This window comes from Halorubrum californiense DSM 19288, from assembly GCF_000336875.1.
Classification (GTDB): domain Archaea; phylum Halobacteriota; class Halobacteria; order Halobacteriales; family Haloferacaceae; genus Halorubrum; species Halorubrum californiense.
The window spans coordinates 1-112,843 of record NZ_AOJK01000072.1 but is presented as its reverse complement, the minus strand read 5'-3'; the positions used below and the strand labels follow the sequence as shown (position 1 = coordinate 112,843).

The following is a 112,843-nucleotide window of genomic DNA, read 5'->3' as shown; positions in this document are numbered from 1 at the left end:
TGCGGTGAACGCGGTCGCGGCCGGACCGTCGACCGCGAAGGGGGACGCGTACGGAGCGGGGCCGACGGCCCGAAGCAGCGTCCCCGCGAAGGGGCCGTACGCGAGCAGCACCGTGGGGAAGGCCCCGCCGCCGGCCGCGGCGAATCCGAGGGCGCCGAGCGCCGTCACCGCCGCGAGGGCGCCCGCGGTCGCCGCGGTGCCGACGCCGACCGCCGCCGTCGCGTCGAAGGCGACGTACGACAGCGCGAGGCCGACCGCGCTCCAGACCGCGGCGCGCTCGAAACCGGTCTCGCCGAGGGCGATCCGGCGAAGCGCCGCGCGGCGTGACGCGGCCGCGTCCGCCTCGGTCGCGTCCGCCTCGGTCGCGTTCGCGTCGCTCATTCCGGTCGCGTCGCGCCCCGCCCCTCGCGGTCGGGGGTGCGGTTGCCGTGTTCGTCTATCTCGCCGGCGACGATCCGCGTCGAGGAGATTCGCTCGCCGTCCTCGGCCGCGACGTGGTCGACGACCTCCAGCCGGAGGGGATCGTGCCCGCGCTCGCGTCGGATCTCGTTGATCCGTTCGCCGCCCGCCCTCGTCTCGGGGGAGACGATCAGCGCGTCGAACTCCGGTTCGACCGCGATGCCGGTCGGCTCAGTCAGTTCGCGGATCTCGTACTCGCGCCCGTGCGCCTCGGCCCGCGGGGCCAGCTCCGCTTCCAGGTCGCGCTCGCGCCGGTCGTAGGGGCGGACGTACCGCTCGACGTGTCGGGTCTCCGGCGCCAGTTCGTCGGAGGTGAGTCCGACGGTGACGTCACCCAGCTCGAACGCCCGTTCGAACAGCTTCCGGTGGCCGTCGTGAACGGGATCGAACGTACCCCCCAGCGCGACGTTCATGCCTCTCCGTTGCGCGGGTCGAACTTAAAACGTCCCGAACCGCGGTCGGGCGGGACGCGGTCGGCATAGGCGCCGTCAGATGTGGCGCGGTCGGTGCCGGCCGAATCAGTTCGTCGGCTCGTCGTCGTCCGCGTCGTCGGCGTCCGCGTCGTCGCCTTCGGTGTTCTCGTCGATTTCGTCGTCAGTTCCGTCCGACGCTCCGTCGTCGCCGTCCTCGCCGTCGACCGAGATCTGGACCGGTTCGGTGTCGCCGTCGGGCGACTCGCCGCCGAGCCGCCGGTCGAGGTTGAAGACGGCGTTCAGCTCCGCTTGAACGTCGCCGACGACGGTGCGGACCAGATCGCTCGGCGCGATGGCCTCGTACTCGTAGGGGTTGTTGCCGGCGCCCTCGGCCTTCCGCTTGCCGCGCTCGACGGTCCCCTCGTCGTGGAGTTCCGCGAGCGCCTCGCGGACGGTGCTGGGGTACAGCCCCGTGCCGTCGGCGACCTCGTCGCTCGTGCTGTGTGGGTTATCGCGCAGATAGACGTAGATCCGCGCGCGGGTCTCGGTGTCGAGCAGCCACGCGAGCAGGTCGACGACGTTGTCGTCGAACCCCTTTACCGCCCTGTCGGCGCCCTCGCCGAGCCGCTCTTTCGTCTTCCGAAGCTCCTCGCGGGTCCGGTCCGTCGGCGACTCCTCCGGGTCGTCTCCCGGCTCGGTCGGTGAATCGTCCGTGGTCATGCCGGAAACTGGGGGCTACGCGGGCAAAAGCGTTTCTCGTCGCTTTCGTTCCGACGGAACTCCCCGGAGCGCCCCCGAGGCGTTCGATCCGGGGGTCAGGGACGCACGAGGAGATCCGAACGCAGCGCGTCGGCGCCCGACGCCTCGCGGATCCGTCGCTGGCGCGCGGCGCCGCTCTCGGCCTCGTACACGTCGCGGATGCCGTCGATCCCGAGGCGGTCGCACTCCGCCGCGACGACCTCCCCGAGCGGGGTCGTCCCCTCGCCGTCCCGGTCGACGAACGCGGCGTCGTGGCCGTGCCGGATCGCGCGCCACTTGTTCTCGTCGAGCAGTTCGCGACGCAGCGTCGGTGAGGACTCGCCGTCCTCGTACCGCTCGGCGTAGTCGACGACCAGCGCCCGGACGTACTCGGCGAGCGCGAGCGTCACGTCGGGGTCTCGCTGCGCGTCGGGCGCGCGCACCTCCACGGTGCCGTGGCCGGTGTGGGGGCGCACGTCGAACCACAGTTCGCCGCGGTCCGCGATGGAGTCCGTCTCGACCATCCGGCGCTCGTACCGCTGGAAGGCGTCGAAGTCGTCGAACGCCGAGGGGATCCCGGTGTTCGGGAGGTTCTCGAACACCTTCGCGCGGGCCGAGGCCAGCCCGGTGTCAAACCCGTTCCAGAACGGGGAGTTCGCGGACAGGGCGAGCAGTACCGGGCAGTGCCACCGCAAGCGATTCGCAATCCAGACGGCCTTGTCCGCGTCGTCGACGCCGACGTGGACGTGGAGCCCCGCGGTCGTGTTCCGGTGTTGGGGGTACTGGATGCGGTCCAACTGCGCCTGATACCGCGGTTTCTGAACGTGGTCGAGTTCGCGCCACTTCGCCGCCGGGTGGAGGCCAGCGGCCGCGATCTGATACCCGTCCGCGGCGGCGTGGTCGACGAGCGCCTCGCGGACCGTCGCGAGCGCGTCTTCGGCGTTCGCCGGGTCCTCGATCAGTTCCGTCTGCGCCTCGATGGTACACTCGAACAGCTCGTGGTCGAACCCCTCCGGGACCGCCGCTGGCGGGTCGCGGTCGTACACGAGGTCGTCGGTCCCGGACGTGGGGGAGCCGTCGGCATCGACGATGTAGAACTCCTCCTCGATGCCGAGCGTCCCCATCCGGGAGAACGCCTCCCGCGAACCGAGTTCCATTACGCCTCCGTTCCGCCCGCGCGGTCTTATATGGATTGAAACCCGAAACGGAGCGCCGGTGTCGCGACCGACTACGTAACCGGTCCACGCAGTCGACCAGTTCACTCATAAACAACGGGTAGCCGCGGTGGCGCGTGCCTGCGAGCGGCCGGAGCGAAGCGGAGGCCGCGAGGAGCACGCGCGAGGGAGTCGGTCGCCGAGCGAAGCGATGGCGGCCGACGAGGCTGGGGAGGCGTGAGGTGCGGTCGCGGTGCTGTGCTGGCGGGACTCAAAGGGGCAGCCGCGAGGGTCGCGTAGGCGACGCAAGCACCGCAGCGAAGGAGCGTCAGCGACTGAGCAAGGAGCGCAGCGAGCGTACGCGACCCTCGCGGCTGGGGCTTTGGCGGTGTTCTCCGACGATCTACAGTCAGAGATTCACAATCGAGTGGTCGCAACGCGGCCGCTCTCGTTCGCACGATAGCGCGCGAAAAGTGAACCAACTACACCGCGATTCACGTATCGAAAACGAGTCGGCGGCGCGCCGTCACGCGCCCGATTCCCCTCGCCCGACACGGCCCCCGCTTACCCGAGGACGTACCGGAGCGCCGGGAACTTCTCGACGAGCGCCTGCCCGCCGACCTGAATCTGCTCGATGTAGGCGTCGAGACCGAGGACGCGGCCCGCGCCGAACGCGGCGACTGTGAGGAACACCATCGCGTACACCAGCGTCGAGTCGAACAGGGCGAGGAAGTCGCCGCTCCACCCGCCGAGGTAGAACAGCGTCATCTGCATCGCCCCGCCCAGCGCGGCCAGGCGGACGAACGCGCCGAGGATCAGCGCCGTGCCGATCAGCAGCTGCGTCGCGGGCACGAACACGTTCGCGAACTCGACGAACCACGGCGTCGACCCCATCGCGGCGTACAGGCCGCTGACCGGGCTCGCCGCGTCGGGCGCGTGGACGAGGTAGCCGCTGGCGTCGAACGGCCACTCGGAGACCTTTCCGAGGCCCGCGAACAGGATCATCCCGCCGATGGTCGCCCGGAGCAGGACGATGAACAGCGCCGACAGCGAGTGCGCCTTCCCCAACAGCGTGATTCCGCCGAACTCACCGCCGAACTCGTTTGTGGTCTTCGTGGACATTGTGTCTCTCCTCACTTGCGAATACGCCGGATGAATATATAAACCGGAAAGCGAGTTCCCCCTCGGCGAGACGGATTCGCCCGCGACCCCTCATCTGCCGGGTCTTTAAATACTACACCCGAACGTCATCGGGTCAGGCCGGTTCTCCGGGCTCACCACGCCTCGCCGCTGGCGAGGTCGACCTCGCTGTCCCCCTTCTCCGAGGGGCAGACGTCGGCGAGGACGCAGTCGGCGCAGTCGGGGTTGATCGCGGTACACGTCGCGCGGCCGTGGTCGATCATGAGGTGCGTGAACTGCTGCCAATCGCTCTCGGGGACGATATCGAGCAGATCCTGCTCGATCGCTTCGGGACGCTCCGCCTCCGTGATTCCCAGCCGGCGCGTGAGCCGCTGGACGTGGGTGTCGACGACGATTCCCTCGACGACGTCGTGGCCGTGCTGGAGGACGACGTTGGCGGTCTTCCGGCCGACGCCCGCGAGGTCCGTGAGTTCTGACATCGTGTCCGGGACCTCGCCGTCGTGTTCCTCGACGATGTCCGCGCACGCCGAGCGGATGTACTTCGCCTTGTTGTTGTAGTAGGTGATCGAGTTGATCGCCTCCGCCAGTTCGTCCTGCGACGCGTTCGCGTACTCCTCGGGACCGTCGTACGTCTCGAACAGGTCGGCGCACACCTTGTTCACGCGCTCGTCTGTACACTGCGCCGAGAGGATCACCGCGATGAGCAGTTCGAGGCGGTTCGAGTAGTTGAGCGAGATGGTCGAGTCGGGGTACTCCTCGTACAGTCGGTCGAGGACCTCGGCGACCTGCTCCTCGCGGGGGTCGAGTGGCGTTCCCATACGAATCCCTCCGTGCGGGCGACATTGAACGATCCGACTGCGGGCGTCTCGGGCGCCCGAAGCGGACGACGGTACCTCTGCCGAGTAGTAAGACAGTTACCACGCGGCGCGCTGGAGGGCGTATGGACGTACTCGACGTCGCGGCGCGCGCGACCGAGACCGGGCCGGTGTGCGACGCCTGTCTCGGCCGGCTCGTCGCCGACCGGAGCTTCGGACTGTCGAACGCCGACCGCGGCTCGGCGCTCCGGACGTCGCTCGCGCTGCGCGACGACGAGGACTTCGAGCCGGTCGACACCGCGGACTGCTGGGTGTGCGAGGGGCGCTGCGCCGCCTTCGACGAGTGGGCGGAGCGCGCCGCCGAGGCGGTCGAGGGGGTCGAGTTCGCCACCTACAACGTCGGCACGCGCCCGCCGCCGCTGATCGAGGAGAACGAGGCGCTGCTCCGCGCCGACGTCGGCCTCGACGAGGAGGCGGGCGAGCCGTTCAAGTCGGAGTTCAACCGCGAGGTCGGCAAGCGGTTCGGCCGGCTCACGGGCGCGGAGGTCTCCTTCGACCGACCCGACGTCCAGTTCACGATCGACCTGGCCGAAGACGAGGTCGACGCGAAGGTGAACTCCACGTTCGTCTACGGCCGGTACAGAAAGCTGGAGCGCGACATCCCGCAGACCGAGTGGCCCTGCCGGGAGTGTAAGGGCTCCGGACGGCAGGGGGCCGACCCCTGCGACCACTGCGGCGGCTCCGGTTACCTCTACGACGACAGCGTCGAGGAGTACACCGCGCCGGTCGTCGAGGACGTGATGGACGGCACCGAGGCGACGTTCCACGGGGCGGGCCGCGAGGACGTCGACGCGCTCATGCTCGGCACCGGGCGCCCGTTCGTGATCGAGGTCGAGGAGCCGCGCCGACGCCGGGTCGACACCGACCGCCTCCAGTCCGACATCAACGCCTTCGCCGACGGCGCGGTCGAGGTCGAGGGGCTCCGGCTCGCCACCTACGACATGGTCGAGCGCGTGAAGGAACACGACGCCGCGAAGCGCTACCGCGCGCAGGTGACCTTCGACGCCGACGTCGACGCCGACGCGCTCGCGGCGGCGGTCGGCGAACTTGAGGGGACGACAGTCGAGCAGTACACGCCCAACCGGGTCGACCACCGCCGCGCGAGCATCACGCGCGAGCGCGACGTGTACGAGATGACTGCCGAACTCGACGAGCCGCGCCATGCGACCGTCGAGATCCGCGGCGAGGGCGGGCTCTACATCAAGGAGCTGATATCGAGCGACGAGGGACGCACCGAGCCGAGCCTCGCCGGCCTGCTCGGCGTCGGCGCCGAGGTGACCGCGCTCGACGTCCTCGCGGTGGCGGGCGAAGACGAGCCGTTCGAGCGCGACGAGTTCTTCCGGGAGTAGCGCTGTCCGAACCCCCGACCTACCCCTACTCGCCGTCCCGGCGCGACGCCTCGCGACGTGGCCCACCGGACAGAGTCGCGGAACCAACGGGATTTATTTGACGAGCGTCAGACATCCGTCCATGAACGGGAGCGACGCCGACGGCGGAAACGCCCGAGCGGGCGGGACGCGAAACGGCGGCGCACGCGGGGAGTCGGGCGGTTCCGCCGAGACCGGGGGCGCTGGCCACGCCGCCTCGCCCGCGGTCGGCGAGCCCGTGATCCGCGCCGCGGTCGACGATGCCGCCGAGACCTCGGCCGCTGCCGACGTGTCGCTGAACGGCGCCGACCGCGCGGAGCGCCCCGACCGCGTCTCCTCGGTCCTCGTCGCCGTCGGCGCCGGCCCGCACTCGGGGGCGACCGTCGACGTCGCGCGGGAGGTCGCGGCGGCGACCGACGCGTGGCTCGAACTGTTCCACGTCGTCCCCTCGGACGCGGCGCTCGCCGACGCGGGACCGAGCGAGGACGCCTCTGGGACCGCCGTCGACGCGGGCGACCCCGACGCGGCCGACTACGCCGCGGCCGGAGAGCGCCTCCTCGACGCGGCCGAGGACAGGCTCGGCGGCTTCGACCGCGCGGACCGGTGGCTCGTCGAGGACCGGACCGCGGCTGGCGCGGTCGTCGAGCAGTCAGCGTACTACGACCTCGTCGTCGTGGGCGCGCCGACGACCGGGACCGTCGGCCGGTTCGTCTTCGGCTCGACCACCGACACGGTCGTCGGCGACGCGGAGGTCCCGGTCGTCGTCGTCGAGGCCGACGGGTCGACCGCGCTCGACGAGGAGTAGGGAGTCGGTCGGCGCTCCCAGCCCGCGTTTCTCGTCTTTATTCCCGCTCACCGTGTTCTCGTCCGTGATTCCTCGATCACCCGCGTTCTCCCCTCATTCGCGTTCTCGCCGTGTCTCACCGATCCGCGTCGCGCCGACAGCGTTAAATTAGTGTACACACTTGTACATCACAACGCGGAATACTACATCGGTGGACACAATGAATCTCAACGACACGGTCGAGCGCGTGACGGACGGGACGGATCTGAGTGTCGAGGAGGCGCGCGAGGCCGCGCGGCTCGTCTTCGAGGAGGCGACTGAGGCTCAGATCGGGGCGTTGCTGGCCGCGCTCCGCACGAAGGGCGAGACCGAGGCCGAGATCGCCGGCTTCGCGCAGGGGATGCGCGACGCGGCGCGCACGATCGAACCCGACCGCGACCCGCTCGTCGACACCTGCGGTACCGGCGGCGACGACTACGACACGATCAACGTGTCGACGACCGCGGCCATCGTCGCCGCGGGCGCAGGCGTCCCCATCGCCAAGCACGGCAACTACGCGGTCTCCTCCTCGTCGGGGAGCGCGGACGTGCTGGAGGTCGCGGGCGCCGACGTCGAGGCCGAGCCGGCGGCCGTCGAGGACGCCATCGAGGCGGACGGGATCGGCTTCATGCTCGCGCCGGTCTTCCACCCGGCGATGAAGGCCGTCATCGGGCCGCGAAAAGAGCTGGGCATGCGGACGGTATTCAACGTTCTCGGCCCGCTCACCAACCCCGCGGGCGCCGACGCGCAGGTGCTCGGCGTGTACGACCCCGACCTCGTGCCCGTCATCGCGCGGTCGCTGGCGCACATGCCCGTCGAGCGCGCGCTCGTCGTCCACGGCGCGGGCATGGACGAGATCGGGATCCACGACGAGACGGTCGCCGCCGAGGTCGACGGCGAGGAGGTTCGGGAGTTCACGATCGCGCCCGAGGACCTCGGGCTCGACCGCGCGCCGATCGAGGACGTCTCCGGCGGGACGCCCGAGGAGAACGCCGCCGACCTGCGCGGGATCGTCGACGGCTCCGTGACGGGCCCGAAGCGAGCCCTGATCCTGGCGAACGCGGGCGCCGCCATCTACGTCGCCGGCGAGGCCGACACGCTCGCGGATGGGGTCGAGCGCGCCGCCGAGGCGATCGACTCCGGCGCGGCCGCGGAGAAGTTCGCGGCGCTCTGCGGCGACGGCGAGTCCACCGGCGACGCCGCCCAGACCGCGACCGCGGAGGACGACGACTGATGGCGCGGGTGAAGATCTGCGGGATCACCCGAGAGGCCGACCGCCGCGCCGCGGTCGACGCGGGCGCCGACGCGGTCGGCGTCATCACCGAGGTGCCGGTCGACTCGCCGCGCGAGGTCGACCCGGCGACGGCCGCCGAACTGCTCGCGGACGTGCCCCCCTTCGTCACCGCGACGCTCGTGACGATGCCCGACTCCGCTGAGCGCGCGGTCGAGCTGGCCCGCACGACCGCCCCCGACGCGATCCAGCTCCACGGCGAGTGGACCGTCGACGAGCTCCGGTACATCCGGGCCGAGACGGAGCGGAAGGTGCTGCTCACGGTCGACGCCGCCGACCTCGCCCGCGCCGAAGAGTTCGACGGCGCGATCGACGCCATGGTCGTCGACTCCACCGACGACTCGGGGGCGGGCGGCACCGGCGAGACGCACGACTGGCGCGCGACCGGCGAGCTCGCCGAGCGACTCACCACCCCGGTCGTGCTGGCCGGCGGGCTCACGGCCGACAACGTCGCCGAGGCGGTCCGGGTCGCGGACCCCTTCGCGGTCGACGTCGCCTCGGGCGTCGAGATAGCGGGCGGGCGGAAGGACCACAACGCGGTGGCCCGCTTCGTCGCGAACGCGGGTCGAGAGATGGAGCTGGCATGAGCGACGACGGAGCGCCCGGCAACGACGGCGCGCGTGACGCCGCCGAGGCGTCGGCGGGCGGCCCCTCGCTCGACCGCTCGAAGGCCGACTTCGTCGACCTCGCAGCCGACGCCGAGAAGCCGGTCGTGGTCCGAGCGTCGGCCTCGCTCGACGCCGACGTGACCCCGCTCGGCGCGTACGCGACCCTCGTCGGCGAGGGGCCGTACGGCTTCCTCCTCGAATCCGGCGAGAAGGTCGCCTCCAGCGACCCCGACGGCGCGTTCACCTCGGGCGGGAAGGCGGACAGACACGCCCGCTACTCGTTCGTCGGCTACGACCCCGAGGCGATCGTCTCCGTCCACCCGGACCGCACCGAGGTGACCGAACTCGGCCCGGCGGCCGAGTTCCTCGGCGACGGGACCGACGGCGATGGGATCGACGACGACGCGGGGACCGAGACGACTACACCCGGCCTCGGCCCGGAGACCGGCGACGCGGTCGACCGCGTCCGGGCCGCGTTCCCCGACGCGAGCCTGCGCGGCTTCCCCGACACCGACCGGCAGATCCTCTCTGGCGGGTTCGTCGGGTTCCTCGCGTACGAGGCCGTCTACGACCTCTGGTTGGAGGAGGTCGGCGTCGAGCGGCCGGAGACCGAGTTCCCTGACGCGGAGTTCGCGCTCACCACGCGGACCGTCGTCTTCGACGAGCGGGAAGGGAGCGTCGAGCTCGTGTTCACGCCGGTGATAGGCACCGACGACGACCCCGCCGCCGTGTACGAAGACCTCGCCGCGGAGGCCGAGCGCGTCGCCGCCGAACTGCGCGAGGCCGCGCCGCCAGATCCCGACGGCGTTCGCGTCCGCGAGGAGTCCGCGGACCCGCGCGAGGAGTACGAGGAGGCCGTCCGGACCGCGAAACAGCACGTCCTCGACGGCGACATCTACCAGGGCGTGATCTCGCGCAGCCGCGAGCTGCGCGGCGAGGTCGATTCGCTCGGGCTGTACGCGGCGCTCCGCGACGTGAACCCCTCGCCGTACATGTACGTGCTGCGCCACGACGACCGGACCGTCGTCGGCGCCAGCCCGGAGACGCTCGTGTCGGTAAAAGGCGACCGCGTCGTCTCGAACCCGATCGCGGGCACCTGTCCGCGCGGGACGAGCCCGGTCGAGGATCGCCGGCTCGCGGGCGAGATGCTCGCCGACGGGAAGGAGCGCGCCGAGCACACGATGCTCGTCGACCTCGCGCGCAACGACGTGCGGCGGGTCTCGGAGCCCGGCTCCGTCCGCGTCGAGGAGTTCATGAACGTCCTGAAGTACAGCCACGTCCAGCACATCGAGTCGACCGTGACGGGGACGCTCGCGGCCGACGCCGACGCCTTCGACGCGACGCGCGCGACGTTCCCCGCGGGGACGCTCACCGGCGCGCCGAAGGTGCGCGCGATGGAGATTATCGACGACCTAGAGACGACGCCCCGGGAGGCGTACGGCGGCGGCGTCGGCTACTACTCGTGGACCGGTGACGCCGACTTCGCGATCGTGATCCGGACCGCGACGCTCGACGAGTCGGGCGCGGAGTCGGTCGTCGGCGTGCGGGCCGGCGCCGGCCTCGTCGCCGACTCCGACCCGGCCGCGGAGTACGAGGAGACCGAACAGAAGATGGACGGCGTGTTGACCGCGATCGACCGGATCCGTGAGGATAGCGAAAGCGACGGGGCCGACGAGGACGGCGGCGACGCCGACCCGCTCGCGGCCGGCTCGGAGGCCGACCGATGAACGTCGTCGTCGTCGACAACTTCGACTCGTTCACCTACAACCTCGTCGAGTACGTCTCCGACCAGACGATCGGCGGGGAGCCCGTCGGCGTCGACGTGTTCAAGAACACCGCGTCGCTCGCGGAAATCGAGGCCGCGGAGCCGGACGCGGTGATCGTCAGTCCGGGCCCGGGCCATCCGAAAAACGACCGCGACGTGGGCGTGACGATGCCCGTGTTGCGCGACCTCTCGCCGACGGTGCCGACGCTCGGCGTCTGTCTCGGTCTGGAGGCCGCGGTGTACGAGTACGGCGGCACCGTCGGACACGCCCCGGAGCCGGTCCACGGCAAGGCGTTCCCCGTCGACCACGACGGGGAGCTGTCTCTTATACACATCTCTGATNCTCTTCGCCCGCCGCGTCCTCGTTTTCGCTCGACTCGTTTTCGCTCGGAGTGTCTTCGCTCGCCTCCTCGTCGTCGAGCCCCCGGCTGGCGAGTCCGACGAGGTGCCCGACCTCCGCGAGGAGTATCTCGTCGACTCCGAGCCGGACCGCGTTCTCCGAGCCCGGGAGACAGAACACCGGCGTGGCGGAGACGACCCCGGCGGTCGCGCGCGACCCGATGGTCCGCGTGCCGACCTCCTCGTAGGAGAGCCGGCGGAACAGCTCGCCGAACCCGGGGAGCCGCTTCGCGAACAGTCCGCGGACCGCTTCCGGCGTGACGTCGTCCGGCGTGACGCCCGTCCCGCCCGTGGTCACCACGACGTCGGTGTCCTTCCGGCGGGTGAGGCGGTCGACGGTCCCCTGAACGCTGTCGTAGTCGTCACCGATTAGCTCGCGGACGACGACCTCGTGGCCCGCCGCTCTGAAGCAGTCCGCGATGTAGTCGCCGGCCGGGTCGTCGTCCGTGGTGCGCGAGGAGGACACCGTGACCACCGCGGCCGCGACGGAGTCGACGTCGTGGTGATGATGGTCGTGGCCGTGGTCGTCGTCATGGTCGCCGTGGTGGCCGTGGCCGTGGTCGTCGTCGTGATCGGTCATGGATCCGCGTTCGTCGCCATCGTGAAAACACCTCCCGGTCGTGGACGCTGCGATGCTTCCCTCGCGGTACCCGCCAAATCGGTCCTCGCCGCGAGTCGGTCCGACCGTTCAGGGCCAGTCGTCTCGGGCCTTCTCTTCGGCCGCTTCCTCTTCGGCCTCGCCGGTCGCGAGCGTCCACCCCGCGGCCTCGGCGGCGTCCTCGACGTGGAGGAACTCCCAGTCCGTCGCCTCGGCGACCGCCTCGTCGTCCTCGTCGACCCCCACGAACACGTGGCGGTCGGTGTCGAACTGGCCGCTGATGTTCTTGAGGCTCTCCTCGACGCCGCGCGGGCCGGAGAAGAAGTCCTGTCGCACGCGGTGTTTCCGCGTGAAGTTCGTGACGACGTAGGTGGGCTTCTCGCTGACGACCCCGACGTACTCGGTCCACTGCCGGGCGTTGTTGAACACCGCGTTGGGGTCCGCGAGCGCTTTCAGCGCCTCCAACTCGAACGCCAGCGTCATGTCTGTAGATCCGCCGCTGTCCATACGTCCCGCTTGCCCCCGACCGGCGAAAACAACTTCGCTTCCGGGCCGCCGGGGCCCGACCGCTCCCGCTTCGCGACCGACAGCTCTCCGTCTCGACGGCACTCGCCGCGACCGCGCTCACCGCGACCGAACCAGATAGTAGTCGGTGAACTTCACCACGTCGCCGTCGTCAAGGTCCCCCGTCTCGGGCGCCGTCCACGGCTCGCCCGCCAGCTCTCGGACGATCCCCTGCTCGTCGTCGTTCAGTTCGTCGTAGTGACGGACCCGGGCGTCCGCCGGGACGCGGCCGGTGCGTCGGAGTCGCAGCCGTCGCCCGGTGTCTCTAAGTGACATGTGGTATCGTATGACACGATTAATCATAAGCGTTTCGCGGCGGGCGTCGCTCCGGGTCGGCGCGCTCGCCGCGCGAACGCGACGGCGGCGTTTCAGTCGTCGGCTCGGGGGAAGGTGAGCGTCACGACGGTGCCGCGGGGCTCCGCGTCCGCGACCGCCGCGGAGCCGCCGGACTGCTGGACGACCCAGTAGACGAGCCACAGCCCGAGACCGCTGCCGTGGTACAGCGCGTCGACCGCCGTCCCGTCGACGAGGACGTCTCGGTTCATGCCGGTCAGTCCCGGTCCGTCGTCCTCGACGCGGATCTCGACCCCGTCGGGGCGGGCTTCGACCGACACCGTGACCGTCGGCCGGTCGCGGTCGTGGTGTTCGACGGCGTTCCGGACCAGTTCGTTCATGGCTCGGGAGAGCCAGGACGTCGCGGACGCCGTCGCGACGCCGTCCTCCGGCGTCGACGCCGCTATCGTCGCGTGCGGGAACTCCTCGGTCCGCGCCGTGACCACTTCTCGGGCGATGCGCCCGACGTCGACCGGTTCGGTCTCCGGCGCGTCGCTCAGTACCTCGGTGATGTGGTGGGCCTTCTCGCTCGTCTCCAGGAGGTCGTCGGCCCGGGACAGGACGTACTCGGCCGCGTCCGCGGAGTCGACGTTCCCCGCAGCGATCTGTTCCGCCCGCCCCCGAACGACCGTCAGCGCGTTCCGGAGGTTGTGCTGGAGGATCCGGTCGACGACCCGAAGCTGTCGCGCGCGGTTCTCGCTGTCGGTCACGTCCCGAAGCACGCCGACGACCCCGGCGGGCTCCCCGTCGTCGGGGCTTCCGAGCGGGTAGTACCGAACGTCGAACGTCCGCCTGCCGCGGGTCGGGTGCGTCCGCGTCGTCCGGTACTCCACCGACTCGCCCCGGAGCGCGCGTTCCACCTGTCGCTCGACGTCCTCGTAGCTGTCGGCTGGGACGACGTCGGCGAGCGTCAGGTCCGTCACGTCGCTGTCGCCGAGCCCGTGGTACTCGCGGTACTGCGGGTTCGCGAACAGGAGTCGCCCGTCGCGGTCGACCGCGGCGATGAGGTCCGTCGCGCCGTTGATCGCGCGCTCGTACCGCTCCAAGTCGCGTTCGCGCTCTTTCCGGTCGGTGACGTTCCGGCAGATGGCGAAAGTGCCGGCCAACTCTCCGTCCGCGTCGTAGTAGGGGTACCGCTGCGTGCTGAACGTCGCCTCCCGTCCGCTCTCCGGAAACGTCGGCGAGACCTCGTACTCGACCATCTCCTCGGCGTCGAGCACGCTTCGCCGGCGCTCGTCGACCTCGGCCGCGGTCTCCGTGTCCATGAACGCGAACTCGTCGGTGCCGTACAGCGTCTCGCGGTCGACCCCAGCGAATTCGCTTACGGCCTCGTTCAGCAGTTCGAACTCGCCGTCGCGGTTCTGGAGGAGGACAGGGTCGTCGAGCCGTTCGACGACGTCGCGGTACTGCTTCAGCCGCCCCATCGCGGCCTTCCGATCGGTGATGTCCGTCTGGATGGCGACGAACCGCGAGACTTCGCCGTCGTCGTCAGCGACGGGCGCGATCGTCTGATGGGCGTGGTACAGCTCGCCGTCGTGCCGCCGGTCGACGATCTCCTCCTCCCACACCTCGCCGTCCCGGAGCGTCGACCACAGCGTGTCGAAGTACTCGTCCGGCATCTCGCCGGAGTTGAGGATCGCTGGCGTCTCCCCCAGCGCCTCGTCGACGTCGTACCCGGTGTGGTCGGTGAACGCCGGGTTGACGTACTCGATCGTCCCGTCGGCGTCGGTGACGTAGATCGCGTGGCCGGCGTGTTCGACGAGGTTGCGGAACGTCTCCGTCACCGCACCGCCGACCTCCTCGACGCCGTCGCGGAAGATCCCGGTGTAGACGGCGTCGGGTCCGGCTCCTGCCGCGTCGGGGGAGTCGCCCCCGTCGCGCCCCTCGGTATCCCCGCCGGGGGCGTGCTCGTGAAACCGCACGGAAAACGTCACCGTGTGGCCGTCCGCGTGTCGGACCGGGACCGAGACGCTCCCGCGATCGGGGAGCCCTTCGACCTCCGCGAGTCGCTCGCGGACCGACCGCGTCCGCTCGTCCGCCGTCTCGGACGCGACGAGGGAGGCGAGCGTGCGGCCGCGGAGCTCGGTCGGCTCGTAGCCGAGCGCCGCCTCGGCCGCGGGGTTCGCGTACAGTATCGTCCCCGCTTCGTCGAGCGAGACGACCGGGTCGGCACACTCCTCGACGAAGGAGGCGAAGAAGTCGTCGGGGGGAGGTGACGATCCCAGCGGCATCTGGGAGTAGTAACACGCACAGCCTAAAAAGCGACTTGAACCGTCGCTCGGGGCCCGCCGCTACTGCTCGGTCGGGGCCGCCAGGTCGTCGACCGAGAAGCCGGGCTCCATGAGACGGTCCGTCTGGTCGCTCACGTCGCGGCCCTCGCGCATCAGCTGTTTGAACGCGGACTGCGGCGAGAGGTCGCCGATGAGCACGCCGCCGACCACCTTCCCGTCCTTCAGCGCGACGCGGCGCCACTCGTTCTCGCCGGTGGTCGCCTCCACCGAGTCGTCGCCGAGCGTCGGGTGGCCGAACGAGAGGAACGGGAAGTCGAAGTGCGTGATCGAGTACGAGGAGACCCACTCGAACTCCTCGCTGCCGTAGTCGACCATGTTTCGGGCCGCGATCGTCCCCTGCTCTTTGGCCGACCCCCACGATCCGTTCTTCGCCCGCTCGCCGAGGATGAGGTCGTTGAACGTGGTGATGTCGCCCGCGGCGAACACGTTGTCGACGTTGGTGCGCATGAACTCGTCGACGACGATGCCGTCGTCGAGTTCCAGCGGCGTGTCCTCGACGAGTTCGGTGTTGAAGTTCAGCCCGATGGCGACGCCGGCGAAGTCGCACTCGTAGCGCTCGCCGTTCGGGTCGACCGCGGCCTCGACGTGGCCGTCAGCGTCGACCTCGAAGTGATCGACGCCGGAGTCGAAGACCGGCTCGACGCCGCGCTCGCGCATCGCCTCGTGCATGATCTCCGCGCCCTCCTCCGAGAGCGCGTAGCGCCACCAGTTGTCGCCGCGCATCAGGTACTTCGCCTCCACGCCCTGCGCGCCGCAGATGGCCGCGAAGTCGATGCCGAGCAGGCCGGCGCCGACGATGACGCCCTGCTCCGCGTCCTCGACGCTCTCTTTGATCCGGCGGGCGTCCTGGAACGTCCAGAAGTGGTGGATCCCGTCGGCGTCGGCGTTCTCGACCGGGAGCTGCTGGGGCGTGCCGCCGATCGCGAGCAGGAGGCTGTCGTACTCGAAGGTCTCGCCCTCGTGGGTGTGAACCGCTTCCTCGTCGACGTCGATGTCGACGACGACCGTGTTGAGTCGGAGGTCCACGTCGTGGTCGTCGTACCAGTCCTCCTGATGGATCGAAATCGGGGCCTCGGGGAGTTTCCCCTTCGCGTACTCCTTGATCAGGATCCGGTTGTAGAGGGACTCACCCTCGTCCGTGAGAACCGTGATCTCGGCCTCGGGCGCTTCCTCGCGCAGCGTCTCGGCCGCGGACGCGCCCGCGATTCCGTCACCGATGATCACGTACGAATCGCTCATAGCCGGCCGTTCGGATTCATGGTTAATGTGGGTTGTCATCCGCGTCCGGGGGCGTGCGACGAATACGCACGACCGCCGAAAACGGGAGATGGTGGACCGCTCTCGGGGGATCGCTCGGCTCAGCTCTGCGCTCGGGACTCTCGATCAGCGCCCCGTGCCGTCGATTAGTGGTCCGCGCCGGCCGGCTCCGCGGGGAACTCCTTCTCGCCGGCCTCGATCGCGACGTCGAGCCAGTTCTCCGTCGGGACGAGCGGACACTCGTACGCGTGGTTGTACGCGCACGTCGGGTTGTACGCGTGATTGAAATCGACCACCCACTCGCCGTCGACGCGGTCGCGGTCGGGCTCCAAGTCGAGGTACCGCCCCGCGCCGTACGTCGCCTCGCCGCTGGTCGCGTCGCGGAACGGCACCCAGAAGCGGTCCGCGCCGTCGGCCGGGCGGTACGCCTGAAGCGTCGTCGGCTCGCCGTCGGCCTCGAAGCGGAACTCCCCCCAGCGGCGGTACGTCTGCTCGCCGTCGGCGGTCGTCTCGACGGTGACGGTCTCCTTCTCCTCGTGTTCGTGGAGCGGGACGACGAACCGGTACGCCGGGTCCGGATCGAAGAACGCCAGCCCGGGGAAGGAGTCTCCCCGCATCGAGACCGGTAGCGGTGACCGCGCCGACTCGCGGAACTGCTGGACCTTCGCCTGTCGATGCGCCTCCACCTGCCCCGCCCAGTCGTCGTCTGCGTTTTCCGATGCCATGTCTACAGTAATATTGTTTGGAGGGCGCAATAACAGTTCCGCGGCGTGGTCGGCGTCGCACACGGGCCGGTGCGGTCGGCGTGGGAGCCGACCCCGGCGCCGCACATGTGAGCCCCGACGCCACACATTCAAGAGCGTCCCGGCCCAACCACGCATATGAAAATCCGGCAAAACATCCGCCACTGGGCCGCCAAGAAGGCGTTGACCACGCCGGTGGTCGGCGACGTCGCCAACGACAAGCTCGTCGACCTCCACACGAGCATCTTCCTCAACAAGGCCGAGGAGGAGCGCCGCGAGGAGCGCCGCGACCACCTCGACAGCTTCTTCGACGCGACGATGGACGCGTACGTCGCCGCGCTGGAGGCCGGGTTCCCGGAGGCCGAGGCCCGCGAGATCACCCACGTCCAGGCGAACTTCGACTTCTTCAACCACGGCTGGACGGAGATGATGGAGATCCCGGGCGACGAGCTGGAGGCGCACTACCGCCGGTACGAGTCCTTCTTCTCCCGGTACTCGATCACCATCGACGATCCGCTGGGCGAGTTCCGCCCGCTGGATGGGATCGCCGAGGCGCCGGAGACCCCCGAGAGGCTCGACTCGCCGGAGTACGAGAACGCGCTCGCCGGCTTCGCCGACGACGTGTACGTCGAGACCGACGACGGGGAGACGGTCGTCGGCGGCGACACGGAGGAGCCGGACGAGGTCGACGCCGCGACCGCGCCCGGACTCGACGAGGACGAGGCGAGCGCCTGAGCCCGCCCGACTCGGCCGACTCGCTTCTCGCTTCCGACATGGTTGCGCGCGGCTCGGGGGTCGCGCGCGTCCGCCGGCCACGTTTATAATCCGCCGGAGAGACGGAGCCGTATGAACCGCGGGCAATCGTTCCTGCTGCTCCTCATGGGGTCGGTCGCGCTCCTGACCCTCTTCGTCATCCTCCCGTTCGTCGAGTACGTGATCGCCTCGGCGATTCTCGCCTTCATCCTCTACCCGTTCCACCGCCGGCTCACCCGCTGGCTGCGCAAGCGCGTCTCGAAGCGGTTCGGCCAGATGCTGTCGGCGATGACCCTCATCTTCTCGGCAATCGTCGCCGTGATCCTGCCACTCGCGTACATCTCGTGGGTGTTCGTCCGCGACCTCACCGCGATCGCGGCCGGCGAGACGGGGATCGACATCGCCGCCATCGAAGCCGAAATCGCGGCCCTCACGGGACAGGACCCGGAGGTCGGCGACCTCCTTCAGACCGCCGGCGAACTCCTCGTCCAGACGCTGTTCGGCGGGTTCAGCGGCGTGTTGAACACGGCGATCCGCGTGTCCGTCGGGCTGTCGCTCGCGCTCTTCCTCGTGTACTACACCCTCATCGACGGCCCGGCGTTCGTCGAGTGGATCCGAGCGACGAGCCCGCTCCCCTCGGACGTGACCGCCGACCTCGTCGACCGCGTGAACGTGATGACCCGCGGCGTCGTCATCGGCCACATCTCCGTCGCGCTCCTCCAGGCGCTGGTCGCCGGGCTCGGCCTGTGGGTCGTCGGCATCCCCAACGTGGTGTTCTGGACGTTCGTGATGGCGGTGCTGGCGCTGCTGCCGCTCATCGGCGCCTTCTTCGTGTGGGGGCCGGCCGCCGCCTACCTCGTAATAATCGACCAGGTGACGGCCGGGGTCTTCCTCGCCGTCTACGGCGTCGCGGTGATCGCGATGGTGGACAACTACGCCCGCCCGCTCGTCATCGACCAGCAGGCGCACCTGAACCCGGCGATCATCCTGCTCGGCGTGTTCGGCGGCATCTACTCGGTCGGATTCACCGGGCTCTTCGTGGGCCCCATCGTGATCGGCGTGCTCGCGGCCACGCTGGAGACGTTCCGCGAGGATTACGACGCTATCTGAGCGGGATTTAAGCCGTCGCGGGGCCGACGACGGGTATGGCGACGACCACGAACTCCCGGCTCCCGGACCGACGCGACGCCCTCCTCATCGCCGGCGCGGCGGTCGCCGTCAACCTGATCGGCGCGCTCGGCGTCCCGTTCACCACGACACAGAGCGCGTGGTTCACGGCGCTGGAACTCCCCGGTTTCTATCCGCCCGGGTGGGCGTTCGGGGTCGTCTGGCCGATCCTGTACGCGCTCCTCGGCGCCGCCGCCGCGCTCGTCTACCTCGCCGGCCGCGACCGCGGCGCGTCGAGGGGTCGCGTCCGGACCGCGCTCGTCCTGTTCGGCGTCCAACTTGCCGTCAACGTCGCGTGGTCGCCCGTCTTCTGGGGGCTCGAACGCCCCGACCTCGGGCTCGCCATCCTCGTCGTCCTCCTCCCCCTCGTCGTCGCGACGATACGCGCCTTCGAGCGCGTCGACCGGCGCGCGGCGGCGCTTTTGCTCCCCTACCTCGCGTGGGTCTGTTTCGCGACCGCGCTCAACTACGCCATCTGGACGCTCAATTAGCGCCCGTCACGCGGTGTCCGGTCGGGTTCGGGGGGGCCGCGCTCCAGCCGCTCGGCGACGAAGCGGCGCTCCGCCCGGCTCAGTTCCCCGTCGGTCTCGCGGAACGCCGCCAGCCCCTCGCGGTACCGCTCCGGGTCCGCGTCGGCGGGCTCTGCGGCCGGCCGGGCCAGCTCCAACTCGGCGATTCCGGTGCGCTCGCCGGTGTACGCGAAGCCGCACTTGTGGCACGCCTCGTACGCGAACGGGTTGTTCACGGCGATCTTCACGCGCTCGAAGCCGGCGGCGGCGAGGTCGGCGACCGTCTCGCCGATCAGCCGCGGGCCGATCCCCTCGCCGCGCCGCGCGGCGTGGACCGTGACGTACCGCAGCCGACAGGTGGCGGGGGCGGTCCGGTCGGGCGAGAAGGAGACGGCGGCGATCACGTCCCCGTCGAACGCCTCGGGGCCGACCGTGTCCGGCAGCGCCTCGTCCGGCTCCCAGTCCGGCGCGGCCGGGCGCCCGTCCGGCGTCCGGATCACCGCCTTCCCCGGCTTCCCGACGACGAACTTCCCGGCGTACGCGAACGCCCGGTAGTCGAGGCGGAGGGTCGTCCCCTCGCCGGGCGGACACACGAGGGCGTACTCCATGGACGCCGTACGGCGGCGAAGAGGTAAATAGGGCGGTGGCTCTTTGTCCCTCGCGGCGCTCGTCTCGTCCATGTACGGAGTCGGCGACGTGGACTTCTTCGACCGGGTGGCGCCGCTGTACGACCTCGCCATGCCGCCGGCGGACGGCGAGGCGCTGGCGGCCGGCCTCGACCACGCCGCGCGACCGATAGAGCGCCTCCTCGACGTCGGCGGCGGCTCGGGCCGCGCGGCGGCCGCGCTGACCGGCCCGGAGATCACGGTCGTCGACGCCTCCGTCGAGATGCTCTCGCGGGCGCGTCGCGTCCGCGGGCTCTCCGGACTCGCCGGCGACGCGGGGCGCCTCCCGTTCCGGGACGCGAGCGTCGACGCGATCACGATCGTCGACGCGTTCCACCACCTGCCCGACCAAGGCGCCGCGCTCGACGAGGCGGCCCGCACCCTCGCGCCCGGCGGCGCGCTCGTCGTCCGCGAGTTCGACCCGGAACACCCGCTCGGGAGACTGCTCGTCGCTGGCGAACACGCGATCGGTATGGACTCACGATTCCGGGCGCCGGCCGACCTCGCGGGCGCGATGGACGACATCGGTCTCGACCCGCGGATCGTCGACCGCGGATTCGGCTATACGGTCGCTGGCGTTCGCCGCGAAGTAAGGTAACCGGCAGTAGGGACGGTTGACGCCGAGAAACCCGACGCGGCGGCCGCCGTCGCGATCAGTCGTGCGAGGTGCCGTGGGCGGCGTGGTCGTGGCCGTGACCGTCGCCGGACTCGTCGTGCGTGTGTTCCTGCTCGCCGGACCCCGTCTCGCCGAGCACCTCGGCGCCCTCGCCGTCGATCATGTCCATGTTCTTGAGGTTATCGCGCTCTTCGAAGTCCGTGACCGCGGCCATCACGTCCGCCTGCGTGATCGTCATCCGGTCTTCGGTGAGCGCGGCGAGGACGGCCTCCCGGAGGACCATCCGGAGGTCGGAGCCGGTGAGTCCGCTGGTCCGGTCGGCGACCTCCTCGGGGTCGAAGTCGGCGATCTGCATCTCCTTCGTCACCACGCGGAGGATGTCCGCGCGCATGTCGCGGTCCGGCTTGGGGAAGTTGACGATCTCGTCGAACCGGCGCCACGCGGCGGCGTCGAGCTGGTCCGGGTGGTTCGTCGCGCCGATGAGGAGCACCTCGTCGCGGACCAGCGACACCTCGTCGATCGACTTCAGCAGGGTGTTGACCGCGCGCTTCAGGGCCGCGTGTTCGTCCGAGCGGCGGGTCTTCGCCACCGAGTCGAACTCGTCGATGAAGAGGATACACGGCGAGAGCCGCTTGGCGACCTCGAAGCTCTTCTCGACGTTCTTCGACGTCTCGCCGAGGTACTGGCTCGTGATCATCGAGAGCTTCACCTCGACGAACGGCAGGCCGAGCTCGTGGGCGAGCGCGCGCGAGACGGTCGTCTTCCCGGTCCCCGGCGGGCCGACGAACAGCAGCTTCCCGATCTCGCGCAGGCCGATCTCCGCGAGGTACTCTCGGTGCTCGATCGCCTTCACGATCTTCTGGATCTCGCCCTCCTGATCGCCGGTCAACACGAGGTCGGCCAGCGTGGTCTCGATCTCCTCGGGGGCGCGGACGTTGACGAGGTCGAGCATCTCACCGTCCTCGTCCTCGTCGAAGTACTCCGCGAGCAGCGCGTCGATCCAGACGCGGTCGGCCTGGACCGGTCGCACGTCGTCTCTGGCCTCCTCGCGCGTCACCGGCGCATCGAGGTCCTCGGCGGTCTCCAGCGCGGCGACGAGCGTCGGGTTCCCCGCGACGCGCTGGTCGTCCGCGCGGTCGCGGTACCACTCCAACCCCATCGCGGGCTGCGTCAGCGATATCTCGCCCGAGAACTCCGTCCGTTGGGTGAAGAGGAGGTCGGAGACCGCGTCCCACGGCCGCTCGACGCCGGTGGCGGTACGGGTGGTCTCGTCGGTCGCCTTCAGCGGTCGCTCCACGCCGCCGGGGGCGTCCTCGGCGGCGTCGGCCGACCAGAACACCTGCCGGAAGCGCGGCGGCAGGTCGTTCTCGTCGAGGTCGCGGTCCTGCGTGTAGAAGTGCGTCGTCAACACGAACTCGACGACGTCGAGCGCCGGGTCACTCATCCGCGCGAAGTAGCGCCGGGACGCGGTTAAGAGCGTCGAAGCGCCGGCGGCCGTGGACGGAGCGGCGGTCGGCGGGAGCGAAGCGCCGTCGGGCCGGGATCCGGGCGCCGTATCGAACCCTTATTAGCCTTGGTCTGCGACGTATCGCGCATGAGTTCCGAAGACGCGGCCGCGCCGGGGGACTCCGCCGGCGACGGCGCGAGCGACACGAGCGACACCGACCACGAGAACGCGCTTCAGGACGTCATCGCCGTCGATCCCGACGACGTGGCGCAGGGAACGGTGAACCGACTCGACGCGCACACCGGCGACGGGATCCGGCACCGCGCGTTCACCTGCCTCGTCTTCGACAGGGACGGCCGGATCCTGCTGGCACAGCGCGCGCCGAACAAGCGCCTGTGGGACGGCCACTGGGACGGCACGGTCGCCTCCCACCCCGTCGAGGGGCAGTCCCAGGAGGACGCCACCGAGCAGCGCCTCGAAGAGGAACTCGGTATCTCGCCCGACCAGTACGACGACCTCCGCGTGACGGACAAGTTCGAGTACAAGCGCTACTACCCCAACGAGGGCGTCGAGTGGGAGGTGTGCGCCGTGCTGAAGGTGACCCTCGACGACACCTCGCTCGACCCGGACGAAGAGGAGATCGGCGGGATGCTGTGGGCCGACTACGACCACCTCCACGAGAACCCCGCGCTGTACCGGCAGCTCCGCCTCTGCCCGTGGTTCGAGATCGCGATGCGGCGCGACTTCTCCTGAGCGGCCGCGTCCCGCCGTCGCCGGCGCAGCTGAGCGACTGCTTCCCGCTGTCGCCGCCGCCGTCGCCGGCGCCGGCGCGGTTCGGTTTCCGGGCGCTCGCTTCTCGAACCGAAGCGGCGACTTGAAGTCGCTCCCGCGCCGCGGTCCGGTATGACCGTCGTCGCCCTGCTGGCGAACCCGCCCCGCGAGGGGCTCGTCGGAACCGCGCTCGCCGAGTCGACGCCGCTGTCGCCCGCCGAGGCCGCGGACCTCTACGAGGCGATGTTCCGCGACGCCGTTCTTGCGGTCGACCGCTCCGGCGGCGAGCTCCTCGTCAACTACCCCGACGAGGAGGACTTCCCCGCCGAGTACCGGACGGAAACGAACCCGGAGGCGGAGCTGCGGACGCTCGTCGCGGACACCCTCGGCGGCACCGACGAGGTCCGCTTCGAGCGCCAGGTCGGCTCCTCGTTCGGCGCGCGCGCCGGCAACACCGTCACGCACCTGCTGCGCGAGGAGGGCGCGGACTCGGTCGCGGTCGTCACCCCGACCGCGCCCCTGCTCTCGCGAACCAGCATCGACTCCGCGGCGATGAAGCTGCGGACGACCGAGGTCGTCCTCGGCCCCTCCTCGAACGGGCGGGCGTACTTCGCGGGCTTCACCGAACCGATCGACTTCGACGGCGCGTTCGAGGCGCCCGCGCTGCCGACGCTCGCGGAGCGCGGGCGGGACGCCGACCGCTCCGTGGACTTCGTGGAGGCGTCCCCCTCGCTGGAGACCGGCGAGGACCTCCTCGACGTGGTCCCGATGCTCCGCGCGCGGTTCGCCGCGGAACGCGTCGTGCCGGATTACACGGCCGCGTTCGTCCACGAGAAGGGGTTGGACGTGGTCGTCGAGGACGGGGAGCAGCGGTTGGTTCGGGACTGAGGCGTCGGGACGGAGCGATTCGTCGGATCCGACACCACTTAGTCGGCCGGCCTCCAGCGGTGACGTGTGGTGGGATGGCAGAGTGGCCCATTGCGCCTGCCTTGAAAGCAGGTAGCCTCACGGCTTCCTGGGTTCGAATCCCAGTCCCACCGTAGGCGCGCGGCGCACTCCGCGCCGCGCGCGTCTCGTGCGGGATTCGAAGCCTGTGAGTCGCAGCGCCCGAGCGGTGCGAGGTGTGAGCGAGGCGAACACCTCGGGAGCGAGGGCGACCGTCTCACATCGGTTCGAATCCCAGTCCCACCGCTTCTCCGTGATACTAGTGAGCGCAGAGCGGTCGCTGGAATTCGAATCAGCGAGCGACCGGCAAGGCGAGACTGTGCCTTGTGAAACCGAATTCGATTACCACCTCGTCCCGTCAGTCGATCGCGACCGACGTTCGATCGCGTGTTATCTACCCCCGGAACCGCAACCCTACCGCCGATCGCCCGAAACGACCGGGGACGCTCGCGTCCGGTGGTCCGTGGTAGCGCGTGCCGCATTATCTTTAACAGGTTTCCGAGCCATGTAATGAACAGGTGATACAAGCATGAGTTACGAACTCGATCCGCTACCGTACGATTACGACGCGCTGGAACCGCACATCTCCGAGCAGGTGCTCGAATGGCATCACGACACCCACCATCAGGGGTACGTCAACGGTTGGAATTCCGCCGAAGAGACGCTCGAGGCCAACCGCGAGGACCACGACTTCTCCTCGTCGGCCGGGGCCATCCGCGACGTGACCCACAACTCGTCGGGCCACATCCTCCACGACCTGTTCTGGCAGAACATGTCGCCGGAGGGCGGCGACGAGCCCGAAGGAGCCCTCGCCGACCGTATCGAGGAGGACTTCGGCTCGTACGAGGCCTGGAAGGGCGAGTTCGAAGCCGCCGCGGGCAGCGCGAGCGGCTGGGCCCTGCTGGTGTACGACACGTTCTCGAATCAGCTCCGCAACGTCGTGGTCGACAACCACGATGAGGGCGCGGTCTGGGGCGGTCACCCGATCCTCGCGCTGGACGTCTGGGAGCACTCCTACTACCACGACTACGGTCCGGCTCGCGGCGAGTTCGTCGACAACTTCTTCGAGGTCGTCGACTGGGACGAGCCGTCCACTCGCTACGAGCAGGCCGTCGAGCTGTTCGAGTAAGCGCGTTCAAGCGGACGCGTTACGCGCGTCGAGATCCGCATTTTTTCGCAGTACGCTACCAGATGAGCGACGGCCCCGTACAGGGGATGTGATTTATGCGTAGCCGCTGGCAGATCGGGGGGGGGAATCCTCCAAAGCCCCAGTCGATCGGATATACGCGATCGACGCTTCCGTACCGAACCACTCCAAAGCCCCAGTCGGGAGGGCGTCGTACGCTCGCTGTCGTTCGAGACGCCTCCGGCGTCTCGTGATGACGAGAGATCGAAGCTCTCTCGAACCACGCGCCTCGGTCGCTCGGGTTGCTCGCTCCCTGCGGTGCTTGCGTCGCCTACGGCGCCCTCCCGGCTGCCCCTTTGAGTCCCGCCCCGCACCGCTCCGCACAGCTCCTCACGCCTCCCCAGCCTCGTCAGTCGCCGGAGCGAAGCGACGGCGACTGACTCCAGCGAGAATCGAAGATTCTCTGGCAGCCGGCGGCTTTGCCGCCGGCGACCTCGCGCGTGCTGTCGCCGGCGCGAAGCGCCGGCTTCCAGAGGCACCTTCGGTCCCTTGCGGCTCGGCCGCGAGGCGGCCTCGCAGGCACGCGCCACCGCACCGATGAAACCGTATCGGCAGCGTTTACGGACGCGGTCGCGTACCCTCGCGCATGCCCGAACCGAAGTCGGCGTTCGACGCCACCTATCCGTGCGACTTCTACGAGCCCGCGGAACTGTTCGAACCGGACCAGATGTACACCATCCCCGAGATCGGTCGCCTGCTTCAGGGGCTCGAACCGGACGCCGAGGTCGGCCCCGACACCGAGGCCGTACTGGTCGACTGGGCGGTCCCGTGGGTCATGGTCCACGCCGAGGACATGGTGATCGCCGAGCCCCTCAGCGAGGACGGACCGGGGTACTACGGGCTCGCGACGGAGGAAGACGCTGAATCAGATCCGGACGCCGCTGCCGACGAGTCGGCGTGACCGGGGAGTCCGCCGACCCGCCGACCTACCTCGTCGCCGGCGGCGCGCGCGTCGACGCCGGCAAGACCACCTTCTCGGCGGGACTGGTCGCCCACCTCGCCGAGCGCGCGGGCGACGCGGTCGGCGTCAAACCCCGCGCGGGCAACGACTTCTGGTTCGACCACGACGACTACCGGGTCGCGACCGACGCGGGCCGGCTCTACGGGAAGGACGCTCGGGCGCTCGCGGCGGCGAACACCCGCGCGCTGGCGGCCGTCGACGACGCGTCGCCGTCGCCCTCGGCGGTCACGCCCGAGTCGATCAACCCCGTCCACCGGCTCTGGAAGCCGACGCCGGGCCGGACCGGGATGCTCGGCGACGCCGACCGAACCTTCCTCTGTGACCGCGTGACGACCGAGTCCGGGACGCGGTTCGTCGTCAACGGCGCGGCCGAGGACGCCGGCCTGCTCCCCGACGCGCTCGCCGAACGCCTCCCCCTTGCGGACGCGACCCGCGTGCGCGGCGTCCCCGAGTTCAACGAGGTGATGGCCGAGGCGCACCTCCCCGCGATCGAACGGCTCGCGGACCGGGTCTCGCGGACGCCGGTCCCGGTCGTCGTCGAGTCGTACGCCGACGTCGCCGGGACGCTCCCGCGCGACGGGCCCGTCGCGCCCGACGCGGTCGCCGTCGTCGACCCCGGCCGCGCGCGGATCTACGCCGGCGACCGCTACGCCAAGGCCCGCGCGGTCGCCGCCGGGAGCCCGCGCGAGGGCACCCGCGAGGAGCACGTCGACGCGGTGACGGAGATGATCGAACCGCTCGCGACCGTCTCGCTGCCGGCGCTGTCCGGCGATGTTCGGGGCACCCCCGACCGCGTCGCGTCGCGGTACGAGCCGGCGTACGCGGCGCTCACGGACGCGGTCGAGAACTGAAGAATCGCTTCGTTCGGCCCGCGCTCAGGCGTTGCGCTTCGTGTAGTGTTCCAGCGCGGACTCGATCGACGAGAGGTCCGCGTTCACCCGACTGTCGGCGACGCGCATGAAGCCGGGCGTGTACGACGACGAGTAGTCGAAAATCCGGTTGACGGCGCGCTTGGGCGCGGAGACGGCGCTGAAGTCGGTGACCGTGTACACCCGCGTCGTCGGGAAGGCGGTCCAGAAGGTCCCGCTGGCCCAGCGGTCGTCGTCCGCGAACGTCTCGCCGATGCGGCCGGTCGCGACGTACTCGTCGTCCGCGTAGAACAGCAGGAGGTCGCCCGCCGCCATCTTCTCGAACGTCGAGCCGTTGCCGCTGTCGTCGTCGACGGCCCACAGGCGGGCCTCGTCGAGGTCCGCGAGGGGTTCGGGGCGATCGGGATAGTCTGTGAGATCGACCGGGGACCGGACCGTTCGGTCGAAGTTCTCCGGGTCGATCGGGACCAGGAAGACGTTCTCGCTCATTACCCGTCGTTTTGCCGGGAGGGGTTTAAACCCGTTCGTTGATGCCTCAAGCAGAGGGCCGTCCGGTCACTCGTCGGCGTCGGCGTACAGGCGGTCCATCTTCGCCGCCATCACGAAGTCGGCCCGAGTGAGCCCGCCGACCTCGTGGCTCCACATCTCGATCCCGACCTCCCCCCACGACAGCGCGATGTCCGGGTGGTGCCACTCCGCTTCGGCGAGTTCGCCCACGTCGTTCGTGAACGCCAGCGCCGTTTCGAAGTCGGGGAACTCGTAGCTCGCCTCCAGGTGGTGGTCGTCGACGACCTCCCACGCGTCGCCGAGTTCGGCGAGGTGGTCGGCGCACTCGTCGGCGTCGAGCGGCTCCGCGTCGTCGCCGGCCGGTTCGACAGGCTCGTCCGCGAGCGGTGAGGACATACCCCACGTTAGACGACGAGCGGTTTGTACCTTCCGCGGCCGAGGCCATTCGGTCCCGCCGACCGCGCGCCCGGAACTCACCTGAACCGCGAGAGCGCGTCGCGGACCGCGCGCCGCAGTCGAGCGAGGCGGTCGGCGCCCCCCGCGGCGTCGTCCTTTTCGGCTGCGCCCGGCTCCGAGAGCACCCAGCCGGCCTTCTCGGCGGCCTCGGTCACCGGGAGGAACTCGTAGCCGGTCTCGCTCGCGACGCGCTCGTCCGCGCGGGTGGTTCCGACGAACACGTATCGCGGGGCGGAACTCTCCTCGCGGACATCCGCGAGCGTCCCCCACTTGTCCCACTTCGTGAGTTCGTAGTCGTTGTCGATCCCGTGGTCGCGGGCGAACGCCGCCACTTGGTCCGCCTCGTTCGCGACGATACCGACGTGGCGGCTCCACTCGCGCGCGTCGGCGAACGCCGCGGCCGGGTCGGCGAGCGACCGCGCGGCGCCGAGCGAGAAGACGAGCGTCACGTCGCCGTCGCCGGGCGTCGTCGCGTCGATTCCCATCTCGTTCGGCGGGAGGTGACGCGCGGACTAAACGCTGTGGGGACGCTTATGTCGGGTCGTCTCCTCGCTACCGACGATGGAGTTCGAGTCCACCTTCGACACGCCCGCGCCGCTGCTCGGCATGGTCCACCTCCCGCCGCTGCCCGGAGCCCCGAAAGCGCCGGACGACGGGCGCGAGGCGATGCGCGCCGCGGTCGACCGGGCCGCGAGCGACGCGCGGGCGCTCGACCGCGGCGGCGTCGACGGGATCGTGATCGAGAACTTCGGCGACGCGCCCTTCTATCCCGACGAGGTCCCGCCGCACGTCGTCGCCGGCGTGACCCGCGCCGCGACCGCGGTCGCCGCCGAGACCGACCTCCCGCTCGGGATCAACGTCCTCCGGAACGACGCCGAGGCCGCGCTCTCGGTCGCCGCCGCGGTCGATGCCGACTTCGTCCGCGTGAATGTCCACACCGGCGCCCGCGTCACCGATCAGGGGATCGTTCAGGGGCGCGCCCACGAGACGCTCCGGCTGCGCGACCGTCTCGGCGTCGACGTCGGCGTCTTCGCCGACACCGACGTGAAACACTCCGCACCGCTGACGCCAGCGGGCTACACCGCCGAATCGTTCGCCGACACCGCCGAGCGCGGCCTCGCCGACGCCGTCATCGCCTCCGGCTCCGGGACCGGCGAGGCGGTCGACGCCGACGCGCTGGAGGCGGTCGTCGCCGAACGCGAGCGCCACGGCCTCGACACGCCGGTTCTCGTCGGCAGCGGCGTCACGCGGGAGACGGTCGCCGACCTGCTCGACGTCGCCGACGGCGCGGTCGTCGGCACCGCGCTCAAGCAGGGCGGGGAGACGACTGCTCCGGTCGACGCCGACCGCGTCGCGGACCTCGTCGCGGCCGCCGACGCGACCCGGTGATCGCGTCGGATCCGGTCTCTCCGTTCGGTTTCAGTCGGCCTCGGGCCCGAAGCCGCGCTCGGCGAGAAACGACTCGACCTCGCTCCGGGTGGGTAACCCCGGCTGGGTGAACCGACTCGTACAGTTGATCGCGGCGACCGCGGCCGCGAACCTGACGCCGGGAGCGACTTCGTCTCGGTCGCCGGAAGCAGCCGCGTCGAGGTCACTGGGCGACGCCCCGGCCGCCCCCGCGATCCACCGGTCGATCAGCCCCGCGGTGAACGCGTCGCCGGCGCCGGTCGTGTCGACCGTCTCGACGTCGAACGCGTCGAACTCGGTCACCTCGCCGCCGGCGACCGCCGTCATCCCGTCCGCGCCGTGAGTGAGCACGGCGCGGGGCCACGTCGGCCCGCGTCGCCACCGCGGCACCGATCCCGACCCGGATCCGGCGTCGGTCGCACCGGTCTGCGCGTCCGCGATCCGCTCGACCGCCGCGTCCGCCGAGCCGAAGAACGCCGGCGCGGCGACCCCGTCGGCGACGAACAGGTCGGCCGCGTGGAGGAACCGGTGGATCGTCGCCGGCTCCGTCCCGCGCCCGACCAGCTCCTCGACGGACCCCGAGAGGTCGAAGACGAGCGCTGGCGGGTCGGCCCCCGACTCGCCGGCCTCGGCGGCGGTCGCCCGGAGCGACTCGACCCGGTCGAGTATCCGCCGCGCCTCGCGGTCGGGGGCGTAGGCGGTGAGGAAGACGGCGTCGGCGTCGGCCATCGCCGCGAGCGCGTCGTCGTCCACCCGGAGGTTCCGGAAGCTCTCGCCCGCGGTGACGATGGCGCGCTCGCCGTCGGGGTCGCGGAGGATAAGCGACCGCGTGTGGGGGTCGTCGCCGACCGCGACGTGGGTCGCGTCGACGTCCGTCTCGGCGAGGTACGCCAGCGCGAGCCGCCCGTACTCGTCGTCGCCGACGCGGCTGACGAGTCCCGCGTCGCGGCCGAGGCGGTCGAGCGCGACCGCGACGTTGGCGCCGACGCCGCCGAACGCGGACGTGACCTCGCCGGCGAACGCGCCGCCGTCCGGCTCGGGGAGGTTGCTGACCGCGTACCACTCATCTATCGCCGCGGCGCCGACGGAGAGGATCGCGGGAGTGTCGTCGGGGCTTGCGTCGCCCGAGTCCGATCCCGGCGTCACGACTCGCGGAAGAAGGAGTCGTGAACCGCCATCGCGGCCTCGACCGCGATCGGTCCCTCGACGGTCGTGTCACCGTCCGCGCGTCGGATCACCTCTTCGAGGGGGATCCGCACCACGTCGGCGGAGAGCTCGCCGAGCGTCTCGCCGTCGACGCCGAAGACGACCCGTCCGACCCCCGCGTAGTGGATCGCGGTCGCGCACATCGGGCACGGCTCCGTGCTGGCGTACATCGTACAGTCCGCGCGTTCGTCCTCGTCGAGTTCGCGCGCGGCCCACCGCGCGAGCGTCAGCTCGGGGTGCGCGGCCACGTCGGCCTCGGTCCGCGTCTCGTTGCGCGCCTCGGCGACGACCTCGCCGTCGACGACGAGCAGCGCGCCGAACGGGGTGTTGCCGGCCTCGACGGCCTCCTCGGCGAGCCTGATCGACCGCTCGACGTACTCCCGGTCGGTCGGGTCGTCGGGGAGGTCGTCGAGGTCCTGAAACCCGCCGCCGCTGGGCGCGTCCGCGTTTGTCATACGTCCCTGTTCGCCTCCGGGTACCTAACGGTTGGTACCGCCGCCGTCGGACGACTTCGGACGGTCGTCGTCCGGCGGCCTCGGGTCCCGCTCGTTCGGGGGCGTCGCGCGGTCTCCGTCCGCCGTCTCCTGCGACTCCGCCGATTCCTGCGATCGCCGCACGTCGCGGAGCGCGTCCACCGCGTCGTCGGTGGCGGTCGCGGTCCGCGTCTCGGTGGCGGCCGCGGGGTCGAGCCCGTCGGGTTCGTCGGGGTCGCTCGCGCTGGCTTCGCCGGCTTCGTCGGCGTGGCTCGCGCCCGGTTCGTCGCCCGATTCGCCCGCGTCGGCCGCCTCGTCGTCCGCGCCGAAGAGCCACGCGCGGACCGCGTCGATGAATCCCATTGGTCTGTGTGGTCGTCGTCAGTAGTTTTTGAAAAGCAGCGCACGCACGTCGTCTTTCGTCCGCGCCGTCTCGGCGCTCCCGTCGGGGAGGTCGACCTCGTACCGCGCGTCGCCGTCGGCCTCCCGCCACTTGTCGGCGTGGGTGTCGAGGAGGCTCATCATCGCGTCCAGTTGGCCGGCGCCGCCGTCATCGTCCGTCACCTCGCCGGCGTTTTCGTCGTCGTTGTCGCTTTCGTCGTCGTCGCTGTCGGCGCCTTCGTCGCCGTCGGCGTCGCTTTCGTCGTCCGTCGCCTCGTCGTCGCTTTCGTCGTCCACCGTCTCCTCGTCGCCGGACTCGGCCGCGTCGAGGTCGACGTCGACGCGCGCGAAGGGGTCGGCGGCGAGCGCCTCCGCGGCGTCGATGATCGCGTCGACGAGTTCGTCTTTGGTCATCTCGCTGCGCCCGGTGACGTCGAACGCGGCGGCGATATCGGACAGGTCCATCGGGTCGTCCGGGTCGGGGTCGCTGTCCCGTCGGTTCCGCGCCGCGAGCAGTTCGCGGGCGCGGTCGCGGTCGAAAGGCGCCGCGGTCGCCGCGCCGCCCGAGTCACCCGACTGCTCGTCGTCGCCGTCGTCGTCACCGTCCGTCGGCGCCGCGGCGCGGTCGGGGTCGTCGACGGCGTCGGCGAGGTCGAGCAGGTACGCGAGCGCGTCCTCGCGGTCGACGGAGGCGTACGGGCCGGCGTGGGCCGCGGCCAACTCTTCGCGGAGCGCTTCGATCCGGTCGGCGTGGTCGTCGGTGATGTCGAGCGTGGGCATGGTGTGGGGCGGCTACTGGTTCTCCTCGAAGCGCGCGAGCGCGTCCGCCCAGCTCTCGGCGAACTCCGGCTCGCCGGAGTGGTCGGCCTCGACGTCGGCGTAGCCGCAGTCGTCACAGGCGACCGCGGTGGCGGCGCCGAGCGAGAGCGACGACAGGGCGGCGCCGCAGCGGGGGCACTCGTGCGACACGGATTCTCGCGTGGAACCTCGTCGGCCGCGGTGAAAAACGCACGGGTCGGTGGGGGAGACCCGTGAGGCGACCGGCGCGCCCACCGCGCGCTCGGGGTAACAGTCATTACACTCGGCGGAAACGTTCGAACATGAGCGAAGCGGACGCCGAGAACGTTCTCATCGACTACTACCGCCGCTATGTCGGCGATCCGGACCGGACGATCGACGTGTACGCCGGGTTCGGGCTGTTTTCCGCCGGCATCGCACTCGGAGTGATCGGAGTCGTCGTGTTCCTCTACAGCGCGACGCTCGACCCGACCGCACTCTCGACGTTCGCGGTCCGCGAGGTGGCCGCGGTCGCGGGCGCGGTCGGCCTCCCCGCGTTGCTGTTCGGCATCGTCGTCCTCCTACCGGTCGATCGCCGGATGCTGTACCTCGCGGGCGCCGGGATCGCGATCACGCTCGCCAGCACTGGCGCGTTCACTTGGGCGTACCCGCACAACTGGAACGTCGTCGTCAACACGGACTACAGCGCCCAGATCGTCGCCGTCTACACGCTCGGGCTGGTGGCGGTCATCGGCGCCACGGGCGGCGCCTTGGTCGCGCACCGCGTCGAGCGCGCGACGGGCGGTGCGGCCGCGGGCGCTGCGGGCGCCGGCAGCGGCGCCGCGGACGCGGGCGACGGATCCGGCGGCGAGGCGGTCACCGAGGAGTCGGTCCGCGCGGACATCGAGCGCGAGCTGGACGACGCGGAGCTGACGTGGGGCGGCGTCGAGCGCTCCGAGACGCGCCGCCTGGAGCTGAACACGAGCGCGGTCGACGAGGCCGACGTCGACACCGAGAAGCTCGCCGGGTCGGCGACCGAGACGCGGACGACCTCCGGCACGGTCAACGACGCGGTCTCGGAACTGAAGGGGCTCCAAGGCGGCGAGGCGAAGACCGACAGCGGGCAGGGGACCGACGACCAGGCCGCGAAGCTCCGCGAACTGCGCGAACAGCAGCGGAAGGAGGCCGAGGAGTCCGACGAGGACGGCTCGGTCGTCGACAGGATCAAGGGCCTGTTCGGCTGAGCCGGGTGCGGTGCGTCCGGGCGTCGGCTTCGGAGCGTCGACTGCGGAGCGTCGGCTCCGGAGCGTCGATTCGGCGGCCGAGACCTGACGACGCGGCGGGAAATCGGCGGTTCGATCGCGCGCTCGGACCCCACTCCGAATGGTCTCTGAACTGTTACGTCGACCGCCGTCGCTCTTCCATTTATATATCTCCCGCCGCGTAGTCCGAGCGTGTCCCGCGTCACCGTCAGCATCGACCCACACGTCCACTCCGAGGGGAGCTACGACGGCCACGAGCCGGTCGAGCTAATCCTCGAACACGCGGCCGAGATCGGGCTCGACGCGGTCGTCATCACCGACCACGACGTGATCCGGGAGTCGAAGCGGGCGGCCGAGATCGCTCCCGAGTACGGGCTGATCGGTATTCCCGGCGTGGAAGTGTCGACCGCGCACGGCCACCTGCTCGCGATCGGCGTCGAGCGGATGCCGCCGCGTGGGGAGTCGTACGCCGAGACGGTCCGCTGGATCCGCGACGCGGGCGGCGTCGCCATCGTCCCGCACCCGTTCCAGCGCTCGCGCCACGGCGTCCGCCAGCGCAACATCCCGACGCCCGGGCCGGCAGACGAGGCGACAGATGACGCTGCGGAGTCGGAGGCACCTGATTCGAGGGTCGACGCGGACGCGCCCGACTCGAAGGCGCCAGACCCCGATTCGAAAGGGCCGGAACCGGCGCCGGCGCCCGCCTCGGCGGTCGCCGAGGTCGACGCCATCGAGGTGTTCAACGCGTGGCTGTTCACGGGGTACCGCAACCGCCGCGCGCGGCGGTTCGCGGCCGAACACGGCTATCCCGGCGTCGCCGCGAGCGACGCGCACTACCTCCAGTACGTCGGCCGGGCGTTCACTGAACTGACGGTCGAGGGCGTCGACTCCGTTCACGAGGTCACGGCCGACGACGTACTGGCGGCCATCCGCCGCGGCACGACGACCGTCGAGGGGCGGCGCGCGCCGATCCGGATGGCGGCGAAACACTACGTCGGCGCGGCCGGCCGCCGCTCGGCGTACTACGCGCGGACCGGCGCGGCCCGTGGCGCGCGAGCCACCAAGCGGACCGCGGTGGACGGGGCGGTGGCCGCGAAGGTCGCCGCGCTCCAGTCGGTCCACCGCACGCGGCGCCTGCTTTCCTGGTTCGCCTGACGAAGCGCGGCGCGGTCGCCGGCCGCTCCTTTCGGCGGCGACCGCGGAGAACGGGTTTTTGCCCGCGGCCGCGAATGTGTTCCCATGAGCCACGACAGACGCGAGTCCGGGTTCAAGCGGCGGACCCGGGTCGCGGACGCGAGGGCGACGCTGCTCGACGCCGTCACGCCGCACGACCGGACGGAGTCGGTCCCGGTCGAGGCGGCCGACGGGCGCGTCGTCGCCGAACCGATCGACGCGCCCGCGCCCGTGCCGGGGTACGACCGCGCCGCGATGGACGGGTACGCGGTGCGGGCGCGCGACACCTTCGGCGCGGGCGACCGCTCGCCGGCGGTCCTCGCGGCCAAGGCCGCCGAATCGGACGCGGTCGCGCCCGGCGAGGCCGCGCGCGTCCACACCGGGAGCGCGGTGCCCGAGGGCGCGGACGCTGTCGTGATGATCGAACAGGTGGAGACGGTCGGCGACGAGGTCGAGGTGTTCGACGCGGTCGCGACCGGCGAGAACGTCGGCGAGGCCGGCGAGGACGTCGCCGACGGCCAGCGACTGTACGAGCCCGGGCACGTCCTGCGCCCCTCCGACCTCGGCCTCCTGCGCTCGGTCGGCCTCGACCGGGTTTCGGTCCGGGAGCCGCCCGAGGTCGCCGTGATCCCGACCGGCGAGGAACTGGTCGAGTCCGACCCCGGCCCCGGGGAGGTGATCGAGACGAACGGACTCACCGTCTCGCGGCTCGTCGAGCGCTGGGGCGGCAGGGCGCGCTACCGCGACGTCGTCACCGACGACCCGGACGCGCTCCGCGAAGCGGTCGCGGCCGACCTCGACGCGGACGTGGTCGTCACCACCGGCGGCTCCTCCGTCGGCAAGCGGGACCTGATCCCCGAGGTCGTCGACGGCCTCGGCGAGGTGCTGGTCCACGGCGTCGCCCTGAAGCCCGGCCACCCGGTCTGTCTCGGCGAGGCCGAGGGGACGCCGATCGTCTCGCTGCCCGGTTACCCGGTCGCGTGTATCGTGAACGCCGCGCAGTTCCTCCGACCCGCGATGAAGCGGGCGACCGGGACCGACGCGGACCCCTTCCCGACGCGGCGCGCGACGCTCGCCCGGAAGGTAGCGAGCGAGCCCGGCGTGCGGACGTTCGCGCGGGTGTCCGTGTCTGCGTCCGACGAAGACAGCAGTGACGACGCGCTCCCGACCGCGACGCCGACGCGCGCCAGCGGCTCCGGGATCCTCTCCAGCGTCGCGCTCGCGGACGGCTGGGTCGTCGTCCCCGAGCCGCGGGAGGGGATCGACGCCGGCGAGACGGTCGACGTGGAACTCTGGGAGGTGACGCCGTGAGCGACCGCAAGGAGTTCCGCGACCTCGCGACGCCCGAGGCCGCCCGCGAGGCCATCGACTCCCTCGACCTCTCGCCGGCCCCCGAGACGGTCCCGTTGCGGGAGGCCCGCGGCCGGGTCCTCGCCGAGCGCGTCGACGCCGCCATCGACGTGCCGGGCTTCGACCGCGCCTCGATGGACGGGTACGCGGTGCGGGCGCGCGACACCTTCGGCGCGGACGAGGCCGACCCCGCCGAACTCGACCTCGTCGGCGCGGTCCACGCCGGCGCGGCGCCCGACGCGACCGTCGAGCCGGGCACCTGCGCCGAGATATCGACGGGCGCGGTGATGCCGGACGGTGCGGACGCGGTCGTGATGGTCGAGCGGACGGACGAGGCCGGTGAGAGCGACGATGAGTCCACCCAGATCGCCGTCCGCACTTCGGTCGCGCCCGGCGACCACGTGATGACCGCGGGGACGGACATCGCGGCCGGCGCCCGCGCGCTCGGTCCGGGCACGCGACTGACGCCCCGCGAGATCGGGCTGCTCTCCGCGCTCGGCGTCGACGAGGTCCCGGTGAGGGGTCGCCCGCGCGTCGGCATCGTCTCGACAGGCGACGAGCTGGTCCGACCCGGCGACGAACTCGACCCCGACCGCGGCGAGATATACGACGTGAACTCGACGACGATCGCCGCCGGGGTGGAGGAGGCGGGCGGCGATCCGGTGCTGTACCCGCACGCCGGCGACGACTACGACGAGATGGAGCGGCTGCTCCGCCGGGCGGCCGACGAGTGCGACCTCGTGCTCTCCTCGGGGTCGACCTCGGCGAGCGCGGTCGACGTGATCTACCGCGTGATCGAGGCGCGCGGCGACCTGCTCCTCCACGGCGTCGCGGTCAAGCCCGGCAAGCCGATGCTGATCGGCCGGCTGGACCGGAGCGCCGACGGCGACGACGCTTCTGGCGCCGAATCCGGGGACGCCGGCGAGTCGGCGTACATCGGTCTCCCCGGCTACCCGGTGTCCGCGCTCACTATCTTCCGGACGTTCGTCGCGCCCGCGATCCGCGAGGCCGCCGGGCAGCCCGAGCCCGCGACGGCGACCATCGAGGGCCGGATGGGCGTCAGCGAGCGCTACTCGGAGGGCCGCCTCCGGCTGATGCCGGTCGGCCTGCTCGATCTGGACAACGACGACCCGCCGCTCGTCTACCCGGTCGACAAGGGGTCGGGCGCGACGACGAGTCTCGTCGAGGCGGACGGCGTCGTCGCGGTCGACCCCGACACGGAGTACCTCGACGTCGGCGAGACGGTCTCCGTCGACCTGTTCTCGCCGGACGTGCGCCCGCCCACCCTCCTCGGCGTCGGCGAGGACGACCCCGCGCTCAATCGCTTACTCGACCGCCTCGACAACCCCCGCTACCTCGCTGTCGGCTCGCGCGAGGGACTCCGTCGCCTCCGCGACGGCGTCCCCGACGTGGCCGTGACCGCGGGACCGACCGACCGCGATGTCGACGCAGAAGAACTCGGCGGCTGGACCCGCGAGTGGGGGCTCGTCGTCTCCGACGGCAACCCCGAGGGCGTGGCGGGGGTCGCGGACCTCGTCGACCGCGACCTCCGGTTCCGGAGCCGGCCGACCGTCTCGGGGCTCCGGCGCAGCCTCGACGCGGCGCTCGACGACCTCGCGACCGAGCGCGACACGGATCGCCGCGCGCTCGCCGAGCGGATCGACGGCTACGAGCGCACCGCGAAGGCGTTCGAGAGCCCGGTCCGCGCGGTGGCCGCCGGCGACGCGGACGTCGGCCTCGGCCTTCGCGAGACGGCGGCGCGGCTCGGCTGTGGATTCGTCTCGCTCGGCGAGCAGTCGGTCGCCGTCCGCGCCGCTCCCGACCGCGTCGACCGCGAGCCGGTCACGGCGCTGGCGGCGGAACTCGACGAGAGCGGCGGCCTCGACGCCATCCTCGCCGACCTTCCGGGCTACTCGCGGAACAGCCGGAACGACCCCTGACCGACGACGACCTCCGAGCGGTCCTCGTCGCCCCCGCCGTCCCCCTCGGCGCCTTCGCCGCCGTTTCCGGCCGTGGTGACGGTCATCTTGCTGACGCCGATCGACCCGCCCGCCCGCACCACCTCGGCCTCGGCGCAGAGGTCGCCGTCGGCGGGGCGGAGGTAGTTCGCGTTGAGGTTCACCGTCGCGACGCCGCCGTCGAGCGGGTCCTCGAACGTCGTGCGCTGCGCGACGCCGCCGGCCGTGTCGATAAGCGTCGCCGCGACCCCGCCGTGGATCGTCCGCCCGTCGGCGTTGGTGAGCTTGTCGTCGAAGGGGATCGAGAGCACGACGCGACCGCGCTCGATGACTTCGACCGACGTGTTCAGCCACGAGAGGTAGCCGTGTTCGTCTTCCAGCTTCCGTGCGACGAACTCCGTCGCCTCGTCGGGGAGCGGGTCCATCTCCGCGATCTCCGTGCGGTCCATGGTCTGGGGAATATCCCGCGATCGCTTGTACCCCCGGAAACGCCCGACAACCGGCCGACGATTGACGCCCCGCTCACCCGACGCCGAGTCGGATCGGGTCGTCGCTCGGGACGACCTCGACCGTCACCGACTCGCCGATATCGAACTCGCGGTCGGGGCAGACCACCTTCACGCCGAAGCGGTCGCCGCGCGCGGCGAACAGCGAGAGTCCGGTCACGCGCCCGCCGTTCGCGAGGACGTCGACCGGCGCCCACTCGACGCGCGGCGCTCCGGCGTCCGCGTCGTCGGCTCGGACCCTGCCGATCTCGGTCCGGAAAAGCGATAGCGTCGTCCCGGCCGTCACGGACGACTCTTCAGCTGCTCCGAACGTCCCGCCGCCCGCGTAGTGCGTCACCCCGCCGTCGAGTGGGACGCCCTCGTCGCTCGCGAGCGCGGCGAACGACCGGCCGGTGTCGGCTGCGCGTCGCGGACCGGCGAGAACGACGTGGCTCGGGCCGCGTTCGACCACGCGTCCCGTCCCGTCCCACGCGACCGGCTCGACCGGGAGGGGCGCGGCGACCGGCAGCGACCCGCTCGCTCGGAGGGGGTTCGCGTCCGGCGGGCGGAAGCCGAGGTGGACGTGGTCGTCGACCCACTGGCCGAAGAAGCCGGAACGGGTCGTCGGGCCGAGCGCGTCGCCGACGGCGACCCGGTCGCCGGGCTCCACCTCGGGGATCACGTGGAGGATCCGCGCGACCGTTTCGGGGGGCGCGCCGGCGCGGGCGCACCACTCGTCGGCGAGGCCGACGACGATCAGGTGGTCCTCGGCGGCCGCGTACGGCCGGTCCGGACAGCCGACGGTGCGGACCTCGCGGACGGTCCCGGCGACCGGGGAGCGCCCGACGCCGTCCCCCGGGTACAGGTCGATCGCGCGGCCGCGGTCGTGGGCGGGGTACGGGGAGTTGAACCGCGAGAACTTCTCGTACCGCTCGACGATGTCGTCGGGAAGCGCGACGGTCGCCGCCCGCGAGTCGGAGTCGACGTCGGCGGTACCGCCGTCGGCCGGCGCTCCCGTCACGAGTCCGCCGCCTCCATCCCCTCGATCACGAACCGCGCGCCGCCGGCGTCGGACTCGGCGACCGAGAGCGTCCACCCGTGGGCCTCGACGATGTCGCCGACGATGGCGAGTCCCAGCCCGGTGCCGCCGCCGAGCGACACGCCGCGCTCGGCGACGCGGTCGCGCTCCTCCGGCGGGATCCCGGGGCCGTCGTCGTCGACCGCGAGCGCGACCGCGTCGCCGTCCCGGGTGATGGCGACCGTGACGGCGACGTCCTCGCCCGCGTGATCGATCGCGTTGCGGAACAGGTTCGAAGTCAGCTGTTCGAGCCGGTCGCGGTCGGCCAGCGCAGTCGCGTCGCCCTCGACGGTCAGCGTCGCGTCCTCGGTTTCGAGCCGCGACCAGACGCGCCTGACCGTCGCGTCCAGCGAGACGCGGTCGAGGTCGTCGACCGTCTCCTCCGCCGTTGCCAGCGCGAGCAGTCCCTCGATCATGTCGTCCATGCGCTCGTGGGCGTTGGCGGCCCGCTCCAGGGCGCCGTCCGGGTCGTCGCTGCGCTGACGGGCCAGTTCCACTCCCGCGGACGCGGCGGCGAGCGGGTTCCGCAGGTCGTGCGAGACGACGCCGGCGAACTCCTCGAGCCGCTCGTTCTGGCGTTCGAGTTCGGCCTCTCGGCGTTCGAGTGCGGTCTGTCGCCGCTCCCTCGCGGTGACGTCGCGGAGCAGGAACACGTGGCCGCGGTCCGTCCCGCGCGGGTCCGTGATCGGGTTCTCCTGGATGTCGAACTGGCGGTCGCCGATGGCGATCGGGTGTTCGTCGCCGACCTCCAGCCGGGGGAACGCCTCCGACAGCGACGAGCCGACCGCGTCCGGCGGGAGGATCGCCTCGGCGGCGGGGTTCAGGTCGCGGATGCGCCCGTCGGAGCCGGAGACGATGACGGGGTCTTGCATCACCTCGACGGCGGTGTCGCGCGCGACGACCGCGGCGTCGAGGGTGCCGAGCCAGAAGACGGTGCCGTAGAGGAACACCCCGTGGATCACGAACGCCGTCGGCAGCCACGAGAGGTGCGCGTAGCTCCCGACGTCGACGAACGTCGCGACGCCGGCCAGGAACGGGAACAGCGTCCCGAGCAGCACGACGAACGCCTGAAGCCGGTAGCGGTTCCCGGTCCGCTCGTAGAGGTCGACGACGAGGAGGGTGCCGGCGACGCACAGCCCGTACGCGAGGAGGACGAACGTGCCGCCCGCGGGGCCGAGTTCGTATCCGAGCAGCGTGAACGGCCCCTCTGAGACGGGACCGATCGAGCGCCGGGCCAGCCCGTGGGTCCCGCTCGACCAGGCGAGGAGGACCCAGACGAACGCCGGGGTCGCGAGCGCGACGATCCGGTTCTCCGTCCGCCAGCGGTCGTGGCCGGTGAACGCCAGCGCGAAGAGGATCCACAGGATCGGCAGCGCGCCCACGAGCGGCGTCGCGAGGTTGAGCGCGACCGTCATCGCGGCCTCGCCGGGCGCGGCGATCTGGAGCGCGTACAGGACGGCGGCGCCGCCGCCACAGAGCAGGTAGAGCGCGACCTCGATCCCGCCGGGCTCGTCGCGCTCCCGCCACGCCACCCGGCCGAGCCAGAGCCCGATGAGTCCCGCCAACAGACAGGCGATCAGGTAGGCCTGAACCGGCAGCGCGGCCAGATCGCTCATCGATACCTGTACGACTTCCAGCGCCGACAAAACTGTTGTGTCACACGCCGAGCGTCGGGCGTCCTCGCCTCCGGGGCTCGCAGCGCGCCGACGGGCGACCGCGCCCGGCGCAAAGGGCTTGTGCGCGCCCGCCGTCGGGTTCGCCATGCGTGTGTACAGGGGCGAGTTCGCGACGCCGGCGGCCGACCGCGAGCCGACGGCTAAACTGCTCGCGTCCGCCGCGGAGGGCGTCCCCGCCGTCCGCGTCAGCGCGCCGCCGCGGCAGGTCGCGTTCGGTCGGCGGGACGCCCGCGAGCCCGGATTCGAGGCGGCGAAGCGGGCGGCGCGCGACGCCGGCTTCCCGCCCGTCGAGCGCGACGTCGGGGGGCGCGCGGTGGCGTACACCGGAGCGACGCTCTCGTTCGGCGTCGCGGTGCCGGCGGGCGACGCGCGCGGCTCGATCGACTCGCGGTACGAGACCGCGACCGCGACGCTCCGCGACGCGCTCCGGGAACTCGGCGCCGACGTGGTCCGCGGGGAACCGGCGGCCGCGTTCTGTCCGGGGGACCACTCGCTTCGGGTCGCGGGCGAGGACAGTGACGCGGCCGGGCCCGCGGGAGGCGACACGGGCGATGCGGCGACCGAGGACGCCCGAAGCGTCGCGAGCGGCGGCAAGGTCGCGGGGCTCGCGCAGCGCGTCCGCGCCGACGCGGCGCTCGTCGCGGGCGTCCTCGTCGTCTCGGCGGCGGACACCGACCCGATCGCGCGGGTCACGGATCGCGTCTACGGCGCGCTCGACGTGCCGTTCGACCCGGAGTCGGTCGGCAGCGTCGCCGACGCGGGCGGTCCGGACGACCCGGACACCGTCGCCCGCGCGGTCGAGGCCGCGTTCGTCGACGGGCCGTGGGGCGACGGCGAGCGCGAAACCGTCCGCGTCGACGGGGCAGACGCCTGAGCGCGGCGCGGTCCGCGGTTCCGACGTTTCGACGTGCTTTTTATGCGCGGGAGTGTGCGTTCGGGCATGGCCGAATTCAAAGTCGTCGTCGCCGACCCCGAGACCGGCGAGACGTTCCAGCGAGAGGTCGACGGACAGGACGCCAACCGATTCCTCGGTCGCGAACTCGGCGACGAGATCGGCGGCGACGCCGTCGGGCTCTCCGACCACACGATCGAACTCACCGGCGGCTCCGACGAGACCGGGCGCCCGATGCGCGAGGACGTCTCCGGCACGCGCCTGAAGGAACTGCTCTTGGAGGGCGGCGTCGGCTTCGAGCCGTCCCGCGAGGGCGAGCGCAAGCGGATCACCGTCCGAGGCCGCGAGGTCGACGACGACATCGCGCAGATCAACGCGAGCGTCGTCGACGGCGACGGCGACGTGGCGGCCGCGTTCGGCGAGGGCGACGCGGACGACGAAGCCGACGAGTAACGCCGATCAGATGCCTCGCGTCCCCTCCGACGGCGAGGACGTTTGCTCGGTCCGCGTTTCGCTCGCCCGAAGCGGCGGCACTCGCCGCCCCTGCGTCAGGCTCCCGGACGACGACGCGCTCGACGGGCGCGTCGAGTCCGGTTCCTGCGATGCGCTCGGCGTGAGTCAGGGAGACGTGATCCGCGTCGCGTTCGACCGCGAGGAGTACCACGCGCGGGTCGCGGCCGACTCGCGGGGGCGCCTCCTCCGCGGCGCGTTCGACAACCGCCGCCTGGCGCGCGAGTCCGGCGAGGGGACGAACCGGCTGGTCGAGTGGCTCGACGCGAACGGCCGGGAGCCGGGCGACAGCGTCGTCCTCGACGTCGTGGTGCCCGGCGAGCTGTACGGGCTCCGAATTCCCGGCGAGCGGACCGTCTACGACGCGGACCGCGGGCCGCGCTCGTCGCTCGCGGACATCGCCCGCGACGTGGACGGCTGACCGCGGCGCGGCGGTCCGCCGGCGGATCGAGGCGCGACCGCAGCGACAGGCCGAACCGCTTATTCTCGCTCGGTCCCGATATCTCCCCATGCAAGAGGTCGACGCGGAGCTGTCGACGCTCGACCGCGCGATCATCAACGCGTTCCAGGGCGGGTTTCCGGTCGCCGAGCGCCCCTTCGACGCGGCGGCGGCCGCGCTCCGCGAGCGCGACGTCGACGTGACGGGCGCGGAGCTTTGCGAGCGCGTGCGCGAACTCGACGAGGAGGGAATCCTCTCGCGGTTCGGCGCGCTCGTCAACGCCGAGGAGATCGGCGGAGCGGCGTCGCTCGTGGCGATGCACGCGCCGGAGAAGCGCTACGAAGCGATCGCGGAGACCGTCAACGAGTTCACCGCGGTCGCGCACAACTACGAGCGGGAACACCCGCACCTCAACATGTGGTTCGTGGTGAGCGTCGCGGACCACCCGGACCCCGACAAGGACGGGAGCGACCGGGTCGAGGAGGTGCTCGCGGAGATAGAGGACGCGACGGGCCAAGAGACGTACAACCTCCCGAAGCTTCAGGAGTTCCACGTCGGCGCGAAGTTCCTCGTCGACGGGCCGGTGTCCGACGGCGACGTGGACCTGTCGGACCTCGGCCCCGATGTGACGCCGAGTGACCGCGGGACGCTCACGCCGGACGAGCGCGACCTCGTGGTCGAGATTCAGGGCGGGCTGCCGATCACGGAGACGCCGTACGCCGACGTCGCGGCCGCGATCGGTGCCGACGTGGACTGGGTGATCGAGACGATCAAGCGGTTCGAGCGGGAGGAGAAAGTGCGCCGCGTCGGCGTCATCCCCAACCACTACGCGCTCGGCTACACGGAGAACGGAATGACGGTCTGGAACGTCCCCGAGGACGTCCTCGACGAGGTCGGTCCCGCAGTGGCGGCGCTGGACTTCGTCACGCACTGTTACGAACGGCCGCGTCACGCCGGCGTCTGGGAGTACAACTTCTTCGCGATGACGCACGGCCGCACGGAGGCGGAGAGCGAGCGCCGGATCGCCGAGGTGCGGGAGCTGATGGACGAGTACTGGGATGTCGGCGCCGAGGACTGGGACACGCTGTTCTCGACGCGCATCCTGAAGAAGACCGGCATCCGCATCGCGGACCGGGCGGACAGCAACACGGCGTGACGCCCCTGTATCACGACCTCTCCGGCGAGACGGTCGTCGTCTTCGGTGGCGGTCCAGTGGGGGCGCGGAAGGCGAAGGGGTTCGACGAGGCCGCGCGGGTCGTCGTCGTCAGCCCCGAGTTCGACGAGCGGTTGCTATCGCTCGCCGAAGATGGCGAGAGCGACGACGAGACCGGCGACGACGGGAACGAAGCGCCGGCCGTCGAACTGGTCCGTGCCGCGCCGAACGCCGACGACGTCGCCGAGTGGATCGACCGACTCGCCCCGGCGCTCGCGGTCGCCGCGACCGACGACGGCGCGGTCAACGCCGCGGTGGAGTCTGCCGCGCTCGACATGGGACTCTTGATCAATCGGACCGACGTTTCGGGGGGCCGCGATCCCGGGAGCGTGGTGGTGCCCGCGACGGTCGAGGACGACCCGGTGACCGTGGCGCTCTCGACGGGGGGAACGAGCCCCGCGCTCGCGAAGGCGCTGCGGGAGCGGATCGAGGCCGAGATAGCGGGCGCGGGGGCGATGGCGGCGCTCTCCGGGGAGATCCGCGAGGAGCTGAAATCCGAGGGTATACCGCCCGAGAAACGCCGGGAAGCGGTCCGGCGCGTTGTCAGATCGCGGGGGGTTTGGAAGGGTTTACAAAAGGGGAGATCCAACGGACGGCAAGAGGCCGACACCGTGATCGAGGAGGTACTCGACCGATGAGAGAGACGGGTGCGATCGCCGGCGTGAGCGTCGCCCACGCCGACGCGACCGTCGACGAAATCGAGGCCGCCGGCGGCGACGGCGTCCGCGCGACCGTCTCCGACCTGCTCGCTCGCGAAGGGGTCGAGGAGGCGTTCGCGGTACAGACGTGCAACCGCTCGGAGGCGTACGTCGTCACCGACCGGACCGTCGACGGGGCGACGGCGCTGTCGACGTTCGCGCCGGACGTGCGCGGCGGCGCGGTCCGCCGCCTCGACCACGAGGAGAGCCTAGAACACCTGATGCGCGTCGCGTCCGGACTGGAGTCGCTCGTGCTCGGCGAAGACCAGATCATCGGCCAGCTGCGCGAGGCCTACGAGGAGTCGAAGTCCGCCGGCGGGATCGGCCCCGTCCTCAAGGACGCCGTGACGAAGGCGCTCCACGTCGGCGAGCGCGCCCGGACGGAGACCGAGATCAACGAGGGCGTCGTCTCGCTCGGCTCCGCGGCGGTCCGGCTGGCGGCGAGCGAGATCGACCTCACCGACGGGTCGGCGGTCGTCGTCGGCGCCGGCGAGATGGGGACGCTCGCCGCCCGCACGCTCGACGACACCGCCGTCTCGGAGATCGTCGTCGCGAACCGCACGGTGCCGCACGCGGAGTTCGTCGCCGAGGAGGTCGACACCCCCGCGGAGGCGGTGTCGCTCGCTGACCTCCCCGCGATCATTCCCGACGCCGATCTCGTCGTCACCGCGACCGGGAGCCCGGACCTCGTCGTCCACCCGTCGTACGTCGACGGGGCCGGGCGGGTCGTCTGTATCGACATCGCGCAGCCCCGCGACGTGGATCCGGCGGCCGGCGCGCGCGAGGGCGTCACCGTCTACGACATCGACGACCTCGAAGACGTCACCCGGCGGACCAGAGAGAGCCGCGCCGAGGAGGCCCGGAAGGTCGAGTCGATCATCGACGACGAGCTCGACCGCATTCTTGAGGCGTACAAGCGCAAGCGCGCGGACGACGCCATCTCGGCGATGTACGCCGGCGCGGACCGGGTGAAGGGGCGCGAGCTCGACCGCGCGATGTCGAAGCTGGAGGCGCAGGGCGACCTGACCGACGAGCAGCGGGAGACCGTGGAAGACTTGGCGGACGCGCTGGTCGGCCAGCTCCTCGCGGCGCCGACGCGCTCGCTTCGCGACGCCGCCGGCGAGGACGACTGGGAGACGATCCGGACCGCGCTCCGGCTGTTCGACCCCGAGTTCACGGCGGAGGCCCAAGGGCCGGAGGAGGCGGACATCGCCGACGCCGCGGCCGGCGGGCCGGACGCGGCTCCGGACTCCGTCGCCGAGGAACTCGACGACTAAAATTGTCGTTTATATACGGTTGTCAGCGAAGCGACGGTGAAGGATTCTAAGCACCCAGCCGCTCGCTTATATGCTATCGGTAGCTCGACCGTGAGTACCTCCATAGCCCCAGTCGCTCGACGAGACGTGGACGTCTACTGATCNCCCAGCCGCTCGCTTATATGCTATCGGTAGCTCGACCGTGAGTACCTCCATAGCCCCAGTCGCTCGACGAGACGTGGACGTCTACTGATCACCCGCGAATACCTCCAAAGCCCCAGCCGGGAGGCGTTCGCAGGCTTGTTGCGCTCCTCGCTCGTTCGCTGTGCTCACTCGCTGCGGTGCTTACGTCGCCTGCGAACGCCTCCCGGCTGCCCCTTTGAGTCCCGCCCCGCACAGCACCGCAGCCTCACACCTCCCCAGCCTCGTCGCTGGCGCCGGTCGGCGCCAGCGACTCCCTCGCGCGTGCTGTCGCCGGCGCGAAGCGCCGGCTTCCAGAGGGACCTTCGGTCCCTCGCGGCTCGGCCGCGAAGCGGCCTCACAGGCACGCGCCACCGCCTCGTATAAATAGCCGTCTGCGAAATTCCAGATATATCGCGACTGCGACGGCTCCGGTCCGGCCGGACCGCCGCGCTTTATTCCTCGGCCGACCCACGCTCCGGTATGAAGCTCTCCGAGTACGTCGACCGACTCGACGAGGAACTCGACACGGCCGCGTACGCCGACGTCGACGCGAGCGCGAACGGGCTCCAAGTGGGGCCGGACGACACCGAGGTCGAGCGCGTCGCGTTCGCCGTCGACGCCGCGACGGCGACCATCGAGGCCGCCGCGGACGCGGACGCCGACGTCCTCGTCGTCCACCACGGACTCTCGTGGGGCGGTATCGAGCGCGTCACGGGCCGGGCACACGACCGGATCGCGGCCTTGGTCGAACACGACATCGCGCTGTACGTCTCGCACCTCCCGCTCGACGGGCACCGAGAGCTGGGTAACGCGGCGGGCGTCGCCGAGGCGGTCGGGCTCACGGACCGCGAGCCGTTCGGCGAGATCGGGCCGGTGACGATCGGGACGATCGGCGAGACGGGCGAGCCGCGGTCAGCGGATGCGCTCCGTGAGACGCTCGACGGGTTCGAGGGACAGCCCGACGGGGAGGCGTCACCGACGCGCGTCCTCGACTTCGGGCCCGACGAGATCGAGCGCGTCGCGGCCGTCACCGGGTCCGGGGTCGACTGGCTCGACGAGGCGGTCGCGGCCGACGCCGACGCGCTGATCACCGGCGAGGGGAAACAACAGGCCTACCACGACGCGCGGGAGGCCGGAGTCACCGTGTTCCTCGCCGGCCACTACGCGACGGAGACGTTCGGCGTCCGCGCGCTCCAGTCGCTGACGGACGAGTGGGGCGTCGAGACGACGTACCTCTCGCACCCGACCGGGCTCTGAGGCCGGCGAGGCGGCCGCGCACCGGCGGCGCGCGGTCGGTCCCGAACGCAACCCTTACCGCTCGCGTCCGCGCAGTCGAGGTATGCGCGATCACTTCGAGATCCGGGACCACGACGCGGCCGGGCGGATCGGTCGGCTGGAGGTCCCGCGGGCCGGCGTCACGGTGGAGACGCCGGCGCTCCTGCCCGTGGTCAACCCCAACGTGCTCACGATCGAGCCCGAGCGGCTCCGCGAGGAGTTCGGCGCGGCGATGCTGATCACCAACTCCTACATCATCCGCAGCACGGACCGCATCCGCGACCGCGTGGTCGACGAGGGGCTCCACGAGTTCCTCGGCTTCGACGGCGCGATCATGACCGACTCCGGCTCCTTCCAGCTGGCCGAGTACGGCGACATCGACGTGACGACCGAGGAGATCATCGAGTTCCAGCGGCAGATCGGCAGCGACGTGGCGACCCCCGTCGACGTGCCCACGCCGCCCGACGCCGACCGCGAGCGCGCCGAGCGCGACCTAGTGACGACGAAGCGGGCGCTCGCCGACGCCGAGGCCGCCGAGACCGGCGAGATGCTGGTCAACGGCCCGGTCCAGGGGTCGACGTACGCCGACCTCCGCGAGGAGGCGGGGCGGCACGCGGCCGCGGCCGACCTCGACGTGTTCCCGGTCGGCGCGATGGTCCCGCTGCTCAACTCCTACCGCTACGCCGAGACGGTCGAGGCGGTGCGTGCGGCGAAGCGCGGCCTCGGGCCGGGCGTGCCGGTCCACCTCTTCGGGGCCGGCCACCCGATGATGCTGGCGCTCGCGGTGGCGGCCGGCTGCGACCTGTTCGACTCGGCCGCCTACGCGCTGATGGCCCGCGACGGCCGCTACCTGACCGTCTCGGGGACGGAACACCTCGAAGATCTGGACTACTTCCCCTGCTCGTGTCCGGTGTGCGCCGACCACACCCCGGCGGACCTCCGCGGGTTCGACGACGGCGAGACGGAGCGGCTCCTCGCCGAACACAACCTCCACGTCACCTTCGAGGAGCTGCGGCGCGTGAAGGAGGCGATCCGCTCGGGAACGCTGCTCGAACTCGTCGACCGCCGCGCCCGCGGCCACCCGGCGATGCTCGACGGCTACCGCGCGCTGCTCGACCACGCGGACGAGCTGGAGCGGACCGACCCCGGCTCGAAGGACGCGTTTTTTTACACCTCCCACGAGGCGGCTCGCCGCCCGGAAGTGGAGCGCCACCGCGACCGTCTCGCGCGACTGGCGGCGCCCGACGACCTCCTGCTCACCGAGTCGAAGGCGCCCTCGAACCACGCGTACGACGCGGTGTGGCGCGTGAAGCCGCCGTTCGGGCCGTATCCGCCCGCGCTCTCGGAGACGTACCCGCTCACCGCGGAGGTCCCGGAGCGGACCGACGACGCGGCACAGGTCGCCGCCGCGGAGGGGGTCGTCGCGCTCGCGGCGGCCAACCCCGAAACGGCGCTCACGCTCGGCCACAACGCGTGGTGCGACCGCGCGCTCGCCCGGCTTCCCGAGCGCGTCGAGACGGAGAACCTGCGGACGCTCGGCTGACGAGCGGGACGCTCGCGGATCGACTCTTGATCGTGCGAAAAGCGCAGCCGTGACCGTCCGACCGGCGGCTCGGAACGCGGCCGGTCTCAGTCGCGTCGGTGGCCGAGCGGCTTCTTCTGGTCGACCTCGACCTCGACGTGAATCGAGTCGGGGAAGTCGCGGCCGACGACGGCGCGCGCGATGTCGTCGGCCCCGTGGATCTCCATCGAGCGGTGGTACACGTCGTAGCGCCACGGCGAGAACTCGTCGCCCGGGGAGAGGTCCTTGTACAGCGGCACGGTGACGCGCTCCGAGGGGCTCGCGTGCGGCCCCTTACACTCCGCGCCCTTGCGTTCGATCGTCTCCTTGAGCTCCTGGACGGTCTCGACGAGCACGTCGCGGTCGCCGGACGCGAAGTCGAGTTTCGTGACGAAGGTCATGGCTGGGGGTCGTGCGGTAATGCCCGCCCGAGCGGTAAAAACGCACCTACCCACGACGGGCGTCCGCGACCGCGCCGCGAATCTCGCGCGGAGACCGGTCGACACCGCCGAGTCGTCGCTCTCTGTTCGGGAGTCCGACACGCTCTTTAGGGGTGATCGCTTACCTGCGGCTAATGACGGTCGAAGCGACCAGTGCCGGAGCCATCCTCTTCCGCGATACCCGCGGCGAACGGGAGTACTTGCTCCTGAAGAGCCGACCGGGGGACTGGGAGTTCCCCAAAGGCGGGGTCGAGGGGGACGAGGAGCTCCAGCAGACGGCGATACGAGAAGTCGGCGAGGAGGCCGGGATCGAGGATTTCCGGCTGATCGACGGGTTCCGCAGGGAGTACGACTACGTGTTCGAGGCGAACGGGAAGACCATCCACAAGACGGTCCACCTGTTCATCGCCCGCTCGTTCGAGGCGAGCGCGGAGCTCTCGAAAGAACACCGCGACCTCCAGTGGCGCGACTACGATCAGGCGCTCAACACGATCACCCAGGACGGTCCGCGCGAAATCTTGGAGGACGCCCACGACTACCTCGACGAGCGGAAGGACGACGAGAGCGGGAAATACGTCTGACCGGGACGCGGGGGCTCGCGGGCGGCGACGGCTCCGTCCCCGAGCGGTTCGCTTTTGTCCGCTCCGCGCGACGGTCCGACCAGTGACACCCGACGCCGAGTTCGGCTACGAGCTACTGGTCTGCCGGCACGCCGAGCTGGCCTGGCACCCCAGCGAGGGCCCCCGACCGGCGATCGTCTCCCGACAACTGGGCACGCAGGAGCGCCGCTGGGACACCGTCGTTATCGAGGTCGACCCCGCGGCGTTCGACCGGCGGCGCGCGTTCGGCGACCGGACCATCGACTCCGACCTCCTCCACGTCGTTCGCGGCGCGCCCGCCGAGTGGGCGTTCTACCGTGACGCGCTCCCCGATCCCGGCTACCCGTGGCGCTACGTCCGACAGGCGGTCCACCGCGCCGCGGGCCGGGACCTGATCGAGAAGCGCCGCGACGGCAACCGGATCCAGATCCGCCGGAAGCGACCGTACCCGGACTGGGTGGAGCGGATCGTCGCGGTCGAGAACAAGCCGGACCTCGACCGCTCCGCGGCCGACCGGCTCGCCGACCAGCTCGAACACGACGTCGAAACCGCGCTCGCCGACGAGGCGTGGCTCGCGACCGAGACGACCGGCGAGCGCGTCGAGCCCGCCCTGCTCCGCGAGATGCCCGTCGAGGCCGGGGTCCTCGCGACCGACTTCTCCGGGGGCGTCGACGCCGCCGTGGCCGACGTGGCGTGGCACCCGAGCGACCTCTCTCCGAGCGGCGGCGAGCGCCGCGACCCCGAGACGGAGACGCTGCGGCTGGAGATCGCCGAGCGCGCCTACGGGAAGGGGTGGCGCTCCTTCCACGACACGATGCGCCCCGACTGCCGGCACTTCGAACTGCGACGCGAGGGGCGCGCCCTCGTCCCGTACTGCGCGGCGAAGGGGAAGGTCCCGACCGCGCGAGAGTGTTCGGGCTCGTGTCCCGAGTTCTCGCCGGAACCCCCGCAGTGGCGCACGAAGGGATGGCCGATCGAGGGCGGGCCCGGAAAGGGGTTCCAACGGGTGTTGGCCCGCCGGCGGGAACGCGAGCGGGACCGGGCCGAAACCGTTGAGTGAGCGGCGGCGCGAGTCGACCGTATGCGGTTCCCGAACCCGTCGCTCTCCGAGTACGCGCTCAACACGGCGGTCGTGGTCCTCACGATGGCCGTCCTCCAGTACACCGGCTGGCTCTCCGACGACCCGGCCGGACTCGACCCGGCGTTCCTCGCCGTGGTCGCGGTGACCTTCCCCGCGTTCTCGTACCTGATCGCCCTCGTCGGGGCGAACGTGTGGCCCGGGGCGGAGTAACCACCGGACTGGTCGTCGCCTACGCCAGCGCGGCCGCCAGCTTCTCGATCGGGTGGTCCGGCTCCGGCACCTCGCCCGGTCCCTCCTCCAGCTGCGTCCGGCAGGAGGTCCCCGGCGCGACGAGGGCGTCGCCGTCGCTGGCGTCGACCTGTTCGAAGAGGTTCTCGCCGATCGCCTTGCTCATCGAGTAGTGTTCCGCCTCGTAGCCGAACGAACCCGCCATCCCGCAACAGGAGGAGTCGAGGGGGTCGACGCCGTAGCCGGCGCGCCGGAGGACGCCGACCGCGTGGTGGTCCTTCTTCGTCGCCTTCTGGTGGCAGTGGCCGTGATAGGTGAGTGACTCGGTCGGGGCGTCGAGGGGGAGTTCCTCGTCGAGCCGGTGGGCGTCGACGTACTCCATGACGCCGTAGGCGCGCTCCGAGACGGCCGCCACGTCGGCGTCGGGCACGTCGCTGGCGTCGCCGTCGAGCAGGTCGTGGTAGTCGGACTGGAGCATGACGGCGTCCGAGGGCTCCACGACGACCACGTCCCAGCCGTCGCGGACGTCGGGCGCGAGCGTCTCCACGGCCTCCCTCGCCGTCGCGCGCGACACGTCGAGCATCCCCTTCGAGTGGGGCGGCCGCCCGCTTCCGTCGACGTCCGGGATCTCGACGTGGCAGTTCGCGGCCTCCAGCACGCGCACCGCGGCCTTCCCCGCGCCGGGGTTCGTGTAGGTGGTGTACACGTCGGGGAAGAGCAGCACGTCGCGGGCGGCCTCCTCCCGCGGGACGCCCGCCCCGCCGCGGGCCTCGAACCAGTCGACGAGCGTCTCCGAGCGGAACTCGGGGAGGTCGCGCTCCCTCGCGATCCCGAGCGCCTTCTCCGCGATGAGCCCGCTCCCGGGAATCTTGTTCGGGAGGTTCGACAGCGGCGCGAACCGCGAGGCGAGCGGCGCGAGCGACTCGAAATGGCCGAGCAGGCGGGTCCGGAGGTCGATCCCGTGTTCCTCGTGGTGGGCGTGTTCGACCTCGGCCTTCAGCTTCGCCATGTCGACGCCGCTCGGGCAGTCCACCTTACACCCCTTACAGCCGACGCACAGGTCCATCACCTCGGTGACGAACTCGTCGTCGGTCGGGTCGTCCGGGAGTTCGCCGGAGATGGCCCCGCGGAGCATGTTCGCGCGGCCCCGGGTCGACTGGACCTCCTCGTCGGCGGCGCGGTAGGTGGGACACATCACGCCGCCGGTGGTCTCCTGCGGGCCGCGACAGCCCCCGCAGCCGTGACAGAGCTCCACCATCCCCTGCATCCCGTTGTCGACGGCCCACTCCATCGCGGGATCGAAGCCGGCGTCGTACTCGTAGTCGGCGTCGAACCGGAGGTTCTCGCGCATGTCGACGTCCCCGCAGACGTTCCCGGGGTTGAGCAGCCAGTCGGGGTCGAACGCAGTCTTGAGGTCGCGGAAGGCGTCCCAGAGGTCGTCGCCGTACAGCTTCCGGTTCCACTGGGTCCGCGCGCGCCCGTCGCCGTGTTCGCCCGAGACGGAGCCGCCGAGCCGGACCACCGCGTCGGTGACGCGGTCGGCGATGTCGAGCATCGCCTCGACGTCGTCGACCTCCTTCGTGTTGATCAGCGGGCGGACGTGCAACACCCCCGGGCCGGCGTGCGCGTAGAAGGTGGCGAACGTGTCGTTGTCCTCCAGGATCTGCTGGAACTCGCGGGTGTACTCCGGGAGGTGTTCCGGCGGGATGGCGCAGTCCTCGATGAAGGAGATGTGCTTCTCGTCGGTCGTGCGCGAGAGGAGGATCGGCAGCCCCGCCTTGCGCATCTTCCAGAAGCGGTCGCGCTGCTCGGGGTCGTGTGCCTCCATCGCGTGTGCCGCCCGGCGCGGATGGCTCGTCGTCTCGGCGGCGCCCGCGCTCGGCTCGGCCGCGGTGTCGATCTGCCCCTCCTCTGCGCCCTCACCGGCGCCCACGCGGTCAGCGATCAGGTCCGCGACCTTCCGCTTCCCTTCGGCGTCGCTCTCGGCGTAGAACTCGACGAGCAGGACGGAGTCGGTCCCGTCGGGGAGCATCCCGACGACGTCCTCGAACTCGGGCGTGTCGGCGGCGAGCCCCAGCAGCACGTCGTCCATCACCTCGACGGCGGCCGGGTCGTGTTCCAGACACGCCGCCACGTCCTCCATCGCGTCGAGGAGGTCGTCGTAGGTGAGCAGCGCGACCGCCTTCGTCTCCGGGATCTCCACGAGCGAGACGGTCGCCTCCGTCACCGTCGCGAGCGTCCCCTCGCTGCCGGCCATGAGGCGCCCGAGGTTGACGACCCCTTCCTCGCCGTACTCCCCGCGGTACTCCGCGAGCAGGCGGTCGAGGTTGTAGCCGGAGACGTTCCGCTTCAGCTCCGGGAACCGCTCGTCTATCTGGTCGGCCTCCTCGTCGAGGATCCGGACGACCTCGGCGTGAATTCGGGACAGCAGGTCGGCGGCGTCGGGGTCCGCCGACTCCCGAAGTTCCTCGACCGCGACCTCGCCGAACGTCGCCACGGTGCCGTCCGCGAGGACGACCTCCAACTCCTCGACGTAGTGGTCCGTCTTCCCGTACTTCAGCGAGTGCGAGCCGGTGGAGTTGTTGCCGATCGCGCCGCCGACCGCGGACTTGTCGCGCCACGCCGGGTCGGGCGCGAACTTCAGGCCCTCCGGCTCGACCGCGGCGTTGAGGTCGCCGACGTACGCGCCCGCTTGGACGCGCGCCCGCTTCGCGTCCGGGTCGGTCGACAGCACGTCGTCCATCTCGCCGGTCAGATCGAGGACGACCGCCTCGTTGACGGTCTGTCCGGCGAGGGAGGTGCCGCCGCCGCGAGGGAGGACGGGGATCCCCTCCGCGAAGCAGTACTCGTGGACGGCCGCGACGTCAGCGGTCGACTCCGGGATCACGACGCCGATCGGGGTGACCTCGTACGCCGACGCGTCGGTCGCGTACAGCCGCTTCGAGTAGTCGTCGAACCGCACGTCGCCCGCGACGCGCTCGTCGAGCGCGTCGACGAGGTCCGGTCGCTCCACCGCGCCGCCGGTGTAGTCGAAGTCCCCGCCGTCCGTCGGGTCGGGACCCGGGGTATTGGTCGCCATGGGAGCCCTTCGCAGTCGAACCACCAAAAACCACCCGCCGTCCCCACGTCTCGGGAAGACGCCGGTTCGCGGTCGCACGGTACCGCGGTCGCCGCGCGGCTTCCGGCCAGTCCAAATACTGATTAGCNCCCGCCGTCCCCACGTCTCGGGAAGACGCCGGTTCGCGGTCGCACGGTACCGCGGTCGCCGCGCGGCTTCCGGCCAGTCCAAATACTGATTAGCGTGACGACTCCACCCATATGGAAGCAATGCCCGAGAAACAGCCGCGTCCCGACTGGCACCTCTCCGAGCGGGACACGATCATCCTCCAGGAACTCGCTCGCGACCCGCAGCTCACCTCCCGCGGACTCCGGGACCTCCTGGCCGAGGAACACGACATCGATGTCTCGCACGTCACCGTCAACGAGTCGATCCGGCGCATGCGGGAGGACGGCGTGTTCCGCGAGGCGCTCGTCCCGAACGAGGAGCACCTCTTCTTCTCGCTGTTCGAGTTCCAGTTCAACCCCGAGGGGTTCGAAGAGAACTGGCGCGAGGCGCTCGAACACGTCCGGTCGAGCCGCCACACGTTCATGTACTTCCTGTCGGACGGCGACTACCAGTGGAAGACGATCATGATGTTCAAAGACCGCGAACAGGAGTCGAAGTGGATCCACGAGTTCTACAAGGAGTACGGCGAGTTGATCAACAACCTCCGCAACTCCGTCGTGACGAACGTCCTCAAGTTCGGGACCGACCCCGAGCTGTTCGAAGTGTTCCAAGAGGACGGCGACGAGGCGTGACCCCCGGCGCCGACCGTTTGCTCAATCGAACTCGCCGAACCGAGTGACGGCCTCCAGCTCCTCTGTCGGCGGGTCCTCGAACGCGTCGCGCGCGATCGACCGCCGGTGGACCTCGTCGGCGCCGTCCACGATCCGGAACTGCCGGACGTTCTCGTGGAAGCGCGCGATCGGCAGGTCGTAGGCGATCCCGTTGCCGCCGCAGAACTGGAGGGCGTCGTCGATCGCTTCTTGGGTCACGTTCGCGGCGAACGTCTTCGCCATCGCCACCTCGATCCGCGCCTCGTGGCCGTCGGCGATCCGCCCGGCGGCGTGTCTGACCAATGTGCGGGCGGCGTGGAGTTCGGTGCGCCGGTCGGCGATCCGGAACCGCGGCCCCTGCTTCTCCGAGAGCTTCTCGCCGAACCCCTCCCGCTCGGAGAGGTAGGCGGTCGCGATGTCGAGCGCGCGGTCGGCCATCCCGGCGTACCGCATACAGTGGGTGAGCCGAGCGGGTCCGAGCCGCCGCTGGACCAGCGTGAACCCCTCGTTCTCCTCGCCGAGCGTGTTCTCGACCGGGACCCGGACGCCGTCGAACCGGATCTCCGCGTGCGTCGTCCCGACCAACCCCTCGCCGAGGTGCGGGATGTTCCGGACGATCTCGACGCCGTCGGCGTCGGCGGGCACGAGGATGACCGAACATCCCGCGTACGGGTGCGCGTCCTGATCGGTGCGGGCGAAGGTCAGGAGCAGGTCGGCGTCGACCCCGCCCGTCGTCCACCACTTGTGCCCGTCGATCACCCACTCGTCGCCGTCCTTCTCGGCGGTCGTTCCGAGCATCTTCGGGTCCGACCCCCCGCCCTGTATCGGCTCCGTCATCGCGAACCCGGAGTCGATCTCGGCGGCCGCGAGCGGGCGGAGCCAGCGCTCCTTCTGGTCCTCCGTGGCCGCGATCTCGAGGGTGTGCATGTTCCCCTCGTCCGGCGCCGCACAGCGGAGCGCGGTCGGGCCGAGCAGGCTCCGTCCCGCCTCCTCGAACACCGGCAGCATCTCGCGGAAGCCGAGCCCGAGGCCGCCGTACGCCTCGTCGACCTGCGGGGCGTAGATCCCCCTGTCGCGCGCGGCGTCTCGCAGCGCCTCGATCTCGGCCGGCGGAACCGGTCCCCGGCCGAGCCACTCGCGCTCGACCGGAAGCACCGTCTCGTCGACGAACTCCCTGACAGCCTCGGCGATCTCCGGCCCGCGTCCGACGTCGTCGTACTCCATGCCGACCCTTGTTTAGCAATGTAAATAGAGATTCCGGCGATGACCCCCAAAAAGCTATAATACGCGAAACAGAAGGAAAGTTACCGAGAAAGTGATTTACAATGTTAGTCCAACTGCCCACAACGGGTGAAAGCCGTTCGGTCGGCAGCCGGTCTCCCGCCGCGGCCGTCCGGGCGGGTCGAACGGGGGCAGGCCGGCCGTGACCGACTACGTCGACCGGCTGGTCGACGCCGACGCGCTCCGCGCGTACCTCGCCGCCGAGTTCGGCCCGGCGGACGCGTTCGACGTCGAGCGACACGCCGAGGGCCACTCCAACGAGACGCTGTTCGTCACGTGGGGCGACCGCGAACTGGTGATCCGGCGACCGCCGCCCGGCGAGACGGCCGACACGGCCCACGACGTGCTCCGCGAACACCGCGTCGTCGACGCGCTCGGCGACACCGGCGTTCCGGTCCCGCGGACGCTGCGTGCCTGCGACGACCCCGCGGTCCTCGGCAGCGACTTCTACGTCATGGAGCGCGCCGACGGCGACGTGTTGCGCGACGGCGAGCCGGCGCGGTTCGCGGACCCGGCCGCGCGAGACCGGCTCGGAACCGAACTCGTCGACACGCTGGCGGCGATCCACGCGGTCGACTACGAGGCGGTCGGGCTCGGCGAGTTCGGCCGCCCGGAGGGGTACACGGCCCGGCAGGTCGAGCGGTGGACGAATCAACTGGAGTGGGCCTTCGAGACGACGGAGTCGGTCAGAGAGGNCGCGAGCGGGACGCCGACGAGGATGACGGCGACTTCAAGCTCGACAACGTGATGTACGGGCCCGGGACGCCGCCGGCGGTCGTCGCCGTCTTCGACTGGGAGCTGTCGACGCTGGGCGACCCCCTCGCCGACCTCGGCTGGCTGCTGCTGTTCTGGTACGACGAGGGCGACCCGGCCCCGGCGATTCCCGACCTGATGTCGACGTTCACCGCTCGCGAGGGGTACCCGACCCGCGCGGAGCTGATCGGGCGCTACGAGGCGGCGACGGGGCGAGAGTTCGCTCACGAGCGGTTCTACCGGGCGCTCGCGGCGTACAAGATGGCGGGGCTCGGCGAGATGTTCCTCGCGCGGCACCTCAACGACGACAGCGACGACCCGCTGTATCCGAAGATGGAGACGCAGGTCCCGAAGCTCGCAGCGCGGACGCTCGCGTACGTCGAGGGCGAGACGGAGCGGTTGTGAGCCCCCGAGCGTCCCGCCGGCGGCTCACCGCGCCGTCCAGCCGCCGTCCGCGGCGAGCGTCTCGCCGGTGACGAAGCTCGCCGCGTCGCTCGCGAGGAAGACGACCGGCCCGGCTATCTCCGCCGGCTCTGCGAAGCGGTCGAGCGGCGTTCGGTCCAGGATCGACTGCCGGAGCCGCTCGTTCTCTTGGAGGGTCTCGGTCAGTTCGGTCGCGACGTAGCCGGGGGCGACCGCGTTCACCCGCACGTCCGGCGCCCAGTCCATCGCCGCGCTCTTCGTCAGCCCGACGAGGCCGTGCTTCGACGCGACGTACGGGTGCTGTTTCGGCAGGCCGACCTCCCCCGCCACGCTGGCGACGTTGACGACGCTGCCCTCCGCCTCGCGCAGATGTTCGCCGGCCGCGCGGAGCGTCCGGAACGAGCCGCGCAGGTTCACGTCGAGGACGCCGTTGACCGCGTCCGACTCGACCTCCGTCGGGTCGCCGAGCGCGTCCCCGGGGTTGAACCCCGCGTTGTTGACGAGGACGTCGAGCGAGCCGAACGCGTCGACGGTCTCCTCGACCAGCGCGTCCACGTCGTCGTCGTCGGTCACGTCGGCGGTGATCCCGCGCGCCTCGACGCCCAAGTCGCGGGCCTCCTCGGCGACGGCTTCGACCTCCGCCGCGGTCCGCGCCGAGGGCACGACCGTCGCCCCCGCCGCGGCCATCCCGAGCGTTATCGCGCGGCCGATCCCGCGTCCGCCGCCGGTCACGACCGCGACCCTCCCCGAGAGGTCCGGGAGCGCGTCGGCGGGCGCCCCCTCGGAACCGTCCGGCGTCCCCTCGGTACCGCCCGGCGTCGCGTCGTCGTCCGTCATTCGCCACCCCCGTCGCCCGGCGCGTAGGGGAGCGCCGGGTCGTCGACGGTCTCGCGGAGCGTCTTCTTGTCGAACTTGCCGGTCGCGGTCTTCGGAATCTCTTCGCGGAACCGGACGTCGTCCGGGAGCCACCAGCGCGGGAACTCGGCTTCGAGGAACGCACGAACCGCCTCCACGTCGAGTTCGCGGCCCGCCTTCGGCACGACGAACGCCAGCGGCCGCTCCTGCCAGCGCTCGTGCGGCGCCGCGATCACGACGGCCTCGGCGACGTCGTCGTGCGCCATGAGGGCGTTCTCCAGCTCGATGCTGGATATCCACTCCCCGCCGGACTTGATCACGTCCTTGGCGCGGTCGACGACCTCGATGTACCCGTCCTCGTCGACGGTGGCGATGTCGCCGGTGCGGAGCCACCGGGCACCCCCGTCGTCGGCCGCGACGAAGTCCGTCTCGTTCGCCTCCGGCCGATTGTAGTACTCGCCGACGACGGTGGGGCCCCGGACGAGCAGTTCGCCGAACGCCTCGCCGTCCCACGCGATCGGCTCGCCGTCGTCGCCGACGACGCGCATCTCCAGCCCGGGCGAGAGTAACCCCTGTTTCGCCCGCTTGTCGAGTTTCGCCTCGCGGTCGCCGGCGGCGGTCCCGGAGGTCGGCCGGGAGACCGACCCGATGCTCATCGTCTCGGTCATCCCCCACGCGTGTTCGATCGTCACGTCGTGTTCGTCCTCGTACCGGCGCATAACTTCCCGGGGCGCCGCGCTCCCGCCGACGACGATGCGTTCGAGCGAGGAGAGGTCGCCGCCGTGTTCGTCCAGGTGGTCCAGCACGTCGATCCACACCGTCGGGACGCCCGCGGTGAGCGTCACGCCCTCGGACTCGATCAGCTCGACGAGGTCGGCGGGGTCCGGGGACGGTCCCGGGTACACCTGCTTCGCGCCCGCCATCGTCACGGCGTACGGGAACTCCCAGGAGTTCACGTGGAACATGGGGACGACCGGCATCACCACGTCCTCCTCGGCGATGTCGAGCGCGGCGGGCGTCATCACCATCATCGCGTGGGCGTACAGCATCTTGTGGGTGTACTCCACCCCCTTCGGCTTCCCCGTCGTCCCGGAGGTGTAACACATCCCGGCCGGGTCGTCCTCGGAGAGCGACGGCCACGACGGGGTCGGGTCGGCGTCCGCGATCAGCGCCTCGTACGCCGACAGCGGCAGGTCTGCCTCCGTCTCCGGCACCGAGTCGCCCATGACGACGACCTCGCGGACGCCGTCGATCCGATCCCAGAGGCGGTCGAGGATCACCACGGCGTCGCGGTCGACGATCAGCACGTCGTCCGCGGCGTCGTTGACGATGTACTCGACGTTGTCGTCCTGGAGGAGGAGGTTCACCGTGTGGAGCTGCGCGCCGGAGAGCGGGACCGCGTAGTACGCTTCGAGGTGGCGGTGGGTGTTCCACCCGAGCGTCCCGACGCGGTCGCCGGGTTCGACGCCCAAGTCACCGAGCGCGGCCGCGAGCCGCCGGACGCGGTCGCCGAAGTCGGCGTAGGTGTAGCGGTCGACCCCGTCGTGGGTGCGCGAGACCACCTCCGTCTCCGGGAACAGCCGCGTGGCCCGCCAGAAGAACGGACGGAGGGTGAGCTCCTCAGGCATCCGCCGTCCCCACGGAGAGGTACGTTTCGAGGAGGTCCTCGCGGTCGCGGATCTCCTCGACGGTGCCGTCGAAGACGATCTCGCCGGTGTCCATGATGTACCCCCGCTCGGCGAGGTCGAAGGCGAAGTCGACGTTCTGTTCGGTCAACAGGACGGTGACGTTCTGGTCGACGACCGTCTGGACGATCTCCTTGAGGTCGTCGACGATCACCGGCGCGAGCCCCTCGGTCGGCTCGTCGAGCAGCAGCACGTCCGGCGACTGGACGAGCGCGCGGGCGACCGAGACCATCTGCTGTTCGCCGCCGCTGAGGTTCCGGCCGTCGCTGTCGCGGAGGTCGTCGAGCACCGGGAACAGCTCGTACATCTCCTCGACCGGCCGCGGGTCGCTCGCGAGGTTGTGCGCCAGCCGGAAGTTCTCCTGAACCGTCAGGGTGGGGAACACCCGGCGGTCCTCCGGCACGAGCGAGATGCCGAGCCCGTTGATCTCGTCGGACGACAGCCCCGTTATCTCCTCGCCGCGGTACGTGATCGACCCCGAGCGCGGGGGCGAGGCGCCGACGATCGAGCGCATCGTCGTCGTCTTCCCCGCGCCGTTGCGGCCGAGCAGCGACACCACCTCTCCTTCGTCGATCTCCAGCGAGACGCCGTGGAGCACGTGGCTGTTCCCGTAGTACGTGTCGATGTCGTCGACCGTGAGTATCGTCATACGCTATCACTCCCCAGGTACGCTTCGGTCACCCGTTCGTCCGTCAGCACGTCCTCCGGCGACCCGTCCGCGAGGATCGCTCCCTCGGCGAGCACGACGATCCGGTCGGAGATGTCGGTGACCACGTCCATGTTGTGCTCGGTCACGACGAACGTCGCGTCCAAGTCCGCGTCGAGCTCTCGGATCAGCGAAACGATCTCCGTGACCTCCGTCGGGTTCATCCCCGCGGTGGGCTCGTCCAGCAGGAACACGTTCGGCTCGATGGCCAGCGCCAAGGCGATCTCGACGGTCCGCTTCTCGCCGTGACTCAGCGTGTCGCAGGGCGTGTCCGCGATGTCGGTAAGGCCGGTGAGGTCCAGCAGCTCCTCGATGTCGGCCTCCACCGACTCGTCGGCGGTCGCCCGCGAGCGGAAGTCGAGTCGGGTCCCCTCGTGGCTGATCCGGGCGACGCGCACGTTCTCGCGGACGGTGAGCCCCTCGAAAATGTTCGTTATCTGGTACGAGCGCGAGAGGCCCGCCTGCGCGACCTCGTGCGGCTCCGCGTCGGTGACGTCGGCGAGTTCCCCGCCGCCCTCGCTCCGGAGCCAGATCGACCCCGACGTCGGCTGGAGCACGCCGGTCAACAGGTTGTAGAACGTCGTCTTCCCGGCCCCGTTCGGGCCGATAATGCTGGTGATCTTGTCGTCGTCGATCTCGATGGAGACGTCGTCGACTGCGGTCAGTTCGCCGAACCGTTTGCGGAGGTCTTCAGTCTTGAGAACTGTCGTCACGAGCCATCACCGTCAGTTGTCCGCGCGTCGTCGTCGCTCGGTTCGTCCGCGTCGTCCCCGACCAGGCGGTCGCGGATCAGCATGAGGCCGCCGACGGCGCCCTGTTTGAAGAACAGGACGACGGCGATGAGCAGCGCGCCGAAGAACAGCTCCCAGTACGCTTCGAGCGCCGGGAAGCGGCTAATCGCCCACCGGATGTACAGGAAGATGAAGGCGCCGACGATCGGGCCGTAGAAGTACGTCGCGCCGCCGATCACGGTGGCGATGACGGCGATCGCGCTCGTCGACCAGTGCGTGAGTCCCGGGGACGCGACGCTCGCGAGCCCCGCGCGCAACACGCCGGCGACGCCGACGACCGCGGCCGAGACGATGAACGTCATCCAGCGGTGGTGGCCGACGTCGATCCCGAGCGCGACCGCGCGGTCTGGGCTCTCGCGGATCGCCTTACAGACGGTCCCGAACGGGGAGTTGACGACGCGCCACACCCCGTACGTCGCCGCGACCACGGTGACGGCCGAGATCGCGTAGTAGATCCGCCGCCCGCCGACCCGGAGGCTCACGCCGCCGAGGTCGACGGTGCCGAGCAGGACGATCACGCCGTCGGTCCCGTTCGTCAGTCCGGCCGGGTCCTGGATGATGAGTGAGTAGCCGAGCATCCCGAACGCGAGCGTGATCAGCGCGAAGTAGATCTCTTCCAACCGCACGCTGAGCCACCCGACGGGCACGGCGACGGCGACGACCAGTACGAGGCCGACGACGCCGCCGACGAGGAACGTGACGAGCGGCGAGATCCCGGCGCCGACCACGTCGGCGATCACCGGTCCCAGATCCCGCAACACGATCGCGATCCCGTACGCGCCGCCCGCGTAGAACAGGCCGTGACCGAACGACAGCAGGCCCGTGTAGCCGTACAGCAGGTTGAAGCCGAGCGCGAACAGCGCGACGACGAGGAAGTCGGTGAACAGGTACACCTGGAACGGCGGCGCGAAGGCGACGAGGACCAGTACGAGGGCGCCGATGAGGCCGAACCGCTCGCGGGTCCACCCCTCGGCGACGGCCGAGCCGAACCGACTGACTCGACCGCCGGTGTCGGTCGCGCTCATTCGCCGATCCCCCCGAACAGGCCCTCAGGACGGATCAGTAACACGATCACCATCGCGAGGAAGGGGATCGCGATGCTCCCCGCACTGATGAACTGCGGGCCGAGGCTCTGCATCATGCCGATGAGCATCGCGCCGACGAAGGCCCCGCTCATGGAACCGAGCCCGCCGATGACGACGACGATGAACGCGTCGATGATCACCTGGTCGCCGAGCGCCGGACTGGTCGACTGGAGCGGCGCCGAGAGCGCGCCGCCGAGCCCGGCCAGCACGCTCCCGAGGAAGAACACCCCGGTGTAGAGCCGTGGCACGTCGACGCCGAGCATGGCCGCCATCTCGCGGTCCGAGGAGGTCCCCCGGACCAGCGAGCCGAAGTACGTCCGCGTGATGAACAGCCACAGCCCCACCAACACCGCGACGGCAAGCCCGATGAGGGCCAGTCGATACGCGTTGAACGTGCTTCCGCCGAACGTCACGGAGAAGTTGAACACGTCCGGCGGGTCGATCGAGTACGACCCCGACCCCCAGACGAACCGGACCGTCTCGTGGATCACGAGCACGAACCCGAACGTGACGATGAGCTGGTCGAGGTCCGAGTCGGCCCGCTCGTACAGCCGGCGGATCGCCGAGAACTCGATCGCGGCGCCGACGACGCCGACCGCCAGCGCGCCGACGACGGCCGCGACCCAGAAGTTGTCGACGACGTTCGAGACGACGGCGAGAGTGACGTACGCGCCGAGCATGTAGAACCCGCCGTGCGCGAAGTTAAGCACGCCGAGCACGCCGAAGATGAGGCTCAGCCCGACCGCGATCAGGAAGAGCCGACTGCCGAGGCTCAGCCCGATGACGACGTCGGAGATACCGATCAGCGGAACGAGTGATGAAAGGCTCATGGAGGTGGCGGCGGGTTAGATACCCGTCGGGAGGTCGGAGTCGCCGAGCGCCTCCGACAGCACGTCCGGGCCCGCGTCGTATCGGTCCACGGGGTCGAGCACGTTGCTCCCCCACTCGTCGTCGTACGTGACGGTGCCCCAAATTGACGCGACCGTCGCCTGGTTGGTCTCGCTGAACTGGTACTCGCCGACCGGGCCCGAGTGCTCCATGCCGGTGAACTCGTCGACGAGCGCGCTCGGGTCCGTGCCCCCGGCCGACTCGATCGCCTCCTTGTACAGGTGGAGCGCGCGGTACGCTCCCTCGGCGTTGTACGTCGGGAGCGTCCCGTACTCCTCGTAGTAGGCCTCGCGGAACGAGTTGTTCGTCTCGGTGTCGGGGACGAACGGGTCGTACCGCGTGGAGGCGTACTCCCCCTCCGGGAGCGGGCTTCCGTCGCTCGGGAGGTCCGTCCCCATCCCGACGCTGAACAGCGTGTGGTCGATCTGGTCGAACCAGCCCGCGTCCTCGGCCTGCCCGACGAACGTCGTGAGGTCGGCGCCCCACAGCGGGGTGAGCACCGCGTCGGGATCGGCGTCGAGGATCGAGCTGATGAACGGCGTGTAGTCGCTCGTCGCCAGCGCCGGGAACTGCTCGGCCGTGAACTCGGCGTCGACGCCGAGCCCGTCGCAGTACGCCTGGAAGTAGTCCCACGTCTCGTACCCGAACGCGTAGTCCGGGCCGATGGTGGCCCACTCGGTTGCGTCGAGCTCTTCGGCGACGCGTGCGGCCCCGTAGATGTCCTGCGCGAGGCTGTTGGAGTCGCGGAACACGTACTCGTTACCGACGGAGTCCTCGTGTTCGCCCTGCGGCGAGGTGACGAACGGCGTCGCCGCGTGGGTGATCATGAACGGGATCTGGAGCTGCGAGATCTGCGGCGCGACGGCCTGCGCGACGCCGCTGGAGTCGAGCCCGAACAGCCCGTCGACGTTGTCCTCCTGAACGAGGCTGCGGATCTGCTGTATCGCCGTGTCGCCGCTCGCCTCGGTGTCGCGGGTGAGCACTTCGACCTCTCGGCCGTCGATGCCGCCGTTGTCGTTGATCTCCGACTGCGCGAACTCGATCCCGCGCTCGGCCTCCTCGCCGTACAGCGACGCGAATCCCGAGAGGATGTACGCGGCGCCGAGCGTCACGGGGCCGTCGTCGCCGCCGCCCCCGCCCGAGCAGCCGGCGAGCGCGACCGCCGTGCCCGCGCCCGCGGCCTGGAGGAACCGTCGCCGTCCGACCGGCGCTCGGCTTTCCGAACCAGCCTTCACATCGTCGTTCCGGTTATACTTGTTTCCGGCTTCTCCGTTTCCGGTTACCATTGTTAACGATCATCCGTGGTATCCCACTCCATATAAATATGAGGGTCCATGACATACATACGACACGCATGAACGTGGTCAACCCGGCGACCGGAACGGAGGTCGAGACGTACGACGAACACGACGAGGACGACGTCGAGGCGGCGCTGGAATGTTCGGCGCGTGCGTTCGAGGACTGGCGGACCCGTCCGATCCGGGAACGCGAGCGACTCCTCTCGAACGCGGCCGACGTACTCAGGGGGAACAAGCGGGAGTACGCCGAGACGATGACCCGGGAGATGGGCAAACCGATCTCGCAGGCGATCGGCGAGGTCGAGAAGTGCGCGTGGGTGTGCGACCACTACGCGGAACACGCGAGCGCGTACCTCGAGGCGGACCATCACCCGAGCCCCCCGGGTTCGACGGTCAAGACCGAACACGAGCCGCTCGGTCCGGTGCTGGCAGTGATGCCGTGGAACTTCCCGTTCTGGCAGGTGTTCCGCTTCGCCGCGCCCTACCTCACGGCCGGGAACGTCGGTATCCTCAAGCACGCGTCGAACGTCCCCGGCTGCGCGCTGGCGATCGAGGAGGTGTTCGAGGAGGCCGGCTACCCCGAGGACGTCTTCCAGTCGCTGCTGATCCCGTCGGATCTCGTCGACGAGCTGCTGACGGACGACCGGGTCCGGGCGGCGACGCTGACCGGGAGCGGCCCTGCCGGGCGCGCGGTCGCCGCGAGCGCCGGCGATCAGATCAAGAAGACGGTCCTCGAACTCGGCGGGAGCGACCCGTTCGTCGTCCTCGACGACGCGGACCTCGCGGCCGCGGCCGAGACGGGCGCTTGGGCGCGGAACCTGAACGGGGGGCAGTCGTGTATCGCCGCGAAGCGCTTCGTGGTCCACACGGACGTGTACGACGCGTTCCTCGACGCCTTGACCGAGGAGATAGAGTCACTCGTCGTCGGCGATCCGACCGACGAGGCGACCGATATCGGGCCCCAAGCGCGGCCGGACCTCATGGAGACGCTCCACGAGCAGGTCTCCGCGAGCGTCGACGCCGGCGCGACGGTCGTGACCGGCGGCGAGCCGCTCGACCGGGAGGGGGCGTTCTACCCGCCCACGATTCTGACCGACGTCCCCAAGGGATGCCCCGTCGACACCGAGGAGACGTTCGGGCCGGTCGCCACGGTGTACGAGGTCGCCGACGAGGAGGCGGCGATCGACGAGGCGAACGACACGCGGTTCGGACTCGGCGCCAGCGTCTGGACCGAGGACCGCGACCGCGGCGAGCGCGTGGCGCGCCGGATCGACGCCGGCTGCGTGTACGTGAACCAGCTGACGAAGTCGGACCCGCGGGTCCCCTTCGGCGGCGTCAAGGACTCGGGGTACGGCCGAGAGCTCTCCGAGGCCGGGATCAAGGAGTTCGTCAACCGCAAGACCGTCTGGGTCGAGTGACGGCGGCGGTAAAATCGCCTTCGAGCGCAACGAGGGACTGCGAACCGCCGCAACACCCATATGCCGGCCGGTGAAGGGACGAATATGCCACTCGCAGACGCGTCGACGTTCACGCGTCGACTCGACGACCTCGGCGTCGCGGTCTCGGCCGGCCCGCCCGCGGAGTGCGCGGCCATGGTCGACGCGGCCGCCGGGGAGCCAGCGGTCGGGGTGCCGCTCGGGCGCTCGGGCCCCGACGGGCTCGCTGACTCGCCCGCGACGCTCCCGGAGCGGGTCGAGACCGATCCGACGACCGGCGACTTACGCCGGGCCCACACCGGCGTCACCGCCGCGTCGCTCGGCGTCGCCGAGTATGGGAGCGTCGCGCTGGAGGCGGACGCGACCGGCACGGAGCCGGTGAGTCTCTTCGTCGACCGCCACGTGGTCGTCCTCCGCCAGGCCGACCTCGTCCCGGACATGCCCGACGCCTTCGACTGGCTCGGGCCGCGGACGCGCGAGGAGTCGGTCGACGTGGTGTTCGCGACCGGGCCGAGCGCGACCGCGGACATGGGCGGGCTCGTCCACGGCGCGCACGGGCCGAAGGAGGTCCACGTGGTGCTGTTAGGGGACGGTGACGCGACGGACGAACGGACCGCCGCCGCGGACGAGCCGGCCGCCGACACGGAGGGAGACCGATGAGCAGCGACGCCGAGACCGGCGGCAGCGGAACCGCGGAAGCGGACGGGCTCGACCGCGAGACGAAAGCCGACCGGATCCGCGAGCTGCTGGCGACCGAGGGCGACGCGGTCGCGGCGAACACCCGCGGCTTCAACGAGGGACGCTACGAGTCGACGGGCCGGCTCGACGACTACGAGGCGCTGAAAGCCGAGGCGCGGGCGATTAAGGAGGACGCGATCGAGCGGCTCCCCGATCTCATCGACGAGGTTCGAGAGACTGTCGAGACGAACGGTGGGACGGTCTACCTCGCCGACGACGCGGCCGACGCCAATCGGTACATCAGCGAGGTCGCGGCCGAGCGCGGCGCGGAGCGCGCGGTCAAGTCGAAGTCGATGACCTCAGAGGAGATCGAGGTGAACGACGCGCTCGCCGCGGACGGCGTGGAGGTCGTCGAGACCGACCTCGGCGAGTGGGTGCTCCAGCTGGCCGACGAGGAGCCTTCCCACATCGTCGCGCCGGCGATCCACAAGTCCCGCGAGGGGATCGCGGAGCTGTTCGCCGAGCGGTTCGACCCCGACGACCCGCCCGAGACCGCCGAGGAACTCACGATGTTCGCCCGCGAACGGCTCGGCGAGCTGATCGAGGGCGCCGACCTCGGGATGACCGGTGCGAACTTCATCGCGGCCGACTCCGGCACCATGCTCCTCGTCACCAGCGAGGGGAACGCCCGGAAGACGGTGACCGCGACCGACACCCACGTCGCGGTCGCGGGCGTCGAGAAGCTCGTCCCGACCGTCGAGGACTTCTCCCCGTTCGTCGAGCTGATCGGCCGGTCGGGCACGGGACAGGACGTGACCTCCTACATCTCGACGCTCACGCCGCCCGTGGACTCGCCGGTCCCCGACTTCGACGACGACGAGACGCCGCTGGCCGCGGACTCGGCCGACGACCGCGAGTTCCACCTCGTCCTCATCGACAACGGCCGGCTGGCGATGCGCGACGACGAGACGCTGAAGGAGACGCTGTACTGTATCCGGTGTTCGGCGTGTTCGAACGCCTGCGGCAACTTCCAGAGCGTCGGCGGCCACGCGTTCGGCGGCGAAACGTACTCGGGCGGCATCGCCACGGGCTGGGAGGCGGGCATCGAGGGACTCGACACCGCGGCCGAGTTCAACGACCTCTGCACCGGTTGCTCGCGCTGCGTGCCGGCGTGCCCGGTCGGCATCGACATCCCGTGGATCAACACCGCGGTCCGCGACCGGATCAACCGCGGCGAGGCCGACGCGAGCCAGCTCGACTGGGCGTTCGAGGAGCTGGTCCCCGACGAGGAGCCCGGCGGCCTCGATCTGGCCACGCGGCTGATCGGCAACTACGCCACGCTCGCGGAGTGGGGGCACAAGACCGCGCCGGTCGCCAACCGACTCGCGAACGCCGGCCCCCTACGCGCGCTCGCCGAGCGAGTCGCCGGAATCGACCGGCGTCGCGACCTCCCTGCGTTCGCGAGCGAGTCGCTCGTCGAGTGGTTCGAGGCCCGAGGCGGCCCCGCCGTCTCCGCCGCCGAGGCGATCCGCGAGGCCGTCGTCTACCCGGACACCGCGACGAACTACGTCGACGTCGACCGCGGGAAGGCGACCGTGCGCGCGCTGGAGGCGCTCGGGGTCCACGTCCGCGTGCCGGACCTCCCCGGGAGCGGGCGCCCGCCCCTCTCGCAGGGGATGATCGCGACCGCCGAGGCCGCCACCGAGGACCTCTACGCCGGGCTGGCGCCCCACCTCGACGCCGGGCGCGACGTGGTCGTGATCGAGCCGAGCGACCTCGCGACGTTCCGCCGCGAGTACGAGCGGTTCCTCCCCGAGGACTCCTACGACCGGCTCGCGGACGCGAGCTACGACGCGATGGAGTACGCCTTCGGCCTGTTGGAGAACGGCGCCGACCCGGCGGCGCTGCGCGCGCCGAGCGAGGGCACCGGGCCGGTGGCGTCGGGCAAGCGGATCGCGTACCACCCGCACTGTCAGGCCCGCACGGTCGGGGTGGGCGAGTACGCGACCGCGACCTTCGAGCGACTCGGCTACGACGTGCGCGTCTCCGACACGGAGTGTTGCGGGATGGCCGGCTCGTTCGGCTACAAGACCGACTACTACGAGCTGAGCGTGGACGTCGGCGAGCCGCTGCGCGAGCAGTTCGGCGACACCGACCGCACCGTCGTCGCGCCCGGCACGTCGTGTACCGAGCAGCTCGACGCCCTGCTGGACGCCGCCCCGAGGCATCCGATCGAAGTGATCGCGCCGCGGAAGTAGCGCGACGGGGGCGATGCGGAGCCCGTCGGCGTCGGACGCATGTCGTTCGACAACGAACGCTTATTAGGCGCGCTCGTGACCGTATCGTGTATGAATGCAGCCCCCGAAGAGATCACAGCGCTCGTCGGTCGCGAGGTGTACTCGAGCAACGGCGTTTTCGTCGGCGAGGTCGAAGACATCCAGCTCGACTTGGACGCCCGCGCCGTGACCGGCCTCGCGCTCGCCGAACTCAACCACGAGCTGTTCGCCGGACAGGTGGACGGGTCGACCGGCGTCGTCGTCCCGTACCGCTGGGTCCGCGCGGTCGGCGACGTCGTCCTGATCAACGACGTCATCGAGCGGTACGACGCCGGCGAGTCGGAGGAGGACGGGAGCGAGATTGAGGCCCGGCCGGAGTCGCGCTAACCGGTTTACGGCCGGGCACGCCGCGTCCGGAGCCGCTTCAGAAGGGGAGGGCGTCGCGGAGGCTGGCGATCACGCCGCGCTCCTCGCGGCGGGCCTCGTCGAACACGGGGTAGAGCGCGTCAAGAAACGCCGTCTCGTTTTCGAATCGCTGTTGGGGAACGCGGTCCAGCGCGTCCCCGAGGGCGATGGAGCGCCCCTGCGCGTCGTAGGGGACCTCTTGATCGCCGAGCGCGTCCCGTAGCTCCGCGGCCGTCGCGGGAAACGACACGTCCGCCTCGTCGAGTCGGGCGTCGAGCGCCGCGATGCCGAACTCGATCGCCTCGGGCTCGGCAGTATCGCCGCCGCCGGGTGGCCGTGCTGCCATTGGAGCCGCCTACTCCCTCCGACGGCTTCAAACCCCTGCTCTCGGCTCACTCCGGCACTGACTCGTCCGGCGGGGCGGCGTCGACGACGCCGAGTTCGACTCCATCCCCGGACCGGTCGAAGGCCGCGACCGAGTCGTCGTCGTACGGCGGGACCGCGACGATCACCACGCCCGCGAGGTCGTCGGTCCGCGACACGCCGAGGAACCCGTCCGGATGCGAGAGGAACCGAGCGCCGCCCTCGCCGGCCGGCGTGCCGAGGTCGACGCCGAACACGGAACTGACCGAACCTCCCACCGACGGAAGCGTGAAGTGGGTCACAACCGGGGTCTCCGGGTCGAGCCCGAGGTCGGTCTCGAACTCGCCGGCCGCCGTGGCCGAGAGGCGGACGTTCACCTCCTCGGGGTCCTCGTTTGCCGCGCGCTCGCGCAGCACCGTCAACAGGTCGCGGGTGACGTAGATCACTGGTCGGCCCTCGCTACGAGACGGACTGGCAAAAGGTCACGCACCGGTCGGCCCGTCGGGCCTCTGCCTTCGGTGTCCGTCCGCTCAGAACGGCAGCGCGGACTTGAGCGTCTTCGCGTACAGGCCGGGCGCCTTCGACCGCGAGTTCGAGAGCGCGTCTTCGAGGGCGACGGCGGCGCGCTCGTGGACACCTACCCCGTGGCCGACGAGGACGCGCTCGGGGTCGAGCCCGGAGAGCGCGCTCGTCGGTGGCGTGATCCGCAACATGGGGTGAACGCCGAGGCGCTCGCGGTCGCCGCGGAAGTACGATCCCGTGCCCAGCGACTCGGGGACGATCAGCGTCTCGCCGTCGAAGAAGCCGACCTCCTGCCACGGCGGCAGCGAGGAGTCGCGGATCCGGAGCGTCTCGAAGCCGGTGTCTGCGAGGTGCGACCCGAACCGCTCGACTTCGACGTCCGGCCCGAGATCCTCGGTGACGCCCGTCATCCACTCGGCAACGTACACCGGCACGTCGTGGCGCTCGGCGACCTCTCCGCTGTCGCGCACGTGGCGGTCGAGTCCGATCACGACGCCGGCGACGGAACCGAGTTCGTCGAGGAGGTCGTCGACGCCGGTCGCGTCGACCGGGTCGATAACCCACACGTCGTCTTCGTCCGCCTCCTCGTTCTCGACCGCGAAGGCGTGGCTCGCGCGTTCCATCGTCTCGTCGGGGTACGCGATCCAGCCCACGCCGCCGTCGTAGCGATCGATCTCGTGGAGGTCCGGCTCGCCGCCTTTCATGCTCATGGCCTCCCTTCGGTCCGGACCCTTGTTAAGCCGTCTCCGCCGGCACGGCGATCCGGTGTTAGCGTGTGATCTTAGCGAGGGTGACTCAGGCCTCCAGCCACGTAATACAGCAAGGGAGTCCCGCCGTTCACGGCGGGGGGAATCGTGCCATGAGTAACACCCAACTACAAAATACTATCTTAGCCAACCCCCAACTCATATAAATACATAAAACCACATGTGATGTGTAAATGGAGCTCCAACGTACCGCTGTCGTGAAACTCTCCGTTCCCAACGACCGCCGGGACGACCTGAAGGAAACAATGGATATCTTCAGGAACGCCGCCCAGCGGTTCGCTGATAGAGGATGGGAGGGCAACAACGACGGGTACGTGATTACCTCTCGCTCCCAGCTTCAACCATACCTCTACGACGACATCCGAGATGAAACCGGATTGCACTCTGACCTCTGTGTTGCTGCGGTCAACCATGCCGCCGATGCACTTCGTGGCGTCGTTGAGCGCATGAAAGAGGGTGAGAAAGTTTCCAAGCCGGTGTTCACGTCAAACACGACCGTTTACAATACCAATGCAATCAGCTATTTTGATGGGTATTGTACGCTTGCCGCCTACGGCAGTGGTCGTGTAAAAACCGAATACGTCTATCCAGACGATTCCATTCAGGCTGAGTACATGGAATCAGACGAATGGGACAAACAGGGGGCGAAGCTCCGATACGACCAGCAGACAGATACCTACTACCTCCACGTCTCAGTCAAGCAGGAACGTGACGACACGCAGGAAGAAGCCGAGGGCCGAACAGTCCTTGGCGTAGATCGCAACGTGGACGGGNTCCACGTCTCAGTCAAGCAGGAACGTGACGACACGCAGGAAGAAGCCGAGGGCCGAACAGTCCTTGGCGTAGATCGCAACGTGGACGGGAATCTCGCTGTGACCAGCTCTGGTGCGTTCATCGGTAACGCAGACCTACTGAACCACAAACGCCGCGAATACGAACGCCGACGCGGCAACCTACAACAGAACGGAACGCGATCAGCCCATCTCACAATCCAGTCGATTGGNGGTGATCGCTTCGCCAATTGGAGCGAGAACTATCTACACCATGTGTCGAAAGAGGTAGTTACTGAGGCTGTCGCCCACGGGTGTGAGACAATTATACTGGAAGACTTAGAGAATCTCCGAGAGCGGATGTCGGATCTCTCAAAGTTCCAGCAGTGGGCGTTTCGAGAGCTATCGCGGAAGATAACCTACAAGGCGAAGTCTGATGGAATCACTGTTGAAGGGGTGAATCCAGCCTATACAAGCCAGCAGTGTAGTCATTCCGAGTGTGGGTTCACACATGAGGATAACCGCGACGGCGATGAGTTTGTGTGTCAGAAGTGCGGTAAAGAGCTACACAGCGACTACAACGCGGCGCGAAACATAGCAGCGCGGTATCTCCAGAATCGGCGTAAGTCTGGTTCTGGAGGGGCAACCAATCACCTTGCCCTGAAGTCAGGAACAGTGAATGGGAGCGGCGATTTCACGCCCACCGTATCACGCGGGTAGACCGGGAGTTCACTGACAAACCCCGGCGTTTACGCCGGGTGTAGGTGATTTGATCGAACAGCCGCGCGAGGGCTGGTCAGGAATCTCGACTGCCTCGTCCGCGAGCACAGCGTCGACCGCGTCGCGGACGTAGAGTTCGGTCGGCTCGTCGTCGGGGTTGAGCGCGTCGTCGAGGCGCCCGTGGTAGCGGAGCCGCCACCCGCCGTCCTCGCGGCCGAAGAGGAACGGGTCGGGGGTACAGACGGCGTCGTAGGCGGCCGCGACCGCGCCGGTCTCGTCGCGGAGGTACGCGTCGTACGCGACGGTCCCGTCCGCGACCGCCTCGCGCATCGCGTCGAGAGAGTCCTCGGGGTACGCGTCGGCGTCGTTGGGGTTGATCCCGACGACGGCGAGGTCGTCGTACTCGGCCGCCAGGTCGTTCAGCAGGTCGATCTTCGCCTTCGCGTACGGGCAGTGGTTACACGTGAAGACGACGAGCAGCGCCTCCATCTCGAAGTCGTTGAGCGCGTACGTCTCCCCGTCCGCACCGGCCAGTTCGAAGTCGGGCGCCGCGTCGCCGCGGTCGAGTTCCGAGTCGGATTCCAATTGGACCATGTCCGGGTGTATAGTCGTGAGCTGAAAAGGCGTTGTGCGCTGAGGCACATCCCCATCGGTCGGAAAACACGCACACCCCATCTATCGGCAAAGACTAAACACCATTGCGACTGTATCTGTGAGTATGTCGAGGCAGCTGAACACCGTCGTCTCGGGTACTCAGTCGGACATCCACGACGAGCCGCACATCCGAGACCGGCGGGTCACCGTCCGGCACATCCACGCGCTGGTCGAAGAGCGTGGCCTCGACGCCCGGACGGTCGCGGATCGCTTCGACCTCACCGCTTCGGACGTGTACCACGCGCTGGCGTACTATCACGACCACCCGGAAGAGATGCGGGCGGTCGAGGAACGTCGTCGAGAGTTAGATGATGCCGCACAAGACGATCCGAACATCATCACCTGCCCCGAGGATCTGGCGGACTCGTAGCGCATGCGGGCGTCGTTTCTGCTCGACGAGAACATCGCCGCGCCGCTCGCCGACAAACTCGCCACAGCCGGCAACGGCGTAGAGCGTGTCGTCGACGTGAACGAGCTGGGTGAAGGCGTCGACGATGAGGCGATTCGCCGGTACGCCGTCGAGAATGACCGGATCATCGTCACCAGCGATGACGGCTTCGTTCGGATGCCCGTCGACTCGCATAGCGGCGTGTTCTACGTTCCGGACCAATCGCTCGCGACACAGGAACTCTATCACATCATCCAACGCGTCATCGAGGCGTTTCCGGACCGAGAAGCTATGGAGACGGTGACGTACATCACTACCGACTGGCTGTGAGTTACTCTCGCTAACTGATTGGGCCCAATCTGCTGGTCAGTACTCGACGGCGGCGGAGTACCGGTTCAACACCGCGACGAGCCCGGCGCCGAGGAGCGCCGCCACCGCGAACCGCGGCGCGGCCGCCAGCCACGACTCGCCGCTCTCGGCCAGCCGGACGGACACCTCCACGAGCGGCGCGCGCAGCGCCCCGACGATCAGGCTCACGAGGAAGGCGAGCGTGGCGGCCCGCGCCCGCGACAGCGCGTACCGGACGGTGTGCGCGATCGTGAAGAGGCCGACGACCCCGCCGAGCAGGAACGTCGCCACCGGCGGCAGCGTCTCAACGAGCGCGTTCGTACCGCCGCCGAGGGCGAGATCGGCGGCGGCGTCGACGAACCGGGAGACGACACCGGACATGTACTCGTACTGCCCGAGTACGACGAGCAACAGCGATCCGGAGATCCCCGGCAACACCATCGCGCTGACCGCGACGGCGCCCGCGACGAAGACGACCGGCAGCGAGCTGCCGAGTGCGGTCCCGGCGACGCCCGACGCGAGAAAGGCGAGCGCGAACCCGCCGGCCGCCGCCGCCTTCCGGCGCGGCGTCGAGAGGTCGACGTCGCCGAGCAACACCGCGGCGCTCGCCGCGATCAGCCCGAAGAAGAAACCGTAGGTCGCGACCGCTCGGGTCGAGAGCAGATAGTTCACCCCGCTCAACACCGTGACGACGGCGGTGCCGATCCCGGCGCCCAACACGAGGAGAAAGGCGCCGTCGACTTCGCGAAACGCGGCCCGCGCGTCGACGCGGCGACCGGGCCGCACGCCCGCGAGTACGCGCCGCATCCGATCGGGGTCGACCGCGGTGACCGCCGCGATCAGCCGCTCGTAGATTCCGACGATCAGCGCGATGGTGCCGCCGGAGACGCCCGGCACCGCGTCGGCGCTGCCCATCGCGATACCTTTCAGGTATATCGTCGCCCATTCGCGGAGTCCGACCATCTGCTCGGGGAAAGCGGGGCCGCAGTAATGAAGGACCGGGTATCGGGCGGCCGTGTCGACCGCACGGTCCGGGACCGCGGTCAGTTCGCTGCGGTCGCGGTCGGCGTCGCGGTCGCCCCCGTGGTCGCGGCCGGTTCCACTCCGATCAGCGATCCCGCGTCCGTCGAGTTCGTCGAGTCGCCGCCGTCACTCCCGCTGCCGTCGTCGACCGGACACTCGGGGTCGCCGCTCGGGCAGTCAATAATCCGCTCCTCCAGTTCGACCGTCGCTGCGGCGTCGTCGGCACCGACGACCTGCCCTTCGGTCACCTCGACCTGTCCGAACCGCTCGGTCGTGTACAGGTCGTCGCCGGTCGTCTGCGCGGTGGTGATGTTGTACGGCCCGGTCGCGCGGACGCTCGTGTTCGTGTACCCGTTCTCGGGGCCGAAATCGTCGTAGCCCGTCGTCGAGTAGGGGAGCGTGAACGCGAACTCGCCGTCGTCGTCGGCGGTCGCGTACTGCGTGTACTCGAACGTCTGGCCGTTCGGCTTCCGCATCTCGACCGTCGCTGTGACCTCTTGGCCGGGTTCGGCGCCCGAGCCTTCGACCGTCGCGCCCGGTACCCGTTCGAACGTCTTGACGAAGTCGTCGCTGAACGCGCCGAACAGTGACTCGCCGAACGTCGACTGGAGGTCGACCCCGAACCGCTGGGCGAGGATCTGCGCCTGCTGGGCGTACGGCGACCGCCCCGGCGCCTCCGTGGCGTGGACCAGCCGGTAGTGTTCGAGCGCGTCGACGCGCTCCGAGGGCACGCCCATCACGCCGCCGACCTGCGCGGAGCCGTCCTCATCGACGTACGACCGCGCGGCCGAGAGGTTATCGAACCGCCGGATTGCTCCTTCGCTCGGCAGGACCTTGATGTCGACCTGCTCGCCCGCTTGGGTCTGTGCGGTCTGCGGCTCCCAGTCGATCACGACCGGCTGCGGCTCGACCGCGCTGCCGTAATGCTGATAGAGCCGGATCATCTGGCTCTCGTGATAGCGCTGCGTCCGTGTCTGAAGCGCCGCTCGGAGGCCGCCCTGTTGGCCCTGCGGTCCCTCTACCCGCTGGTAGAGTACTTCGTTGAAGTCGCGCACCGTCTCGTTGCCGCTGTAGAAGGTGACCGGCGCGTTGAACTTGGAGTTCGGCGACGCCATCTGCCAGTCGACCATCACGTACCGGGTGTCGTTCCCCTCGGTGCTCTGGCTCGCGAGCACCTCGGCCGCCGCCTCCTCGCTCGGCGCGAGCAGGTAGTCGGCCGCTGCGCCCGCGTTCTGCTGGAACGGGTTCGCGTTCGGAATCCGCTCGGCGCGGGTGGTGATCCAGTGGCCGTAGTCCCACCACGACTGGACACCGTACGCGCCCTCCGGGTACTCGAAGTCGCCGTCTGCGGGCCGCTCGTAGGTGCCGTACAGCTCCATCGGGTTGTCCGCGCCCTCGAGTTCGCCCGGCTGCGGCGTCTCGTCGTTCATCCACTGGAGGCTCTCGTCCCACTGGACGACGTTGCCCGGCTGACTGGAGTTGCCCGCCTGCCAGACCGGCGTGGCGACGCCAACGAGCGGGACGAAGAGGACGGCGAGGACGGCCGCGAGGGTGAGCACCTGCCAGCCCTCGATGTCGCGGAGCGCGTCGAGCGAGGTGAGATCCAAGGCGTCGAGCGCGACTTGGAGGAAGTACGCCGTGCAGACCGCGATGACGACGGCGAGATAGTAGTTGAAGCGGACCTGCGTGAACGCGGCGCTCCCGATGAACGCCGCCCACACGACGAAGTACAGCTCCTCGGCGTCGTACTCGACGAGCAGCGTCGCACCGACGAGGAAGGCGGCGGCGATGAGCAGGCCGATCACCTGCCAGTCGACGCCGACGAGGCCGCCGATGGCGCCGTACGCCTGTGGGACCGCGTAGACGGAGCCGACGACCGCGAGCGCGGCCGGGATGTACAGCGTGTGGTTTGTGTCGTCGGAGCGGTAGAGCGGGCGCGCGAGGATGTAGAGCACTGCGGCGAGCGCGAGGAAGAAGGCGAGCCCGTACTGCGAGAGAACGAAGTTCGAGAACGAGGCCTCCTGGAGGGGCGGTTGCGCCTCGCCGATGGTGCGGGCGCCAGCGCTCGCGGAGAAAGCGACGGTGTTGAGGAGGTTATTGATTATCGTCGACCACAGCGACGGAATCGCGAGCCAGACGACACCTGCGGACGCGAGGATGAGGCCGCCGACCGCAGCGGGGTAAGAGTCGGTGCTGAGGTCGCGCGCCTCCCACTGGCGGGCGAGCCACGCGAGGAAGACGGCGCCGAGTGCGACGCCGAGCGGCGTCACGATCTGGAGCAGCGAGTACTCGCTCGGGGCGAATCGGAACGTGTCAAGCGGGATAACCTGCATCAGGCCCGCGACGACCATCGCCACCGCGCCGGCGAACGCGACCGGCTCCGGGCTCTTCCCGTGGTAGGTGTCGCTCGTGAGCTTGACCGCGAGGAAGATGCCCGTGAAGCCGACCATCAGGATGCCGGGCTGCCACGTCCACATGTAGAGGCCGAGCGCGACGCCGGCCGCGGTAGCGTAGGCGACGGGGCGGCGGAGCGCGTCCCAGTCCTGATCGACGACGAGTTCCCACACCGGCTTCTCGCGTTCGGTGACGCCGAGCGCGGTGAGGAACGCGAGAACGGCAGTGCTCTGGAAGAACACCTCGGCCACGCTGTGGTCGGGGAAGCCGACGTGCGTGTAGCGGAGGAACGTGCCAGAGAACAGCGCCAGCGTCGCAGCGCCCGCGAGTGCCGGGACGCGGTCGACGAACCGGCGGGCGATAAAGTACGTCGGCACCGCGATGAGTGCGCCGACGATGGGTGCCATGACGAGCATGACCTCTTCGGTACTCCCCATGATCGGTCGGGCGATCCAGATCCCGACGGCCATGATGTAGTCCCACAGCGTGCCGAACTGGCCGGCGTTCGTCCCGAACGGGAAGCCGGTCCAGACGTCGTACGGAAGGGTATTAGGAAAGTTTTCGAGGAGGTAGCTCGTGGTGCGGAAGTGATACCACGCGTCGTTGCCGCGGAAGTACACTTCACCGTTCTGGATGAAGTTCCCGTACGAGCGCAGCCGCGTCCACAGCATGAACACGACCACTCCGAGGAGGGCGGGAACGTGATACCACCGCGCGAGGAGATCGGACGGGGACGGACCCGATTCGTCCGGCGGATCGTTCGAATCGCTCATTACCGCAAGGCACTGCCAAAACGCGCATAAGGCTTGTCATATACCCGCGTCCGCTGCGTGTGTCCGGAGTGCTCGACTGCGAACACGTTTGACACCAACCCGAGGCGGAAATGATAAGCGCACGCGTCGAAAGTCTCTCGGTGTGAAGGTTTCGGTCGTCGTCTGTACGTACACGCTCGACATGTACGAGCACTTCCGCGAGGCCGCCGACAGCGTCCTCGCGCAGACTCATGACGACGTCGAACTCGTCGTGATCGTCGACGGGACGCCGGAAGTGTACGAGCGCGTCGTGGAGGACTACGGCGACCGCGAGGACACAGTGATCGCGTGTAACGACGAGAATCTGGGACTGCTTGCGAGTCGAAACTGCGGTGCGGAGCTGGCCTCCGGCGACGTAGTCGCGTTCATCGACGACGACGCGGTGGCAGACGAAAGGTGGGCCGAACGGTTGATTCGCGCCTACGAAGAGGGGGACGCCATCGCGGCCGGCGGGAAGATGATCCCCGAGTGGGTCGCCGGGAAGCCGTCGTTTCTTCCCGAGGAGTTCTACTGGCTGGTCGGGGTGACGCATCGTGGATTCGCGGACGGCCCGGGCGAAGTGCGGAACACCTTCGGCTCGAATATCTCGTTTCAAGCGGACGTGTTCGCGGAGTTGGGTGGGTTCGACGTCGAGATCGGCGGGCGGAAGGGGGACAAGAACCTCCAAGGTGGGGAGACCGAGTTGTGTGCCCGGATGCGGGAAGAGTACGGGCAAGGCGTGTGGTACGATCCGGAAGCCGAAGTGGCGCACAAGGTGTTCGAGTATCGGACGGAGTTTCGGTGGTTGACCGACCGGGCGTTCTGGCAGGGGTACTCGAAGCGAGCGATGGAGTCGTTCGTCGACGACGAGGGCGGGGAAGAGGGAGCATTTCTCAGGTATCTCACAACGAGTGCGACGCCACATCTACTCAGTCGGTTAATTGCGTCGCCGTCTGTATCTGGCCTACAACGACTCGTTACGCTGTATATTCTCACCGCGTTAGTCGGGTTTGGATACCTTTACGGCGCTCTCGACTACTCGGCATAGCCAAGCATACGAAGTCGTTCTGAAGTCGACTCGTCAATCGTGGTAGATCCGGAAATTGGTGGCTCCGTGGTTATCTCTCTCCTTCGTCCGTTTGTATGCGTGAGCCAAGGTACCTGAGTGAGTGTGGGAATCAAAACCCCGAGCGGGTGTCCGTAGACCCGAATCGGGAAGGGCCACGCGCGTTCGCCCATCGCGTTCCCGTGATCGGAGGTAACCGCAGTCAACCCCCGAAATTCCGAGAGAAGCCGCTTAGCTGCGGGCCACGCGAATCTGAGATTCGATCGGTATGCTTCCCACACCTCCTCGCGTGTCACGATACCCGCATCAAGTAGTTCGAAAGGCGTCCGATTGCGGGTCCTCGCGTCATCGTCTCCCATTGCTTGCTCACGAATGGCGAACGTCTCTCGGTGGCCGAGTTTGACGTCGCCGACGAACGGTGCGTGTGGTTGGAGGAAGTGACTGATAATTCGCTTATTGGGATACTGGTTTGCTATCTCCACTGTCCGCTCAGCCATCGTGTCAGGGTGAACAGTGTGTAGATCATCATCCCACCCATCCTGCCATACGGATTCCACAGCGTGAAAAGTTTCAGGTGGTAAATCAGTATTTACGTACGGATTCCCCGTCACGTACACGATATCGTGGAACTTGTCGTTCGCGAACGTTTCCGAGAGAAATCCAGGGGTTCCCGACTGAACACTCGTTCGTGATCGTAGCTCCCCCTGAAGGGGATCCTCTTGATACAATTCGTGAAATAGATCGTACCGACACGCATCTAAAATAATCATATTATCCCACTCTCGATCAGTGACAGGTTCGCTATCGGGTTTTCTGATCTTTGTGAAGTACTGACTCACCACATGGGTTAAAAAACGCTTTCGCCACCAAGTCCGATCTGTACCGTTTTTCCGAATTTCTCTAAGTGCGTATCGAAGATTCATATCGTCTGTTTCCGACGAGAGAGGTATAAGTGCTTATTAACTCCTGATTCGTAGCGTCGCGTAGAGGCTAGATTTGTGCCGCAACATGAATCTCGCGTCAGGTGGTTTACCCCCGATAAGCCCGATAATATAAGCGTCGGCCGAGAGCGGATCTCGTCTCATCTCCGGTCAGCCGGATTCGACGTACAAACTGTTGCTACGACGTTGGAGACGATTCGAGAGGCGATCACCGAACGTAATGAGTACGATGTCGTTATCGGTACGACTCGTGCCGGCGCGTTCGCCGCGACTTTCGTTGGAAAACTCACCGGAAAACCCGTAATTGGCGATCACGTAGATCCAATCCGACAGTTTCGTGAAACGAACTCGGTAGTTACTGCCATCCCCGTTCAGTTCGTCGAAAACGTCTGCTTCGCTCTTTCGGACTGTGTTATGTACGTGTACGAAGAGGAGCGGTTGCGCGTTGAACGGTATGCGAATGAAGTCAACCCGACAAGTTTGGGAGTCGACTACGATCGGTTTGCCGACCCGGATCCAGATGCGGTTGAATCGGCACGAAACAAGTTATCCACACTTTCGCTCAGGGATAATGTCGCGATATACGTCGGTGGTCTCGAACCAATATATCACGTCACAGATCTGATGGACGCAATGGAATTTCTTTCCGAGTGGTCACTAATTGTGCTCGGTGATGGGAGCTTACGAAACACGGTGAAAGAGAGGGAATTAGAGTGGTCAAACGTACATTACCTCGGCACTGTTCCTCACGAAGAAGTTCCGGGATACCTCGCATCAGCCGATGTCGGGATTTCATTGGTGGATGACCCTCACACGCTCAAAGTATTAGAGTACGGAGCTGCCGGTCTGTCTGTCGTTCAATCAGCCGGTAGATCTGAAGAACGATTCGAGGGGTTGGTGGAGTTCACGCGTCCGGAACCGGGGGCAATCGCACAAGCAATCGAAAACGCAGCGCGAAACAGGTCGGACTCTACGTTGGCGTCGTTCGCGGCGGAGTTCGATTGGGAGAGTGTGGCGTCGGATTACGCGGAAGCGCTCAAAAGCGTCAAATAGTCCGCGGGCCACATTGGCCATATGCGTGACATCGTTCTCGTGACAGTCGATTCGCTCCGTGCGGATCACGTCGGCTGGCACGGATACGATCGAGATACAACCCCGAATCTCGACGAACGTGCCGCCAGCGCCGAAACGTTCCAATCCGCTTTTTCCCATGCCTGCTCTACCCGGCCTTCTTTTCCATCTATCATGACGTCTTCGTATGCGCTTGAGTACGGGGGATTCGAACGGCTCTCCCCGAAACGAACCACAATTGCCGAGATTTTGAAAGCCGCAGGCTACGAGACTGCTGGTTTCCATTCGAATCTCTATCTCTCTGCTGATTTCGGCTACGATAGAGGATTCAATCGGTTTTTTGATTCGAAATCCGATCCGGGGACGATCGCTAAACTCCGGCAAGAAATTAAAACACATCTTGATTCTGATGGCCGTCTCTACGGGTTTCTCCAACAGGCATTCAACGCGACTGAAAAAAGGGCAGGTATTGAACTCGGTTCTGCCTATGTTGACGCTCAGGATATCACCGATCGCGCGCTCTCTTGGGCGTCTTCAACGAATAGCACTCCACGTTTCCTCTGGGTACATTATATGGATGTCCACCATCCTTATGTCCCGCCGTCGGAGCATCAGCGTCGGTTCCGTGATGAACCGGTCAACGACCGTGACGCCGTCCAGCTTCGGAGGAAGATGTTAGAGTCGCCGGAGGAAATAGCTGACACCGAGTTTGAGACCCTCATAGACCTATATGACTCCGAGATTGCCTATGTCGACGCGCAAGTCGAACGGCTGATAGAGACGCTTCAGGCGGAATGGGACAATGACCCTTTAATCGCGTTTACCGCCGATCATGGAGAAGAATTCCTCGATCACGACGGGTTCAGTCACAGTGCCACCTTCCACGACGAAGTCATTCACGTGCCGCTGTTTGTTGAGACTGGAGAAGAGGAAACAGGAGATAACGACAATCTCGTCGGCTTGATGGATCTGGCACCGACTCTCGCCAATAAAGCGGATGTCGATCGACCGGAGACCTATCGGGGTCAACCGCTGAGTCAAGTCGACGACCGATGGAATCGGTCAGAGGTCGTCGCCGAATGGGCCGACACTGACACAGACGATCGCCGGTTTGCTGTTCGGACCACGAACTGGAAGTATATCCGTGAGGAGAATGGCGATGAGCAACTGTACAACCTTACTTCTGATCCGGATGAAATAAACGATATAGCTACTGAAAATCTCGACGTATTATCAGATCTTCGCGAAACGCTAGAGGACCATGTGGCGTTGTTGGACGAAAGCCGCGAGGACCTCGGTGATGTCGAGATGGATGAGGAGGTTCGCCAGCGCCTCCGTGACCTCGGATATCAGGAGTAGCTTAGGTTCGGTCGCTGACTACGTATGGAGTACTCGTTCCCAGACATCGACGTGGTCAGCGGCGCACCCCTCGTTGTACGTTGCCATCTTCTTACGGCTTAGGGTCGCGAGCGACTCGCGGTGGTCATCGTCAGTGAGGAGGCGGTCAAGGGCGTTACGGACGCCGTCGGGCGTCGGTGGACAGATGTCACCGGCGTCACCGACGGCGTCCGGAACGCCCATTGCGTCGCCCCCGATGATGGGGAGTCCGGCGGCCTGTGCTTCCAGTATCACAGTCCCGAAAGAGTCGAGAAAACTCACGTATGCGAATGCGTCGGCACTGGCGAACTCGTCTTCGACGGCGTCGACGAACCCGAGGACGGTCACGCGGTCGGCGTATTCGTAGTCGGCGAGGTACTCGCGGAGCGCGGCCAGATACTGCCCACCGCCGGCGACTCTGTATCTGAGTGTGGGATGCTCTTCGAACAGCGGTTGGAGGGCGCGCAACACCGTCAGGACGCCATCGTACTTCTCTTCATACCGAAGGTTCGTGACGGTGAGGAGGTCGAACGTCTCCCGGTCACTTGTCCGGCCGGAACCATACCGGTCGGTGTCGACGGGCCGGCCAATGACAGAGTACCGGGAAACCGGGTACCGCTCGCGAAACGTCTCGCTAGCCGTGTCGCTGATGAATATCACCTCAGACGCTCGGTGAAGGACGAGACGGGTTCGAGTCCGGATGGTGGCGTCTTTGAGCCAACCGTACTGTCCGTGGGCGTTCGTGTAGTCGGCCCACCCGCGAATCGCGACGACGAGCGGGACGTCGAAGACCACCGACGCACCGGTGGCGAGCATTCCGTTGGCTATCAGTTCGTCCGTCTGAATGAGGTCGTACTCGCGTGCGAGGAGAGCCCGAAGGCGTTCCGGAACGGGGACGCGAGAGACGACATCGACATCATAGGACGGATACTCGACCGAGACGTAGTGGGCCAGCGTTTCTGCGTACGATTCGTTCGTGTGAAGGAGGAGGATCTTGGCCACGTCATCAATACCTCATAGGGTAGGAAATTCCGTTTTAGACTTCAAGATGTCGGTGAAGGACAGTCGAAAGAGGTTTATTCGCAGCTTAGTACCGCCAAGCATATTCCCGATATCACGAAAGCCACGGTACTCCGTTAACGAGATCGCGGCGAACTTGATCGGCCGGCATACAGTGTTGTGACTACCGGCATCACGGTGCTGTCTTTCAACTCTACAACTCTACTGTTCAGGATGAATATAAGATTCTGCTAAATCTGACATTTTCGACGACGACCGCCGAGGGCATTACAATATCCGGTCTGTAAGCCGTGATATGGTTCTCCATCAGCTGTACTGTTCGCCTTCGTCAAAGTGACTGAAATATATTCCCTCTGTCTGATAGTACTACTACAAAGTGAGAATGGATAACAAAAAAGACTTAGGCGGGAACTGTAGAATTTTCTCTTACTTATGAAGCTCGGACAGATTTCCGCTATCTCTTTTATATCACAGGTGATTGGTGCTGTGGTCGGCTTTGTTGCCACTCTGTATGTTGCTCGAACAATCGGGGCGGAGCCTCTCGGAATTTACAATCTTGCACTAGCACTGGTGTCTTGGATCTCGATTGCGGGAACCATCGGCTTCTCGGGGGCAATATCGAAACGGGTTTCTGAAGGGTCAGAGAAGGGTGAATTTGCCGTTGCCGGTGCCACGATAGTCATTTTTCTGTTCATACTATTAGCTGTCGGTTTTCTAATCGCTCGCCCATACCTGAATGACTACGTCGGGTTTCCAACAACTGGATTTCTGATTCTGATTCTCTTTGGTAACTTGGCTTCTGCGACCGTAAACCCATTATTGGTCGGGTTACAACTTGTTCATCTTCGGGACATCTTGAGTACCGTCCGGGTCTTTATCCGAAGTACTCTTCATATCGGCCTCGTTGTAGTCGGTCTGGGAGTGACTGGATTATTTATTGGACACATTGTAGCCTACCTCTTGATCATCAGTATCGGCGGATATGTAGTAGTGCGTAAACTACCGGAGCTATCACGCCCGGAGAAGCAACATTTTAGAAGTTTAAGAGATTTTGCAAAGTACGCGTGGATTGGACGACTTCGAGGACGCATGTTCAATTATACTGACGTCATTGTGCTTGGTTTTTTTGTCCCACAATCTCTTATCGGTATATATTCAGTGGCCTGGAACATCGGGACATTTCTCACAATATTCACTGGATCATTACAATCGACTCTATACCCCGCCTTAAGTAAAATTTCCGCGAAAGACGATGTACAGGCTGTTAAAGATATTGTTGAACAATCACTCACTTATGGGGGCCTATTTCTCATCCCCGGGCTGTTTGGCGGCGAGCTTCTTGGCGAACGTCTCCTCCGGATCTACGGGCCAGAATTCACACAGGGGACAACTATACTCTCTATCCTCATATTGGCAAATGTCGTGATGGGATATCAGTCACAACTTCTCAATACCCTGAATGGAATTGACCGTCCAGATCTCGCATTCCGCGTGAACGGAACTTTCGTCGTTACTAACCTGATCCTGAACGTAATCCTCGTTTATTTGTATGGCTGGCTCGGCGCGGCTGTCGCAACAGCAACTTCGGCATCGATTAGTTTGATTATTGCCTACCGATATGTGACCGCTATTATCAACTTTGATTTCCCGGTAATGGTGATAACAAAGCAGTTTATCGCCGCTGGAATTATGACGGGTTTTATTCACTCATTTCTTTGGGCAGAAAAAATATACGGTGTATTAAATCACAATCTCGTGCTTGTCATAATGTTGGTACCGAGCGGAGCCGGGGTGTACTTTCTTTCTCTGTTATGGATATCTCATGAGTTCAGGGAGACAGTAAGTCAGAACCTGCCCGATAGGGTCCCACTATCGTGATAATTGAGTCATACACCAGATCAACTACTGTCGTGCGATCAGATTTATATTGATATTTTGGCGATGGGCAGCAGAGTTCACACTCAGTACCTCACAAAGCATCGCCAGTTAGCCTGACCTGAGTTACCAATTCTGTTGTGATGAGTCGTTGGTAGTGGTCAAGCAACGGTAATGGAGGGCGGAGCTGTCGCTGTCGGCGGCAGTCAGCCGCCGACGCGACAGCGTTGCCACTCACGAAAAGGCGTACTTGACCGGTGACTACCGGGAGAACCGGTCGTCAGGTGGCCGGTTCGCGGGGACGGCCCGACGCACCGCGAGGGCCGTCCACGCAGCCCGCCGAACCATATTGATGAACTCCTTGTACGGCCACCACCAGAGGCGACGCCCGCCTCGGCGGGGCGTCGCCACGTATTCGTAGTGTAGATACCGCCAGACGTTCTGCAACAGCAGACTCACCACGACGTACAGCAGTCTCACCGTCGCGTCTCGCGTTGTTGTCGTTGCTATCGCTTGCTCGGACAAACGATAGCTCGACTCGATGCCGAAGCGTTTCGAGTAGTGGTATCGTGCGTCGCGTGGAGTCTCGATGAACGGCGCGTCAGCGGCGTAGCCGTGACGCGCCACCCCGTGTTCGTCGTATCGGCCATTCAGGTACGTACAGTCGATGTAGACGGAAAACTCGACGGTCCAGCTGTGACCGTCGAGTTTCCCTGTCAGGTCGTGTTGGATGACGCGACTCCACCCTTCCGAGAGTTCCTGCTGAATCACCTCTCTCCACCGGATGATCGGGATGACGTAGGCGTAGTTGTGCGCTTGTAGCAGCGTGAGACACTTACTGTCGTAGAATCCGCGATCGAGGTAGACGGCCTTGACCTCGGTGTTAAGGCCGTCGAGAACACCAAGGAACTCGGCGAGGGCACTGCTGGCGGTGTCGCCGTCCTCGAGACGGCGCACCGCCAGCGTGTAGCGCTTGTTCTTCACGCGTGCGTAGAGCGTCGCGTAAGCGTGGAACGCGGTGGTTCCCCGCTTAGCCTCCGAATGATAGAGTCCGTCTGTGTCATCTTCGTCACCGTAGTAGGGCCGCAGGTGGAGGTCTGCGCAGACCTCCACCTGCTCGGGGAGCAGTTCGACGATATCCCGCCGAAAGAGTGCGTTAGCGACTCGTTCGAGCCGTTCCGGCTCGAACTTCGTCCGCAGATGGGAGAGGATCGTGTTCGCAGGCGGTGAGTCCTCACTGGAGTCACACAGCGTCGAGATCGAGGTCCCGTCGGCGGTCGCGCCGACGAGGACCTCGTAGATGTCCTGGGCATTGATTTCAGCGTTGTTGGCAAGGTCAAGAGAAACTTCCTCGTCAAGCCGGTTGACGAGGAAGTTAAGGAGTTGGTCCTCGTGGATTTCACTGTCTGCTTGCTGCTGTTTGTTAGGCACATTCGCAGCAAGCAGACGTTCTAACTAACCGGATTTGTGAGGTACTGACACTCGTTTCAGTTTTCATGCTTAACTGAACACGACTTCCCCATCAAAGTCTGCCATTTTTGAGATACCACATCTCGCTACTTATAAATACACACAATATGATAAGTGAACCTATGGAACGCAATGTTATTTTGATCATCCTCGATACTGTTCGAAAAGATTATTTTGATAAGTTTGCTGAACGAATTCAAGACAAGTCACAAACCTCTTTTGAACAGTGTCGGGCAGCCGCGTCATGGAGTACTCCCAGTCACGCAAGTATTCTGACAGGGCAACTCCTCCATCAACACGGGGTTCACTCTGGAAATCAATCATTTGATGAAATTGATGTGGGAGAAACGTTCTTAAATCAACTATCCGACCACGACAAGCTTTGTCTCACAGATCATGGGCTTTTACAACCGGACTACGGATTTGATAAATTCTTTGATCGACACAGAACTACAGGATGGGAACATATCGTGAACAATGCCGATCTGGATGCCGGCGTCGAGAAGTACTTGATTGCACTGAAGGAGACACTCGCGTCGGGCGATCCTTTCACGATGTACAAAAATGTGGAACGTGCACTGTGGAATGATCTTGAGGATCTGATGTTCAAACTCCCTGTCAGTGGGCCACCGGACCAAGGCGCTGCCGAATTGAGTCGGATAGCGAAAGAAGAAACTGGACAGGCCGAGGAGCCATTTTTTATATTTATGAATTTCATGGACGCTCACACGAAACACAGAGTCCACAAGAACCTCGACCACTCGCTTCATTCAGCCCCTGATGATTGGTCAAGTGAATCTCACTATGTGTGGGAAAGCGATGAGTTCGAAGAATCGTACGTGGACCACTACCGAGACCTGTACGGAGCGTCCATCGATTATCTCGATCGGATTGTAGTAGACTTGTACGAGTATGTTAGCAAAGAAACTGATACTGAAACAACCGTATTAATAACGGCCGATCACGGCCATAATTTGGGATACCCTTACGATGAGGATCTCCTGGGTCACATGGGTTCCATGACTGAATCTGTATTACATGTTCCTTTATCAATTATAAATCCCCCTGAAGGGTTCCCGAAAAAGGTGGACAACTACTTTTCACAATTAGAATTGGGTGAATTAATAGTTCAAATCGCCAATAATGAGAGTAGGGTGGATAACCTCACCGGTAGCCCAATTGTAGCCGAACACGAAGGTCTTGTTGGTTATAGAGAGAAAGAAAATAACTTTCCGGGAACAGACGAGGAATTTGAATATTGGAACCGTATGATGAGGGCACACTATGACAACAGAACGAAATATATCTGGGATATTCTTGGGAATATACAGAAATACAAGCTCATGTTCGATGACCCTTGCTATCAAGAATTGGTTGAAGAGCGATCGGGGAACCTGGACGATGAGAGCGAGTTTTTTAATGTGGGAATGGAGGAATATCGTCGACAGTTGAAAACGAGGACTGTAGATAATGCCGTTATGGAGGACTTGGAGGATCTCGGTTACTTATGAGTGGATTCATTTCTGGCACTAATATATCAACTGGTTCCGCTAAATTGATACAGCAGGAAAGCCATCATAATTTGGCGTAGATTTTTATATTACCAGAGGCCACACGGTGAACCAAATTATCAGATCACTCCGGCGATTCGCTCGGGTCTGGATACTCGGTGTTCACCATACTCTCGCCAGCCGGAATCACCGCTCCTTAGAATTCGGAACCACCGATGTGCCAACTGTACTGAACCGGCTAAAGTCCTCTTCACTGCCTGGACCTACCTTCCGCGCCAGCGACGTGACGAACCACGGCGATCTCGGATTCGTCGCTGACCCCTTTCTCCACGTGGAAGACAGGACCATTCACCTCTTTTTTGAAGTGTTCAGCCCACATCGCGATCCGACGGCGGCTATCGGGCACGCTGTCAGCGACGACGAAGGGAAGTCATGGACATACACGGGGCTGGCACTAGATGGCGACCGCCACCTCTCGTTCCCGTACGTCTTCACCACCGCCGACGAAATATACATGCTCCCAGACATCGCGAACTCGGGCGACTACAGAGCTCCAGCCCGGCTCTACCGATCGATAGAGTTTCCGCTCAAGTGGGAACCTGTCGCCGACATTATCACTGGGCCCGACAAGTATCAAGACACAATCGTCTTTCAGTGGAAGTCTCGGTGGTGGGCGATCGCGGGTACCGGCTCAAACGACGAACTCAGCGTCTACTACTCCGAGACGTTGACGGACCCCGATTGGACGCCACATCCAGAGAACCCAGTAGTCACAGACCGTCCAAGTGCTGGACGTCCAGCGGGCCGCCCACTCGTGCGAGAGGACAGCATCATCGCGTTCTTCCAAGATTGTACCACCGAATACGGCGACAAACTGCGGACCTACGAGATTACTTCGTTGGATACGCTGACGTACGAGGATCGACCGCTGTCCGACGACGCGCTGCTAGAAGGAACAGGTGGACTGGGATGGAACTCCGGTCGAATGCATCATCTCGACATTCAGCCAGTCGGTGGGAGAATCTATTGTGCGTACGACGGTGACGTGGGTTTCGGCCGGAACCGGGTCAGCGGGTCGATGTGGAGTATCGGAGTCGGTACAACGGACCCCACGGGTAATAGTTAGTAATTTTCATGTTTTGATATTTAAGCGGACGACTGTCGTCACCGTTGAGGCTGGTTTAATAGTTCCTCGACGGTCTATGAGTCGGGTTTTGGGATCAACAGATGCCGAACTGACCCGTTCACACTCTCATCCAACTTCCATCTGAGCTGCTCTCTCGCCGCCGAGATATTCACCCCGAACTTCTCGACCATCGTTTCCCCGCTCCGCGGGTTCTCAACCAACTCTACGTCCACGTCGATTTCCCGTTCCTCACGCGACACCTCCCGAACAATCTCCGCCACCTCCATCACGCTCATATCCTCCTCACTCGCAATCTCGTACGTCTCGGTCCCAGTCACCCCCCGTTCCAACTGTTCCAGAAGCCGCTCCGCGCTCCGCACGTACGCCCGCGCCACGTCTTTCACATGAACAAAATTCCGCGCCTGCGTCCCGGGCTCGTAGACAGTCAGCGTCTCGCCCGCGAGCGCACGATTCACAAAGAAATTAATCACGGTCGGTTTCCCAACCTCAACCCCATCGACAACGTGTTCGCCGTACAAATTCGACTTCAAGAACAGATGCGCCGGGAACGCGCCGTCCGCGAACGCCTCAATCGACCGTTCCCCGAGCAGTTTCGTCCGCCCGTACCAGTTCAACGGGTCCCGTGGCTGGTCGGCCGTGATCGGGAACTCCTCAGGATCGCCCAGCACGGCCATACTGAACGGGAACGCGAGCGCGGCACCCGTCTTCCGACAGAACCACGCAACGTTGTTCGTCCCGGTGACGTTCACCTCGTACGCCAGGTCGGGGTTCTCGTCGCAGTCGTCGACGCCGCTTATCGCCGCGAGGTGACACACCACGTCCGCACCCGCGAGCGCGTCTTCCAACCGACCGCGATTCCGAATGTCGACGTGGTCGATGTCGACGTCGCCGATCGAATCCACCTGCGCGCGGTACCCGTTGTCGATCGCGATGATCTCCCAGTCGGGGTACGCCTCTTGAAACTCGACGACGACGCGACTCCCGATGTAGCCGCCCGCCCCCGTAACCGCGATCGTCGGCGTCTCGATCGCATCCGTGGCACTCGTCGCTCCGTCCCCCGCAGCCGTCTCGGTCTGTGTCGTGTCCGTCATACACCAATCGCCTCCGTGCCGGTCAGTTCGCTCGCGATGTCGCGGATCCCCTCGCGCAGCGTCCACTCCGTCTCGAAGCCCGTCTCGGCCAAGCGGTCGAAGCTCACGTGATAGGAGGGTCCGGGCTGTTCGTCCTCGAGATACGTCACGTCCAAATCACGATCCAGTTCCTCGCGGACGATCTCCGCGATCTCCGCGATCCGGTAGTTCCCCTCGTTCGAGCTGACGTTGTACACGCGCTGGGGCCACGCGTTGGGATCGAGCGCCGCGTCGAGATACGCCCGCGCCGCGTCGCGCACGTGAATGAACGGCCGCCAGTTCGATCCGTCGCCGTATACCGTCAGCGGGCGGTCCGTCAACCCGCGGAAGACGAAGTGGTTCACCACGAGGTTGAACCGGACGCCGGGCGACCAGCCGTAGTTCGTGCTCATCCGGAGCGCGGTTGCGTCGAAGTCGTACGCGTCGACCGCCTCGTCGAGCAGCCGCTCGCAAGCGACCTTCGACTCTGCGTACGGATTGAGGGGGTTCTGCTCGGTCGTCTCGTCGATGTCGCGGCTCGCCGCCCGCCCGTAGTTGTTACACGAGGAGGCGACGACGACGCTGTCGACGTCGAACTTCCCCGCGGCCGTGAGCACGTTCTCGGTGCCGTCGCGGTTGACTGCGAACGTCTCGTCGCGCCGGTCGTGCGTCGACGCCGCGCCCGTAATCGCCGCCAGATGGATCACGGCATCGACGCCGCGGGTCGCGCTCTCGACGGCGCCGTAGTCGCGCACGTCGCCCCGGCGAAAGTCCAGATCCGGGCCGACACACCCGGCCAGATGTGCGGGCGATCCCGCCGCCAGCGAGTCGAGGACGACGACCTCGCTCACACGGTCTTCGTCGAGCAGCCGCGGGACGAGCGCGCTACCGATGTAGCCGCAGCCGCCGGTGACGAGGACGCGCTGGCCGTCACGGCGCTCACCGTCGTCCTCGCCCGATTCACTCATCGGTCAGCACGCCGGGCAGGAACCGGTCCTCGTGGGCGGCGATCCGGTCTTGTTCCTCGACGAGCGTCCTGAGCACGTCGCGGATCCCGGACTCGAGCTCCTGGCGCTGCCCGCCGACGAGGTCGAGGAACCGCTCGTTCTCCATCTCCATCTTGTGTTCCTCGTCCTCCTCGCGCGGGTTCTCGTAGTGTTTCACCTCGGCGTCGAGGTCGAACTCGGCGCCGACCTCGGCGATCGTCTCGGCTAACTCGACAATCGCGATCGGCCGGGTGACCTGATTGTACACGTCGATCCTGTCGTCGCCGGAGTGGCCCTCTTCGACGAGGCGCACGAGGCTCTCGACGGCGTCCTCGAGGCTCACCATCGGCTTGCGCTGCTCGCCTTTCCCGTACACCGTGATCGGGTACCCCGCCACGGCCTGCGCGCAGAACCGGTTGACGACCGTACCGAAGTAGTAGTCGAAGTCGAACCGCGTCGGGCTCTCGTGGGCACGCGTCTCCGCGGTCTCGGTGCCGTAGACGATGGCGGTCCGGACCTCGCTCATCGGGAAGTCGAATTGCGACTCCGCGAGCCGCATGTTCGCCGCGTCGAACGACTTCGTCTGGTGGTACCAGCTGCCGCCCATCGCCGGGAACGGCACTTCATCGGAGCCGCCCTTTCGGTCGACCTCGAGGCCACCCTCCGGGATCGGGAAGTGCGGCGCGCCGTAGATGCCGGTCGTCGTCGTCTCGATGAAGTGGGTGTCCGACAGACCCGTCTCGTGGAGTCCGTGGAGGAGGTTCAGCGTCATCGAGACGTTGTTGCGCTGGGTGTACAGCGCGCGCTCGCCGTTGATCGACGAATACGGTGCGCTGGGCTGTGCGGCCGCGTGGAGGACGGTGTCGGGCTCGTGGGTGTCCAACAACTGGAGGACGAAGTCCCGGTCAGCGAGGTCCCCCTCAACTAGGCTGAGGTTCTCGACACGCCCGAACCGCTCCTCGGGCGCTTCGATCCGCGTCGCGGAGACGCTCCCCGACTCGGTGACCCAGTCGCGTCGCGAGAAGTCGTCGACGCAGACGATCCGCTCGTCGAGGCGGTCAGCCAGTCGCAGGGCGGTCGGCCAGCCGAGGTAGCCGTCGGCACCGGTGAGTAGTACGGTCATCGTTACTCGGTGGTCGAGTAACTACGAGTAAAGGCTTTGCGGTTGGGTTCGCGCCGGTGATAACGTCACTGCCGACTCCGGTCCGCTCGCGTCACTCCGGAGCAGTATCTCCACTTTGCGGATCGGGGTCCGGGCCCGGGTCCGGGTCGGCGGGGACGCTCTCGTGGCGCCACAGCAGGTCGAAGTACTGCCACATCCCCGCCACGAACGACGGGTTCTCGGTGACGGCAGCCTGGCGGTGGTGGTTCGGCACCTCCTCCTGTTCGACCATCAGCAGCCCCTGGCCCGACTCGTACGAGAGACTCGGGTCGGCGAAGGTGCCACGCCACGGGAGGAGGCGGTCGCTGACGCGCACGGCGATCGACGGGAACTCCGTGGCAAGCAGTTCCCGAATTTCTGCCTGTCGCTCCCGGTTTTCCGGCGACAGCGAGTCAGGGTGCAAGAGGAGGACGTCGACGGCGACGCCGCGGTCGACGGCGTCGCGTATCGCCGGCCGGACGGCCTCGATGTACCCAAAGCTCTTCGAGAGCACGTACACCGCCTCCTCCGCCCCGCGAAACAGCCGGCGCGTTTCGCGCTCGCTCGGTTCGCCGACGTCGACCACGTGAAACAGGTCCTCCGTGGGGCTGAGTTCGTCGACGCCGCGGTCGCGGACCGGCGCGTACTCGTCGACGAACGCTTCCTCGACGGACTCGACGTCCTCGCGGAACCGCTCGTAGGCGTGCCGGCGGTTCTCGACCGCGCGCTCGGAGATCGCCGCAGGGTCGTGTGGCTCGTACTGTTTCGGCCGGCCGGGGATCATCTTCACGTACCCAGCCTCCGAGAGCGCATCGAGCACGCCGTAGATCCGCGCCTTCGGGATCCCGGTCGCCTCGGCGAGATCAGGTGCGGTCGTCCGTCCCAACAACAACAGCTCCTCTAACGCCTCGGCTTCGTACTCCGTCAGATCGAGCAACGAGAAGAGATCCTCGGCGGAATCAGCCATAGATAGTTGTCTTCCGTCGCTCCCTAAGTACGTACTGGTGGGCCGGAAAGGTTATCACGTTGGCGCCCATTCAGTTACTCAGAACATGAGTAACTCGGACGCTGCTGACGACGCACATCTCGCTGACGTCCCGGACGGCGCGGGCTGTACGGAGATCTGGGAACGGCTCTCCGAAGGCCGTGACGACGAGCGGGACGACGATTGACCGCCGCGTCCGTGGCCTGTTTTTAATCGTATCACGACTGGGATAGTACCGTCCACGCCGCTGGGGGGTGTGTCCAGTCGGTTGTCGCCCTGACTGACTCGTGTCGCCGTCCGCTGTGGGGCGCAGCCGATACGTGGTTGTCTGGGTTGGCGGTCAGAACTACGCTGACACAGTTGCTGCGTGTGGCTTCGCGTCAGCGCACAGCCACGGTTATCGTAACTGATCGGGCACCGAGCGGGACGGCCGAATAAGACACTCCGGGTGTGCTTGCTTTCCGCGTCCGGGCAAAGGATCTCCCGTTTGCCACAGGTCGATTATGAGATTTCTCCCGCGAGATCGGCGCTCTGTGTCAAAAACGCGGGGTATACACCCAATTTCCCGCCCGTAACACTCCCCTGTGAAAACTGGTGTAGCGCTGTGGGGACTTTCAGGGCAGCCGCGGGTCCCGTCGCTTGGGTGATCCCCGCAAGGTGGGTTGCCGGACGGTCACTCCCAGATCGCCAGACAGCAGGGTGACTGTGGACCTCGAAAAAGCGATCGCAGTGGGATACCTGGCGGCACTACCGGTCCAAAATATCGACGCACTGATATGGCAAATAAGTCGAAACACCCCCGGTTTTCCCGGGGTGATCTGGCAGTTCGTCTAATCACATACTGACGGAGATGTATTCATAGCCGGGTGTCTCGGTGCTGCGCCGGCCCCATTAGCCGAGGGGATCGGGGAACTCGGGGAGGGCGCCTGTCTGTTGCCGAGTCTATCCAATCAAGGTCACACGGGTTACGTCCGGATTCGGTTGGCCCACCGAGTGACACGCGTTTTGACCCCGGAATACTGCGGCGGGGAAACCACTGTAATAGGGTGGTTCGGGCGTTCTCCTCCAACAAAGCGGTCGGTTACCGTCTAACGTTCTACCGCCCGAGAACTCCCATCCCACCGACCGCCGCTGCTACACCGATTTCGAACGAGGAGCGGCTACGAGATGGTTACCCAACAACGGTCGAATCAACCGCGTGAATGTTGGTTAAACCCTTCTGGTGGGCTGACTCCTTGGGACTCACACCCCGGCTTACTCCACGGTGACGCTCTTCGCCAGGTTCCGCGGCTTGTCGATCGACCGGCCTTTATCATTCGCCACGTGGTACGCGAACAGCTGGAGGTAGACGTTCGCGACGAGCGGTTCGACGACCCCAACGTCTGGAACCGGCAGCGACACGTCCAGCGTGGCGTACTTGTCGCCCGCCGACACACAGCCGATCGCGGGCGCCCCCCGCGTCTGCGCCTCGGTGACGTTGTTCATCGTCTCGTCGGCGCGTCCACCCTCGGTCAGGACGGCCAGCACGGGCGTCTCCGGCGTCACCAGCGCCAGCGGACCGTGCTTCAACTCACCGGCCGCGAACCCCTCGGCGTGGTCGTAGGAGATCTCCTTGAGCTTCAGCGCGCCCTCCAGCGCCACGGGGACGCCGAGCTGCCGCCCGACGAAGAAGAATGCCTCGCTGTCGCCGTACTCGGTCGCGGCCTCGCGCACCGCGTCCTCGTTGTCGAGCACCTGCTGGACCGCGCCGGGCAGGTCACGGAGTCCCTCCAACACGGGGCGCGCGTCCGCGGCGGCCAGCGCGCCGCGCTCGCGGCCGATCGCCACCGCGAGCATCGCGAGGGTCGCCACCTGCGAGGCGAACGTCTTCGTCGCCGCGACGCCGATCTCGGGACCGGCCCGAATGAACGCGGTGTCGTCCACCTCGCGCGTGACGGTGCTACCGAGCGTGTTCGTCACGGCGAACGTCCGCGCCCCGGCCGCGTTCGCGCGGCGGATCGCACCGAGCGTGTCGGCGGTCTCGCCGCTCTGGGTCACCGCGACGACGAGCGTGCGGTCGGCGCTGCGGCCCGCGCCGAACTCGTACTCGCTCGCGGTCTCGACGGTCGCGCGCACGCCGGACAGGTCCTCGAACAGCTGCGCGGCGTAGCGGCCCGCGTAGTTGGAGGTACCGCACGCGACGATCTGGATCTCCTCGAGGTCGGCGAGGAAGCCCGGCGGGAACGAGGTGTCGAGGTCGGCGTCGCCGGCGTCGACGTCGAGCCGTCCCGCGATGGTCTGGCGCAGCGACTCCGGCTGCTCGTGGATCTCTTTCCGCATGTAGTGTTCGTAGCCGCCCTTCTCGGCCGCGTCGGCCTCCCACGTCACCGTCTCCGTCTCGCGGTCGACCAGCTCGCCGTCGGCGTAGACCTCGACGCCCTCGGCCGACAGCGATGCCACGTCGCCGTCTTCGAGGTAGGTCGCGTCCCGGGTGTGTTCGAGGAACGCCGTCACGTCGCTGGCGACGAAGGTGGCGTCCTCGTCATGGCCCAACACGAGGGGGCTGCCCCGACGCGCCACGACGATCCGGTCGTCGTCCTCGCGGACCGCGCAGATCGCGTAGCTCCCCTCCAACCGGCTCTCGACGGCCCGCACCGCGTCGAGGAGGTCGCCCGCGTCGGACGCCGCCGCGAGTTCCTCCTCGATCAGGTGCGGAATGACCTCGGTGTCGGTGTCGCTCGTGAACTCGTGGTCGGACAGCTCCGCCTTGAGCGCCTCGTGGTTCTCGACGATCCCATTGTGGACGACGGCGATGTCGCCGACACAGTCGGTGTGCGGGTGAGCGTTCTCGTCCGTCGGCGGACCGTGCGTGCTCCAGCGCGTGTGTCCGATCCCGAGCGCCGCGTCGGCCACGTCGGGCACGGTGAGGTTGTCGACCTCGCCCGACCGCTTCGCAACGGTGAGCCCGCTCGCCTCGCCGACGAGCGCGACCCCCGCCGAGTCGTAGCCGCGGTACTCTAGATTGTGGAGCCCCTCGTGGACGATGTCGCCCACGCGGGCGAACCCGCCTCCGTCACCCGCGGCGCCGTCGCCCGCCGCCGACTCTCCGTCGGCCGGCGCGATACCTTCCCCGATGTAGCCGCTGATCCCACACATGGTTACCCCCTCCGAACGACCGCGCCCGACTCGACTCGTCCGTCGATCACGACCCCCGCGTCGGCGGTGACGTCGTCGCCGACGATCGCGCCGTCGGCGAGCGTCGCGCCGCTCCCGACGGTGGCGTTGTCGCCGACCACGCCGCCGAGCTCAACGCCGCGGTGGACGGCGTCGCCCACGACCACGGTCGCCGGACCGCCGGCGACCGTCGCGTTCGGACCAATCCGGGCGTTGCCGGCGACGATCGCGTCCCTGACTACCGCCCCGGCGCCGATCACGGCGTCGGGGAAGATCACGGCGTTCTCCACCACCGCGCCCGCCTCGATGGTCGCGTTACTGCCGACAGCGGTGCTGCCGCCGATCGTCACGTTCGGCCCCACGCGGACGTTGCCCGCGAGCGCGGCGTCGTCGGCGACGGTCACGGAGTCGCCAAAGGCGGGACCGTCGGCGTTCGACGCCCCAGAATCACCGATCAGTGCCGCGTTCACGGTCAGGAGGTCCCACAGGTTCGACACGTCGAGCCAGCGGCCGTCGTACCGGACGGCCGACAGCGTCTCGGTCGCGGCGAGATCGTTGAGTGTCGCCGTGATCGCCAGCTCGCCGGCCACGTGCGTCTCGCGGATCGCGTCGAAGACGGCCGGGGAGAAGGCGTAGACGCCGGCGTTGATCTGGTTCGTCTCCACCGTCCCCTCCGGCTTCTCGTCGATGTCGGTCACGCGGTCGCCGTCGAGCGTCACCACGCCGTACTGGCGCGGGTTCGCGGCGGTCGTGACAGTCATCGCGGGGAGGTCGTCGTCGATCGCTCGGTCGCGGACGTGCGAGACGACGGCGGGGTCGACGATCCGATCGCCGTTGAGCACGACGAACGGGCCGTCGACGACCGGCTCGGCTTGTAACACGGCGTGGCCGGTTCCCAGCTGGGTCGACTGCTCGACGTACTCGATCGTCACCCCCCAGTCGTCGCCGTCGCCGAAGTGGTTCCGGATGCGCTCCTGTTCGTAGCCGACGACGAGGACGATCCGGTCGATCGCCGTCGCCGTGATCGCCTCGATCACGTGTTCGAGTAGAGGCCGATTCGCCACCGGCACCATCGGCTTCGGCCGCCGGTTCGTCAGCGGCGCCAGGCGCCGTCCCTCGCCCGCGGCGAGGATCACCGCGGTTACGGAGTCGATTCCCATACGAGAACGGTCTGTCCGCCGCGATTTAAATCGTTCGCGGGACCGAGCGTCGGTGCCGAAAAGTAAAGTAGCCAACCGCACGTACTTCCAATGTGGCTAAATCGGCCGTCATCGCGGACGACGACGAGACGATCCGGTCGATCCTCCAGTAAAAACTGTCGAACGCGGGGTACGACCTGACGGTGTGTCACGACGGCGAGGAGTGCCGGCAGGCGTTAGACGAGGCCGACGCCGCCCCCGACGTGGTCGTCCTCGACGTGATGATGCCGCGGATGAAGGGCACTCAGCTGCTGCGGACGATCCGGCGCGGCGAGCTCGCGGTCGACCCGGAGGTCCCCGTCGTGATGCTCACCTCGCGCGGCCAGGAGGCCGACGTGCTGAAGGGGCTCGACTCCGGCGCCGACGAGTACCTCACGAAGCCGTTCAGTCCGAACGAACTGCTGGTCCGGATCGACCGACTGGTCGAGGCGTAACCGTGACGCTCGCGGCCTCGACCACGGCGGCGTCGGTGTACGGTCCGCTCGCAGGCCCCCAGTCGGGGACGCTCTCGCTCGCCGTCGTCGTGCTCGGCTCGCTGCTGTTCGCGGTGGCGGTCCTCACGCTCAGCTACTCGGTTTTTACGGCCCGGCGACGCCGGCAGCGCGTCCCGATGCGCGCCGCGCTGCGGTCGGAGCTACTCGACCGGCTCTACGGCCGCGACGACCCGGCGTGGGACGAGTGGGTCGCCGGGGTCTCGGCGGCGGAGCGAGAAGAACTGGAGTCGCTGCTCGACGTGTACCTCCGCGAGCTCGACGGCCGCGACGCCGACGCGCTGGCCGGACTCGGGCGGGCGCTGGGCGTCCACGAGCGGGCCCGCCGCGAGATCGCGAACGGCGGCTACTGGGACCGCACCCACGCGCTCGTCTGGCTCGCCCTGCTCCACGACGCGCCCGACCGCGACCTGCTCAGAGCGCACTGTCTCGAGACGCCGCGCGAGCGCGCCGCGGCCGCTCGGGTGCTGTATGCGGCCGAGACGGATGACTGCGCGGCGACCGGCGTCGACCTGCTCCTCCGCGACGAGCCGGAGTCGTTCTCGGTGTTCGGTGTCGACACGCTGTACCGCGTCGCCGAGCGCGACCCCGGGCCGTTCTTCGACCGGGCGGCCGCCGACTTCGACGGCTGGGATCCGGCGCTCCAGCGGCAGGTGCTGCTCGTCGTCCGCCACCTCACCACCGTGGTCGGGGACGCCGATCTCTCGTGGGCCGTCGGGTCGCTGTCGAGCCCCGACCCGAGGGTGCGGTCAGCCGCGTGGCGGGCGCTGGGCGCGTACGGTTGGAACCGGGCGGTCAGGGACGCCGTCGACCTCACCGCGATCGCCGCCGACCCGACCCCGCCGGTCCGCGCGAGCGCGTACCGAGCGCTCGGGACGTGGGGGGACGCGGAGGCAATCGCGGCGATCGAGACCGCCGGGACCGCGGACCCCGACGCGCGGGCACAGGTCACCGCGGCCGAGACGCTGGTCTCACAGGGGACCTCGGCGGAAGCGGTGGACCCGAACGACCCGCCGCGCGCCGACATCGAGGCGGACCGAACCGCGTCCGCCCACGGTCGACCCGCCGATGAGACCGCCGCATTCGATGTCGCGTGGGCGTGGGCCGTCGAGCACGCCCGCTTCGATCGGCTCGCGCGAGACATCTCTCGCGACCGCGACCGACTCCACGACGAGGTGCGCGGATGACGACGCTCGAAGCGCTCGGGACGACGCTCGTCGTCGGATCCGGGGTGTTCATCGTCACGTACTACCTGCTGATCAACGTCGGCTACCTGCTGATCCACGTGCTCGCGCTGGCACAGCTCCGGGACAGCGTCCGCGAGTCGGAGTGGACCCCGTCGTTCCGCGCGTTCGACAGCCCGTTCTACCCCGGCGTCGCGATGGTCGTGCCGGCGTACAACGAGGCGGCGAGCATCGTCGAGAGCGTGCGCTCGATGCTCGCGCTCAACTACCCCGACCAGGAGATCGTCGTGGTCAACGACGGCTCCTCGGACGCCACGCTCGAACGGCTCGAAGACGCGTTCGGGCTCCGTCCGGTCGACGCCGAGGTGCCGTACGACGTGCCCTCGGAGCCGATCCGGGGCGTGTACCGCTCCGCGACCCACGAGAACCTCCTCGTCGTCGACAAGGAGAACGGCGGGAAGAGCGACGCGCTCAACGCCGGCGTCTGGCTCACCGATCAGGAGCTGTTCTGCGCGGTCGACGCGGACACCGTGATCGACCGCGACGCGTTGTTAGACGTCGTCGTGCCGTTCCTCGAGGAGCCCTCGCGGACGGTCGCCAGCGGGGGCACGATCCGCGTGGCGAACGACTGCGTCGTTCAGGACGGCCAGGTCAAGGAGATCAACCTCCCGAAGACCGGGCTCGCGGGCGTTCAGGTGATGGAGTACCTGCGGGCGTTCTACTCCGGGCGGCTCGGGCTCGCCCGCCTGAAGGGGTTGATCCTCATCTCCGGCGCGTTCGGCGTGTTCCGGACCGATCGGGTCCGCGAGATCGGCGGCTACCGGCACGACACGATCACGGAGGACTTCGACGTGGTCATCCGCCTCCACGAACACCTCTCCGACGCCGACGTGGACTACCGGATCGAGTTCGTCCCGGAGCCCGTCGCGTGGACCGAAGTCCCGGAGACGCTCCGGACGCTGGGGCGCCAGCGCCGCCGGTGGTACCGGGGAATGTTAGAGACGGTCGTCGCGAGCCGGCGGATGTTCTTCCGTCGGGCGTACGGTCGCGTCGGCACGGTCGTGTTACCGTTCTTCACCGCCGCCGAGGCGCTCGGCCCGCTCATCGAGGGGTTCGGCTACGTGTTGCTCCCGCTCGGGTGGTACCTCGGCATCCTCAACATCGAGTTCTTCCTCGTCTTCCTGCTGCTCACGGTCGGCGCCGGCGTGTTCCTCTCGTGGTTCGGCGTGTTCAGCGAGGTGTGGAGCTACAACCGCTACGAGTCTCCGTGGGACATCCTCCGACTGCTCTGGTACGGCGTGTTAGAAAACTTCGGCTACCGCCAGTGGAAGACGATCGTCGCCTGGCACGGCCTGGTCGAGTACCTCCGCGGCGACCAGTCGTGGGGGGCCATGGAGCGGCGGGGCTTCGGCGACGCCGGGACCGACAGCGCCGAGGCGGCGGGCGCCGCCGGAGCGGGCGTCGCGGCGACCGCGTCGGCGGTCTCCGAATCCGGACCGGACGATTCGGCGTCCGAAACGGGTGCGGCCGCATCGTCGACGGAGGACGGCGGATTCGTCTGGGTTGACCGGCTCGTCGACGCGCCGGAGACGGACGGGGTCCGCTGGCTCGCCGGGATCGCGGCCGACGAAAACACGGGGCGGTTCGTCCCGACCCCGGAGCTGACTGCCGGCGCCGGCGACGGCGGATTCGTCTGGACGACCGACTTCTCGGAGGGGATCGGCGACGGGGGATTCGTCTGGGTCACTGACCCGTCGCTCGGCGCCAGTGACGGCGGCTTCGTCCTCGCGCTCGACGACGACGGATCCGCGCGGCTCGCGGCGACGACCGACTTCTCGGAAGGGGCCGGCGACGGGGGGTTCGTCTGGGTCACCGACCCGTCGCTCGGCCCCGGTGACGGCGGATTCGTCTGGACTCGCGACCCCTTGGACGGCGCCGGCGACGAGGGGGTCGTCTGGGTCACGGACGGGGCAGCTAGTCCGAGCGCAGCGCCTCGTGGACCGGCTCCGCGGCGTTGACGTCGCTCACGGCGAACCGCGTCCCGTCGTCGGCGCTGTCGACGGCGAGGTCCCAACCGTGGCCCGTCACCACGCGCTGAACGACCAACAGCCCGAGTCCGAACGACTTGACGTTCTCCGCGTCGGCCGCAGTGAGCGCCGCCTCGACCGCCGGCGGGAGCCCCGGCCCGTCGTCCGCGACCGCGAAGCCGTCCGCGTCGCCGGTCACCGTCACCGAGACGCTCGGGCCGCCGTGTTCCACGCTGTTGCGGAAGAGGTTCTCGAAGAGCCGTCGGAGGCGCATCTCGTCGGCGACGATCGCCGTCTCGGGGGCCACGTCCACCGTCAGCGTCGCGTCGCGCGTCCGGACCGTGTCCCACGCCTCCCTGACGAGGGGTTCGAGCGCGACCGAACTCCGCTCGCCCACGTCGGCGCCCTCCTTCGCGAGGATCAGGCACTCCGCGATCATCGACTCCATCCGGTCGAGCGCCCCCCGGACGCGGTCGAGGAACTCGGCCGTCTGCCCGCTGACGCGCTCCTGCGCGAGTTCGACGAAGCCGATGGCCCCCGACAGCGGGTTCCGGAGGTCGTGCGCGACGATCCCGGTGAACTCGTCGAGCCGCTCGTTCTGCTCGCGCAGCTCCGCGTAGTGTTTCTGCCGTTCGAGTTCGGTGCTCACCCACCGCGCGAGCACCGAGACGAAGTCGCGCTCGGCGTCCGTGATCGGATCGTCTCGCGGAACGTCGTCGGAGAAGCAGAGCGTTCCGTACGTCTCTCCGTCGACGGTCACCTCGGCGCCGACGTAGCAGTGGAGCCCGGTCGCCTCCAGCGCGCGGTCGTCGCGGTACTCGGTTTCGGCCGCGTCTGCGAAGCCTATCGCCTCGCCGCTTTCGACGACGTGGCGACACCACGTCCCGTCGAGGTCGACGACGCCCCCCTGGGCGTAGGGGCCGGTCTGGATGTTCGTCTCGACCACCTCGTAGCGCCCCTCGCCGGTGTACGAGAGCACGCCGTTGTCGACGCCGAGGTACTCCCGGCCGACGTCTATCGCCTTCAGGAGCCGCTCCTCGGTCGACTGATCGGTCGCGGTCAGCTGTAGCAGGCTCTTGAACGGTTCGGAACGGGACGTGTCAGACACCATGGTAAAGCGGGTCGCCGGTTATGATAACATTTGTCGCGGCCTCATTATAAAACCGCATCTTGGACCGGGCCGAAGACAGCCTTATCTCGGTCCGCCGACACGTTCTCTCATGCGCAGACGCCGATTCCTCGGTCGCGTCGGGGTCGCCGGTGCGGTCGGGACCGCCGGCTGCGGCTTCCGCGGCCTCGGTTCGGACGAGGGCCCGCCGCGCCGGTTCCGCGTCGGCGACGAGGGGTTCGAGGTCGCGGTGGACGGAGGAGCGTTCGACTCTCTGTCGGTCCGCGGCGTGAACCTCGGGATGGCCAAGCCCGGCCGGTTCCCCGGCGAGGCGGCGATCACCCGCGCCGAGTACGACCGCTGGCTGGAGCTGATGGGCGAGTTGCGCGTCAACGTCGTCCGCGTGTACACCGTCCACCCGCCCGCGCTCTACCGGGCGCTCGCGGCGTACAACCGGTCGCACGCCGACCCGATCTACGTCCTCCACGGCAACTGGATCGGCGAGGAGACCCTCCGCGAGGCGGGCGACGCCACGTCGCTGTCGCCGTCGTTCGACCGCTCGATGCGGCAGGTCGTCGACGCCGTCCACGGCGCGACGACGGTCGAGCCGGAGCTCGGGTACGCCAGCGGGACGTACGACGCCGACGTGAGCGACGCCGTCCTCGGCTACGTCGTCGGCATCGAGTGGCCGCCGGCGGTCGTCCGCGAGACGAACTGGGTCACCGAGGCGACCGGCCACGACGGCGAGTTCCTCGCCGCGCCGGACGGGTCCCCGTTCGAGGCGTGGCTCGCGGCCCGCCTCGACGCCGCCGTCGCGTACGAGGCCGACGAGTACGGCGCGCAGCGCCCCGCGGCGTTCACCAACTGGGTGACGACCGACCCCCTCGACCACCCGTACGAGCCGTTCCCCGACGAGGACGCCGTCTCCGTCGACCCGGACGCGGTCGTCGCGACCGACGCGTCCGAGGCCGGCACGTTCGCGGCGTACCACGTGTACCCGTACTACCCGCCGCTGTTGAACGAGACGCCCGAGTACGCGAACTACGTCGACCACCGCGGCGAGCCGAACAGCTACGCCGGCTACCTGAACGACCTCGTCGGCGCGACCGACCACCCGCTGCTCGTCGCCGAGTTCGGCGTTCCGTCTTCGCGCGGGATCTCCCAGCGCGACGTTCACGGCCGCGATCAGGGGCGCCACACCGAGACAGAACAGGGCGGGATACTCGCCGCGATGTACGAGGACATCCGGGAGGCCGACACCGCCGGCGGGATCGTCTTCAGCTGGCACGACGAGTGGTTCAAGCGGACGTGGAACTTCGCGCCGTTCTCCGACCCCAACCGTCGACCGTTCTGGTCGAACGTCCAGACGCCGGAACAGCGGTTCGGGCTGCTCGCGTTCGACCCGGCGAACGCGGTCCCGCTCGACGGCTCGCCCGACGCGTGGCGAGACGCGACCGCAGCGACGCCCGCTCGCGACCCCGTCCGGCTCGGCGACGGCGCGGACGGGGCCCGCGAGCTGACGGCGCTCCGCGTGACGAGCGACGCCGCGTACCTCTCGGTCCGGCTCGAACTCGCGGACCTCGGCGGCGAGCCCGACTGGGACGCGACCAACTACCTCCTCGCGCTCGGTCTCACCGACCGCGGCGAGCGGCTCCTTCCGTACGGCCTCGACGCGACGGCCCCCGCCGACTTCGTCGTCCGCCTCGGCGGGCCCGACGCCTCTCGGGTGACCGTCGAACCGCGCTACGACGCCTTCGCGTACGAGTACGGGGCCGGCGCTGGGCTCGACCTCGACCGCTACCGGGACCCCGCCCCCGGCGACTTCACGCCGTTGCGGACGGTGATCAACCGGGGTTACACCGTCCCCGAAACCGGTGAGCGCGTCCCGTTCGAGTCGGTCGAGACGGGGGGGCTCCGCTACGGGAACGGGAACCCGGACTCCCCGCGGTACGACTCGCTCGCCGACGTTCACGTCTCGCCGTCGAACGACGCGGTCGAGGTCCGGCTCCCGTGGCTGCTGCTCAACGTCGCCGACCCGAGCCGCCGCCGTCGGCTCGGGGACTTCTGGGCCGAGGGGCTCGACGCCTACGAGACGTTCGAGTCGATCGACGTCGCCGCGGCCTCGTACGTTCCGGGGGACGGCGGGGGCGACGCGACGGCGCTCGACGCCGAGACGAACCTGACGCACGCGGTCCCGGGGAGCGCGGACGGCGGGCTCGACGCACTGTCGTACGTTCCCCAGACGTGGGACCGACCGGCGTACACGGAGCGGCTGAAGGAGTCGGGCCGGGCGGTCGGCGACGTCTTCGAGCGGTACGCGGGGCGAGAGGAGTAGGACCGACCGAGGGGGTCCCGCGCTACTCCGACGGGCGGTCGCGCGTGACCGCCTCGGCGAGCCCGGTCGTCTCGCCGGCGCCGAGCTTGACCCCGGCGTTCAGCGACGTGTTGATCCCGGTCTTCGCGCCGTCGCCGACCACCGCGCCGAGCTTCCGCCGGCCTGTGTCGGTGCGCTCGCCTTTGACTGTCATCCGGACGTTCTCGCCGTCGTGCCGGAGGTTGGCGACGTTCGTCCCCGCGCCGAAGTTCACGTCGCGACCGAGCACCGAGTCGCCGACGTACGAGAGGTGGCCGACCGACGCGTCGGCCATCAGCACGCTGTTTTTGATCTCCACCGAGTGGCCGACGTGCGCGTCCGGCCCCACGACGGTCGACCCGCGGATGTAGGCGTTCGGTCCCACGTCGGCACCCTCGCAGATCAGCGCCGGTCCCTCGACGTAGGCGCCCGACCGCACTCGCGCCCCCTCTTCGACGACCACGGGGCCGTGTAGGTGGACGCCTTCCTCGACCGTGCCGGAGACTTCCGTTCCATCGTCGAGCGCGTCGAGCGCCAACTCGTTCGCCTTCAACAGCTCCCACGGGCGCCCCACGTCGAGCCACGCGCCGTCGTACCGGGCGACGTCGATCCGCCGACCGTCGCCGAGCAGGCGGTCGATCGTCGCCGTGATCTCGTACTCGCCGCGCTCGCTCTCCGGCGTCCGGTCGATGTACTCGAACACCTCGGGTTCGAACGCGTAACAGCCGACGTTCGCGAGGTTCGTCGGCGGGTCGGCCGGCTTCTCGACGATCCCCGCCAGCGAGCCGTCCTCGGCGGTCGAGATCACGCCGTACGCCCGCGGATCCTCGACCTCGGTGGCCGCGATCGCTGGGGCACCGGCCTCGGCGAGCGCCCGCGGGAGCGACGCGTCGACGACCACGTCGCCGTTGAGCACGAGGAAGTCGTCGTCGACGACCGGCTCGGTCTGCTCGATCGCGTGGGCTGTCCCCAGCGTCTCCGCCTGCTCGACGTAGTGGACCGGTCGGTCACGGTACGAGTCGCCGATCGCCTCGCGGACCGCGTCGCCTTGATACCCCGTTACGACGACGAACTCGTCGACAACGTCGCGGGCCGTGTCGAACACCCGTTCCAGCAGCGAGCGGTCCCCGACCGGGAGCAGCGGTTTCGGGCGGCGGTCCGTCAGCGGTCGCATTCGGGTCCCGCGGCCGGCCGCGAGCACGACTCCGTACATGTGCGTGGCCGACGGGGGGACGAGGCTTATCGGCTGCGGTCGGCAGCGGCGCCGTCAGTCGCCGTCCTCGGCGGCGCGATCGATGAGGTCCCGGGCAGTTCCGAAGAGCGCGGCCGCGTCGTCCTCGTCGCGCGCCTCGGCCGTGATCCGCACCAGCGGCTCGGTGCCGCTCGCGCGCACGAGGAACCAGCCCGCGTCCGTCTCGACCCGGACGCCGTCGAGCGTCGAGACGTCGTCGTACTCGGCGGCCGCGATCTCCCCGACGCGCTCGACGATCGCCGTCTTGTCCCCGGTCCGCACCGAGTCCCGTCGGATCGGGTACTCGGGGAGGTCGTCGACGAGCGCCGCGAGCGATCCCTCCGCGCCGACGAGCGCGGTCAGGACGCAGGCCGCGAGCGGGCCGTCGGGACAGAGGGTCCGGTCCGGCCAGATCCACGAGCCGCTCGGCTCGCCGCCGAAGGCGACCCCCGGCTTCGCGGCCTCCGCGGCGACGTACGAGTCGCCGACCGGCGTGTACGTCACCTCGGCGCCGACCTCGGCGAGCGCGTCGGCGACGAGGAGGCTCGTGTCGACCGGGACCGCAACGCGGTCGCCAGCCTCCGCCTCGCGGCGCGCGAACAGCGCGAGCAGCGCGTCGCCGGGGAGGAACCGCCCGCGCTCGTCTATCGCCATCGTCCGGTCGGCGTCGCCGTCGTGGACGATCCCGAGGTCGGCGTCGGTCGCGGCGACCACCTCGCAGGCGGTCTCGCAGTTCGCCGCGGTCGGCTCGCTCGGCCGGCCGGGGAACCGCCCGTCGCGCTGGCCGTTGAGGGCCTCCACGTCGCAGCCGGCGGCGTGGAGCGCGTCGGCCGCGACCCGGCCGGCGCCGTTCCCGAGGTCGACGACGACCGAGAGGTCGTCGGGCAGCGGGACGCTCTCGCGGAGGGCGCGCTCGTGGGCGGTGCGGGCGTCGCCGCCCGCCGCCGCGTCTCGTTCCTCGACCCCGCCGATCGCGTCGTGTGCGGCGAACGCGAACGACTCCGCGTCGACGATCTCCGCGATCCGATCGTTTCGCTCCTCGTCGAACGCGCGACCGGACGCGGTCCAGAGCTTGATCCCGTTGTCCGGCGCCGGGTTGTGCGAGGCCGTGACGACGAGCCCCGCGTCCGCCTCCTCGCGGACGACCGCCCGCGCCACCGTGGGCGTCGCCTCGACGCCGACGTCGATCACGTCGGCCCCGCACTCGATGAGCCCCGCCGTGAGCGCACGCACGAGCATCCGCCCGCTGTCGCGGGCGTCGCGGCCGACCACGACGGACGCCGCGCCATCGGTCGCCACGGCGCGACCGATGCCGAGCGCGAGGTCCGCCGTCACCGTCTCGCCGACCGGCCCGCGAACGCCGCTGGTTCCGAACATACCCCGGTTATCGCCACCCACCGCAAAGACGGTTCGGGGTCAGAATTGCTCCCAGTCGACGGCCCGGACGCCGTCGATCCGTTCGAACTGGTCGACGTTCGCCGTCACCACCGGCAGCTGTTCGGTCCGTGCGGTCGCACCGATGTACACGTCGTGGAGGTCGTCCAGCCGCTGCCCGTCGGCGCGGAGGTCGGCGATTGTCTCCGCGGCCGCGGTCGCGACCGGTCGGGCGATCGGCAGTACGTCGAAGCGGGAAACGAGGCGATCGAGAGCGTCGATTGCGTCCTGATACGCCTGGGTGTCCCGATCATACTGGAGTTCGACGCCCAGTCGGAGTTCCGTCACGGTGACCATACTGATCGCGTGACGTCCCTCCGCATCCAGCGCGCGGACCTTCTCGTCGACGCCTCCTCGGTCGATGTCGGCGACCACCGACGTGTCAAGGAGTTTCATCGGTTAGCCGGTCGAGCGTGCCGTCGCCCAGTCGCGCTATCTCCGCGTCGACGGCGTCGTACGTGTCCGGATCGAGTATCTGCTTCCCCGTCACGTCCGCGAGGGTCCCGCCGTTGTCGAGCGTGTCGGCGATGACCTCGCTGAAGCTCCGGTCGCCCTTTTCGCGTTTGAGGCGCCGGTAGACCTCGTCACTGATCGCGATGTTCTTGCTTGTCTGTTCCGTATGGGTGCCCATACATAAATACGCTCTCGTCGTTCCCTGTCGACGCCGAACCGACACGATAATCCCGACGCCCGCAGAATCATGACCCATGCAGGACAAACGCGTCCTCGTCACGGGCGGGGCGGGCTTCATCGGCTCGACCCTCGCGAACCGCCTCGCGGCCGACAACGACGTGATCGCGGTCGACGACACCTACCTCGGGACCGCCGAGAACCTCGACGACGACGTCGAGTTCGTCGAGGCCTCCGTCATGGACGGCGAGTTCCCCGTCGACGTCGACGTCGTCTTCCACCTCGCCGCGCTCTCCTCGCGGAACATGCACGAGAGCGACCCCCAGCGCGGCTGCCGCGTCAACGTCGAGGGGTTCGTCAACACCGTCGAGCGCGCCCGCGAAGCGGGCTGTGAGACGGTCGTGTACGCCTCCACTTCCTCCATCTACGGGAGCCGCACCGAGCCCTCGCCCGTGGACATGGACGTGGAGGCCCGCACCGCTTACGAGGCCTCGAAGCTCGCCCGCGAGCGCTACGCAGAGTACTACGCCAACCACCACGAGATGAACATGGCCGGCCTCCGGTTCTTCTCGGTGTACCAGGGCTTCGGCGGCAACGAGGAACACAAAGGCGAGTACGCGAACACGGTCGCGCAGTTCGCCGACGCCATCGCGGACGGCGAGGCACCAGAGCTGTTCGGCGACGGCAGCCAGACCCGCGACTTCACGCACGTCTCAGACGTGGCCCGCGCCTGCGAACTCGCCGCAGACCACGAGCTGACGGGCGTGTACAACGTCGGCACGCAGGAGGCGTACTCGTTCAACGAGATGGTCGACCTGATCAACGACGCGCTCGGCACCGACATCGATCCCGTGTACATCGAATGCCCGTTCGACGGCTACGTCCACGACACGATGGCGGACTACTCGACGTTCCGCGAGGCGACCGGCTGGGAGCCCGAGATCAGCTTCGAGGAGGGCGTCGAGTTGGTCTGCGAGCCCTACCGGTAGCGCGTCGACGATGCGGGGGATGCCCCCCGCCGAATCAGTGCCCTTCGACCGCGTTGCCGGCCGCGATAAGGAAGCCGGTGATCGCGGTGATCAGCGCCACCATCCCGATCGCGATAGCGCCGATCCGGAACGTGTCGCCGGAGAGGCGCTCGGCGATCAGAAACAGGAAGACGGTCGTGACGAAGCCGATGAGTACGAGTGTTCGGCCGAAGCGGCCCGTGTCGATCCCGGGTTCGCTAGACACGATTCAGTAGCTCCTTGAGGACGCCCTGATACTCGTCTTCGGTGGCGGCGTTGCCGAGCGAATGGATCGACTGGCTGATCCATAGCCCGGCGGTGAAGTTGATGAACGCCGCCATCGAGACGGTGCCGAGCTGTCCCTCGACGAACAATCCCGTGACGATCGCACCGACGAACCCCAGCGCCATGAGCGCGTGCGTGACGAGCGATCGGGTGCCGAAGTCGGCGAGCTGTAGTGATAACCGAGTGCCAACGGCCATACCCCCTGTTGCGGCTGCCGATGTAAAGAGGTAGCGCGTCCCGAGAGACGCTCACCTCGCCTCCCGCGTCATCTCCCGCTCCCGCTTCGTCCCGACGACGCGTACCCCTGCGGGTTTAGGCGGGCGGCTCGTACGGACGCACGAATGACCGACACGGATCGGACGCACGACGTGGTGGTGTGGGGCGCGACCGGGGTCGCCGGGCGCTTCACCGCCGAGTACCTCACAGAGCGGTACGGGCCCGCGGACCTCTCGCTCGCCGTCGGCGGGCGGAACCGGGAGAAGATCGACGCGCTCGTCGACGACCTCACCAGCCGGAGCGACGCGTGGGAGGACGTGCCCGTCGTCGTGGGCGACGCGACCGACCCGGAGAGCCTGCGGGCCATCGCCCGCGACACTCGGGTCGTCTGTACGACGGTCGGCCCGTACACGGCCTACGGCACGCCGCTGGTCGAGGCCTGCGTCGAGGCCGGCACGGACTACTGCGACCTCACCGGCGAGGTGAACTGGGTGCGCGAATCGATCGACCAGTTCAACGAGACGGCCGTCGAGAACGGCGCCCGGATCGTCCACAGCTGTGGGTTCGACTCCGTGCCGGCGGACCTCGGGACGCTGCTCGTCCAGTCGTTCGCGGCGGAGACGTACGACGAGCCCTGCGAGTCCGTCCGGATCTACCTCGACGGCGGCAGCGGGAGCGTCAGCGGCGGCACGCTGGCGAGCTTCGGCGAGCTGTTCGAGGCGGCCGCGACCGACCCGCTCGCGCGGGAGGCGCTCCGGAACCCCTACTCGCTGGCCCCTCGCGGCGAGCGGAGCGGCGTCGACCCGGGCGAGCAGCGCTGGCCGCGGCGCGACCCCCTCCGCGGCGAGTGGACCGCCCCGTCGCCGATGGCCCCGGTGAACGAGCGAGTGGTCCGGCGGAGCAACGCCCTGCTCGGCTACCCGTGGGGACGCGAGTTCAAGTGCGGCGAGGCCGTGCCGACCGGATCGGGCCCAGTCGGCGCGGCGACCGCGAGCGCCGTCGCCGGCGGGCTCGGGCTGTTCTCGGCGGCCATGTCGCTCGGGCCGGTGCGGAACGCGCTCCGCGAGTACGTCTTTCCCGATCCGGGCGAGGGGCCGACGCGCGAGGAGGCGGAAGCGGGGAGCTTCCTGATCCGCGTGCTGGGCCGCGGGACGGGCCCGGACGGACCGTTCACCGTCGAGGCCGAGTTCGGCGCCGACCGCGACCCCGGTTACGGCGCGACGGCGCGGATGCTCGGCGAGTCGGCCGTCTGCTTGGTGCGCGGCGACGTCGACTCCCCGTTCGACGGCGGCGTGTTGACGCCGGCGTCGGGGATCGGCCTGCCGCTCGCGGACCGGCTCCGAGAGGTCGGCTTCACCGCGGACGTCGGAGAATCATAAAAGAGGCCGTCAGGCGGGTTTCTCCCGCCCGTCGATTACATGTAGCCGAGGTCGCGCAGGCGCTCCATCAGGTCCTCTTTGTCCTGTGCGCGGCCGGCGCGCTCGGTCGTGTCCTCGAGGTTCTGGAGCCACGCGGGCTCCTCGGTCGTCTTCTCCGTCGAGACCTCGCTGCCCAGCGAGCGGAACCCGGCGAAGTACTTCGGCGAGATGGGGATATCCTCCTGACTGACGCCCTCGGGGAGGTCGTCGTCCGCCTGCGGGATGTGCCCCTCGTCGGGGAACGCCTCGACGGTGTCCGGCACGACGAAGTTCCAGAACGCCTCCCACACGTCGGCCTCGGCGAACTGGAGGATTGGCTGGATCCGGTCGTGGGGCGGGAACAGGTCGGGATCGTGGCGGGGCGAGAAGAACGTCTCGTCGGCGCGCGCCTCCTGCTCGTCCCAGCGGACGCCCNACGCCCGAGATGACGCCGTCGATGTCGTACTCCTCGAGGGCGTCGTTGAGCGCGACCGTCTTCAGCAGGTGGTTCCCGACGTACGTGTCCAAGAGGAACGGGAAGGTGTCCTCTTCGAACTCGAGGATCTCCCGGATGTGGTGCTGGTTGTGTTCCGAGAGCGCGTCGACGGGGATGTCGTCGCCGGGTTCGAGGCCGTGTTCCGCGACGTAGTCGCCCACGTCCTCGTTGCGGGCGTACACGAGGNTCCGAGAGCGCGTCGACGGGGATGTCGTCGCCGGGTTCGAGGCCGTGTTCCGCGACGTAGTCGCCCACGTCCTCGTTGCGGGCGTACACGAGGTCGATCGCCCACTCGTCGGCCCAGTGTTCGACGAAGTCGGTGATGTCGTCGAAGTGCTGGAAGTGGTCGATGAACACCGCGGTCGGCTTCTCGTAGCCGTACTCCTCGGCCACCTGATTGATGAAGTACAGCGTCAGCGTGGAGTCCTTCCCGCCGGTCCACATCACGGCGGGGTTGTCGTACTGTTCGAGCCCGCGGCGGGTGAC

General features: G+C 68.3%; 105 protein-coding genes, 1 tRNA gene and 4 pseudogenes (1 of these 110 cut by a window edge). 53 read left to right on the top strand and 57 right to left on the bottom strand.

The annotated features are described in order from the left end of the window. The 6 genes from C463_RS15105 to nth all read right to left on the bottom strand — a co-directional run. A protein-coding gene (locus C463_RS15105; RefSeq protein ID WP_008445419.1) for a hypothetical protein crosses the window boundary here: on the bottom strand, positions 1–381 show its 5' portion. The gene continues 93 nt to the left of window position 1, outside the view; only the first 381 of its 474 coding nucleotides appear in the window; its start codon is at positions 379–381; its stop codon lies off the left edge, out of view. Beyond that, entirely contained in the window at positions 378–872 is a 495-nt protein-coding gene (locus C463_RS15100) for a phosphopantetheine adenylyltransferase (protein WP_008445417.1), read from the bottom strand. The genes C463_RS15105 and C463_RS15100 overlap by 4 nt, the downstream gene beginning before the upstream one ends. Before the next feature lie 105 nt (positions 873–977). Further along, positions 978–1,592 (bottom strand): winged helix-turn-helix domain-containing protein, encoded by a 615-nt coding sequence (locus C463_RS15095; protein WP_008445416.1) that lies wholly within the window; start codon positions 1,590–1,592, stop codon positions 978–980. Positions 1,593–1,687: 95 nt separating this feature from the next. After that, the gene (locus C463_RS15090; protein ID WP_008445414.1) at positions 1,688–2,767 is read right to left on the bottom strand and encodes a glutamate--cysteine ligase; all 1,080 of its coding nucleotides are present in this window, start codon (positions 2,765–2,767) and stop codon (positions 1,688–1,690) included. Positions 2,768–3,328: 561 nt separating this feature from the next. Then, positions 3,329–3,886: a DoxX family protein gene (locus C463_RS15085; RefSeq protein WP_008445411.1), complete on the bottom strand. Its 558-nt coding sequence runs from the start codon at positions 3,884–3,886 to the stop codon at positions 3,329–3,331. A 152-nt stretch (positions 3,887–4,038) separates the two neighbouring features. Continuing rightward, positions 4,039–4,722 (bottom strand): endonuclease III, encoded by a 684-nt coding sequence (gene nth, locus C463_RS15080; protein WP_008445410.1) that lies wholly within the window; start codon positions 4,720–4,722, stop codon positions 4,039–4,041. A 122-nt stretch (positions 4,723–4,844) separates the two neighbouring features. Here nth and C463_RS15075 point away from each other — a divergent pair, with 122 nt between their 5' ends. The 6 genes and pseudogenes from C463_RS15075 to C463_RS18170 all read left to right on the top strand — a co-directional run. Beyond that, the gene (locus C463_RS15075) at positions 4,845–6,128 is read left to right on the top strand and encodes a tRNA pseudouridine(54/55) synthase Pus10 (RefSeq protein WP_008445409.1); all 1,284 of its coding nucleotides are present in this window, start codon (positions 4,845–4,847) and stop codon (positions 6,126–6,128) included. A 121-nt stretch (positions 6,129–6,249) separates the two neighbouring features. Further along, complete coding sequence (locus C463_RS15070; protein WP_008445407.1) at positions 6,250–6,951, top strand: universal stress protein; 702 nt, start codon at positions 6,250–6,252, stop codon at positions 6,949–6,951. 199 nt (positions 6,952–7,150) lie between these two features. Next, positions 7,151–8,203 carry an anthranilate phosphoribosyltransferase gene (gene trpD / locus C463_RS15065; protein WP_008445405.1) on the top strand — a complete coding sequence of 351 codons (1,053 nt, stop codon included), beginning with the start codon at positions 7,151–7,153 and terminating at the stop codon, positions 8,201–8,203. Continuing rightward, positions 8,203–8,847, top strand: coding sequence for a phosphoribosylanthranilate isomerase (locus C463_RS15060; protein ID WP_008445403.1), 645 nt, complete (start codon positions 8,203–8,205; stop codon positions 8,845–8,847). The genes trpD and C463_RS15060 overlap by 1 nt, the downstream gene beginning before the upstream one ends. Then, a complete protein-coding gene (trpE, locus tag C463_RS15055; protein WP_008445401.1) occupies positions 8,844–10,595 on the top strand; it encodes an anthranilate synthase component I in 1,752 nt (583 codons plus the stop codon). The genes C463_RS15060 and trpE overlap by 4 nt, the downstream gene beginning before the upstream one ends. Continuing rightward, a pseudogene (locus tag C463_RS18170) lies at positions 10,592–10,948 on the top strand (glutamine amidotransferase-related protein); the annotation flags it as partial. The gene trpE and the pseudogene C463_RS18170, both read left to right, overlap by 4 nt. Before the next feature lie 10 nt (positions 10,949–10,958). Here C463_RS18170 and C463_RS15045 read toward each other — a convergent pair. From C463_RS15045 to C463_RS15020, 6 genes are all read right to left on the bottom strand, one after another. Continuing rightward, positions 10,959–11,612, bottom strand: coding sequence for a MogA/MoaB family molybdenum cofactor biosynthesis protein (locus C463_RS15045; RefSeq protein WP_008445399.1), 654 nt, complete (start codon positions 11,610–11,612; stop codon positions 10,959–10,961). Between the two features lie 108 nt (positions 11,613–11,720). Further along, positions 11,721–12,137 (bottom strand): DUF7124 domain-containing protein, encoded by a 417-nt coding sequence (locus tag C463_RS15040; RefSeq protein ID WP_008445396.1) that lies wholly within the window; start codon positions 12,135–12,137, stop codon positions 11,721–11,723. Between the two features lie 117 nt (positions 12,138–12,254). Further along, positions 12,255–12,470, bottom strand: a complete 216-nt coding sequence (locus C463_RS15035) for a hypothetical protein (protein WP_008445395.1) — start codon at positions 12,468–12,470, stop codon at positions 12,255–12,257. Positions 12,471–12,562: 92 nt separating this feature from the next. Then, positions 12,563–14,758: a PAS domain S-box protein gene (locus C463_RS15030; RefSeq protein ID WP_008445393.1), complete on the bottom strand. Its 2,196-nt coding sequence runs from the start codon at positions 14,756–14,758 to the stop codon at positions 12,563–12,565. A gap of 60 nt (positions 14,759–14,818) precedes the next feature. Then, the gene (locus C463_RS15025) at positions 14,819–16,057 is read right to left on the bottom strand and encodes an NAD(P)/FAD-dependent oxidoreductase (RefSeq protein ID WP_008445390.1); all 1,239 of its coding nucleotides are present in this window, start codon (positions 16,055–16,057) and stop codon (positions 14,819–14,821) included. A 164-nt stretch (positions 16,058–16,221) separates the two neighbouring features. Continuing rightward, positions 16,222–16,800, bottom strand: a complete 579-nt coding sequence (locus C463_RS15020; protein WP_008445388.1) for a DUF1684 domain-containing protein — start codon at positions 16,798–16,800, stop codon at positions 16,222–16,224. 156 nt (positions 16,801–16,956) lie between these two features. Here C463_RS15020 and C463_RS15015 point away from each other — a divergent pair, with 156 nt between their 5' ends. The 3 genes from C463_RS15015 to C463_RS15005 all read left to right on the top strand — a co-directional run bounded on the left by C463_RS15015 (position 16,957) and on the right by C463_RS15005 (position 19,229). Continuing rightward, positions 16,957–17,553, top strand: a complete 597-nt coding sequence (locus tag C463_RS15015) for a DUF6149 family protein (protein ID WP_008445386.1) — start codon at positions 16,957–16,959, stop codon at positions 17,551–17,553. A 111-nt stretch (positions 17,554–17,664) separates the two neighbouring features. Continuing rightward, positions 17,665–18,681, top strand: a complete 1,017-nt coding sequence (locus tag C463_RS15010) for an AI-2E family transporter (RefSeq protein ID WP_008445384.1) — start codon at positions 17,665–17,667, stop codon at positions 18,679–18,681. Positions 18,682–18,716: 35 nt separating this feature from the next. Continuing rightward, a complete protein-coding gene (locus tag C463_RS15005; RefSeq protein ID WP_008445383.1) occupies positions 18,717–19,229 on the top strand; it encodes a TspO/MBR family protein in 513 nt (170 codons plus the stop codon). Here the strand turns inward: C463_RS15005 and C463_RS15000 are convergent. After that, on the bottom strand, positions 19,226–19,855 hold the full coding sequence (locus C463_RS15000) for a GNAT family N-acetyltransferase (RefSeq protein WP_008445381.1): 630 nt from the start codon (positions 19,853–19,855) through the stop codon (positions 19,226–19,228). The genes C463_RS15005 and C463_RS15000 overlap by 4 nt on opposite strands. Before the next feature lie 70 nt (positions 19,856–19,925). On the opposite strand from C463_RS15000, the gene C463_RS14995 reads away from it, so the two are divergent. After that, positions 19,926–20,510, top strand: coding sequence for a class I SAM-dependent methyltransferase (locus C463_RS14995; protein WP_008445380.1), 585 nt, complete (start codon positions 19,926–19,928; stop codon positions 20,508–20,510). Positions 20,511–20,565: 55 nt separating this feature from the next. On the opposite strand, the gene C463_RS14990 is transcribed toward C463_RS14995, so the two are convergent. Then, a complete protein-coding gene (locus tag C463_RS14990; RefSeq protein WP_008445378.1) occupies positions 20,566–21,972 on the bottom strand; it encodes an ATP-binding protein in 1,407 nt (468 codons plus the stop codon). A 150-nt stretch (positions 21,973–22,122) separates the two neighbouring features. Here C463_RS14990 and idi point away from each other — a divergent pair, with 150 nt between their 5' ends. The 6 genes from idi to C463_RS14960 all read left to right on the top strand — a co-directional run bounded on the left by idi (position 22,123) and on the right by C463_RS14960 (position 26,689). Then, complete coding sequence (gene idi / locus C463_RS14985) at positions 22,123–22,728, top strand: isopentenyl-diphosphate Delta-isomerase (RefSeq protein ID WP_008445376.1); 606 nt, start codon at positions 22,123–22,125, stop codon at positions 22,726–22,728. 150 nt (positions 22,729–22,878) lie between these two features. Continuing rightward, positions 22,879–23,634, top strand: a complete 756-nt coding sequence (locus C463_RS14980; RefSeq protein ID WP_008445374.1) for a DUF2064 domain-containing protein — start codon at positions 22,879–22,881, stop codon at positions 23,632–23,634. Between the two features lie 68 nt (positions 23,635–23,702). Further along, a tRNA-Ser gene (locus C463_RS14975) sits at positions 23,703–23,786 on the top strand. Positions 23,787–24,220: 434 nt separating this feature from the next. Further along, complete coding sequence (sod, locus tag C463_RS14970; RefSeq protein ID WP_008445372.1) at positions 24,221–24,820, top strand: superoxide dismutase; 600 nt, start codon at positions 24,221–24,223, stop codon at positions 24,818–24,820. Between the two features lie 643 nt (positions 24,821–25,463). Beyond that, positions 25,464–25,778: a DUF5827 family protein gene (locus tag C463_RS14965; RefSeq protein ID WP_008445371.1), complete on the top strand. Its 315-nt coding sequence runs from the start codon at positions 25,464–25,466 to the stop codon at positions 25,776–25,778. Continuing rightward, on the top strand, positions 25,775–26,689 hold the full coding sequence (locus tag C463_RS14960) for a hypothetical protein (RefSeq protein WP_008445369.1): 915 nt from the start codon (positions 25,775–25,777) through the stop codon (positions 26,687–26,689). Before C463_RS14965 ends, C463_RS14960 begins: the two co-directional genes overlap by 4 nt. Before the next feature lie 24 nt (positions 26,690–26,713). Here C463_RS14960 and C463_RS14955 read toward each other — a convergent pair whose 3' ends face one another. The 3 genes from C463_RS14955 to C463_RS14945 all read right to left on the bottom strand — a co-directional run bounded on the left by C463_RS14955 (position 26,714) and on the right by C463_RS14945 (position 28,155). Further along, positions 26,714–27,196, bottom strand: a complete 483-nt coding sequence (locus tag C463_RS14955; RefSeq protein WP_008445367.1) for a hypothetical protein — start codon at positions 27,194–27,196, stop codon at positions 26,714–26,716. Between the two features lie 66 nt (positions 27,197–27,262). Continuing rightward, positions 27,263–27,610, bottom strand: a complete 348-nt coding sequence (locus tag C463_RS14950) for a 4a-hydroxytetrahydrobiopterin dehydratase (protein WP_008445365.1) — start codon at positions 27,608–27,610, stop codon at positions 27,263–27,265. A gap of 77 nt (positions 27,611–27,687) precedes the next feature. Continuing rightward, positions 27,688–28,155: a DUF7124 domain-containing protein gene (locus tag C463_RS14945; protein ID WP_008445363.1), complete on the bottom strand. Its 468-nt coding sequence runs from the start codon at positions 28,153–28,155 to the stop codon at positions 27,688–27,690. A gap of 76 nt (positions 28,156–28,231) precedes the next feature. Between C463_RS14945 and C463_RS14940 the strand changes: the two genes are divergently transcribed. Then, on the top strand, positions 28,232–29,059 hold the full coding sequence (locus C463_RS14940) for a BtpA/SgcQ family protein (RefSeq protein WP_008445361.1): 828 nt from the start codon (positions 28,232–28,234) through the stop codon (positions 29,057–29,059). A 30-nt stretch (positions 29,060–29,089) separates the two neighbouring features. Here C463_RS14940 and C463_RS14935 read toward each other — a convergent pair whose 3' ends face one another. From C463_RS14935 to C463_RS19305, 5 genes are read right to left on the bottom strand one after another with little or no spacing between them, the layout of a single operon-like run. After that, positions 29,090–30,223 (bottom strand): carbohydrate kinase family protein, encoded by a 1,134-nt coding sequence (locus C463_RS14935; protein WP_008445358.1) that lies wholly within the window; start codon positions 30,221–30,223, stop codon positions 29,090–29,092. Then, a complete protein-coding gene (locus tag C463_RS14930; RefSeq protein ID WP_008445356.1) occupies positions 30,220–30,738 on the bottom strand; it encodes a nucleoside deaminase in 519 nt (172 codons plus the stop codon). The genes C463_RS14935 and C463_RS14930 overlap by 4 nt, the downstream gene beginning before the upstream one ends. Positions 30,739–30,762: 24 nt before the next feature. Next, complete coding sequence (locus C463_RS14925; protein ID WP_008445354.1) at positions 30,763–31,119, bottom strand: hypothetical protein; 357 nt, start codon at positions 31,117–31,119, stop codon at positions 30,763–30,765. Between the two features lie 18 nt (positions 31,120–31,137). Further along, positions 31,138–31,917 carry a hypothetical protein gene (locus C463_RS14920; protein ID WP_008445352.1) on the bottom strand — a complete coding sequence of 260 codons (780 nt, stop codon included), beginning with the start codon at positions 31,915–31,917 and terminating at the stop codon, positions 31,138–31,140. Between the two features lie 12 nt (positions 31,918–31,929). After that, positions 31,930–32,106, bottom strand: coding sequence for a hypothetical protein (locus C463_RS19305; RefSeq protein WP_008445351.1), 177 nt, complete (start codon positions 32,104–32,106; stop codon positions 31,930–31,932). A 131-nt stretch (positions 32,107–32,237) separates the two neighbouring features. On the opposite strand from C463_RS19305, the gene C463_RS14915 reads away from it, so the two are divergent. From C463_RS14915 to C463_RS14900, 4 genes are all read left to right on the top strand, one after another. After that, positions 32,238–33,158, top strand: a complete 921-nt coding sequence (locus C463_RS14915; protein ID WP_008445348.1) for a DUF7139 domain-containing protein — start codon at positions 32,238–32,240, stop codon at positions 33,156–33,158. 210 nt (positions 33,159–33,368) lie between these two features. Then, a complete protein-coding gene (locus C463_RS14910; RefSeq protein ID WP_008445346.1) occupies positions 33,369–34,331 on the top strand; it encodes a CehA/McbA family metallohydrolase in 963 nt (320 codons plus the stop codon). 84 nt (positions 34,332–34,415) lie between these two features. Further along, positions 34,416–35,660 carry a molybdopterin molybdotransferase MoeA gene (locus C463_RS14905; protein ID WP_008445344.1) on the top strand — a complete coding sequence of 415 codons (1,245 nt, stop codon included), beginning with the start codon at positions 34,416–34,418 and terminating at the stop codon, positions 35,658–35,660. Further along, entirely contained in the window at positions 35,657–37,639 is a 1,983-nt protein-coding gene (locus C463_RS14900; RefSeq protein ID WP_008445341.1) for a molybdopterin biosynthesis protein, read from the top strand. Before C463_RS14905 ends, C463_RS14900 begins: the two co-directional genes overlap by 4 nt. Here the strand turns inward: C463_RS14900 and C463_RS14895 are convergent. From C463_RS14895 to C463_RS14885, 3 genes are all read right to left on the bottom strand, one after another. Next, positions 37,609–38,106: a PaaI family thioesterase gene (locus tag C463_RS14895; RefSeq protein WP_008445340.1), complete on the bottom strand. Its 498-nt coding sequence runs from the start codon at positions 38,104–38,106 to the stop codon at positions 37,609–37,611. The genes C463_RS14900 and C463_RS14895 overlap by 31 nt on opposite strands. A 73-nt stretch (positions 38,107–38,179) precedes the next feature. Beyond that, positions 38,180–39,163, bottom strand: coding sequence for a hypothetical protein (locus C463_RS14890; protein ID WP_008445338.1), 984 nt, complete (start codon positions 39,161–39,163; stop codon positions 38,180–38,182). Continuing rightward, positions 39,160–40,836 carry a histidine kinase N-terminal 7TM domain-containing protein gene (locus C463_RS14885; protein ID WP_008445336.1) on the bottom strand — a complete coding sequence of 559 codons (1,677 nt, stop codon included), beginning with the start codon at positions 40,834–40,836 and terminating at the stop codon, positions 39,160–39,162. The genes C463_RS14890 and C463_RS14885 overlap by 4 nt, the downstream gene beginning before the upstream one ends. A gap of 145 nt (positions 40,837–40,981) precedes the next feature. Between C463_RS14885 and C463_RS14880 the strand changes: the two genes are divergently transcribed. From C463_RS14880 to tgtA, 8 genes are all read left to right on the top strand, one after another. Then, positions 40,982–41,770 carry a lipoyl protein ligase domain-containing protein gene (locus C463_RS14880; RefSeq protein ID WP_049906011.1) on the top strand — a complete coding sequence of 263 codons (789 nt, stop codon included), beginning with the start codon at positions 40,982–40,984 and terminating at the stop codon, positions 41,768–41,770. 66 nt (positions 41,771–41,836) lie between these two features. Then, positions 41,837–42,241 (top strand): 30S ribosomal protein S6e, encoded by a 405-nt coding sequence (locus C463_RS14875; RefSeq protein ID WP_008445332.1) that lies wholly within the window; start codon positions 41,837–41,839, stop codon positions 42,239–42,241. 10 nt (positions 42,242–42,251) lie between these two features. Next, positions 42,252–42,719 (top strand): DUF7112 family protein, encoded by a 468-nt coding sequence (locus tag C463_RS14870; RefSeq protein WP_008445330.1) that lies wholly within the window; start codon positions 42,252–42,254, stop codon positions 42,717–42,719. Between the two features lie 88 nt (positions 42,720–42,807). After that, positions 42,808–43,893, top strand: a complete 1,086-nt coding sequence (gene ahbB, locus C463_RS14865; RefSeq protein ID WP_008445328.1) for a siroheme decarboxylase subunit beta — start codon at positions 42,808–42,810, stop codon at positions 43,891–43,893. Then, a complete protein-coding gene (locus tag C463_RS14860) occupies positions 43,890–44,588 on the top strand; it encodes a precorrin-2 dehydrogenase/sirohydrochlorin ferrochelatase family protein (protein ID WP_008445311.1) in 699 nt (232 codons plus the stop codon). The genes ahbB and C463_RS14860 overlap by 4 nt, the downstream gene beginning before the upstream one ends. Beyond that, positions 44,585–45,925 (top strand): glutamyl-tRNA reductase, encoded by a 1,341-nt coding sequence (gene hemA / locus C463_RS14855; protein WP_008445309.1) that lies wholly within the window; start codon positions 44,585–44,587, stop codon positions 45,923–45,925. Before C463_RS14860 ends, hemA begins: the two co-directional genes overlap by 4 nt. Before the next feature lie 642 nt (positions 45,926–46,567). After that, on the top strand, positions 46,568–47,344 hold the full coding sequence (locus C463_RS14850) for a Nif3-like dinuclear metal center hexameric protein (protein ID WP_008445307.1): 777 nt from the start codon (positions 46,568–46,570) through the stop codon (positions 47,342–47,344). Positions 47,345–47,426: 82 nt separating this feature from the next. Then, positions 47,427–48,905: a tRNA guanosine(15) transglycosylase TgtA gene (tgtA, locus tag C463_RS14845; RefSeq protein WP_008445305.1), complete on the top strand. Its 1,479-nt coding sequence runs from the start codon at positions 47,427–47,429 to the stop codon at positions 48,903–48,905. A gap of 86 nt (positions 48,906–48,991) precedes the next feature. On the opposite strand, the gene C463_RS14840 is transcribed toward tgtA, so the two are convergent. After that, on the bottom strand, positions 48,992–49,324 hold the full coding sequence (locus tag C463_RS14840) for an uS10/mL48 family ribosomal protein (RefSeq protein WP_008445303.1): 333 nt from the start codon (positions 49,322–49,324) through the stop codon (positions 48,992–48,994). 173 nt (positions 49,325–49,497) lie between these two features. Between C463_RS14840 and C463_RS14835 the strand changes: the two genes are divergently transcribed. The 3 genes from C463_RS14835 (at position 49,498) to C463_RS14825 (ending at position 51,253) form a co-directional block, all read left to right on the top strand. Then, complete coding sequence (locus tag C463_RS14835) at positions 49,498–49,944, top strand: bis(5'-nucleosyl)-tetraphosphatase (protein ID WP_008445301.1); 447 nt, start codon at positions 49,498–49,500, stop codon at positions 49,942–49,944. Between the two features lie 82 nt (positions 49,945–50,026). After that, positions 50,027–51,022, top strand: coding sequence for a DUF5787 family protein (locus C463_RS14830; RefSeq protein WP_008445300.1), 996 nt, complete (start codon positions 50,027–50,029; stop codon positions 51,020–51,022). Between the two features lie 21 nt (positions 51,023–51,043). After that, positions 51,044–51,253 (top strand): hypothetical protein, encoded by a 210-nt coding sequence (locus C463_RS14825; RefSeq protein ID WP_008445299.1) that lies wholly within the window; start codon positions 51,044–51,046, stop codon positions 51,251–51,253. A gap of 19 nt (positions 51,254–51,272) precedes the next feature. Here the strand turns inward: C463_RS14825 and C463_RS14820 are convergent, their stop codons facing one another. After that, complete coding sequence (locus tag C463_RS14820) at positions 51,273–54,350, bottom strand: FAD-binding and (Fe-S)-binding domain-containing protein (protein WP_008445296.1); 3,078 nt, start codon at positions 54,348–54,350, stop codon at positions 51,273–51,275. A 248-nt stretch (positions 54,351–54,598) separates the two neighbouring features. Between C463_RS14820 and C463_RS14815 the strand changes: the two genes are divergently transcribed. Beyond that, complete coding sequence (locus C463_RS14815; RefSeq protein WP_008445293.1) at positions 54,599–55,129, top strand: winged helix-turn-helix domain-containing protein; 531 nt, start codon at positions 54,599–54,601, stop codon at positions 55,127–55,129. A gap of 21 nt (positions 55,130–55,150) precedes the next feature. On the opposite strand, the gene C463_RS14810 is transcribed toward C463_RS14815, so the two are convergent. Next, positions 55,151–56,371 carry an acyl-CoA dehydrogenase family protein gene (locus C463_RS14810; protein ID WP_008445286.1) on the bottom strand — a complete coding sequence of 407 codons (1,221 nt, stop codon included), beginning with the start codon at positions 56,369–56,371 and terminating at the stop codon, positions 55,151–55,153. Between the two features lie 199 nt (positions 56,372–56,570). Here C463_RS14810 and C463_RS14805 point away from each other — a divergent pair. Next, positions 56,571–57,586 (top strand): annotated as a pseudogene (locus C463_RS14805) (phosphotransferase family protein). Between the two features lie 24 nt (positions 57,587–57,610). Here the strand turns inward: C463_RS14805 and C463_RS14800 are convergent. Genes C463_RS14800 through C463_RS14770 form a run of 7 tightly spaced genes read right to left on the bottom strand, consistent with a single transcriptional unit; the run spans position 57,611 to position 64,900 of the window. Then, positions 57,611–58,441, bottom strand: a complete 831-nt coding sequence (locus C463_RS14800; protein ID WP_008445284.1) for an SDR family NAD(P)-dependent oxidoreductase — start codon at positions 58,439–58,441, stop codon at positions 57,611–57,613. Continuing rightward, the gene (locus tag C463_RS14795) at positions 58,438–60,087 is read right to left on the bottom strand and encodes a long-chain fatty acid--CoA ligase (RefSeq protein ID WP_008445282.1); all 1,650 of its coding nucleotides are present in this window, start codon (positions 60,085–60,087) and stop codon (positions 58,438–58,440) included. Before C463_RS14795 ends, C463_RS14800 begins: the two co-directional genes overlap by 4 nt. Further along, positions 60,080–60,793: an ABC transporter ATP-binding protein gene (locus C463_RS14790; RefSeq protein ID WP_008445280.1), complete on the bottom strand. Its 714-nt coding sequence runs from the start codon at positions 60,791–60,793 to the stop codon at positions 60,080–60,082. The genes C463_RS14795 and C463_RS14790 overlap by 8 nt, the downstream gene beginning before the upstream one ends. Continuing rightward, on the bottom strand, positions 60,790–61,563 hold the full coding sequence (locus C463_RS14785) for an ABC transporter ATP-binding protein (protein WP_008445278.1): 774 nt from the start codon (positions 61,561–61,563) through the stop codon (positions 60,790–60,792). Before C463_RS14785 ends, C463_RS14790 begins: the two co-directional genes overlap by 4 nt. Further along, a complete protein-coding gene (locus C463_RS14780) occupies positions 61,560–62,666 on the bottom strand; it encodes a branched-chain amino acid ABC transporter permease (RefSeq protein WP_008445276.1) in 1,107 nt (368 codons plus the stop codon). The genes C463_RS14785 and C463_RS14780 overlap by 4 nt, the downstream gene beginning before the upstream one ends. Further along, positions 62,663–63,556, bottom strand: coding sequence for a branched-chain amino acid ABC transporter permease (locus tag C463_RS14775; RefSeq protein WP_008445274.1), 894 nt, complete (start codon positions 63,554–63,556; stop codon positions 62,663–62,665). Before C463_RS14775 ends, C463_RS14780 begins: the two co-directional genes overlap by 4 nt. Before the next feature lie 15 nt (positions 63,557–63,571). After that, on the bottom strand, positions 63,572–64,900 hold the full coding sequence (locus C463_RS14770; protein WP_008445272.1) for an ABC transporter substrate-binding protein: 1,329 nt from the start codon (positions 64,898–64,900) through the stop codon (positions 63,572–63,574). A 68-nt stretch (positions 64,901–64,968) separates the two neighbouring features. On the opposite strand from C463_RS14770, the gene C463_RS14765 reads away from it, so the two are divergent. From C463_RS14765 to C463_RS14750, 4 genes are all read left to right on the top strand, one after another. Next, a complete protein-coding gene (locus tag C463_RS14765; RefSeq protein ID WP_008445261.1) occupies positions 64,969–66,330 on the top strand; it encodes an NAD-dependent succinate-semialdehyde dehydrogenase in 1,362 nt (453 codons plus the stop codon). An 84-nt stretch (positions 66,331–66,414) separates the two neighbouring features. Continuing rightward, a complete protein-coding gene (locus C463_RS14760) occupies positions 66,415–67,008 on the top strand; it encodes an LUD domain-containing protein (RefSeq protein WP_008445260.1) in 594 nt (197 codons plus the stop codon). Further along, complete coding sequence (locus C463_RS14755; RefSeq protein ID WP_008445258.1) at positions 67,005–69,284, top strand: LUD domain-containing protein; 2,280 nt, start codon at positions 67,005–67,007, stop codon at positions 69,282–69,284. Before C463_RS14760 ends, C463_RS14755 begins: the two co-directional genes overlap by 4 nt. A gap of 90 nt (positions 69,285–69,374) precedes the next feature. Continuing rightward, complete coding sequence (locus C463_RS14750) at positions 69,375–69,689, top strand: PRC-barrel domain-containing protein (protein WP_049906008.1); 315 nt, start codon at positions 69,375–69,377, stop codon at positions 69,687–69,689. 37 nt (positions 69,690–69,726) lie between these two features. On the opposite strand, the gene C463_RS14745 is transcribed toward C463_RS14750, so the two are convergent. From C463_RS14745 to C463_RS14735, 3 genes are all read right to left on the bottom strand, one after another. Beyond that, a complete protein-coding gene (locus C463_RS14745; protein WP_008445255.1) occupies positions 69,727–70,053 on the bottom strand; it encodes a DUF5789 family protein in 327 nt (108 codons plus the stop codon). 46 nt (positions 70,054–70,099) lie between these two features. After that, complete coding sequence (locus tag C463_RS14740; RefSeq protein ID WP_008445254.1) at positions 70,100–70,516, bottom strand: hypothetical protein; 417 nt, start codon at positions 70,514–70,516, stop codon at positions 70,100–70,102. Positions 70,517–70,600: 84 nt separating this feature from the next. Then, the gene (locus tag C463_RS14735; protein ID WP_008445253.1) at positions 70,601–71,296 is read right to left on the bottom strand and encodes a hypothetical protein; all 696 of its coding nucleotides are present in this window, start codon (positions 71,294–71,296) and stop codon (positions 70,601–70,603) included. Between the two features lie 236 nt (positions 71,297–71,532). Here C463_RS14735 and C463_RS14730 point away from each other — a divergent pair, with 236 nt between their 5' ends. Next, complete coding sequence (locus C463_RS14730) at positions 71,533–72,849, top strand: RNA-guided endonuclease InsQ/TnpB family protein (protein ID WP_008445252.1); 1,317 nt, start codon at positions 71,533–71,535, stop codon at positions 72,847–72,849. A 9-nt stretch (positions 72,850–72,858) separates the two neighbouring features. Here the strand turns inward: C463_RS14730 and C463_RS14725 are convergent, their stop codons facing one another. After that, a complete protein-coding gene (locus tag C463_RS14725) occupies positions 72,859–73,443 on the bottom strand; it encodes a thioredoxin family protein (protein ID WP_008445251.1) in 585 nt (194 codons plus the stop codon). 124 nt (positions 73,444–73,567) lie between these two features. Here C463_RS14725 and C463_RS14720 point away from each other — a divergent pair, with 124 nt between their 5' ends. Beyond that, a complete protein-coding gene (locus C463_RS14720; RefSeq protein WP_008445250.1) occupies positions 73,568–73,873 on the top strand; it encodes a DUF433 domain-containing protein in 306 nt (101 codons plus the stop codon). Positions 73,874–73,876: 3 nt separating this feature from the next. Then, on the top strand, positions 73,877–74,221 hold the full coding sequence (locus tag C463_RS14715; protein ID WP_008445248.1) for a DUF5615 family PIN-like protein: 345 nt from the start codon (positions 73,877–73,879) through the stop codon (positions 74,219–74,221). A 36-nt stretch (positions 74,222–74,257) separates the two neighbouring features. On the opposite strand, the gene C463_RS14710 is transcribed toward C463_RS14715, so the two are convergent. Together C463_RS14710 and C463_RS14705 are read right to left on the bottom strand one after the other, a co-directional pair. Further along, positions 74,258–75,202 (bottom strand): DUF368 domain-containing protein, encoded by a 945-nt coding sequence (locus C463_RS14710; RefSeq protein ID WP_008445246.1) that lies wholly within the window; start codon positions 75,200–75,202, stop codon positions 74,258–74,260. 80 nt (positions 75,203–75,282) lie between these two features. Continuing rightward, a complete protein-coding gene (locus tag C463_RS14705; RefSeq protein WP_008445245.1) occupies positions 75,283–78,429 on the bottom strand; it encodes an oligosaccharyl transferase, archaeosortase A system-associated in 3,147 nt (1,048 codons plus the stop codon). A gap of 142 nt (positions 78,430–78,571) precedes the next feature. Between C463_RS14705 and aglG the strand changes: the two genes are divergently transcribed. The 3 genes from aglG (at position 78,572) to C463_RS14695 (ending at position 82,884) form a co-directional block, all read left to right on the top strand. Then, positions 78,572–79,495 carry a glucosyl-dolichyl phosphate glucuronosyltransferase gene (gene aglG / locus C463_RS14700; protein WP_008445242.1) on the top strand — a complete coding sequence of 308 codons (924 nt, stop codon included), beginning with the start codon at positions 78,572–78,574 and terminating at the stop codon, positions 79,493–79,495. Positions 79,496–80,640: 1,145 nt separating this feature from the next. Further along, complete coding sequence (locus C463_RS18160; RefSeq protein ID WP_239638924.1) at positions 80,641–81,507, top strand: glycosyltransferase; 867 nt, start codon at positions 80,641–80,643, stop codon at positions 81,505–81,507. A 21-nt stretch (positions 81,508–81,528) separates the two neighbouring features. Then, positions 81,529–82,884, top strand: coding sequence for a sulfatase (locus C463_RS14695; protein WP_049906006.1), 1,356 nt, complete (start codon positions 81,529–81,531; stop codon positions 82,882–82,884). Positions 82,885–82,902: 18 nt separating this feature from the next. Here C463_RS14695 and C463_RS14690 read toward each other — a convergent pair whose 3' ends face one another. After that, positions 82,903–83,904, bottom strand: coding sequence for a glycosyltransferase family 4 protein (locus C463_RS14690; RefSeq protein WP_008445228.1), 1,002 nt, complete (start codon positions 83,902–83,904; stop codon positions 82,903–82,905). 450 nt (positions 83,905–84,354) lie between these two features. Between C463_RS14690 and C463_RS18155 the strand changes: the two genes are divergently transcribed. Continuing rightward, positions 84,355–85,800, top strand: a complete 1,446-nt coding sequence (locus tag C463_RS18155) for an oligosaccharide flippase family protein (protein ID WP_008445227.1) — start codon at positions 84,355–84,357, stop codon at positions 85,798–85,800. Between the two features lie 258 nt (positions 85,801–86,058). Here C463_RS18155 and C463_RS14685 read toward each other — a convergent pair whose 3' ends face one another. Next, entirely contained in the window at positions 86,059–87,228 is a 1,170-nt protein-coding gene (locus tag C463_RS14685; protein ID WP_008445226.1) for an ISH3 family transposase, read from the bottom strand. Between the two features lie 161 nt (positions 87,229–87,389). On the opposite strand from C463_RS14685, the gene C463_RS18150 reads away from it, so the two are divergent. Together C463_RS18150 and C463_RS14670 are read left to right on the top strand one after the other, a co-directional pair. After that, positions 87,390–88,778 carry a sulfatase-like hydrolase/transferase gene (locus C463_RS18150; protein WP_158294487.1) on the top strand — a complete coding sequence of 463 codons (1,389 nt, stop codon included), beginning with the start codon at positions 87,390–87,392 and terminating at the stop codon, positions 88,776–88,778. Between the two features lie 106 nt (positions 88,779–88,884). After that, the gene (locus tag C463_RS14670) at positions 88,885–89,904 is read left to right on the top strand and encodes a glucosamine inositolphosphorylceramide transferase family protein (protein ID WP_080510866.1); all 1,020 of its coding nucleotides are present in this window, start codon (positions 88,885–88,887) and stop codon (positions 89,902–89,904) included. Positions 89,905–89,978: 74 nt separating this feature from the next. Here C463_RS14670 and C463_RS14665 read toward each other — a convergent pair whose 3' ends face one another. The 6 genes from C463_RS14665 to C463_RS14640 all read right to left on the bottom strand — a co-directional run bounded on the left by C463_RS14665 (position 89,979) and on the right by C463_RS14640 (position 98,459). Beyond that, the gene (locus C463_RS14665; RefSeq protein WP_008445222.1) at positions 89,979–91,016 is read right to left on the bottom strand and encodes an NAD-dependent epimerase/dehydratase family protein; all 1,038 of its coding nucleotides are present in this window, start codon (positions 91,014–91,016) and stop codon (positions 89,979–89,981) included. After that, positions 91,013–92,002: an NAD-dependent epimerase/dehydratase family protein gene (locus C463_RS14660; RefSeq protein WP_008445221.1), complete on the bottom strand. Its 990-nt coding sequence runs from the start codon at positions 92,000–92,002 to the stop codon at positions 91,013–91,015. The genes C463_RS14665 and C463_RS14660 overlap by 4 nt, the downstream gene beginning before the upstream one ends. Next, positions 91,995–93,143: an NAD-dependent epimerase/dehydratase family protein gene (locus C463_RS14655; RefSeq protein WP_008445220.1), complete on the bottom strand. Its 1,149-nt coding sequence runs from the start codon at positions 93,141–93,143 to the stop codon at positions 91,995–91,997. The genes C463_RS14660 and C463_RS14655 overlap by 8 nt, the downstream gene beginning before the upstream one ends. A 91-nt stretch (positions 93,144–93,234) precedes the next feature. After that, a complete protein-coding gene (locus C463_RS14650; RefSeq protein ID WP_008445219.1) occupies positions 93,235–94,128 on the bottom strand; it encodes a TrmB family transcriptional regulator in 894 nt (297 codons plus the stop codon). A gap of 1,272 nt (positions 94,129–95,400) precedes the next feature. Continuing rightward, complete coding sequence (gene glmS, locus C463_RS14645) at positions 95,401–97,281, bottom strand: glutamine--fructose-6-phosphate transaminase (isomerizing) (protein ID WP_008445217.1); 1,881 nt, start codon at positions 97,279–97,281, stop codon at positions 95,401–95,403. Between the two features lie 2 nt (positions 97,282–97,283). Continuing rightward, positions 97,284–98,459: a sugar phosphate nucleotidyltransferase gene (locus C463_RS14640; RefSeq protein ID WP_008445216.1), complete on the bottom strand. Its 1,176-nt coding sequence runs from the start codon at positions 98,457–98,459 to the stop codon at positions 97,284–97,286. Positions 98,460–98,551: 92 nt separating this feature from the next. Here C463_RS14640 and C463_RS14635 point away from each other — a divergent pair. From C463_RS14635 to C463_RS14625, 3 genes and pseudogenes are all read left to right on the top strand, one after another. Then, positions 98,552–98,932 (top strand): annotated as a pseudogene (locus tag C463_RS14635) (response regulator transcription factor). Positions 98,933–99,108: 176 nt separating this feature from the next. After that, on the top strand, positions 99,109–100,176 hold the full coding sequence (locus C463_RS14630) for a HEAT repeat domain-containing protein (RefSeq protein ID WP_049906023.1): 1,068 nt from the start codon (positions 99,109–99,111) through the stop codon (positions 100,174–100,176). Beyond that, positions 100,173–102,191, top strand: a complete 2,019-nt coding sequence (locus C463_RS14625; RefSeq protein WP_008445213.1) for a glycosyltransferase family 2 protein — start codon at positions 100,173–100,175, stop codon at positions 102,189–102,191. Before C463_RS14630 ends, C463_RS14625 begins: the two co-directional genes overlap by 4 nt. Here C463_RS14625 and C463_RS14620 read toward each other — a convergent pair. Further along, positions 102,148–103,311, bottom strand: coding sequence for a sensor histidine kinase (locus tag C463_RS14620; RefSeq protein WP_008445211.1), 1,164 nt, complete (start codon positions 103,309–103,311; stop codon positions 102,148–102,150). The genes C463_RS14625 and C463_RS14620 overlap by 44 nt on opposite strands. A gap of 109 nt (positions 103,312–103,420) precedes the next feature. On the opposite strand from C463_RS14620, the gene C463_RS14615 reads away from it, so the two are divergent. After that, complete coding sequence (locus tag C463_RS14615; protein ID WP_008445203.1) at positions 103,421–105,643, top strand: hypothetical protein; 2,223 nt, start codon at positions 103,421–103,423, stop codon at positions 105,641–105,643. 22 nt (positions 105,644–105,665) lie between these two features. On the opposite strand, the gene glmU is transcribed toward C463_RS14615, so the two are convergent. Genes glmU through C463_RS14595 form a run of 4 tightly spaced genes read right to left on the bottom strand, consistent with a single transcriptional unit; the run spans position 105,666 to position 108,957 of the window. Next, positions 105,666–106,874: a bifunctional sugar-1-phosphate nucleotidylyltransferase/acetyltransferase gene (gene glmU / locus C463_RS14610; RefSeq protein ID WP_008445202.1), complete on the bottom strand. Its 1,209-nt coding sequence runs from the start codon at positions 106,872–106,874 to the stop codon at positions 105,666–105,668. 54 nt (positions 106,875–106,928) lie between these two features. Continuing rightward, positions 106,929–108,269: a phosphoglucosamine mutase gene (gene glmM, locus C463_RS14605; protein ID WP_008445200.1), complete on the bottom strand. Its 1,341-nt coding sequence runs from the start codon at positions 108,267–108,269 to the stop codon at positions 106,929–106,931. Positions 108,270–108,308: 39 nt separating this feature from the next. Beyond that, a complete protein-coding gene (locus C463_RS14600; RefSeq protein ID WP_008445198.1) occupies positions 108,309–108,722 on the bottom strand; it encodes a type II toxin-antitoxin system VapC family toxin in 414 nt (137 codons plus the stop codon). Further along, positions 108,709–108,957 (bottom strand): antitoxin VapB family protein, encoded by a 249-nt coding sequence (locus C463_RS14595; protein ID WP_008445196.1) that lies wholly within the window; start codon positions 108,955–108,957, stop codon positions 108,709–108,711. Before C463_RS14595 ends, C463_RS14600 begins: the two co-directional genes overlap by 14 nt. A 76-nt stretch (positions 108,958–109,033) precedes the next feature. Between C463_RS14595 and C463_RS14590 the strand changes: the two genes are divergently transcribed. Then, positions 109,034–109,945: an NAD-dependent epimerase/dehydratase family protein gene (locus C463_RS14590; RefSeq protein WP_008445194.1), complete on the top strand. Its 912-nt coding sequence runs from the start codon at positions 109,034–109,036 to the stop codon at positions 109,943–109,945. 34 nt (positions 109,946–109,979) lie between these two features. Here the strand turns inward: C463_RS14590 and C463_RS14585 are convergent, their stop codons facing one another. Both C463_RS14585 and C463_RS14580 read right to left on the bottom strand, forming a co-directional pair. Then, entirely contained in the window at positions 109,980–110,189 is a 210-nt protein-coding gene (locus C463_RS14585; protein ID WP_049906004.1) for a hypothetical protein, read from the bottom strand. Then, the gene (locus C463_RS14580; RefSeq protein ID WP_049906003.1) at positions 110,182–110,445 is read right to left on the bottom strand and encodes a hypothetical protein; all 264 of its coding nucleotides are present in this window, start codon (positions 110,443–110,445) and stop codon (positions 110,182–110,184) included. Before C463_RS14580 ends, C463_RS14585 begins: the two co-directional genes overlap by 8 nt. A 144-nt stretch (positions 110,446–110,589) precedes the next feature. On the opposite strand from C463_RS14580, the gene C463_RS14575 reads away from it, so the two are divergent. Continuing rightward, positions 110,590–111,843, top strand: a complete 1,254-nt coding sequence (locus tag C463_RS14575; RefSeq protein ID WP_008445193.1) for a saccharopine dehydrogenase family protein — start codon at positions 110,590–110,592, stop codon at positions 111,841–111,843. Positions 111,844–111,878: 35 nt separating this feature from the next. Here the strand turns inward: C463_RS14575 and C463_RS14570 are convergent. Next, positions 111,879–112,843 (bottom strand): annotated as a pseudogene (locus C463_RS14570) (phosphoadenosine phosphosulfate reductase family protein); the annotation flags it as partial.

Coding starts and splice junctions, on each gene's coding strand:
- C463_RS15100 (WP_008445417.1), bottom strand. CDS start 872: ATGAACGTCGCGCTGGGGGGTACGTTCGATCCCGTTCACGACGGCCAC.
- C463_RS15095 (WP_008445416.1), bottom strand. CDS start 1,592: ATGACCACGGACGATTCACCGACCGAGCCGGGAGACGACCCGGAGGAG.
- C463_RS15090 (WP_008445414.1), bottom strand. CDS start 2,767: ATGGAACTCGGTTCGCGGGAGGCGTTCTCCCGGATGGGGACGCTCGGC.
- C463_RS15085 (WP_008445411.1), bottom strand. CDS start 3,886: ATGTCCACGAAGACCACAAACGAGTTCGGCGGTGAGTTCGGCGGAATC.
- nth (WP_008445410.1), bottom strand. CDS start 4,722: ATGGGAACGCCACTCGACCCCCGCGAGGAGCAGGTCGCCGAGGTCCTC.
- C463_RS15075 (WP_008445409.1), top strand. CDS start 4,845: ATGGACGTACTCGACGTCGCGGCGCGCGCGACCGAGACCGGGCCGGTG.
- C463_RS15070 (WP_008445407.1), top strand. CDS start 6,250: ATGAACGGGAGCGACGCCGACGGCGGAAACGCCCGAGCGGGCGGGACG.
- trpD (WP_008445405.1), top strand. CDS start 7,151: ATGAATCTCAACGACACGGTCGAGCGCGTGACGGACGGGACGGATCTG.
- C463_RS15060 (WP_008445403.1), top strand. CDS start 8,203: ATGGCGCGGGTGAAGATCTGCGGGATCACCCGAGAGGCCGACCGCCGC.
- trpE (WP_008445401.1), top strand. CDS start 8,844: ATGAGCGACGACGGAGCGCCCGGCAACGACGGCGCGCGTGACGCCGCC.
- C463_RS15040 (WP_008445396.1), bottom strand. CDS start 12,137: ATGGACAGCGGCGGATCTACAGACATGACGCTGGCGTTCGAGTTGGAG.
- C463_RS15035 (WP_008445395.1), bottom strand. CDS start 12,470: ATGTCACTTAGAGACACCGGGCGACGGCTGCGACTCCGACGCACCGGC.
- C463_RS15030 (WP_008445393.1), bottom strand. CDS start 14,758: ATGCCGCTGGGATCGTCACCTCCCCCCGACGACTTCTTCGCCTCCTTC.
- C463_RS15025 (WP_008445390.1), bottom strand. CDS start 16,057: ATGAGCGATTCGTACGTGATCATCGGTGACGGAATCGCGGGCGCGTCC.
- C463_RS15020 (WP_008445388.1), bottom strand. CDS start 16,800: ATGGCATCGGAAAACGCAGACGACGACTGGGCGGGGCAGGTGGAGGCG.
- C463_RS15015 (WP_008445386.1), top strand. CDS start 16,957: ATGAAAATCCGGCAAAACATCCGCCACTGGGCCGCCAAGAAGGCGTTG.
- C463_RS15010 (WP_008445384.1), top strand. CDS start 17,665: ATGAACCGCGGGCAATCGTTCCTGCTGCTCCTCATGGGGTCGGTCGCG.
- C463_RS15005 (WP_008445383.1), top strand. CDS start 18,717: ATGGCGACGACCACGAACTCCCGGCTCCCGGACCGACGCGACGCCCTC.
- C463_RS15000 (WP_008445381.1), bottom strand. CDS start 19,855: ATGGAGTACGCCCTCGTGTGTCCGCCCGGCGAGGGGACGACCCTCCGC.
- C463_RS14995 (WP_008445380.1), top strand. CDS start 19,926: ATGTACGGAGTCGGCGACGTGGACTTCTTCGACCGGGTGGCGCCGCTG.
- C463_RS14990 (WP_008445378.1), bottom strand. CDS start 21,972: ATGAGTGACCCGGCGCTCGACGTCGTCGAGTTCGTGTTGACGACGCAC.
- idi (WP_008445376.1), top strand. CDS start 22,123: ATGAGTTCCGAAGACGCGGCCGCGCCGGGGGACTCCGCCGGCGACGGC.
- C463_RS14980 (WP_008445374.1), top strand. CDS start 22,879: ATGACCGTCGTCGCCCTGCTGGCGAACCCGCCCCGCGAGGGGCTCGTC.
- sod (WP_008445372.1), top strand. CDS start 24,221: ATGAGTTACGAACTCGATCCGCTACCGTACGATTACGACGCGCTGGAA.
- C463_RS14965 (WP_008445371.1), top strand. CDS start 25,464: ATGCCCGAACCGAAGTCGGCGTTCGACGCCACCTATCCGTGCGACTTC.
- C463_RS14955 (WP_008445367.1), bottom strand. CDS start 27,196: ATGAGCGAGAACGTCTTCCTGGTCCCGATCGACCCGGAGAACTTCGAC.
- C463_RS14950 (WP_008445365.1), bottom strand. CDS start 27,610: ATGTCCTCACCGCTCGCGGACGAGCCTGTCGAACCGGCCGGCGACGAC.
- C463_RS14945 (WP_008445363.1), bottom strand. CDS start 28,155: ATGGGAATCGACGCGACGACGCCCGGCGACGGCGACGTGACGCTCGTC.
- C463_RS14940 (WP_008445361.1), top strand. CDS start 28,232: ATGGAGTTCGAGTCCACCTTCGACACGCCCGCGCCGCTGCTCGGCATG.
- C463_RS14930 (WP_008445356.1), bottom strand. CDS start 30,738: ATGACAAACGCGGACGCGCCCAGCGGCGGCGGGTTTCAGGACCTCGAC.
- C463_RS14925 (WP_008445354.1), bottom strand. CDS start 31,119: ATGGGATTCATCGACGCGGTCCGCGCGTGGCTCTTCGGCGCGGACGAC.
- C463_RS14920 (WP_008445352.1), bottom strand. CDS start 31,917: ATGCCCACGCTCGACATCACCGACGACCACGCCGACCGGATCGAAGCG.
- C463_RS14915 (WP_008445348.1), top strand. CDS start 32,238: ATGAGCGAAGCGGACGCCGAGAACGTTCTCATCGACTACTACCGCCGC.
- C463_RS14905 (WP_008445344.1), top strand. CDS start 34,416: ATGAGCCACGACAGACGCGAGTCCGGGTTCAAGCGGCGGACCCGGGTC.
- C463_RS14895 (WP_008445340.1), bottom strand. CDS start 38,106: ATGGACCGCACGGAGATCGCGGAGATGGACCCGCTCCCCGACGAGGCG.
- C463_RS14885 (WP_008445336.1), bottom strand. CDS start 40,836: ATGAGCGATCTGGCCGCGCTGCCGGTTCAGGCCTACCTGATCGCCTGT.
- C463_RS14880 (WP_049906011.1), top strand. CDS start 40,982: ATGCGTGTGTACAGGGGCGAGTTCGCGACGCCGGCGGCCGACCGCGAG.
- C463_RS14875 (WP_008445332.1), top strand. CDS start 41,837: ATGGCCGAATTCAAAGTCGTCGTCGCCGACCCCGAGACCGGCGAGACG.
- C463_RS14870 (WP_008445330.1), top strand. CDS start 42,252: ATGCCTCGCGTCCCCTCCGACGGCGAGGACGTTTGCTCGGTCCGCGTT.
- ahbB (WP_008445328.1), top strand. CDS start 42,808: ATGCAAGAGGTCGACGCGGAGCTGTCGACGCTCGACCGCGCGATCATC.
- hemA (WP_008445309.1), top strand. CDS start 44,585: ATGAGAGAGACGGGTGCGATCGCCGGCGTGAGCGTCGCCCACGCCGAC.
- C463_RS14850 (WP_008445307.1), top strand. CDS start 46,568: ATGAAGCTCTCCGAGTACGTCGACCGACTCGACGAGGAACTCGACACG.
- tgtA (WP_008445305.1), top strand. CDS start 47,427: ATGCGCGATCACTTCGAGATCCGGGACCACGACGCGGCCGGGCGGATC.
- C463_RS14840 (WP_008445303.1), bottom strand. CDS start 49,324: ATGACCTTCGTCACGAAACTCGACTTCGCGTCCGGCGACCGCGACGTG.
- C463_RS14835 (WP_008445301.1), top strand. CDS start 49,498: ATGACGGTCGAAGCGACCAGTGCCGGAGCCATCCTCTTCCGCGATACC.
- C463_RS14825 (WP_008445299.1), top strand. CDS start 51,044: ATGCGGTTCCCGAACCCGTCGCTCTCCGAGTACGCGCTCAACACGGCG.
- C463_RS14820 (WP_008445296.1), bottom strand. CDS start 54,350: ATGGCGACCAATACCCCGGGTCCCGACCCGACGGACGGCGGGGACTTC.
- C463_RS14815 (WP_008445293.1), top strand. CDS start 54,599: ATGCCCGAGAAACAGCCGCGTCCCGACTGGCACCTCTCCGAGCGGGAC.
- C463_RS14810 (WP_008445286.1), bottom strand. CDS start 56,371: ATGGAGTACGACGACGTCGGACGCGGGCCGGAGATCGCCGAGGCTGTC.
- C463_RS14800 (WP_008445284.1), bottom strand. CDS start 58,441: ATGACGGACGACGACGCGACGCCGGGCGGTACCGAGGGGACGCCGGAC.
- C463_RS14795 (WP_008445282.1), bottom strand. CDS start 60,087: ATGCCTGAGGAGCTCACCCTCCGTCCGTTCTTCTGGCGGGCCACGCGG.
- C463_RS14790 (WP_008445280.1), bottom strand. CDS start 60,793: ATGACGATACTCACGGTCGACGACATCGACACGTACTACGGGAACAGC.
- C463_RS14780 (WP_008445276.1), bottom strand. CDS start 62,666: ATGAGCGCGACCGACACCGGCGGTCGAGTCAGTCGGTTCGGCTCGGCC.
- C463_RS14775 (WP_008445274.1), bottom strand. CDS start 63,556: ATGAGCCTTTCATCACTCGTTCCGCTGATCGGTATCTCCGACGTCGTC.
- C463_RS14770 (WP_008445272.1), bottom strand. CDS start 64,900: ATGGTAACCGGAAACGGAGAAGCCGGAAACAAGTATAACCGGAACGAC.
- C463_RS14765 (WP_008445261.1), top strand. CDS start 64,969: ATGAACGTGGTCAACCCGGCGACCGGAACGGAGGTCGAGACGTACGAC.
- C463_RS14760 (WP_008445260.1), top strand. CDS start 66,415: ATGCCACTCGCAGACGCGTCGACGTTCACGCGTCGACTCGACGACCTC.
- C463_RS14755 (WP_008445258.1), top strand. CDS start 67,005: ATGAGCAGCGACGCCGAGACCGGCGGCAGCGGAACCGCGGAAGCGGAC.
- C463_RS14750 (WP_049906008.1), top strand. CDS start 69,375: ATGAATGCAGCCCCCGAAGAGATCACAGCGCTCGTCGGTCGCGAGGTG.
- C463_RS14745 (WP_008445255.1), bottom strand. CDS start 70,053: ATGGCAGCACGGCCACCCGGCGGCGGCGATACTGCCGAGCCCGAGGCG.
- C463_RS14735 (WP_008445253.1), bottom strand. CDS start 71,296: ATGAAAGGCGGCGAGCCGGACCTCCACGAGATCGATCGCTACGACGGC.
- C463_RS14725 (WP_008445251.1), bottom strand. CDS start 73,443: ATGGTCCAATTGGAATCCGACTCGGAACTCGACCGCGGCGACGCGGCG.
- C463_RS14720 (WP_008445250.1), top strand. CDS start 73,568: ATGTCGAGGCAGCTGAACACCGTCGTCTCGGGTACTCAGTCGGACATC.
- C463_RS14715 (WP_008445248.1), top strand. CDS start 73,877: ATGCGGGCGTCGTTTCTGCTCGACGAGAACATCGCCGCGCCGCTCGCC.
- C463_RS14710 (WP_008445246.1), bottom strand. CDS start 75,202: ATGGTCGGACTCCGCGAATGGGCGACGATATACCTGAAAGGTATCGCG.
- C463_RS14705 (WP_008445245.1), bottom strand. CDS start 78,429: ATGAGCGATTCGAACGATCCGCCGGACGAATCGGGTCCGTCCCCGTCC.
- C463_RS14695 (WP_049906006.1), top strand. CDS start 81,529: ATGCGTGACATCGTTCTCGTGACAGTCGATTCGCTCCGTGCGGATCAC.
- C463_RS18155 (WP_008445227.1), top strand. CDS start 84,355: ATGAAGCTCGGACAGATTTCCGCTATCTCTTTTATATCACAGGTGATT.
- C463_RS18150 (WP_158294487.1), top strand. CDS start 87,390: ATGGAACGCAATGTTATTTTGATCATCCTCGATACTGTTCGAAAAGAT.
- C463_RS14665 (WP_008445222.1), bottom strand. CDS start 91,016: ATGACGGACACGACACAGACCGAGACGGCTGCGGGGGACGGAGCGACG.
- C463_RS14660 (WP_008445221.1), bottom strand. CDS start 92,002: ATGAGTGAATCGGGCGAGGACGACGGTGAGCGCCGTGACGGCCAGCGC.
- C463_RS14655 (WP_008445220.1), bottom strand. CDS start 93,143: ATGACCGTACTACTCACCGGTGCCGACGGCTACCTCGGCTGGCCGACC.
- C463_RS14650 (WP_008445219.1), bottom strand. CDS start 94,128: ATGGCTGATTCCGCCGAGGATCTCTTCTCGTTGCTCGATCTGACGGAG.
- glmS (WP_008445217.1), bottom strand. CDS start 97,281: ATGTGTGGGATCAGCGGCTACATCGGGGAAGGTATCGCGCCGGCCGAC.
- C463_RS14640 (WP_008445216.1), bottom strand. CDS start 98,459: ATGGGAATCGACTCCGTAACCGCGGTGATCCTCGCCGCGGGCGAGGGA.
- C463_RS14630 (WP_049906023.1), top strand. CDS start 99,109: ATGCGCGCCGCGCTGCGGTCGGAGCTACTCGACCGGCTCTACGGCCGC.
- C463_RS14625 (WP_008445213.1), top strand. CDS start 100,173: ATGACGACGCTCGAAGCGCTCGGGACGACGCTCGTCGTCGGATCCGGG.
- C463_RS14620 (WP_008445211.1), bottom strand. CDS start 103,311: ATGGTGTCTGACACGTCCCGTTCCGAACCGTTCAAGAGCCTGCTACAG.
- C463_RS14615 (WP_008445203.1), top strand. CDS start 103,421: ATGCGCAGACGCCGATTCCTCGGTCGCGTCGGGGTCGCCGGTGCGGTC.
- glmU (WP_008445202.1), bottom strand. CDS start 106,874: ATGTACGGAGTCGTGCTCGCGGCCGGCCGCGGGACCCGAATGCGACCG.
- glmM (WP_008445200.1), bottom strand. CDS start 108,269: ATGTTCGGAACCAGCGGCGTTCGCGGGCCGGTCGGCGAGACGGTGACG.
- C463_RS14600 (WP_008445198.1), bottom strand. CDS start 108,722: ATGAAACTCCTTGACACGTCGGTGGTCGCCGACATCGACCGAGGAGGC.
- C463_RS14595 (WP_008445196.1), bottom strand. CDS start 108,957: ATGGGCACCCATACGGAACAGACAAGCAAGAACATCGCGATCAGTGAC.
- C463_RS14590 (WP_008445194.1), top strand. CDS start 109,034: ATGCAGGACAAACGCGTCCTCGTCACGGGCGGGGCGGGCTTCATCGGC.
- C463_RS14580 (WP_049906003.1), bottom strand. CDS start 110,445: ATGGCCGTTGGCACTCGGTTATCACTACAGCTCGCCGACTTCGGCACC.
- C463_RS14575 (WP_008445193.1), top strand. CDS start 110,590: ATGACCGACACGGATCGGACGCACGACGTGGTGGTGTGGGGCGCGACC.